This is a genomic window from Clostridium sp. YIM B02500, assembly GCF_022324665.1.
Taxonomy (GTDB): domain Bacteria; phylum Bacillota; class Clostridia; order Clostridiales; family Clostridiaceae; genus Clostridium; species Clostridium beijerinckii.
The window spans coordinates 1-115,343 of record NZ_JAKGTE010000001.1 but is presented as its reverse complement, the minus strand read 5'-3'; the positions used below and the strand labels follow the sequence as shown (position 1 = coordinate 115,343).

Below are 115,343 nucleotides of genomic sequence, written 5' to 3'. Positions count from 1 at the left end.
ATGGTACTTCTTGCAAAATGATGGAGCAATGAAAACTGGGTGGATTAATTATAATAAGAAATGGTATTATGCAGATTCAAGTGGTGTAATTCAAACAGGAATTGTTAATATCTCAGGAAAAGTTTATATTTTTGACGATAACGGAGCGATAAAGACAAATAATACAGTTATAAATGGAGAGTTTTACACTATTGGTTCTGATGGAGAAGTCGTTGGAACTAAAATGCCAACTCCAGAAAAAGAGTATGATGATTCAGGAAATTGCATTCAGGTATTGAAGAATACTGACAATAAGGTAATTACCTCTCCAACTGACTCGAAATTTAATGAAGTTATTGAGGATAAAACTGGATCAGATGACAATCCAAATGAAGGAAGGACCTTTAAAGTTTTACTTAAAGATTCAGATGGATCAGAGCTTAAAACTAAAACTGTTAAATATGGTAAGTCATTTGACTTATATAAGCCAACTAAGGATGGACGTGTTTTTGCAGGATGGAATGCTAAAAGCAATGGATCTGGAAAGAGCTACGATGCGGATGATAGTATAAAAGTAGAAGAAGATATAATACTATATGCACAATGGAAAGAAGATACATCGGTTTATGTAGAAGATATTAATATAAAAGGAAACTCAAATGTTACTGTAAATAAATCCGTTACAATGACAGCAGAAGTATCACCAAGTAATGTTACTAATGCAGATGTGACATGGTCTGTTTCTGATGAAACTGGAAAAGCAACTATTGATAGCAATGGAGTATTGACTGGAGTATCAGCTGGAACAGTTATGGTGAAGGCAACTGCAAAGGACGGCTCTGATGTAAGTGGAACAAAAGAAGTTACAGTTACAAACACAGATGTAGTGGTTCCAGTAAGTAAGGTTACAGTAAGCGGACAATCAGGAGAATCAACAATAACAGCTGAGAATGGAACTCTTCAAATGAAAGCGACTATATTGCCAGAAGATGCAACTAATCAAGCTGTAACTTGGGAAGTTCAAAATAATACAGGAAGCGCATCTATTGATTCTTCAACTGGGCTTTTAAAGGCAATATCTAATGGGACAGTTACAGTAAAAGCAACTGCAAGTAATAATGTTGTTGGAAGTATGACGGTAACGATAAGTGGACAAAGTACAAAAATATTGGTAACTAGGATGGATATTACTACAACTAAAACTGATTTTGCAATTACAGAAGATGGTGGAACATTACAATTGAACTTAAATATAACCCCAACTACTGCAACTAATAAATCAGTAAAATGGTCAATTAAGTCTGGACAAGACAAAGCGACAATTAATAGCTCAACTGGACTTTTAAAGGCGGTAACAAATACAAATGGAACACCAGTAACTGTACAAGCTGAGGCATTAGATGGTAGTGGAGTAGTTGCGACTAAAGATGTTACTATAAGTGGTCAAAAAATTAAGGTTTCTAAAATTACTATAGATGGACCAGATTCAGTAACAGGAACTGGAAAAGTAACTATGGATAAAACTGTATTACCAAAGGATGCAACTAATGGTGCAGTAGTATGGTCTGTTGAGAATAATACAGGAAGTGCTACAATTGATACTAATACTGGTGAATTAACTCCAAAATCAAATGGAAAAGTAACAGTAAAAGCGACTGCTACTGATGGAACGGGTATTAGTGATACGAAAGAAGTCACTATAAGTGGTATCGACAATAATATACCTGCAACTAAGATTAATATAGCAACAAAAGATGGAGCAGCTTTATCAATAACAGAAGATGATGGAACACTTGGATTGATAGCTAGTTTATTACCAAGTTATTCTACAACGACATCAGAAGCTGTAAATTGGGAAGTTATTAGTGGAAGTGATGGCGGAAGTGCTAAGATTGAAGGTGGAACAGTAGGAAGTTCTATAAATATAAAAGGAGTGACTAACGGAACTGTTACAGTAAAAGCAAGTGTAGTAAATGCAGATGGTACAACCGCAATTGGAAGTGCAACTGTAAGAATAGCTGGACAAATTACAAATGTAACAGATATAACAATAAGTCCTGATGAAGCTCCAGAAGTAGTGGTTGGTGGAACATTGCAGATGAGTGCTAGTGTAGATCCGAATAATGCAACATATAAAATAGTGAACTGGTCTGTTTCCAATGGAACAGGAACAGCAACAATTACATCTTCAGGAGTGTTGACAGGAGTATCCTCTGGTGATGTTAAAGTGATAGCTACTGCAGATAATGGAAAGGGAATTAGCAAATATATAACAGTAAAAGTAATTCCACAAGTTAAGGTTACTAAAGTTACAGTTAATGCACCAGATGGAAGTGGAAATGAAATAACGGATGGTGGAGCATTACAAATGACTGCAAGTTTTGAACCAACAGGGGCGACTAGTAAAAGTGTGACTTGGTCGGTAACTCCTGGAACAGGAAAAGCAACAGTTGATAGCAATGGGCTATTAAGCGCAGTATCAAATGGAACGGTTACTGTAAATGCAACTGCAACAGATGGATCAAAAGTTGTGGGAAGTCTGCCTATAACTATAAGTGGTAAAGTAGGGACAATAACTGTGACAGGAACAGGAAATATTTCTACAATAGTTATTCCAAATGGTACATTACAAATGCTAGCAACGGTGGGGCCAACAGATGCAGTTAATAAAGCAATAACTTGGTCAGTAACGCCTGTAACAGGAAAAGCAACAATTGATAGTAATGGAATTTTAACTGCAGTATCAAATGGAACGGTTACTGTAAACGCAGCTGCGACAGACGGGTCTGGAATTGTCGGACAGTCAGTTGTAACAATAAATTCAGCATCTGGAATCACAATAAATCAATCAAGTAATACAGTAGCTGTTGGAAACACAGTGAAATTGACTTCAGTTATAAGCCCAACTAGTGTAACAGGTAAAAAAGTGATATGGTCTATAAGTAATATAGACGGAACAAATACGGATCTTGCGACTATTAATTCAACTGGAGATTTAACAGCAGATTTAACAGCTTTAAAACAAGGCAGCGTTAATATAAAAGCAACTCTTGATGATGGATCAGGAATATCAGTTACAAAAACAATAATAATAAATCCAAATAGTTAAAGAGTGTATAAAATACTAAAGGAAAAATGGTCAAGTTGTAGTTTTATGACTTGACCAAATAATTAGGAAAGATAAGGGGGAGAACTTAATTGTGAAGTATGAATATTTAAGGAAATCTATTGCAGTAAGTCTTGCTATTTCATCATTAATTACTGTAGCTCCAGTAAAGTCTTTAGCTGCATGGATTGAAAACTATGATGGGAGTTGGAGTTATGCAGATATATATGGTTATGCTAATGGAGGATGGAAGCAAATAAACGGAATTTGGTATTACTTTGATTCTTATGGATTAATGAGAACTGGATGGATTCTTGACAACGGAGAGTGGTATTATACTGATCTAAGTGGAGTAATGCAAACAGGTGTAATTCAAATAGAAGGAAAGATTTATATATTTTCAGAAAACGGTGCAATGCAGAAGGGAACTTCTATTATAAATGGAAGGATCTATAACCTTGATGATAGTGGGGCTTGTATAGGAAGTGATTATCCAATACCGACTAAAAGTTTTGATTATTATGGAAATAATACACTTCCATATGTACCAAATCAAATAATTGATGAGGACTCAAAAATGTCAAAGGATATTCCTACAGACCCTTCAAAGGAAGTAAAAAAACAATATAAAGTTAAGTTTAAAGATCCTGAGGCTGAGGACGATGATGATGAGTTACTTAGGACAAAAACTGTTGATGAAGATACAATGCTTACTTTGTATAAACCAGTTAAGAATGGGTATACTTTCATTGAATGGAATACAAAAAGTGATGGTGATGGTTCAAGCTACGAGTATGATGATAGAATAAAAATAACTAAAGATATCACATTATATGCTCAGTGGAGGAAAAATGAAGACACAGGTGGTGAAACTACTATAAAAGTAGAAAATATAGTAGTTTTAGGACCTATTTCTGGAACTACAGAGATAAGTTCAATAACTACTAAGGGTGGAAGTTTACAAATGAGTAAAAAGGTATATCCTACTAATTCGGATAATCAAAAAGTAAAGTGGCTAGTTGTAAACGAGGATGGATCAGCAACAATAAGTGATACTGGTAAGCTAACAGCGATATCAAATGGAAAAGTTATTGTAAAAGCAATTGCAACTGATGGTTCAGGAGTTATAGGAACTAAAGAAATAAAAATAAGTGGTCAATAAAAAGTATGTATAAACCTGCACAAGAATATGCTTGGAACAAACTTATTCTTGGCAGGTATTTTTTACATTTAAAATTCTACTTATCTAAGTATTTAATCAGAATAAAATGCAGAAATTAAACTATAAATATATTTAAAATATAATAAATATAGAGTGTGTTATTATAAATTATTTTTAATTAAGAATCATGAAACTAATATTCATTATGGTAATATAGTTATGTTTAGTGTAAGATATGTATATTAGGGGAATTGTGTAAGATAAATTATATTTTAACAAGGGGGGAATAACTTGAAGATTTTAAATATTGCGCATAGAGGTTATAGTGGAAAGTTTGATGAGAATACAATGTTGGCATTTAAAAAAGCGATTGAGTATAATGCTGATGGAATAGAGGCAGATGTTCAGCTTTCTAAGGATGGAGTTCCAATTATACTTCATGATGAGACTTTAGATAGAACTACAAATGGCCATGGCTTTGTTAAAGATTATACTCTAGATGAACTAAAGATATTTAGAACTAAAAGTGTACCGGAAATTCAACTTTTAAAGAATGATTCTTTGCAGGAAATGGCACATTTAAAGTTAAATATGGCAACAGAAAGAAACTATGAGGAAGGTAAACAAGCTGGTAGCTATAAGGTTGGAAAATATACTATGGAAGAAGTAGAATATTTTCAAAACAGAGGTGGAGAGGAAATACCAACTCTGCGAGAACTATTAGAGCTTGTTGCAGACTCTGATTTGAAAGTATTAAATTTGGAACTTAAGAATAGTGTCATAGAATATAAAGGTCTAGAGAAAAAAGTTTTGTCTATGATTGATGAATATAATTTAAGAGATAAGGTTATAATATCAAGCTTTAATCATACTAGTTTAGTAAAAGTAAGAAAACTTGAGAATAATAAAAAGATCACTTTAGGTGCTCTGACAGAAACTATACTAGTTAATGTACCTAAATATTTGAAAGCCATTTCTGTTGATTGTTATCATCCTCATTTTTCAAGTATATTAAACGAAGAATATATTAAAGAAATTAAAGATGCAGGAATAAAAGTAAATCCATATACAGTTAATAGTTTAGTTGATATGAAAAAGGTGATAATGGTTGGAGTAGATAGTATAATTACGAATGAAGTTGAACTTTTAAATACATTATTATAAAAGTCTTTAATATTAGGAAATTATAATTTAGGATAACCTCCAAAATAACTATGATCAATAATTTAAAGATTATATTTACTTTTATGTAAACGAAATTATATTAGATTTAGAATTTGAATCCCGTTATATTAAAATGTAAGGCTGTCTCAAAAAGTATCTATTTCTTTTGAGACAGCCTTGTTATAGTAAACCTAGGAGAGGTTTAAAAGAGCATATTATTTAGGTTAATATATAGATTTTATATTATTAATTTTATAGTTTATATATGATAATTTATACCCAAGCACCGCTTGCAGATAAGTTGTATCCATTAACTACTGTGTTAGCGGCCATAACACCATTTGAGTATAGGTAGTACCAAGTACCATTATCATTAAACCAACCAGTTTGCATTCCGCCCCATGATTGTAAGTAGTACCAATTGCCGTTATCATTTAGCCAACCAGTCTTCATTCCGCCCCATGATTGTAAGTAATACCAAGTACCGTTATTATTTAGCCAACCAGTTTGCATTCCACCCCATGATTGGAAGTAATACCAAGTTGATCCATCTTGAACCCAACCAGTAGCCATAGATCCATCAGCTTTAAAATAGTACCAAGTTGATCCATCTTGAACCCAACCTGTCGCCTTATTTCCGTCAGCTTTAATATAAGACCAAGTTCCATCTGAAGCTTGTACCCATCCTGTTTTTACTACTGGAGTATCATCAGGGTCAGTATTAGATTGTTTTCCACCTATTAATGAATAAACATCATCATCTTCGCTCCAAGCAACGATATTATCTTTATCATAAACTGAGAATTCATCAAATGATCCGTCTACTCTGTATACTTTGTCCCAGTCATCAGTATTATCAAATTTGTAGATATATCCACCATCTAATCTCCATAGATTTCCGTCAACATCTGTTTGAACAGCAGCACCTTGGTTTTTGCTGTTTTCACAATCTTCTTTGCTTTGATCTTCCTCATCAGCATAATAGAATCCACTACTTGATTTTAATGTATAAGCTCTAACAGTAACTTTGTCGTTATTGTTAATTTCAGAATTGTAAGCTATAAGCTTTCCAGAACCTACAGTATAGTTAGTTGTAGTGACTACGTTGCCTGAAGTATTTATAAATAAATCTTCAGCATCTAACTTTTTACCATCTTTATCAGAAAGTGCATAAGTAGTTACAGTTTTAGCATATTTAGCGTCATCAATATCACCAGAAGCTTGAGTTTTTGATATTTTTTGAATAGCTTTGAAAGATACAACTTGTCCGTTATTTTCAACTTTGAAGATATCGTTGCTATTATTTGGATCAACTTTAACACCATTTATTTCACTAATTGTAGCAGCTGCACCAGTGGTAATAGTTATTTTTACAGTTGCAAGTCTATATATATAATCTTTATCTTGGGTTAATACTCTATCTTGAACAACACTTGCACTTAATTTATCAGAGCCGCTAACGCTAGTTCCATTGATAATTCCATCAGCTGCATCGTAAGCGTCGTTTGTGTTCTCTATTGTATCTGTCTTTGTTAATGTAGTACCAGAAGCACTTGAAGCTGTTGTTGTAACCTTAACTTTACCTAAGTTATAGTCCGCATCAATATAATTGCCTTTATCATCAGTAAATACATTAAATATTTGATGGGCTGAATCCAATCCATTTAATCCATTGACATTTTTATCTATAGATTTTTGAGCGGCTTTATATTGTGTATAATACCAAACCTTATTATACTTTGCTCCTGGAATTAAATCGAATAGGTCACCATGATTTGAATCTTTAATAGTATTTGCTTCAGTTTCATTATACCTATCATCTGTATCATCTTTGATTTTTTTTCTTAAAGCAGCAGCGGCATCATCTTCAGTATCACCTTTAATATCATCATCAGTTACGCTACCTTTATCTAAGTCAACAGTATAGTCTCCATCTGATATATCTAAATATTTTTCTCCAAATAGAGCTGCGCTATCTCCTGAATCAACATCGTCTAATTTATTGAATTTTCCGTTGGATAAATAGTAAGCTTCTTCGTCATCATTAATTTCTCCATCGATATAAGCTTTACCGTCTTTATATGCTATTGCATTATAGATAGTTCCATCATCAGAACTAATTCTTTTCACCTCAGCAGCATTAGCGCCACTAAAAGGTACTAATGAAGCAACTGTTGCTGCTGCTACTAATAGTGATGTTACCTTTCCCATGCCTCTTATCATAATATTGTCCTCCTCTTATGAAAATAAAATTTAATAGTATTTAAGCTAATTAAAATATTTAGCTAATAGTTATGAATGAATAATCAATTAAATGTAATATTATTAATATACAGGTAAGATTTTGTCATTCACTATAATATACAACTCTTTAAACAGTACTTGGTACTTTTTTAAGTGGTAAATTTTCTTAAGATTTTCTTAACGTGTCTTAAGAAAATCTTAAGGAGGTTGATTTTATAAATAAGATCTGAATATCGAATGAAAGAAGAGCTATACCAAATAGATTTTGATATAGCCCAATTATTAATAAATCTAGGAAAATATTTAAAAGAGTCTATAATTTTTTATTTTGATATAGCAAAAAAGTCAAACATATAATTTTAGTATTTCAAAAATTACTTTGAGATTTTTTTCTATCTAATCCAAGCACCTGAAGCATTTAATTTATATCCATCAACAATTGTGTTAGACAACATTGAACCTGATGCGCTTAGATAGTACCAAGTTCCATTATCATTTAACCAACCAGTCTTCATAGCACCTGATGATTGTAAGTAATACCAAGTTCCATTATCATTCAACCAGCCAGTTTTCATGGCACCTGAGCCAGTTAAGAAATACCAAGTTGATCCATCCTTGATCCAGCCAGTAGCCATGATGCCATCTGCTTTAATATAGTACCAAGTTCCGGAATCATTAACCCATTGTCCTTTTAATTGATTTCCATTAGTGTTGTAGAAAGTCCAGCCTGCATCAGTTTTAACCCATCCTTTATTTACTACAGGAGTTGTTGGTTCAGCTGGGGTTGTTGGAATTGTCTCCTTTCCACCTATTACCGAATAAACTTCATTATTTTTATTCCAAGTTACGATATTATTATCATCGTAAACTGAAATTTGATCAAAAGAACCATCGACCTTATATACTTTCGTCCAGTCTTCATTATTATCCCACTTATAGATATATCCGGCGTCTAATCTCCAAAGATTTCCGCTTACATCTGTATCAACAGCACTTTTAGAACCATTTACTTTAACATCTTCACTTGATTCGTCAGCTAAATCAACATAATAATATCCATTTTTTGACGTTAATGTTGCCGTTCTAACTTTTAAATTTGAACTATTAGCTGTGTAACCAACTAACTTACCGTTGGCAACAGTATACTTATCATAGGAAAAAGACTCATTTTTTCCGTCCTTATCAGAAATAACATAAGTTGTTACTGATTTAGCGTACTTAGCTCCATCTATGTTACCTGAAGCTTGCGATTTTGATATTTTTTGAATTACATTGAAACTTACTGTACTAGTGCCAGAACCCAATGTGCTATTGTTTACAGTAAATGTATGTCCGCTATCAACAGTGACATCCATTCCATTAATTTTAGTTATTTTAGCTCCATTAGCGGCACTTACAGTAACCTTCGCTGTTCTATAAATATAGCTACTATCTTGTCCAATTATTTTTCCAGTAGAAGTATCAATGCTTGCTGATATTTTATCTTTTCCTGTAATAGAATTAGTGCTATCAGCATCATAAGTATCGTCTGTGTTAGCTACAATTATTGTTTTTGATGTAGATGAAGATGCAACTGTAGTTACTTTTAGTGATCCTAAATTATAATCAGCATCAATGTAGTTTCCTTGAGCATCAGTATATACATTTAATTTAGTAATTGCTCCATTTGTTGAATTGTCTTTTGAATATTCAAATTTATACCATGGATCTGAAAATTTATTCCCTGGAAGCTCTACATTCGTTAATTTTTGAATTGTTTCAGCTTCAGTTTTGTCGAATCTTCCATCATTGTCTTTTTTAAGATTCTTTCTTAGAGCTGAAGCAGCATCATCTTCTGCATTTTCTTTTATAGATTCATCAGTTACAGAACCGTTATCTAAATTAATGAAATAATCACCATTTTCTACGTTCACATATTTAGAACCGTAGATTTCAGAAGAGGATCCACTATCAATATCTGATAGATTATTGTATTTACCGTTTGCTAAGTAGTAAGCAGCTTCATCCTTGTTATTAATTTCTCCATCAATATAAAATTTACCATCTTTGTATGCTGTTGCGCTGTATATAGTACCTTCTTGTGAGTCGATTTTTTTATAATCAGCCGCATGAGCAGGCACTATTGAAATAATAGCAGCTGCAGCTACTAGTAGTGATGTTGCATTAGTTAATCTTTTTAGCATAATTTATCCTCCATTTTATATAATATTTTATTTAAATATTTTTTTATTTTTTCGAAATTAAAAGTGATATTTAACTTTTTCGCTATATTATACAAAATATATGTGAAAATTTTGGTACTCTTTTTGGAAAAATATCAAAATTATAAGAAAATTAAGGGTAATGATGATTCGTATTTTAATATAATATACATTCCTTTAAGTATTATTAGGTAACTTTTACTTTGGCTTGACGTGATATCTGTATATAAAATCTAGTGTGAGTTTATAAATGATAATTAATTAGAAATATAGAATAGGTTATGAAGTTCTGAGATCAATAAAGAATTTAAGGTGAAAATAGTGTTATATAGGAATAGAAAAATTAGAGAAGTATGAAATATATGCAGTTAGGGATCAATTTAGATATAGAAATGTTATTGTTTATAGCATAAAAAATAACAAGGTAAGCTATACCATCGTTTAGATAAGGATGTATATAAACGACAGTATAGAAAACCTTGTCCTTTTATAAAGGAATAATTAGATTAAAACTATCTAATCCAAGCTCCATTAGAGCCTAATACATAACCATCAACAGTTGTGTTATATAACATAGCCCCTGATGAATTTAAATAATACCAAGTTCCATTATCATTTAACCAACCAGTAGCCATAGCTCCTGATGAATTTAAATAGTACCAAGTTCCATTTAAGTTTAACCAGCTAGTAGCCATAGCTCCTGATGGATTTAAGTAATACCAAACTCCATTTAAGTTTAACCAACCAGTAGCCATAACACCATCAGTGTTTAAATAATACCAAACTCCATTTAAGTTTAACCAGCCAGTAGCCTTAGTTCCATCTTCTTTATTATAAGTCCAAGTTCCATCAGCAGCTTGTACCCATCCTGCAGTTGTAGTTGGAGGATTAGTGTTATTATCATCAGAAGATTTTCCTCCTATTAATGAATAAACATCATCATCTTCACTCCAAGCAGCTATATTGTCTTTATCATAGACTGAAAGCTCATCAAAAGATCCATCGACTTTGTAAACTTTGTCCCAATCATCTGTATTATCAAATTTATAGATATATCCACCATCTAATCTCCATAGGTTTCCATCAACGTCTGTTTGAACAGCTGATGTCTTATCATCTTGAGAACTTACTTCACAATCTTCTTTACTTTCATCTTCTTCGTCGGCATAGTAGTATCCACCTTTTGTTTTTAATGAATATGCTCTGACAACAACTTTTTTATACTCATTCATTTCTGTATTGTAGGCTATAAGTTTTCCGTTAGCTACAGTAAATTTAGTATCTTCATTGATAGTGCCATCAGTATTTAGGAATAAGTCTTTAGCATCTAGGTTTTTACCATCTTCATCAGAAAGTGCATAAGTAGTTACAGTTTTTGCATATTTAGCTCCATCAACATCATCGGAGTCTTGAGCTTTGGATATCTTTTGAATAGCCTTGAATGATACAGTTCCTCCATCATTTTCAACTTTAAATATTTGTGGTTTGTCATTTGCGTTTTTTGGGTTAAGTTCAACACCATTTATTTCACTTATTCTAACTTTAGCACCAGCATCAGTAGTTACATTTACTTTTATAGTCGCAAGTCTATAAATATAATCATCATCTTGTGTCAATATTTTATCTTGGGAAACACTTGCAGTTAGTGCATCATCCTTACCAGCAGCATCGTATTTATCATTAGTATTTTCTATTGTTTCTGTTTTAGTTGATGCACCATCAGCAGTGGTTGTAACCTTAACTTTTCCTAAGTTATAGTCAGCATCAATGTAGCCACCTTTTGTGTCAGTATAAACATTGAAAACTCGTTTATTTTGATCAGTTATTTCCTTTAGTCCATTAACATTATCATTCACAGCTTTATCTGCTGCTTTATATTGTGTATAATACCATGGAGTTTTATATTTAGCACCTGGAATTATATTTAATTTAGTTAAATCTTCAGTATCATCTTTATTTTCATCTATTATATTATCAGCAAAATCTTCATCATATCTGTCATCAGTGTCATCTTTAATTTTCTTTCTTAGATCTGCTGAAGCGTCATCAGCAGTATCGCCCTTAGTATCATCATCAGTTATACTACCTTTATCTAAATCAACAGTGTAATCACCATCATTTATATCAAGATATTTTTCTCCGAATAGATCAGCGTCATCTCCTGAATCAATATCTTCTAGTTTGTTAAATTTTCCATCAGATACATAGTAGGCTTCTTCGTCATCGTTAATTTCTCCATCAACAAAGAATTTACCATCTTTGTAAGCTACTGCATTGTATACAGTACCATCATCTGAATCAATTTTTTTTACATCCGCAGCATACGCAGGTACTAAAGACATAACTGAAGCTGCTGCTACTAATAAAGATGTAATTTTGTTTGCTCTTTTAAACATAATTTTTCCTCCCTAATAATTAAAAATTTAATATAAAAATAAAATTTGTTAACAAAACTTATAATTTCATCTAAAAGTTTTGAAACTAACAGAAACTAATATAATATGATTTAGTTTATGTTCCATTAAATCATTATATAGTAAAAAAGTGACAAAAATGTTATGAAAATATAAATTTAATCTAAACAAATAATTAAATTTTTGTTACTATTTACTTTTTGTTTTTATAATTAATCTTATTTAACAGATTAGTTTATCTGGCATTAATAAAGGACAGGCTCAAGTAAATATACTGCATAAAGTGTACATAATATATTTCATATGATATAATAATTTAGTTAATAATGAAGTCGTATAAGTACATATAAATGAAGTTATAAATTTTAAATAAAACCATATGGGGTTTGTCACTTAAAAATAATGATATATAAAATTTAGGAGGACTTGTCCGATGTAGATAAAGTACTTTTAATAATTTCCGTAGAAATTTTATGAATTAATTGATTATAAATTTAGGAGGATTTAGCGTTGGCTGATTATATAAAAGAAATAGAGAAAAGAAGAACCTTTGCAATTATATCTCACCCTGATGCAGGTAAAACTACACTTACAGAAAAGTTTTTATTATATGGAGGAGCTATTAGACTTGCAGGTTCTGTTAAAGCCAGAAAGGCATCTAAGCATGCAGTTTCTGACTGGATGGAAATCGAAAAGCAAAGAGGTATCTCAGTTACTTCTTCAGTTATGCAATTTAACTATAATAATCACTGTATTAACATATTAGATACCCCAGGTCACCAAGATTTCTCAGAAGATACATATAGAACTCTTATGGCTGCAGACTCAGCAGTTATGGTTGTAGATGCTGCTAAGGGTATAGAAGATCAAACAAGAAAGTTATTCCACGTTGCTTCTTTAAGAGAAATGCCAATCTTTACATTTATAAATAAGATGGATAGAGAAGCTAAAGATCCATTCCAATTATTAGACGATATTGAAAATGAACTTGGAATTAAAACTTATCCAATGAATTGGCCAATTGGTTCTGGTAAGGAATTCAAAGGAGTATACGAAAGAGACAATAACAGGATTATAGCTTTCAATGGTGGAAATCACGGTCAAAATGAAGTTGAAGCAATAGAAGGTTCACCAGATGATCCTAAGTTTAGAGAAATATTGGGAGATGCTCTTCATGATAAATTAATGGAAGATATTGAGCTTTTAGATATTGCTGGAGATGAATTAGATTTAGATGTTGTACGTCGTGGAGAATTAACACCAGTATTTTTTGGATCAGCATTAACTAACTTTGGTGTGGAACCATTCTTGGAACATTTCTTAGAAATGACTACATCACCACTTGCTAGAAATTCAAGTGGTGGAACTATTGATCCATTTGATGATAAGTTCTCTGCTTTTGTATTTAAAATTCAAGCAAATATGAATAAGGCTCATAGAGATAGAATCGCATTTATGAGAATTTGTTCAGGTAAATTTAATAAAGGTGAAGATGTATACCACATGCAAGGTGGAAAGAAGATTAAATTAGCTCAACCACAACAATTTATGGCTCAAGATAGAGAAATTGTTGAAGAAGCTTATGCAGGAGATATAATCGGTGTATTTGATCCAGGTATATTTTCAATTGGAGATACACTATGTGCACCATCAAAGAAATTTAAATTTGAAGGAATTCCAACTTTTGCACCAGAACATTTTGCAAGAGTAAGGCCAGTAGATACTATGAAGAGAAAGCAATTTATAAAAGGTGTTTCTCAAATCGCCCAAGAAGGAGCAATTCAAGTATTTAAGGAAATTCACATTGGTATGGAAGAAATAATAGTTGGAGTTGTTGGTGTGCTTCAATTTGAAGTATTAGAATACAGATTAAATAGCGAATATAATGTTGATGTTAAAATGGATAGATTAGATTACAGATATGTAAGATGGATTGAAAATAAAGATGTTAACATGGATTCATTGAACTTAACTTCTGATACTAAGAAGGTTAAAGATTTTAAGGATAGAAATCTTCTTATATTCCAAAATGACTGGGGTATAAGCTGGGCACTAGAACATAATAAGGGATTAATCTTATCTGGTGTAGGAAAAAGTGAGGACTAAAAACTATGTATTAACAGATTTATATTACAAGTAAATATGTAAAAATAATGAGAGCTTAGGCAGATTAAAGAAAATAACAAGTCCAAAATGTCATGATTATTTTTTTTATGTGCTTTAAAAGCCCTCATTATTATTATATAAATTCTAGGAACTAAAAGCCTTTATAGGAACCATATAAAATCACATCTTCTGCATCACCAGATTGAATAGGAGGGCTTACAGCAATATTATACGTTTTATCTATAGGAAGAGGAGTATTATTTAAGGAATTATCATACTCATCTGATACATAATAATGATTTACTTGTCCACTAGAAGCGCGAGTTACTTGTAAATCTACAACTATATAATAAACTGATGTTGGAGCTACAGTTCCTGTCACTCGTACCGTTCTAGTAATGGAGGTATTTGAGGGGAATGGATTGCAATTACCTCCGCAAGCTTCTTTACAAACTTTAAATAAAATCGATTCAAGTTCTTCTTTGCATATTTTTATATATTTCTCACAACAATCATCTTTGAAGTATTCATCGTTATATTTTTTTTTACAACAATCCTTAGAATATTTATTAGTACATTCCTTTTTCAAACATTTATTGGGGGAATATGGATCATAATTTACTATTATAAATGGCATAAGATAGTTGTCTGAACTTTTTACAGATCCGAAGCTTGTGAGTATATCTTTATTTCTTCCATATAGTATTATACCTTTATTTTTCAAACTATTTTTTACCCATGACGAAACTATTGTTGTAATATCTATTGTTACTGATATATTATCTGTCAATGGATAAAAGTTTATTACAGTATAATGATCATAATTAGGAGAATTATTATAAGTTGTATAAGTACTGAAGTATTCATAGAGCGGACTTATGGAGAATTTTTTACTAGTATCATAATAAAAATTATCAGTTTTGAAAAGCGTAAGCTTTGCATTATGAACTGTAGCATTAGTAGGTATTGATGAGATATCCCAAAACAAATAACTGTAGTAGTTATAGTTACCATCAGCGCCTACTATTATTTTATCTTCATTTAGACTTTTATCAGAATATTTATTTGTAATGCTTAGGCTTTTAATAGCTGGAATTGTAATACTATTCATTATTAACCTCCATTTCTCCGATACTATTGCAATATTATAGTATTACTTCACATTACTTAAAAACAGGTTCCACTTTAATATAGTATATGAGATCTATAAAAAGGAGTGAATAAACATACTATTCAAATTTTATACAAATAGCTGAGTACTTTATGTGGAATTATTTTCAAAGATAATTAGAAGATTAAGATATACTGTATGTTATATTTAACACAATGAAAAAATAATAAGTTCATCAGTCAAGATTATTTAATTCTTTAGAGAAAATTATAATACAGTCAAATACGTGGATGACTTTTAGAAGTATGTTAAACTCACACCTTGCGAAGCAGATTTTTTATAAAAATTATATAGGCATATTAAAAACATGGAGTCGGATATTAGACTCCATGAAATTTATATTATGGTTCTTATTAATGTTTGAAGCTATTTATAACGGTTGTCGAACTAACTGATTGGGTACCAAATAATTTAGGAGTAATAATTATCTGATAGTTACCAGCCCCAGCCCATACTTCAGCAGTAGCTCTTGTAGCGCTAGCAGCAACTTGAAATGTTTTATAAAAAGTTTCATGACCACCATTACGAGAAGCAACGGCTTGTATTTCAATAAAACCTGCATCATTGTGTGCAGGGATAGTTCCTGTAGCATAAATTGTTTGAATAGTGCTGTTTTGAGGCGTATCAAAACTTGCCATTAAATAACATCTCCTTTAATTGATTCCTTAGATTTTTTGTATATTTATAGTATATTATATTATTGTTTTTTAATTGTGATACAGCAATACATAATTTAGTGGGGGAAGTAAATTATCTTAAATTTATGATTAAAAGAATTCTATTGATCAATTTGTATTAAGTTAAGGCACGTAAAAATAAATAACAAGTCCAGTTTGTCATGGATATTTTTCATCAGATAAATTGACTATTATTTTTTTGAATACGCTAACATTAAATTCATTTAGAAGTAAGATTCAAAAAAAGTCAATAATAAGAAATAATAAATCATAATTTAAATCAGCAGAGAGTAGAATATTATAATCAGAATTTTGGAGTGGTTTAATGAAAGACAACTTGGTTAATATTGTAATGCAATCAAAGGATGAATTAATTAATGATACTGAAAATTTAAAAGAAGATATTTCATGTGTCGTAAAAGATAAGATGAAATTGGCGTTTTTTGTAAGGCTAGGATTAGATAGTTTTTTAGGCGATATTATTGAGGGTCTGTCACAAGAATATGAGATAAAAAAAATTATAGTAACAGAATATAAGCAAATTGAAGATGGTATGCAATGGGCAGATATTTGCTGGTTTGAATGGTGTGATGAATTAATAGCATATGGAAGTAAATTAGAGTTAGCTAGAGAAAAGAAAGTTATATGTAGGCTTCATAGTTATGAAGCCTTTACAGATTATATTAATAATGTGACTTGGAACAGTATAGACAAGCTAATAGTAGTAGGAGCACATATAAAAGATTTCATTGTTCAAAATTTTAACATAGATGAAAAAATAATTAGTGTTATCCCAAATGGAATAGATGAAAAAAAATGGACATATAAAGAGCGAGAAAATGGATTTAATATAGCTTATGTAGGATATATTAATTATAAGAAAGGTCCTATGCTTTTATTGCATACATTTAAGGCTATTTATGATGAGGATAACAGATATAAATTATATATTGCAGGAGTTTTTCAAGATAATAGAGATGTACTTTACTATAATCAAATGGTTAGAGAATTAGGATTAGAGAATAATGTTATATATGAAGGTTGGCAGAATGATTTAGATAAATGGCTTGAAGATAAAAATTGTATTTTATGTACAAGTGTTCTTGAATCACAAAATATAAGCGTAATGCAGGCCATGTGCAAAGGAATAAAACCAATAATACATAATTTTGTAGGGGCTAGAGTAATATATCCATCTCAATATGTATGGAATACGATAACTGAAGCTGTCGAAATGATTTCTGATAAAAATTATACTTCAAAAGTATATAGGGCATTTATTAAAGAAAGATATTCATTAAATGATCAATTAATAAAAATTAAAGATCTATTGATTAGTTCGTCCGAAAAAGGATCTAAAGAAAATTTGAATTATATAAATCCAGATCATTTAAGGAAAAGTAGTGACCAAGTTGATTTAATGAAAACAAAATTTATGGTAAATTCAGATGACATGACTAATACAGAAGCATTATTTGATTATTTATTAAGCATCAATGATGAAGAAAGCTATATGAAATATTTAAGTGAGTGGTTTATAAGAAGTAAATATGAATTAACATTCAAATTCAATTATTATTATGGAAATATGTATAGGAGATTTACTAGTTATTCAAGATTTAAATATATGCAACAAAATGTATACGAGGAAATGGATAAAATCGGGGAAAGAATTTTAGATGAGAATTATTTGACTTATTTTAATAATAAAAAAATGAGTTTAAAAGAAAATAAGAGAAAGATTTTATTTATATTAAATGGTTTGGATATACATCAGAGTGTAACACAATTCTTTATAAATTATTTAGAAAGTTCTGAGAATGCTAAAGATAGATATTCAGTATTGAGTCTTTTAAATAAGAATGAATTTAATAACAGTAAAGAAAGTATAGAATATTTTAATAATTTAAATGTAAATTTACTTGTACCAATTAGCAATTCTATTGAGGATAAAATTAAAGAATTCTACACCTATATAAGTGAAGAAAATTTTGATTATGTAGTATATCAAAGTTTATATTTTGCACCGATAGGAATATTGTTATACCCATTATTAAAAAAGGTTTGTAAAATTATTGGAAAAATTCAATTTCAACAGCCGGAAGATTATTTTGATAAGAAATTAGATTTTTGTTACACGTATATTAAAAAAGATAATTGCTGTGAAAATATATTTGAATTAATTTCACCAATAAATACTGAGTTAGTGGATAAAAATCTTAATATAAGAACTTTATTTAATATTGATAGGAAGAAAAAAGTAGTAATTTCAATTGGAAGGTCTATAAAGTATAAAAACAATGAATTTTGGAATTTTGTAATTAAGCTTATTAATGAAATAGATGACATATGCCTTGTTGTATTTGGAGGCGATTATAGCGAGTTTGAAGAATATGTTCCAAGTAAATTAATCCAGGAATGCAATGTGATTTTTGCAGGATTTAATTTAGAAGCATCATCATATCTAAAAAGTTGCGATTTTTATTTGAATTCATATCCTGGTGGAGGATACTCTTTAGAAGAAGCTTATTATGCAGAATTGCCTATTATTACTTTTTATAAAGAAGAAAATGATGAAGCATTTGATGTAATGAATGCTAGCTATATGGCTCCAGCATATTTATATAATAATGCAAAAACTATTTTCCCTAAAACAGGTGATTTTGATAAATTATTAAGTTATTCTAAAAAATTAATTCAAGATAAAAGCTTTAGAAATACTGTGAAAATGAATAGAAAAATAGAAAGCAATAATTTGAAATTTGAGTATTTTGTAAAAGAGTTTGAAAAATATATAGATAATATAGCAAATAATAATGGGAGAAATAATAAATGATAAAAAGTAAAAAAATATTTCTAACAGGTGGTGCAGGCTTTATAGGCACAAAGTTGTGCGAAAAGCTTAGCAGTAATAATGAATTATTAATATATGATAATTTAAAGAGAAACTCGATTAAAAATACAAAATTATTAAATAAAGATAATATAAAATTAGTTAAAGGAGATATTTTAAATTTTAATTTTTTAAAGCATGTCATAGATGAATTTAAACCTAATATAGTAATCCATTTAGCTGCGATTGCAGGAATAGATACTGTTATAAAAAATCCAGTGAGTACTATGAAGGTCAATATGATTGGAACTTATAATATTCTTGAATCATTAAAAAATCAAAAAATAGAAATATTTATAGATTTTTCAACTTCGGAGATATTTGGATCTTATGCATATAAAGTTGATGAAGCTCATACAACAAATTTAGCTCCTGTAGGGGAAGCAAGATGGACTTACTCAGTCTCAAAACTTGCAGGGGAACATTTAGCTTATAGTTTTTATAAGGAGTATGGACTTCCAATCGTAACAATAAGGCCTTTTAATATATATGGAGATGGTCAGGTTGGTGAAGGCGCGATTCATCAATTTGTTGTAAGAGCCATCAAAAATGAACAGATACAAATTCATGGCGAAGGAAATCAAATACGATCTTGGTGCTATATTGACGATTTTATAACAGGAGTAATGTTATGCTTAGATAATGAGAAAGCAATAGGACAAGCGTTTAATATTGGAAATCCAAGAGGAACTATTACTATAGCTATGCTTGCAAAATTAATAAAGAGAATAGCAAAGTCTAAATCTGAAATTGTTTATATACCAAAGAATTATGTGGATATAGAACTTAGAAGTCCAAGCATAGAAAAAGCTAAAGAGATTTTGAAATTTGTACCTAAGTATGATTTAGATGAGGGGTTAGAAAGAACAATTAAGTGGTATAGAGGTGTTCTAAATGATTAAACTCGCTTCTCCAGATATAGGGCAGGAAGAATTGGATGAAATAAAAAAAGTTTTTGATTCAAAATATTTGGTGCAAGGAGATAAAGTAGAAGAATTTGAAAATCAATTAAAAGAATATTTAAATGCTAAATATTGTTTTGCTGTTAGCAGTGGAACTGCTGCATTGCATTTAGCTTTGCTTGCTATTGGAATAAAGGCAGATGATGAAGTTATAGTACCTGATTTTACTTTTCCAGCAACAGCTAATGTAGTAGAAATTGTAGGTGCTATAACTAAGTTTGTAGATATTAAACTAGATAGTCTATGTATAGATACAGATAAAATAGAGAATGCAATTACTGATAAAACAAAAGCAATAATACCTGTTCATGAATTTGGACAGTCAGCAGATATGGATAAAATAGTGACCATAGCTAAAAAATACAATTTAAAAATCATAGAAGATGCTGCGTGTGCACTTGGAGCGGAATATAAAGGGAAAAAGGTCGGAACGATTGGAGATATTGGTTGTTTTAGTCTTCATCCAAGAAAAGCTATAACAACGGGTGAAGGTGGAATCGTAGTTACAAATAATTCTAAATTAGCAGAAAACATTAGAATACTCAGAAATCATGGACTGAACTATAAAAACGGGAAAATAAGCTTTGTAGAGGCAGGTTTAAATTATAGAATGACAAATATCCAAGGAGCTATTGGAACAGTACAAATGAAAAAATTAGAATTAATAAATGAGAGAAGAATTGAATTAGCAAATAAGTATAATAATTTGCTTAAAAATGTGAAGTTTATAACATTACCAGAAGAAAAAAGTTATGAAAAATATGTTTGGCAGACATATCATATACTTTTAGATAAAAGAATTGATAGAGATAAATTAATTATAGAGTTAAAAGATAAAGGAATAGAAACTAATTTTGGTGCTTATGCTGTACATGAAGAGCCTTACTATAAAGAGAAATATGGGTATGAAAATTGTCAATTTTACAATTCTGTATATGCTCATAAGCATGGAATAGCATTACCTTTGCATAACAATATTTTGTCGAAAGAGATAATTTATATTGTATCAGAATTGGAGAAAATATTAAATGAATAATAATATAATAATGTATTTCAAAGAAAATGGAATGATAAATCCAAAGAGAAGTATTAATCTAATATGCAAAGCGATAAAATTTACTAAATTGGATTTAAGTGGACTTATAGTTTTTACTGAGGCTGCATGTGGGGAGTTTATATATACGCCTATAATAGCAGCAATGGCTGGGGCTAAAAAAGTGTATGCAATAACTAAAGACTCAAAGTATGCATCTAAGGATGAGGTGAAAAAGAAAACAATGCTATTTGCTGAACTTTGTGATGTTGTAGATAAAATAGAGATAGTATTTGATAAGAGGAATATCAATCAAGCTGATATAGTAACTAATTTAGGTTTTGTAAGACCTATTGATAAAGAAACAATAGATATGATGAAAGAAAATGCAGTGATTCCATATATGTGTGAAACATGGGAATTAAGAAATGAGGATATAGATATAGAGTATTGCAAACAAAAAGCTATTAATGTAATGGGAACAAATGAAAATTATCCAGGATTAGATACATTCAAATTTAGTGGTCCACTTGCAGTGAAGATGTTATTTGATGTGGGCATAGAGATTTATAAAAGTAAGATTGTAATTGTAAGTAATGATAATTTTGGACAGATTATATACACCACATTATCAAAATTGTCATCAGATGTAGTTGTGATAAAAAATTTATTAGAAGAAAACCATGATTTATTAATAAATACAGATGCTTTAATTGTAGCAGATTATACTTCAGAAAAATGTTTTATAGGCATGAATAATTCAGAAATAACATCAAAGAAATTGAAATCATTGTCAAGTTTTATAACAGTGATACAGTATTCTGGGATAGTGGATATTGACGATTTAAAAGAAAACTGTATAAATTTTTATCCAGATTATAAAGTTGGAAATTATAGAATGGGCAAAACATTAGCATATTTAGGACCTAAACCAATAATTGATTTACATTGCGCTGGACTTAAAGTTGGAGAAATCATGTATAAAAATAGTAAAAAACATATTAGAAATAAATTGTGTCAAGAATTTTTATAAGTAGGAGGAAGGTGAAAAATGAAATTATCTGAATTAGTTAATAAGATAGAGAATATTAGTATTTATAATGATGGAGAATTTGATAATCTTGATTATTCAAACTCTAAGACGAGAAGTAGGATTTTAACATTTATTAATGATGAAAAATATATACACACATTATCAGAATCTGTAACTTGTATAATATGTGATGCTAAAATAGCTAAAATACTTCCTAATAAATATGGGATTTGTTTATCAGAGAATCCACGTTTAAGTTTTTACTTAATCCATAATTGTTTATGCAGAGATCTTAACTTATATAATAAAGAAGAGTTTGAAACTATTATAGGAGATAATTGTATAATACGTGATAGGAAAGGTATAAGCAGAAAAAATGTAATTATTGGTAATGGTGTAACTATAGAGGAAAATGTTATTATTAGAGAGAACGTTAAAATATTGGATAATTCAGTGATTAGATCTGGAGTTATACTCGGAGGTGAAGGATTTCAGTTTAATAAAGAAGGAAGAATTTTTTTTATTGAGCATTGTGGCGGTGTAGAAATAGGTAGGAATGTTGAGGTGCAATACAATACCTGTATTGATAAAGCAATGTTTCCATGGGATAATACTGTAATTGGAGAAGAAACAAAAATTGATAATTTAGTACATGTAGGACATGGAGCAAAGATTGGTAAAAGATGCTTAATCGCAGCTAATGCATTAATTGGTGGGAGTTCAATCATTGGAAATGATTGTTGGATTGGTGTAAGTGTAACTATATCAAATGGACTTATTGTAGGTAATAATGTGAGTATTAAAATAGGAGCTGTTGTTACTACCAATATAGCAGATGGAAGCGCTGTTTCAGGAAATTTTGCAATAGAACATAGCAAATTTATTAAATTTATTAAGAGTATAAGATGAATTGTATATTTATGCTTTATGTGTAGTTATAGAGTTAACGTTCAAGATAAATGATGTAGTAGTAGTCAAAAATCTAGATAGCAATGTTGTGGTTGCTGGAAATCCAGCTAAACTATATAATAACAGTTAAATAATAATAAAGAATAAGAATGGGATAACATATACTTTTCTTTAGTATATGTTATCCCATTCTTATTTTTTAAATATACTGCAAAATCAAAGAACTAATTAATAAGAAAAACATATTATATTATTGAACTTAGGCACATTCAAATAAATAATAGATGCATTTGCCTTAACTGAAAAAAATTGACTAACCAGGGGAGAATTTAATGTTAAATAAGGATAACTTGAGTTATAAGATTAATAATAAAACAGCAACTATAGGTATTGTTGGGTTGGGATATGTAGGTCTGCCTTTAGCGGTTGAATTTGCAAAAAGTGGATATAAAGTATTGGGATTTGATATTCAAGAGAAGAAAGTTAATATGATTAATAATGGTGAAAATTATATTAGCGATGTTATGACTGAAGAATTAAAGTTTGTAATTAAAAATAGAAGATTAAAAGCGAGTAATGAAATTAAGTTTTTGAAAGACACAGATGTAATATTAATTTGTGTTCCTACTCCATTAGATAAATATCAACAACCTGACATAAGCTATGTTAAAGAATCTACAGAATCAGTTGGAAAGTACTTGCATGAAGGGATGCTCGTAATTCTAGAAAGTACAACCTACCCAGGAACTACTGAAGAATTAGTATTACCTACATTAGAGAAAATGTCTGGTTTAAAGTGTGAAAAAGATTTTTACTTAGCGTTTTCACCTGAAAGGGTGGACCCGGGAAATTCAATATATAATACTGCTAATACAGCAAAGGTAGTCGGAGGAGTAGGGAGAGATAGCACGAAAATAGCAGCAGCATTATATAGAAAAGTTTTAAACAGCGAAATTTTTGAAGTATCTACGCCAAAAGTAGCTGAAATGGAAAAAATTCTTGAAAATACTTATAGAAATGTAAATATTGGATTAATTAATGAAATGGCAGTTATATGTAATAAGATGAATATAAATATTTGGGAGGTTATAGAAGCAGCAAAAACTAAGCCTTATGGGTTTCAAGCATTTTATCCAGGTCCCGGGCTTGGCGGGCACTGTATACCATTGGACCCATATTATTTAACATGGAAAGCTCGAGAATACGATTATCACACAAGACTTATAGAAACCTCAGGAGAAATCAATAATTTTATGCCTCAATATATAGTGCAAAGGTCTGCTACTATATTGAATAAATTTAATAAAGCTTTAAATAAGGCAAATATCTTGATATTAGGAATCGCCTATAAAAGTGATATAGGCGATTATAGAGAAAGTCCAGCGCTTAAGATAATAGAAAATTTTCAAAAACAAGGTTCGGAAGTAAGATTTTATGATCCATATATATCATCTTATATGTATAAAGGCGAAGAGCATTATGGAATAAAATTGACACAGGAAGTATTAAGGAATGCAGATTTAGTTATTATAACTACTGCCCATAAAAAATATAACTATAGTTTTATTCAAGAAAATTCTATATTCATATTTGATACAAGAAATGCAACTAAAAATGTTCAAAACAAAGATAATATTGAATTGCTATAAGATACTAAAAATATCTATGGAATTAAGAATATATTCCATAAGATAGGAGGATTGCATGAAGAATCAAGTAAGTTTGTGTATGATTGTAAAAGATGAAGAAGAATATTTACCTAAATGTCTCAAAAGTATTAAAGATATTGTTGATGAAATAATAGTAGTTGATACAGGTTCTACAGATAAAACAGTAGAAATTGCCCAAAATTATGGTGCGAAGATTTATTACTTTAAATGGAATAATAATTTTAGTGAAGCCAGAAATGAATCTTTAAAATACGCCACAAAAGATTGGATATTCATATTAGATGCAGATGATGAGTTGAGTTTAGAGGGAAGAGAAGCCTTTAAAGTATTACTAGATATGGAATTAGATGAAAAAGCAATTTATCATTTTGAAACATTAAGTTACTATGGAAGTGTGATAGAAAATGGTAATATTGCTGTAAATTTAAATCCACGGTTATTTAAAAATTATCGTGGTATCCATTATGAAGGGGAAGTTCATAATCAATTAATTAGGGTAGATGGAGATTATAATGCTGTTTGCAATGATGTAAAAATATATCATTATGGATACCTTGATAAAAGAATCATTTCTAAAGATAAAAGAAATAGAAATATACCTATTTTGAATGAGCAAATTAAAAAAGATCCTAATAATAAATTTGCTTATTTTAATTTAGGAAATGAATATGGGGCAGAAGATGATACGAATAAAGCGTTGGAATGCTACTATAAAGCCTATGAAAATTTTACTCCCAATATAGGTTTTGGTTCCTTATTGATATTACGAATAATTGTCTCTAATTTAATATTAAAAAAATATGATGAAGCTTTAAAATTTATAAGTATAGGGAATTCGAATTATCCCAAATGTACAGATTATTATTTTTATGAATCGATTGTTTGGAAAGAGACCGATAGACCTACTCTTCAAATAAAGGCATTGAAAAAATGTATTGAACTTGGTGAACCGCCTTCTGAATTTAAATTTATATTTGGAACATGGAGTTATAGAGCTTATTATGAGTTAGGTAAGGCCTATATGAAATATAGGGATTATTATACTGCTTATAATTATTATGTTGATGCGTTGAAATCAAAACCTGATTATATTGAACCTTTATATGATATAGCAGATGTATTAAAAGCACAAAATGTATCACTGGAAGAGATGAAAAGAATAATGGAAGAGTTTTTTCCAGAAGACAAAAAGGTTCATTATGGAACTATTGCTGATTTATTTTATTATATTGGATATTACAACATAGCATTAGAATATATAAAAGAATATGAAGAATCAGTAAATGTTACTGAAAATACAATCATGTTAAAATCAAGATGTCTTATAAGAACTGGAGATTTTAAAGAATGTACTAGTATAAATTATAATGATAAAAAAAGCTCAAATTATGTAATTTTGTCTATGTATAAAGTTTTAAGTTTCGTATTACTAAATAGATATGAAGATGCATTATTTATAGTAAATAGTTTTAACGCAAAGAATTTATCTAATTATGATAAAAAGTATTTAGGAGTATATTCTGAGTTAATAAAATTAGTAACCCAAAAATCAACAAGTATGTTGTCAGAGGATGAAAATGATAAAGAATATATGAATATAATTTTAGAAGTTATAGAAATATTGCTTATAAATAATGAATTTGATGGATTAACAGTAGCAGTTAATTTGCTGAATTTAGTAAACACTAAATATGCATTACTTTATCTTGGGAAATTATATTATAAACATGGGTATGTTGATCTTGCGAAGAAAGAAATATTAAGATCAATAAAAGAAGTAGATATATATGATGCAGAAGGATTAGATATATTAAAATACTAAATTAGTTAATAGAGGTATTCAAACCATAGATCATACTTATGGGATAGTTAACCGAAATTGAATAAACTTTTGTTCCATAGGGTTATGAAATTTTTAATAAGAGGTTTCATGTGCAAGGTTGTGCCAATTTTTGCATAATTCTAACATAAAATTAGGACAAGCAAAAAAACGCATAACCTTGTATTAGGAATTCTCACAGTTCAGATTCAATGATTGTTTCACGAAATGCATGTAATTTCTAGTATGGAAACACATTCTAATTAGAAGTCTAATTAATTGTTTATCTATAGAAATTTTTTTAAAATTTATTGTATTTATTAGATAATAATGGTGAATTGTCATTCTTTATGTGATATTTATGTTTTGTTGAATTATTATATTACAAAGGAATGACTTAATTATTTTATACAATAAAGCAAAAGGGAATCTTTACTTTCGGTAAGTTAACACATAACTTGGAAGTTATAAGCTACATTTTAATACAACATCTTTGCCTCCAGAAACTTGTTTGCTAATAATGGGATTTAATGATTTTAATTTATCATGATTTACTATTATAACTGGAGTTATTAGTGATAATCCTTTGGATTCTATGAGTTTTCTATCTATTTTTAAAATAGGTGTGCCAGCAGTTACTTTAGTGTTAACAGACTTTAGGATTTCAAATCCTTCACCGTTTAATGAAACAGTTTCTAAGCCTACATGAACTAATGATTCAATTCCATTGCTAGTTGTTATTGCAAAAGCGTGTCCACTATCCATTATTAATGATTATAGTACCATCACAAGGTGCAACAACTATATCACCAGTGGAGTTAATTGCGATTCCATCACCTGCCATTTTGTCTGCAAATACTGGATCAGGAACTTCGCTTAGATCTATAGTTCTTCCTGAAATAGGAGCAATTATAGTTAATGGTTTCTTAAAAAAATTAAACATAAATATATGACTATATTAAAGATATTTTTAGATATATTCTACTTTATTGGGATATATAAGGAGAAAATGTTTCTAAACGATAATCTTCAAAAAGTCATTCACCTCTCTTTCGTGTATTATAATTACATAACGTTGACATAATTACAATGAATTATACTAGTCAACTTTCTTATTGATATGTGTATTCTTAAGTAGAATGCGTAAAATAAAATCACAAGATTCAACTAAGGTGTATTAAGTATAATATAGGTTAATTTTACTTATATTTTATTTAAAGGCAATAGTATTACATAATAGTGTGAAAATTCACGTAAAAAGTGAAAAGTTTCATAAAGGTGTAGTATGGCTTCCAATAGGAATGCCTCCATGCAAAATGCAAGATGTTGCATGGAGGCATTCGTATTATATTTAACATTTCATTATTTTCTAAGTACTATCATTTCACAGTGGGGCGAATTTTTTGGAGTTGATTTCTCTGCTCAAGTAGTAGGAACTAGAGGTCTCACCATGATAGCCGATATTAAGACATTGGACATGGGAATGATTGGTGCATTACTCATTTCAGGACTTGTAATTTATTTACATAACCGTTTTTTTGATACTGAATTACCAGAATAGTTGGAAACGTTTAGCGGATCTACATTTGTATTTATGATTGGATTCTTTGTTATGATTCCAGTAGCAGTTCTTGCGGCATTTATATGGCCTAAAATTCAACTTGGAATGCATAGTTTTCAAGGTTTTGTAAAAGGTGCAGGGGCATTAGGTGTATGGGTGTTCATTTTCTTAGAACGTGCTTTAATTCCATTTTATGTGGTTGAAACTTCGAATCCAGAATATACTCGTGCAAATGAAGTAATGGATGGAAGAGAAAAACATGTATTTGGAATATGTAAAAAAATTATTGAAAGTGCTACAAGCAAAGACAGAGGTTTTGAAGTGGATGCACATGCAACATATATTGTAGATTTAGCATGTGCAATAGCTGAAAATACAAGGGAAAGATTCTTACTTATAGTTCTAAATGAAGGTGCTGTAGAAAACTTCGATAGGACAGCAAATGTAATGTTTCTCATACAACTATTTTACGCTTTACACATAAATTAGGATTACAAGGGCATAGTGAAATGAAAATTCATTTCAAATGGGAAGATAAGCAACAAAATTCATTCGATAATAAAGAAATTGAAAAACATATAAAGATATTGAGAAGACCATGGAAATTATGAAAGAAAGAGATTTCTACGATGTATTTGAATTAGTTGAGAAGGCAGATAAAAATTATGTTTATGGATCTGGAGCAGTACAAAAAAATGCAGCAAAAGATTTAAAGCGTAGTATGATTTTTGGCAATAAGCTAATCTATGTCATAGAGGGAAGGGAAGAAACTAACATTATTTTAGATGCTTTATCTTCAAAAGATATTTTTTTCTTATTATCTTTATCCGGAAACAATTTATTTATGAATGAGTTTGCGCAAAAGTTAAAGGAAAAAGATGTGAAAATTATTTCTATTACTCAGGTTGGAAATAATGAATTAGCTTCCATCAGCGATATTAGCCTTCAATTCTATACACATCCAATTTCAGTAGGAGAAAATAAAACAAAACTTTATTCAACTACACAATTTTTTCTGATAAATCAAATATTGCTTTTAAAATACTTAGAATATAGATAATGCTTTTAAATCTAACGGCAGATTTATTACTTAAATAAAACTGAGATTCAGGTGAATTTAATCTACACCTGAATCTCAGTTTCATTTTAGCATACTTTATTTCTTCCTGTGCGCTTTGCTAAATATAATGCATTATCAGCTTTGCTTAAGAGAGTATTTATATTTTTTGTTATATCAGGATAAGAACTAATTCCAATGGAAACTGTTATTTTTGCTGTGGCATTATTGTCAAGTTTAAAAGTATTGCATTCTACATTTTTTCTTATTTTTTCGGCAATATCAACTGCATGTTTGTAATTGCAATCTAGTAAAACTGCAGTGAATTCTTCACCACCATTTCTTGAGATAATATCGAAAGTTCTACAAGAATCAATTAAAAGTTTGCTAAGTTGTTTTAATACTAAATCTCCAGAATGGTGTCCATAGGTATCATTAATATGTTTAAAAAAATCAATATCTATCATGAGAATTGATAAGTTTTCTTTCTTTTGTAAGGTGTTTCTAATTGTTTTATCTAATAGTCCATTAAATGCTCTTACATTATTAAGCCCTGTAAGAAAATCTTTTCTCGAGTCGAATTTGAGTTTTTTATACATTTTATTAGTTTTAGAGATGTAGTTTAACTCATAATAAACTACAGTAGAAACCATTATTATAGAAATAACAAAGTTTCCTAGAACAGGGAGTATAAGATTCATATCTTTTAAAACTAATGAAATCCAAATTATTGTTGATATTATGTTAACTATAGTCATCAAAAAATATTTCTTTGAAAAGTTTATCTTATATCTTGATATAATAGTAAAAATTATTAGTAATATAAATAAATTTACAGAAGTAATTAAAGAAGAATAATTTATTCCAAAGAAAGTAAGTCTAAATAGTATTATTATAAATACACTTATAAAAGTTGATATAAATCCTCCATAAATTGAAGTGATTATAACAGGAATAATTCTAAAATCTATTATTGTATTGTGAGTCAAATTAATTCCATAAAATATAAGTACACATCCAGATAAACCAGATAGCATGCCAAAGCATAATTTGAATTTTACTTTAGAATTTGATTTTATAAATTCATCATTTAGTATGTGGCTCCCTAAATATAAAAAAGATATAAGCATTGCAGCGTTCGCAAATAATAATTTAAGCATAAATTCTCCTTTCGATCTAACATATCTAGCAGTTATAATCTATACTTCTGATAAAATATATTGTTCAAATTATTATTATGTATTTATTAAATAATAATACTTTTATTTATAAAGTAACAAAACGACAAGATTACTCATATTATTATTATATAAAATCTTTGTACATGGAGAGGAAGAGAATGAGTAACTGTAACTATTGTGATCCTGGCTTTGAAAGTCCCGGAGCAAACACTCTTGGAGCAAATTGTAATGAACCAATTAGTGACCTAACTTTGTCTACAATGGTTGTAGGAAATCAAGAAGCCGTATTAAGTCGTTTAGTAACGGTACTATTATTTCTATATGCATTTACTAACCAAAATTTTATTTGTCATTTAATCAATACTAACGAAAAGCTGTTATGTAACCAAATGTGTCTTACAGATAAATTAGTAGACAATTTAATAGACAACCTAAATGACTGTAAGAGCGATCTTGCAGGTTGTAGGAGACACCATAGTCACTAAAAGAGAGCACTAAAACAGGCTCTCTTTTAATTATGTGCAATAAAATATTTTTGTTTGAAGATATATATACATTATAATTCAGCTTATATATTCTAAGCATATCTGATAATGTGTTTTATTAGAACTCTAGATATAATTTTACTATAAAACAGATATATGATTGTAATTAATTAACACATTTACATATTAAAAATTGATTAAAGCTATGAAATTTATTGATAAAAAACAATAACTGTGGTTTTATTCTAAAAAAGTCCACATTTTTTCAAATTTGCCTTTAATGCCATGACGTTTTTTGTTAAAATCAAATGTAAGGAGGTGGCACACTGTTTTGAATATTAAAAAGAAATTTACAACATTTGCTTTAGCATTTGCAGTTGTATTAAGTTTAATTCCAGGATTAAGTGCACAAGCGGCAACTACTGATTTTAAAATAATTTCAGAAAGTAAGGTTACTGCAAAGCAAGCAAAAAGTTGGGCTAAATCTAAAGGAGCAACAGATACTTTTGCTGATTTAGCAGATCTCTACTTCAAATACGCATCAGAACATGGTGATGTAAATCCAGCAATCGCATATGTACAAGCAGCAAAAGAGACTGGATATGGTAATTTTGGTGGTGTTCTAGATGAAAGTTATCACAATCCATGTGGACTTAAAAATCCATCTGGTGGAGGCGATACTGATAAAAATGCACATCAAAAATTTGAAAGTTGGGATGAAGGTGTACAAGCACATTTGGATCATTTGGCTCTATATGCAGGAGCAGATGGATATCCAAGAAAAGATACGTATGATCCAAGACATTTTGTGACAATTAAGGGTAAAGCAACTACGGTAAATTCTTTGGGTGGAAAGTGGGCACCTAGTGCTACATATGGAGAAGAAGTTAATGCATTATACAAAAATTTAATGGATTATGCTGGAATAGATTATCCAAAAGATAATGGTAAAACTCCAGATAATCAACCATCAAATGCGTCACCAAATCCAGCAACTCCTGAAAGTAAGCCTAGCGCACCAAATGCATCTGATATTATTACAGAGAATAAACCTCAAAGCTCAAATGATACTGTAGACAATAGTGTTAGTATAACATCAAATATTGGTTGGAAGTATGAGAATGGAGCTTGGTATTACTACAAATCAGATACTACCAAAGCAGTCGGTTGGATTAAACCAGATAAAAATTGGTATTACTTAAATGATGAAGATGGTAAAATGACAACTGGCTGGATAAAAGATAATGGAACATGGTACTATATAGATAAATCAGGTGCTATGGCAAAAGGTTGGAGGCAAGTAGATAATAACTGGTATTTACTAAAGGATTCAGGTGTCATGGAAACTGGATTTCAATTTGATGGATCAGGATTATATTATCTAAATGATTCTGGAGCTATGGCTACTTATAATGGTTGGACAAAGATAAATAATAAGTGGTATTACTTTGAGAAAAGTGGAAAGATAAAAATTGGATGGTTCAAGGAAAATGCTAAGTGGTATTATCTTCAAGGCGATGGAAGCATGGTAACTGGTCTTAAAAATATAGACAATAAGAAGTATATGTTTAATGATAACGGAACCATGACTACTGGTTGGATGAAATTGAACAATTACTGGTATTACTTTAATACAGATGGCAGCATGGCATCAGGATGGATTATTGATAATGGAACTTACTATTATTTGTATGAAACCGGAGCTATGGCGAAAGGATGGATTAATCTTGGTGGAGCGTGGTATTATTTAAAAGACAGTGGTACAATGGCGACAGGATGGGTTACATCTAATGGAGATTCGTATTACCTAGATACTTCAACAGGAAGAATGGTTACTAATACAACAATAGATGGATTTAAGATTGGCTCTGATGGGAAAAAGCAGGCTTCATCTAATCAAAATGATGAAGATAGTTCAGGAAATAATACTCCAACAGATCAAGACGATGAAGATAATTCAGGAAATAGCCCTTCAGCAGGAAGTAATTCTTCAAATGGTAAAAAGACTATAGTAATAGATCCAGGACATGATTATGGCAAAGATTACGGTGCTGAAAGCACTATTGATGGAGTTACTTACAGTGAAACAGTTCTAAATATGCAAGTTGCAGATAAGTTAAAGACAGAACTTCAAAATAGAGGATATAATGTGATAATGACGAGAAATCTTGGTGAGCAGCCTTCATATGGCTCATTAGTTGCGAGTCTTACTCATAGGGTTGATGTTGCAAATAATGCTAATGCAGATTTCTTTATAAGCGTACATCATAATTCAGCTGGGGAGACAGCGAAAGGCGTTCTGACTCTTTATAGTTCAGAATCCCAGGACTCTAAGTTTGGGGGAAAACTAGATAGCAATAGAATAGAAAGAAGTAAGCAAATGGCAACTCTTATAAATAATAATATTGCTAATAAGCTTGGCTTAAATAATAGAGGTGGACAGGAACAAAATTTATTTGTATGTAGAAATACCAATATACCAGCAGTTTTAGTTGAAGTTGGATTTATAACCAATAAAGAAGAAGCAGCAAGATGCGCTGATCCAGCTAGTCAAAAAAAGGTAGCTCAAGCAATAGCAGAAGTTATCGCTGGTAATATTTAAAATGTAATTGTATTAAATTAACTAAGATCCAGGGAGAAAACTAAAGTTGGATATAGTTGAGTTCATACCATCAATATGTATATTATAATTACAAAATTTACAGTAGATAAGTATTAAATAAATGCTTTGAAGTGTTATTCAATAACATTTCAAGGTTTTTATCTATTTATCAGAGTATGTATTAGCAAAGTCGTTGGTTTTAGTAAAAGCATTTATTATTAGTAAGACTAATATTTAGCGAATTGTATAATTAAAGAATATAAAAAATGTAAATTTATGTAGCCTTGTTGCTAAGTTTATGATTATATTCGATAATTTTCCTTAAGATAGTGCCATATAATTGGATATATTAGTACCTAAAATAGAATAAAAGCTTGTACTATATAATAGGCAAACTACTTTTAGGGAAAATTTGTCTATATAATTTTTGTTCTTTAGAACTAAATAGAACGGGGGAAAGCTGTTTTGAAGGCTATTAAGAGATCGACTACATTATTTTTTGCTTTTGTGATAGTTTTAATATTAATTCCTATTACTAGCGTAAAAGCTGCTATCACTGATATTAAGATAGTATCAGAGACGAAAGTAACAGCAAAACAGGCTGAACAATGGGCTAAATCAAAAGGTGCAACAGATGCGTTTATTAATCTGGCAAAGTTATATTGGAAGTATTCGCCAGAGCATGGAAATGTTAATCCAGCTGTGGCATATGTGCAAGCTGCAAAGGAAACAGGCTATGGTAAATTTGGAGGAGTTATAAATGAAAGCTACCATAATCCATGTGGATTGAAAATAAGTGCTGGTGGATTGGATAATGATCCAAATGCTCATCAAAAATTCAACACATGGGATGAAGGTGTTCAAGCTCATTTAGACCATCTAGCACTTTATGCAGGTGTAGATGGATATCCAAGGAGTGATTCATATGACCCAAGGGATTTTATTACCATAAAAGGTACAGTAGTAACGGTAAATGCTTTAGGTGGAAAGTGGGCTCCAAGTCTTACATATGGAGAAGAGGTTAATCAATTATATAATGATTTATTAGTCTCAGCAGGAATTGTATCAAAATCAGATAATGACACTTCTAAAAATTCTGGTAGTGATAACGACTCAGGCAAAACTGTAGGAACTGATAAGCCTCAAACAAATACAACAGTTCCAACTGGAATGGAAGCAACCAAGCCAATCCCAGCATCGCCGGATGGTAGTAAAGGTATTTCTTCATCAATAGGTTGGAGATTTGAAAATGGAAATTGGTACTACTACAACTCAGATGGATCTAAAGTTACTGGGTGGATTAAGCCTGATGGTAACTGGTATTACTTATATAGTGATGGAAGTATGGCAAAAGGCTGGAGCCTTTTAAGAGGAAAATGGTATTACTTTAAATCAAGTGGAGCAATGCAGCTTGGATGGATAAAGGATAGCAATAAGTGGTACTATCTTCAAGGAGATGGAAGTATGATTACTGGATTTAACTTGATTGATGGTAGGAAATATTTTTTAGATTCAAGTGGAGCAATGAAGACTGGATGGGTTTCAATTAGTGGACAATGGTATTATTTCAATAGTGATGGAAGTATGCTGACTGGATGGGTTAAACCAGATGGAAGCTGGTACTATTTGTATTCTAATGGAGTTATGGCGACAAATTGGCTTCAGCTTAATGGAACATGGTACTATTTAAGAAGTAATGGTACTATGGCAACAGGCTGGATTTTATCTGGAAATGCTTATTATTATCTATTACCTGTTTCAGGGGCAATGGCTAAGAATACAGTTGTAAATGGATGGCAGATAGGTGAAGATGGAAAAAGAGGAGATAGAATGCCTGGAAGCACAAATGGTAAAGTCATAGTTATAGATCCTGGACATAACTTTGGTGGTGATGATGGCGCTTATTCAACCAATGATGGTATTACATATTCCGAAAGAGATTTAAATATGCAAGTTGCGGATAAGCTAAAAGAAAAGCTTGAAGCAAATGGATACACAGTAATAATGACTAGGAAATCATCTGATAGAGAAGTATTAGGAGTTAATCAAAGCCTTACTAATAGAGTTAATATAGCAAATAATTCAAAGGCTGATCTATTTATAAGTTTGCATCACAATTCAGCTGATGCAGAATCTGCAAGAGGAGTTGAAGTTTATTACAGCTCAAAATCACAAGATGAAAGTTTTGGCGGGGGATATAGTTACGATAGGCTTTCTAAAAGTATGAATATAGCTTCATCCATAGCATCAGCTCTTACAAATAGTACGGGTGCCATAAATAGAGGTGCTAAAGATGGTAATTTATTTGTATGCAGAAATACTACAATGCCAGCTGTTTTAGTCGAATTAGGATTTATAACAAATACAAATGAAGCTAAAAAATGTGCAGATTCATCATATCAAGATGTAGAAGCAACAGCAATTGCTAATGCAGTTTCAACAATAATTTAAATGATTTTACTGCTGAACAGAATTGGTAATTTAATAGCTATAAAAATATAGTGAGAAAAGTTTTAATACAATATACTGATATAATATTTGGTATATTGTATTATTTTTTATAATAATACTTACAGTAAAGAAGTGAGTTCATATTTAAACTAATAGGTTGTAAAATTTTGCAGGATTTGATTACGAATGTATATCATAAAAAATTAATGGATTATTAATAATATAAATGTTGATAGATCTTATTAATTATACTATATTTTATATTAATAGAATTCAAGAGAGGTGAAGTCCATGGATAGGTTAAGAAGATTTATGTTTGGAAGATATGGTGGAGATGAATTATCTAAAGCATTACTTGTTTTATCTTTTATACTACTGTTGATAATGAATTTCGTACCAAAGGATTTAAGATTTTTAATAATATTAGCATATATTCCTGTTATTATATGTATGTTTAGGATATTTTCAAGAAATATATATAAGAGAAGAAATGAGAATTATAAGTATTTAAAAATTAAAAATAAAATAGTAATGTGGTTCAAGAATAATATAAATAGAATAAAAACATTAAAAAACTATAAATATTATACTTGCTCAAATTGTAAGCAAAAATTAAGAGTGCCAAGAGGAAAAGGAAAAATTTCTATTACATGTCCGAAATGTAATAGTTCGTTTAAAGGAAAATCATAAAGTGTTTCACTTAGGGAATATGAATAAGATTATAGAAGTTTAATAAAAGTACCTTCCATAATATATAACTGCTGTATTATATTATGGAAGGTTATTTTTTATTTAGATATTAATATAAGATTATTCATTATTTTATATTATATGATTTTTAGGTAAATTTAATGAATACGCCTTAATACATTCATATAAAGGATATAAATGTCTAAAGGCACAAGGAAATGATTCGATAATAAATAATGGAATGTATTTAAAATTAGTAAAATAATAGTAATTTATTATAACATATTAACACATAAGGGATTTATATAAATTTAGATATTTTTTATTTAATATAATTCTAAGATATGTCTTAATATGATGAGATAAATAGGCGAGCGGCTATATATAAACTAAATTTTGAATTTAAAGCACAATTTAAGGAGGACGAGAATAATGAGCAAGATTAAAAAAAGGTTTATAGCGCTAATAGTGGTATTTACAAGTATAATATCACTTATACCACTTGGATTTAATTCAGAAGTGGCAAAAGCGGATGATATACCTGCAGAAGCTACAGCCAGCAGAGTGAATTTAGATGGAACTATGACACCTCTTCCAAGTAGAATAGATAGTAATACTCAGGAAGAGATACATACTGCTAATTCTCTTGAGGATAATTTCGATATATCTCTTAAAAATATTCAAAAGACTCAAGCTGAATTGATACAGCAGGCGAAAGATTCAAAATCATCAATTACCGGAGTTACAAAGCAGGAAATAGTTGTTAAGGCTATAAATGAAGCTATACTAATCAATGATGATGGGACTGCAAATGCAGATGGACAAAATGCTGTAGCAGGGATGGGGATAACTCTAAGTTATAGTAACAGCACTGGAAATGGTGGGCCAACTCCTGTAGAAAATGATTCAGAAAGAATAGGGGTAAAGATAACAGGGTTACCAGCAGGTGTTAATAAAATTAAATATTCAGTTAAAATAACAACTTTGTCAATAATATATAAAGAAACTAAAAATTCTGACGGAACTGTAACACAAGATGCAACTCCGGATCCAGCTGGAGAAAAGACAGTTACAAAATATGAAAAAACAATAACAATAGAGAATGGTAAGGATTATGCAACTAACCAAATAAGTGAAATGACATTTAAAGCTTATGTTGGTGATGCAGATGCATTTAATGATAAAGATGAGATTTTAGATGCCACAAAAAATGAAAATAATACAGTGCCATTTTTATATTCGACTACGGTGACACCAGATCCTAATATGAAATTAAGATATAATTTTGATGTGCCAGATTCGCTTTCAGCATTAAAATATATCATGACTTTTGGAGATATGATTAATTTAGATAAAGGTGTTGAATTATATAAAAATGGTATACGTGCTGTTGATGGAAGTTTCAGTCTTAATGGACAGAAATTATCTGGAGATTTATCAAATCGAAGTAAGTCAGATTTAATAGTAATTAAGGTAAACTCAGTTACTAATGACAGTAGCTCTACTGTAAAGATAGCGAAGGCATATGCAGTAGAAATTAGATACAATAAATTAGATGCAGAGAAAGATTATAGCTTAAAAAATGCAGGTATAACAAAGCTTGATTTTAATGACGATGATGATGTTAAAGCGTATATTGGAAAGGCGTTTACTGTCACAAAAACTACGTCTGGTTTTTCAGAATATAAAGGAAAAATATACGTAGATTCAAGGGCAGGAATGATAAGTATAAATCCTACGTTAATAAGATCTCAATCCAGTAATAATGTAGCATATACTGTGACCAATAATTATAAAGATTCATCAGGGAAGACTAAAACTGAACAGTCGCAGCTCAAAAATGGAAAACAATATGTTAATTTTGATACGAGCTCAGATTATAATCAGATACAGATAGATGCCTATGAGGGGAAAGATGGAAATATAACCAATTCATCACAGATATTAGCGAGATATCTATTAGATGTCGTTGTTATAAATAATGATAATAACTTTACAATGAATTTAGAATTTAGTAAAACTACAGATAGTAATAGTGATGTGGTGTTAACACAACCAGGAGTAACTAAAGCGAATAATGGGGAAGTTAGTTTTACTTCATCTAGGCGTAGTTATGATTTGTATTATGGATCACCTAATGCAAATTCAGTTATAGTTTCTTTTACGGGGCATCAAAGTGATAAGCATGAATATATAAAAGTATTTTTTGCCGATGATGTAAATAGTACTAATCTTGAGGAGGCCACTGAATCAGTGAATAATACACCTGATAAGGATCTTGTAAGAAGTACTAGCCTTAATGTGAATATTGCTCATAGTAGAAAGAAAATGGTTGTTCAAGCCTACTACGATAAAGTAGAAACAAAGAAAGATGAGAACGGCCAGGATGTAAAGGAAATAACAGGTACGTATACTGTAGGCGATAGCTATGTGCTTTATCTTCCGGAAAATTTTACAGGTGAAGTGACACCAGATCCAGGAGCAAGTTCAAGCAATGCTTCATTAAATTCATTAAAAATTTCAGGATATACTTTAACTGATAGTGATGGGAATTCAGGATTTTCAAGTGATAAATTAGATTATACAACTACTGTGGCAAAAGAAGATACAACTGAAAAGATAACAGCAATAGCCCAAGATGATAATGTTAAGTCAATTATTGCAAGTATTAATGGAAGTGATGCAACTTATGATTTAACTTCTGGAGAATCAAATGAAATTCCTTTAAATACAAATGGGAATACAACTATAACCATAGTTGTAACAGCACAAGATGGGAAAACTAGTAAAACATATAGCATTGTAATTAAGAACAATTCAAAAGGTAGTAATGCGAATTTGAAAAATGTTATTCTTAGCCAAGGAGACTATACATTTGATCCTAAAGAAGATATAACTAAAGTTCGAGTTGATCAAAATGTATCTAAGATTAATGTAACTCCAATAGCAGAAGATTCCAAATCAACAATTAGTGTTAATGGAGAGGAATATTCAGATTCTGCAATAAGTGTTAGCCTTAAAGGAGCTCAGAAAACGGAGATTGATATAGAGGTTATATCTGAAGATGGCAAGGAGACTAAAACTTATACTTTAGAAGTTTACAGAGTTGACTCTTCTGATTGGAATAACGATGATAATAATAATGATAGTGGCAATGATGATGATCAATTTTACGATGATTACAATGATTGTTGGGTAGATTTAACTAAGTATGATGAATGGGGAACAGTAAATGGGAAACCAGTATACTTTGATAAAAAAAGCAGACAAGTTAAAAATGCATGGGTATCTACTGGCGGAAAGTACTACTACCTAAATAATTTAGGATACAGAGCATCAGAGTGGAAAGTTGATGATAAGACTGGTCAGACATATTACCTAGATCCAACAACCGGAGAGATGAGAAAAGGATGGATGAATCTAAATAATAGCTGGTATTACTTGGGGTTAAATGGAGTAATGAAAAAAGGCTGGTTAAATTTAAATGGAAAATGGTATTACTTTACTCCGAATGGACAAATGGTTGTAAATCAAAGTATGTATATTGATGATGGTGTATATAAATTTGGACAAGATGGAGCTATGTACTAAAAATATTTATAGTTTTTAAGCTATGATTTCTAATTATACATATAGCTTATCGAAATAGAGATTATGCTATTTCTACAGTTTCCAATGATTTATGATTGATGGATGTAAGGTCATATTTACAAATCAAATATGTACTGTATAGTAGGGATTTAGAAATTTATATACAAAAGGCACTAAGAGGGGAGGCTTTTCAACTTTCGCTTGTCTGATTAAAGATTTAGGCAAGCGAAAAGTGAGTTTAGCTTTCCTATTAGTGCTTTTTTTTAATATTAAGAGTTCAAATTAAAACAAATGTATTTGATTTTAAACAAGTATCATATAGAGGCGAACTTTGGGGCAGAAATATACAAGGGAGTTTTTATTGACAACTGAAATTTTAGGGAATATAATAATTATAGTTCAAAATTCGAACAATAAATGCTATGTTTAATTAAAGGGGAGTTAGGTGTAATATGTTAGAAGATAGGATAGAAATTTTAAAGACGCTGAATGATAATTTTAATATTAATCAAAGAGAATTGGCTAAAAGAACTAATATATCACTTGGGAAGGTTAATGCGGTTTTAAAAGAATTTACCATGGATGGATTTATTGACAGAATAACAAATAATAGAGGAACTTTATATAAAGTAACTGAAAAGGGCATGAAGTTTTTAGAAGAAAATATTGCTTCTGCAAAAAGTACTAGATTAAAGATTCATGAAGAAGAGAAAAAAATAGTTAAACAAGCTGTAATACTTGCAGCAGGTAAGGCAGAGGAATTTGGGAAACCTGTAGGAATGTTGGATATTGAAGACTTTAGGCTTATTGATAGAACTCTAAATATTTTAAAAGAAAATGGAATAACTAAGACCGTTATAGTAACTGGATATGAAAGTCAGTACTATGAAGAAGCTTTTAAAAATAGTAAAAATATAATATTAGTAAAGAGCGATACTTATAAGTGGACAGGAACAATGCATTCATTATCTTTAGCTAAAGATTATATAGATGATGATTTTTTACTTATTGAAAATGATTTGATTTTCGAAAAAAGAGCTATTAAGGAATTAGAAGAAAGTCCAAATCGTGATTGTATTCTTTTTACAAATGAAAGTGGATCAGGTGATGAAGCCTTTGTTGAAATAAGGGATAATCATTTATTTAAAATGTCTAAAGATATTCATCAATTTAATAGAATTGATGGAGAAATGATAGGACTTACTAAGATATCACATAAATTATATACAATGATGCTTGAAGAATTTAAAGGGAATGTAAATCCGTATTTAAATTATGAATATGTACTTTTAGATGTTGCTAGAAATTATAATATTGGTTTTGTTAAAATAGATGATCTTGCATGGGGGGATGCAGATAGTTCTAAGGAATATGAAAAAATCAAGAATTATCTTTATCCAACTATAAGAAGAAGAGAGTTAAGTTATGAGATAAGTAACATAAAATCTATTGTTAGAGAATCATTAAAAGTAACAGATGAAGATATTACAGAAGTTGAGCCAGCAGGTGGTATGACAAACAAAAATTATAAAATATGTGTTAAAGGTGATAGATACATATTAAGAGTCGCAGGTGTTGGAACGGAACAAATGATTAATAGAAACACAGAAATGTTTAATTCGGCGATTGCTTCTGAGAAAGGCTATAATGTAGAAGTACCTTATTTCAATCTTGAAACTGGAGTTAAAATATCTAAGTTTATAGAAAATGCTGAAACTTTAACTCATAGAAGTATTAAGAAAGAAGAAAACTTAAAGCAAGTTACAGCTATCTTAAGAGACTTGCATGAATGTACTGATTTTCATATGGATAATGAGTTTAGTATGTTTAGGGAACTTGAAAAATATGAAGGGATTTTAACAAAAGATAATGGAAACTTTTTTGAGGATTATGCTGAAGTAAGAGAAAAGGTTATGGATCTTGAAGAAGAATTAAATAGATGCAACAGAGTCTATGTACCATCTCATAATGATTTGGTTTCGGAAAACTTTGTTAAGGATACTGCAGGCAGAATTTATTTAATCGACTGGGAATACAGTGGGATCAACGATGATATGTGGGATTTGGCAGCTCTTTCTTTAGAAAATGAATTTTCAGAAGATGATATAGAGTTAATGTTTAGATTATATTTTAAAGGAAAAGATGCTGATAAAGATTCAAGAAGAAGATTATTAATTCATCAAATATGCCAAGATTTCTTATGGGCTGTTTGGACACTAATCAAGGAAGCAGAAGGAGACGATTTTGGTACTTATGGATTAGATAGATATAATAGAGCTAAGGAATATTTAAATAAACTTTAATTATAAATCAAATTTATAATTCTGGTTAGATATCACATAAGCCTAGGATATAACTTGTTTATTTATATGTATTGAAATTTAAGATGATTTATATATTTTTAATTAGCTGAGGAGAAGGTAGATATGAGAGCAATTTTAATGGCAGCGGGCATGGGAACAAGATTAAGACCATTAACTGAAAATACTCCAAAATCTTTAATAGAAGTCAATGGGATGTCTTTACTTGAAAGACAAATAATAAATTTAAAGGAGATTGGTATTAACGAGATTATAGTATTAACTGGATATCTCCATGAAAAGTTTGATGATATAGTTAAGAAATATAATTTAATCAAAGTGGTTAATGATAAATACGATATCTATAATAATATATATACTATGTATTTAGTTAGGCAATACCTTAGGGATGCATTTGTAATTGATGCAGATAACTATATTACAAGGAACTTCTTACCTAAAAGTAAACCAAAAACATCATTATATTATTCAGCTTGTAAAGAAAATATAATAGGTGAGTGGATTTTGAAATATGATGAAGATGGCAGAATACATAGTGTTGAAATTGGAAAAGAAGGAGATAAACCTGATTTTATAATGTCAGGAGCATCTTTTTGGACTGCTAAAGATGGCGAATTTATTTCTAATAAAGTTGAAGAAGCAATAAACAAAGGGGACTTTAGAGATTTATATTGGGATAGTATTGCTGTAGATAATCTTAAGGACATGGAAGTGCATATTGAAAAGATACAATCAAATGATATATTTGAAATAGATTCATTGGAGGATCTAGCATATCTGAAAAACGCACTTAAATTATAATTTAATGATATAAAAGCAAAATATAATATGGAAATATGAAAAACTACACTAAAATATACTTATTTTGATAAAGGTATATTTTTGTGTAGTTTTTTATGTAAAAATATATGTTTAAAAGGCTACTGAATATGTCTATTATGCAAATGAGATTGATATTTCCAGGAACTTAATTGTATAATATTTGGGCTGCTATCTATAAGAGCGTTATTATCTTTTGAAAAAATCACTTTCCTTAAAATTAATCTTTTCTTATTGTATGTACGATTATGTAGGCCTAATATTTTGTAGGAAAGTTTGAAAATATCCTTATGTATTCTCATTTTAGTTTTTAAACTCACATCTTCCCAACTTATCTCATAAAGAGTTCTACAAAACTTTAAAGTGTTTTTTATTCCTAATGAATTAAGATTTCTCTTTAGAATTTTAGATGTATAAAAAAGACCAGCACCAGAAGTCGTTGATATGGACAGTCCTATTTTATCATTTATCTGGGATCTTGAGCTACTTAATAGGTAACAACAAGATAGTCTGTGCAAAAACAGTTTCATTTCATTGCTAATATCACATTTTGATACTGGAGAAGCTATTATAAGTAAATCAGAGCTATCTAATGAATTTATGATGTACTCCATACCATTAACAGTTTTTGAATCAATATCGGGATAAGAAAGACGTCCATTGTAAATATAATCTTTTGATAAGAAAAATTCCGTGACTTTTAATTCAATATTAAGTTTAAGAGCATTTAGCAAGAGTTGCACACAATTATATGTATTTGTCTCGCTTGAGTTATCATAAATGACAATTACATTCACAAGTGATCATCCTTTCACTATATATGTGTCTTTGAATTCTGAAATATGATTTTCTAAGAATCTACGTTCTTTATCAGTTAAGTTTTCGTGCTTATAAAATAGTAAGAAAACTGGGGAGTAGAATTGAAGTGCTAATGTATAAGGGTCTTTTTTTATAAATACGTTTGAACTTATTAATTTTGAAAATACGTCAGCTTGAAAATCTAATATATCATCAATAAATATCTTATTATATAAATCTGAAAGTTCAGAGTTGTTGCATTGCTCTATTGTCAGCAATTTTCTGAATTTAATCATATTCTCGTCTTCTAAGTAAAAATTAAAAATGTATGAACTTTTTTTGAAAAAGTATTCGTCAGATAACCAATTTGTTTTATTAGGAAGATTCTCATCAGAATTATCCCTAATTTTTATACTGTTCAAAAATTTATTTACTAGATCTGAATATTTTTGGATTATAGTATCAAAAATATCTTGCTTATTTTTGAAGTGATTATAAAGAGAACTTGCTTTTATGCCAACTGCTTTGGCGATATCTCTAACAGATATTGCATCAAAACCTTTCCTTGAAAAAAGATTTAATGATTCAGATATAATTTTTTCTCTTGTATTCATAAAAACTCCTCACAAAAATATTATTGCATAACCTTAAAGTGCTTAATTTATATTAATATATATCAAACACAAATACATATAAATTATAATTAGAGTTTGAAAAATAAGCATAATATCGCACTACTATTATCTTATAATTTAAAACTAACAATCGTTAGTTTGATTATAACTCAAAATAAGGAAGAAGTCCATAAATTTTCAACACTTTCCATAGAATTTCTATATGAATTGACAACGAATAAACTAGAATGTACAATTGAAAAAGCGAAAAATATACACATATAAAAAAAGCGCGAAGCGCAACTAAGAACTTATATAAAAAAAGCGGGAAGCGCAATCAATAACTTATAAAAAGGCGGCAAGCGCTAAAAACTGATATAAAAAGTGCGAAGCGAAGTCAATAACTTGTTAAGTAGAAATAAATTTAATTGGAACTGTGCATTTTAATAAAATAATTTCTAATTTATCACAGTGCGCTCAAATGTCATTAAATGTGCATTATTGATTAGAATACATATATGGAGGGCAAACAAATGGCTAAATCTATTTCAAAAAATGCGATATTCAAAGCAATGCTTAACTTATTTAACATAATATTACCGATTTTGGTAATTCCATTAGTTACCAGATCAGTTGGTAAAGAATTGTACGGTTATATGGGATATGGAGATTCTCTAACTGCATATTTTTTAATATTCGCAAGCTTTGGAATTTACCAGTATGGACTAAGAGAAATAAGTAAAGTTCGTGATGACAAGGCTAAACTTAGACAAACGTTTACGAGCTTGTTTCTTTTTGCAAGTGTTACTAATATCCTAGCTTCAGCTGCATACATGATATTTGTAGCTATTTTTTATAAAAATGAACCGTATTTTTATACATGTATAGTTATGGGATTTAATTTGGTATTTAATCTTTTTTATGTGGAATGGGTTAATGAAGCATTAGAAAATTATGATTTCATTGCTATTAAAACAATGATAGTTAGAATAGTATATTCTGCATTGATTTTGCTATTTGTTAGAAAACAAGAAGATTATTTGTTTTATTTATATTTAGTTATAGGATTTAATTTTATAAATAATATAATAAGTTTTGTATATGTAAAAAGAAAAGTAAGGTTTGATTTTTCTAATCTTGAATTTTTTAGACATTTAAAACCTATGTTTTACGTTGTAATTCTATCTAATACAGGAGTTTTATATACTCAGCTTGATAAAATTATGCTAAAAGACAGTATTGGAGGAACTACTGATGTTGGCTATTATTATATGGCCCAGAGAGTAACTACTATAGTAAGTACACTACTATTAACAGTTATTCAAGTTACTATGCCAAGGCTCTCTAACTACTTGGGAAATGAATCTAAAGGTGAGTATTTGGTCTTACTAAAAAGGGTTATAAAGATATATTTTCTGATTTTATTTCCAGCATCTATAGGTCTTTTGTGCCTTTCTAAAGAGGCTATATATATCTTTGGAGGACCAGAATTTTTAGCAGCAGTTCCGGTTATGGTTATATTTTCAATCCATATGTTAAGTGTTGGAGTGGAAGGGGTAATAGCGAATCAAATAATATATCTTCACGGAAAAGAAAAGTATGATGCAATGTTAGTATTAATTGGAGGAATACTTAATTTAATTTTTAATACAACATTATTTCTAACAGGAACATTTAATATGGTTACTGCTATAAGTACAACTCTTTTAGCAAATCTTATTGTAATAGGTTTAGAATATAGGCTGGTTAAGAAAGTTATAAAATTAGATATACATTTGTTCGCTTACGAGAATATAAAGTATTTCTATTATTCTTTAATATTCATTCCTATAACGTTTGGAATAAAGCTTGTTATACATAACATACTTTTTGGATGCGTAGTGGAGGTTTTTGCATGTGGCTTAATATATGCTGGAATTCTTATATTCACTAAAGATCAGGTGTTTTTTGAGCTGACAGACAAATTACTTTTGAAATTCAAGCTTAAAAGATAATTAAGAATTGAATAAGGTATAAAGGGGATATTATTTATTATATAACTCTTAAGTTAGAATCATGCGTTTATGAGTGCTGTTGGGGATTGACATGTAAAATGTTAAAGATATAGCGCTTTCAAAGGCATGATTTTTCATTGATCCCTTAAATATGAATGAGAATAAATCAGTTTGAATCTTTTTATGAGAATTTATAATATTTTTTGTGTGAACATATTGATTTGAACGATGAACAATGATAATATAATTTTGTTCACAAAATGAACTTAAAATTAAGGCTTAAATAAGTTTAATATATATTCATTTTGTTTATTATATAGTATAAGAAATAATTTAGTTTAAGAAGATTATTATAAGGTAGAAAACGCTAAAATTATACGAATAAGAAGTTATATTTAAGGGGGAGATTTTTGATGCAAAATATTATAAAAAATACCACAGTTAATGAAGCTGCGGTTATTGCAAAAAGGAAATTATCGGCACAATTTTTTAAAAAGGGTATTACAATAGCTTTATTTTCAGGTCTCATGTATGGATTCTACTCAGCATTTCTAACTTTGGGTATGACTAAAGGAGTTTGGGGAGATTGGACAGGAGTAAATTCAGCTGGTTTATCAGCTTTTGTTATTACGTATTTATTGGGGGCACTTGGAAGTGCAGTAAATGATGTTTGCAGCGCTGTATGGGCGGTGATTTATGCAATTATTAAAGGTAAGTTTGGGGATTTCTTAAGATGTATTAATACTACTCCAGGTCGTGTAATGATGTTAGCAGCTCTTATAGGAGGACCTATTGCTAGTACAGCTTATGTTATTGGGCTTCAGATGGCAGGCTCAATAGTTATTCCTATTACTGCTCTTTGTCCAGCTATTGGCGCTATTTTAGGCAGAATTTTATTCAAGCAGGAATTAAATAAACGTATGATATTGGGTATTGCTATTTGCGTTTGTGCAAGTTTTATGATCGGAAGTACAGGTATTACAGGGGATGCACCAAAAGGTATGCTATTAGGTATTTGCATTGCTTTCATCGCGGCTCTTGGATGGGGTTTTGAAGGTTGTGTAGCTGGCTATGGTACATCTATGATTGATTCAGAGATAGGTATTACCATTCGTCAGGCAACAGCAGGTCTTTCAAATTTAATTATATTCATTCCTATTTTAGGGATGATAGCAGGTGGAGTTAATATTTCAGCAGGACTTGTGGCTCAAGCATTTACAAGTGGTTCTGCTATGATTTGGTTTGCTGCAAGTGGCCTTTGTGCATTTATTTCATTTATGACATGGTATAAAGGAAATAGTATGTGTGGTGCTGCACTTGGTATGGCTTGTAATGGTACATATTCATTCTGGGGACCATTTTGCTGCTGGATATTACTTGGTGTAATCTTTGGAATAGATGGGTGGTCTCTACCTCCAATCGCTTGGGGAGCAGCAGTACTAATGATAGTTGGCATATTAGTAATTGCAATGAATCCGCTTGATTTATTCAGAAAAAAGGAGGTAAGATAGTATGAAACCACTTAATTATGCTATTTTAAAATACTTTACGAAAGTTCCTGAAGCTTGTGCAGAAGACGTTATTGAAGCTTTAAAAGGTGAGTATGGTAAATTTAAAGCCCTTAAAAGAGATGCCGTAATTTCAGCACTAATGACGGCGGAAGCTAATGGACTTTTAGAAGAAACAAGGTTTGATATGGATGAATCAGGCAACTTAAGAGTTTATTATCATGCAAATGAAGAAGGAGCAGCTACAATTAATAAATATATTAGAGACTAATGACTATATATTTGTGCTAAGGAAAAAATGAATAATAGCGATTTAATCATAGAATAAAAGACAATAATATATTTTAAAGTTTAAATATATAAAATGCACAACTCATACTGAGTGGTTAGGAATAAGGCACATAAACTTTTATTGTGCTTAAGGTTTATTAAAACCAAGATCTCTAATCATCCAATATGAGTTGTGTATTCTTTTTTTGTTACAGAACACTAGTTTAAGTTGTAAAATTCAGATATAGAACTTTTCGAAATAATTATTAAATGATAAAGAAGAATGCAATATTGATATTAAATTGGTTATAACTACAAAAAAACATAATAATTAATATAATATATATAAAATAATTATAAAATCTGATAAAATTAATATATAATTTGTCTATTAATGATATATTAATGAGGTGAAAGATGAATATTAGAAGAAAGTTTATAGTGTTCTCTATATTATGGGGAATAATTCCTGCAATTATTTCGACAAGTATATGTATTTCAAATTTTAATTCTAGAAATTTAGAATTAACTAAGCAGAATGTTGAAACATTTTCCAAGGATCAATCTATACATTTAAAAGCTTTTTTTGATGAAAATATTAGCAATCTTAATAACGATACCAATATACCAGCGGTCAAGGAATTATTAACTGCGTTAAATAATAAGGAAGATATAGAAGCTAAAAGTCATGATATACAAGTTCTAAATGAAATCTTAGCTGGCAGAAAACAAGGAGAGTTTTTTTTAAGCAGAGAGATACTTGTTGGCAAAGAGGGTCTAATTATTGCATGTGGTGATAGTGATTTCATAAATAAAAAGGTTATGATTTCTAATAATGAAGTGGAGAAGCTTAAGCAAAACGAAGTTGTTGTAACAAACATTATAGAAAGAGAAGATTTTAATAATGGAGCTAAAAGTGCGGTAATTGCAAGCCCAATATTTTTAGAAGGCAAATACCAAGGTTTTATAGCTAATATAATAAATATGAATTATTTTGAAGAACTTGTAAACGATGTTAGCTTTTTTGATACTGGAAGAATACTAATAATGGACCAAAATGGCGCTGTTGCAGCTGGAACTAGCAATAATATAAAAGAAAATATAAAAAAGATAAATGTTCCTAATAATTTGTACGAGCAGTGGGAAAAGATAGATTTTGATAGTACACCTAATGGAATAATCGAATATAAAATTAATAACACTGAAAAGATAGGATATTATTCAAGGATTAGTAATACTGGCTGGATAGTATTAAGTGCAATTGAATTATCAGAATTTAAGACGCCAACTGAGAGAACTATAAAGAATACCGTGGCATTTTTTATAATTATTTCACTATTAATAACAGTATCATATTTATTTATAGTTAATTATTTCTCTAAGCCTATATATAAATTATTGGAGGTAATTAGAAAAATAAAACAAGGTAATATGGATGATCGATTTATATATAACAAGGAGGATGAATTTGGAGAAATAGCAACAGCATTTAATGGGCTGATGGATACTATAGAAAAGAATAAAAAGCATATAGAAGAAAAAAATAGAAGGCTACAATCTCTAACATCCAATATACCAGGCGGAGTATATACGTGCAAAATAGAAAATGGAGAATATATTTTAGATTTTGTAAGTAGTGGGTGTCTAAGCATTTTAGGTTACAAAGAAGATGAATTTACTGAAAATCAAAGGCGTAAAAAATTAATTGAATTAATTTGCGAGGCTGATAGAGAAAGAGTAATGAGGGAGATAAGAGAACAAATAAGTAAATATGGTAAGTACACTGTAGAATACAGGGTTAAAAGGAGTGATGGAGTCAATGTATGGTTATTAGATAACGGTCAAATAGTAGAAAATAGCTATGGTAAATTATTTAGCTACAGCGTAGTAATAAATATAACTGAATCCAAAATAACTCAAGAAGAGCTTAGAATGAGTGAGGAGCGCTATCGTATAATTATGTCTCAAACAGAAGACGCAATTTTTGAATGGAATATCCCAAAAGATACTGTTTATTTTTCTGGAAATTGGGAAAATAAGTTTAGCTATAAATCAGTTGTAAACAATGTTAGTGAGATCATATATAAAACAGATTATATTTATAATGATGATATAAAGAATTTTGGAAAATTGCTTAATGGTATTATATATGGGGATACATATAAAGAAGCTGAAATTAGAATAAAGAAAAATACTAATGAATATATTTGGTGCAAAATAAGAATAACTGCCATGTTTGATGAAAATGGAGATATATTTAAGGCCATAGGGATAATTATTGATATTGATGAAGAAAAGAGAGAGAATGAAAAACTTTTATTTAAAGCACAAAGAGATAGTTTAACTAGCTTATATAATAAAGGAACAGTACAAAATATGATTGAAGAATATATGAAAAGTGCTAAGAAAGGCGATAGTGGAGCGCTATTTGTTGTAGATCTTGATAATTTTAAAGCTGTAAATGATAATTTAGGTCATCTAGCAGGAGATTTTGTTTTAACTGACATTTCACTAATGTTTTCAGAGATATTCAAAGAAGATTCTATTGTAGGACGAATAGGTGGAGATGAATTTGTGATATTCCTTAAAAATATTACATCGGAAGAGTTATTAATTGAAAAAGCAAAAGATCTAATGAATGGTTTTAGGAGTAATAATACCGATGAAGTTTTAAGTCAAAAAGTTTCTGGAAGCATAGGAATAGCAAAATATCCAGAGCATGGTAAGAGTTTTAAGGAACTTTTTACAAATGCGGATAAAGCAGTCTACTTAGCAAAAAGTAAAGGTAAAAATAATTATTGCATTTTTGAAGAAAATTAATTATACGAATAATAAGATAATACTGATGGGATAGTTCTCATCAGTATTATTTTTGATTAGAATCTATTGCTGAGTTGTCGTAGTAAAATCATAAAAGTGCTTTTGAATTATTTAATACTTTAATGGAGAACATAAACTTAGCATTGTTATACTTGTATTGTTTAATTGTGCCTTAACATTAAGTTCAAGAAGGAAGGTATGCAAAAGTTATGAGTACAATATTTAAAATTTACAAAAGGGATATAAGAAAAATAACAACTAATATTCCTCTCATGATTATAATAGTAGGGTTACTTTTCGTACCTGCTTTATATGCATGGATTAATATAATAGCTTCTTGGGATCCATATGGAAACACCAAAGGACTTTTAGTAGCAGTAGTAAATAATGATGAAGGCTCTCAATTTCAAAACCTAGACATTAATATAGGTAGAGAGGTAATAGATAAGCTAAAAGGTAATGAAAGCATTGGATGGACTTTTGTTAATGAGGATGAAGCAGAAAGTGGAGTAAAATATGGCAAGTATTATGCTAGTATAACTATACCTGAAGATTTTTCAAGTAATCTTCTCTCAGTTGCAGCAAATGGGGAACCTAAAAAAGTTAAACTTATTTATTCTGTTAACGAAAAAATTAATGCTATAGCACCTAAAATTACAAAAAGCGGATTAACCAGTTTACAAAATGAAATAACTAGTTCTGTTACTGAAGAAGTAAGCAGTACTGTGCTTAATTATATGAATGCTTATGGTATTGAACTTGAGAAAATTAAGCCTCAGCTAGAAGAACTTATGAATATTATAAATGACATAGATAATAACCTACCTCAAATTGGTGAAGGCATAAATAATGCTTATAATGGGGCAGTAGATCTAAATAACTTTATACAAAATATTCAAGGGAATATACCTAATATAACAAATTCGCTTAACAACGCTCAAAATGCTGTTCAATCCAGTAATGACTTTTTTATTAAGGTTAATGACACAATAAAAAATATATCTCCGTATGTTAGAACAGATTTAGCTACAGTAAAGGCTAATTCTACTGCAACAAGAGATGCACTTAACGGTATTAATAATTCCGTTGATACAGATGCTAAGGGGCAGCAGGATATTCTAAGATTAGCTTCAACTAAAATGAATAATGCACTATCTGCTGTTAATAATGATATAAATATACTTCAGTCTGTAAATAATATTTTACATAGTAGTGCAATATCTAATTCTATAAATAAAATGCAAAATATTAGGGATCAATTAGTTCAAAATAAATTAAATTTAGATGCTTTGATAACTACATTAAGTAATGGTAATAAAATTTCTTCCGATGCAGTAGAATCTCTAGTACAAGGGATAGATAAAACATCACAACTTATTGATGATTCAATAAATAATTTTGACAGCGCTATTTCGCCAGCAATAAATAGTCTTGTGAACAATACAACAAATATGGCAAACAACTCATTAACACTTTTAGAAAGTGCAAAAAATAATATACCTTTAATAAATAGTCTGTTAAAAGATGCTAATATTGGTACTGATTTAGGGGCAGAACAGATTAAAAATATTAAAGATAAATTTCCAAAAACTGAGGAGACTATCCACAGTAATGTTGAAAAATTTAAAAGTTTGAGTAATGATGAAAAATTCAACGAACTCACAGGTCTTCTACAGAAAAATACAAAGGATGTAAGTGATTTTCTGGCAAATCCAATTGAGCCAGTTCAAAATAGGGTATTTCCTATACCTAATTATGGATCAGCTATGGCTCCATTTTACAGTACTCTTGCTATATGGGTAGGTGGATTTACATTACTTTCTATACTGTCTGTCCATGTGGAAGCGCTGGATGATGTCAAGAATTTAGGAACTACAAAAATGTTTTTTGGCAGGTTCTTAACTCTTGCAACCCTTTCATTACTCCAAGCCATTATTATTGTCTTAGGAAATTTATTTTTTATTAAAACTTATTCTGTAAGTCCAGTAATACTTTTAATATTTTCTATGTATGTAAGTATAATTTTCATAATGATTATATACACTTTGGTATCAGTATTTGGGAATGTGGGTAAAGCTTTAGCTTTAATTATAATGGTGCTTCAAGTTTCAGCATCAGGAGGAACTTTCCCAATACAGCTTACGCCTAAGTTTTTTCAAAATATAAGTCCAATGCTTCCTTTTACATATGCCATAGGAGGAATGAGAGAGGCAGTGGGTGGAATTATCTGGAGTTCCTTATATTACAATATTGGAATTTTATCTATATATTTTTTCCTCTCAATAATTATTGCTGTATTTTTAAAAGAAAAGATGAATAAGAAGTCAGAAAAATTTGTTAATAGGATGAGGGAAAGCGGATTAGTAGGAGAGTGAAGATAAACGCTAATCAAATTATGTTCATTTTATGTAAATGTATGAGCTTAATTTAATTGCTTGAGGTAGGTATTTACAAGAAAGTAAAAAAGCAATAAGATAATTTGTAATTGGACTATTAAAAACAAATATTATTATTGTCATTAATAAAGTAGGCGAGACTAATAAATAGTATGTTATTATATTACTATGTATAGAGTCTCGCTTTATATATTTTAAGTTAAGTAGTATATGCAAAAATATTTTAAGTTAATGGGGGGGATTAATGAGATGAGAAGAATTGAATTAATTCTTGCAAAGTTAAGAGAAATAAAAGATTTGTTTCCAAATGGAATTTCTGCATTAGAAATTGCGGATGAGTTAAACCTTAGCAGAGCAAATGTAAGTAATGATTTAAATAAATTAGTAAGTGATGGGAAGGCAGTAAAGATAAAGGGAAAGCCGACACTATTTATTGCAATAGACGAGGAAAACGTTACCTCAAATTTATCAGTCATAAATAAGTTTTCGGAAGTTAACCCTAGTCTATATTCAGCAGTAGAGCAAGCAAAAGCCGCAATATTGTATCCACCAAATGGAATGAATATATTATTACTTGGGGAAACAGGAGTTGGTAAATCGACTTTTGCAGGACTAATCTATAAATATGCCATTGAAATGAATGTGAAATCTAAAGATAGTCCTTTTATAACATTTAATTGTGCAGATTATGCAAATAATCCTCAGTTATTACTTGGGCAATTATTCGGAGTAAAAAAAGGTGCTTATACAGGGGCGGATTTTGACAAGGTCGGTTTGCTAGAGAAAGCTAATGGAGGAATTTTATTTCTTGATGAGGTTCATAGATTGCCTGCAGAAGGGCAGGAGATGTTCTTTACATTTATGGATAGAGGGGTATATAGAAGGCTTGGAGAAACAGAAAGTGAAAGAAATGCAAGTGTTCTTATAATAACGGCTACTACAGAGGATCCAAATACTACATTGCTGAAAACATTTACTCGAAGAATTCCTATGGTTATAACAATACCATCATTAAAGAATAGAGGAATGGAAGAACGATTCAATCTAATAAAACAATTTATGATTGAAGAGTCAGGAAGACTTGGGAAAAGTATTAAGGTGTCAGTAAACTCGATAAAAGCTTTTTTATCATATAATTGTGAGAACAATGTAGGGCAGTTAAGATCTGATATACAATTAGCTTGTGCTAAAGCATATGCTGATTTTCTGTCGAATAGAAAAGATGTAATAAAGATAAATAGTATAGATTTACCGCTATATATAAGGGAAGGTTTATATAAAGAGATAGAACATAGACAGTTATGGAACAAATTGATTGATATAAATAAGAGATATCTAATATTTGATAAGGATGAAGATAGGGAGATATTTGAAGAAGGTACTAATGATAGCAATATCTATGAGATGTTAGATTTAAGGACAAATGAACTTAAAGCAAAGGGAATAAAAGGAGAACATCTAGAGGAAGAAATAGAAAAAGATATTGAAGATTATTTTAAAAAAATATATTAACGATTTTAGTACTAAAGTTGATATGACCAATATAAAAAACATCGTAGAGAAAGATGTTATGGATATAATAGAGGAGATTATTTTATTCTGCGAAGAAGAACTGGGAATAAAGCTAGACAAAAAAATAAGTTATGGGTTAGCAGTTCATATTAGTAATTCAATAGATAGAATAAGGAGAAATAAAAAAATTGTTAATCCTAAATTAAGTAGTATTAGAGAAGAAAATAAAAAAGAATTTAGTGTGGCTTTAGATGCTTTGAAGATGATAGAGAGATCAATTGATATAAGTATGCCAATTGATGAAGCCGGATTTATAGCTATGTTCTTAAGTTATAATTATAGAAACTTAAGATATATACAAAATGATGTGAAGATAATAATAATTGCCCACGGTATTAGTACTGCGACATCAATGGCTGAGGCAGTTAATAGTCTGCTTGGAACAGAAAATACTGAGGGTATTAATGCACCCATAGAAGAAAAGCCTGAGAAGATATTAGAGAAAACTATAGAATATATTAGAGAACAAAAAATTAAATCGGATATATTATTTTTAGTAGATATGGGATCACTTACGACTTTTGGAAAAGAAGTAGAAAACATATTTAATATAAAAACTAGAACCATACCATTAGTTAGCACTTTGCATGCATTAGAAGCAACAAGAAAATCTATGATGGGATATTCTTTGGACGAAATATATAGAGAAACACTAGATGTTAATAGTTTATATGATGATAATGTTGCAGACATAGATTATAAGGAAAACGAGAAAGATAAAAGATTAGCAATAGTAACAGTGTGTACAACTGGTGAAGGTGGAGCTAAGACTATTAAGGGAATATTGGAACGAAATCTAACTTTTGATAAAAATGTAATAGAAATTGTGCCTATAAATTTTATAGGCAAAGAAAATGTATATGAAAGAATAGAAAAATTAAGGAATAAATACGAAATTATTTGTTTTGTCGGACCTTTTGAATTAGATGTAAATAGTCCGCAGTTTTCGCTAGATGATATTATAGATGGAGATTGTGCTAAGGATATACAAAACCTTATTGATGCAGAAGAAACATATATAAAAATGGAGGAAACTTTAGAGCGTGATTTAAAAAATGTTGATGGAATAATGGTACTAAAGAGTATAAAGAAATTCAATAGAACTGTTACTGAAGAATTAAAGGTTAATATAAAGATTAATATTCTAATTGGAATAACACTTCATATGGCGTGTGTAATAGATAGATATAAGGAAGGTAAAATTACCTTAGAATTTGAAGGGAAAAAGGATTATATAAAAAATAATTTAAATTTATATAAAATTGTGAAAAATGCATGTGCACCTATAAATACAAAGTATTCAATTAGTGTTTCAGATGATGAAATATGTTATTTGATGACATTCTTTGATAGTAATAACATTTAATAAATGAATCATGGAAAAATAAGAAATATATAAATATCTATTCTGTGGGATAACTAGTAATCTTACTTTATAGATATTTATATTTTTTTTTGTTTAAATTTATAGACCAAGTTTTATAATTTAGTGCAAAATATTTTCTTGAATCTATAATAGCTAAAAAATTGGGTATAAAACATATAATAAATACACAAAATAAAACACATTGACCATTTGTTTTAAAAAAATTGTGAAAAAGTAAAACACATAATAATTGTTTTTAAAGTGTTTTATTATCCTCAAAAGTGCATAAATGCTACGATTGAACTCATAATCACATTTTTATTTCTGCATCAGAAACTTGGCACGGTTATTGCTTTATATATAAGCATAAGAAAAACAAAACAAAATTAATATAAAGTGTAAAAACAAAAAGTATTAAAAGGAGAGAGCAAAATGGAAGAATTAGAATTAGCAATCATGAATATTATAATAAACGCTGGAGACTGCAAAAATCATGCTTATATGGCTCTTAATAATGTAAACGAAGGAAATTATAAGGAAGCTGAAAAAGAAATGCAATTAGCAAATGATGCATTAGCTAAAGCTCATGAAGGTCAGACAATGTTTCTTCATAAAGAAGCTAATGGAGAAAAAGTTGATATATCGGTTTTATTTGTACATGCACAAGATCATTTAATGACAGCAATAACTGAAAAGAATTTAATTGAACAAATAATGGAATTAAGGAAAATTATAAATACATTAGTAAAACAATAAAAGAGATATAAATTTAATTAATCAACAACTATAATTCTTATTTTAATAAACTATATATATTTAAGGAGGAATCAACTATGATGAAAATTAGATTATTTTGCGCAGCAGGAATGTCAACAAGTCTTTTAGTTAGTAAAATGAAGGATGCAGCTAAGGTCAAAGGTGTAGAAGTAGATATAGAAGCTTTTCCAGAAGGACAAATGGATAAACATCTAGAAAATGTAAACGTTGCGCTATTAGGGCCACAAGTTGGATATACATTAGGAAAAGCAAAAAAGATATGTGAACCACTTGGAATTCCAGTGGATGTAATACCAATGGTTGATTATGGAATGATGAATGGAGCAAAAGTGCTAGAATTTGCACTAAATTTAGCTAATAAATAAGAACTGAATTTATATAGAAAAATGTAATGTAAAACTGAATTATTGTACAAAGTTCTATATAGTTATTTAAGATATTAGCAGGCTATATGGAAAGTTGTAACTTTAATATAAAAGATAATATTAAGCCTAACATATTTATTATTATATATTCTGACTATCATATTATATTTAATTAAGGAGGAATCATTATGTCAATTGGAAATACCCTAAATGAAAAGGTTATACCAGTAGTTATGAAGTTTGTTAACCTAAAAGGTGTTATAGCATTAAAAGACGGTATTTTATTTACATTACCTTTTATTATGGTAGGATCAGTATTTTTATTACTTGCACAAATACCATATCAGCCATTTAACGATTGGATGGCTAGTCAGCTTGGACCGGGATGGACAGAGCCATTATTTCAAGCTTATGGAGCTACATTCTCAATAATTGCATTTATTGCGGCAATAGGTATAGCATATACCTATGCGAAAAACGAGGGACATGAACCTCTATCTGCAGGAATAATATCATTTGTAGTATTTTTATTAACAACTAATTCTTATGTGATGACTAAGGGCGGAGAAAAAGTAAGCGATGTTATTAGTAAAGAATTTGCTGGTGGAAAAGGAATGGTTACAGCAATTATTATTGGTTTAGTTGTAGGCGCAATTTACTCATGGTTCATGAAAAGGAAGATTACAATTAAAATGCCAGCTGGTGTACCACAAGGGGTTGCAAACTCATTTGCATCATTAATACCAGCAGCAGTTATAGTACTTGGAGCAACAATACTTTATAGTATTCTTAAGTATGGAATGAATACAACATTTATAGAACTAATATATAAGTTAATACAAACACCATTACAAGGAATGACAGATTCTCTAGGCGGAGTTATTGTTATGACATTTATAATCCCATTCTTATGGTGGTTCGGAGTACATGGATCATCAATTATAAGTGGTATAATGACAGGAATACTAACATCAAATGCAATGGAAAACCAAGCTATAGTTAATAGTGGAAGAGCACTTACAGTAGCTAATGGCGGTCATATAGTAACACAACAATTTTTAGATAATATGATTGGTATGACAGGTTCAGGTGTAACAATAGGACTTGTAATATGTATGTTATTGTTTGCGAAATCAGCACAAAGCAAAGAATTAGGTAAATTAGCTATAGTACCAGGATTCTTCAATATAAATGAACCAGTTTCATTTGGAACGCCAATAGTAATGAATCCATTTATGGCAATACCATTTATACTTACTCCAATGGTTACAGGGTTAATAACTTATTTTGCAATGTATACAGGGTTAGTTCCATTATTTACTGGAGTATTAGTTCCATGGACAACACCACCAATAATAGCAGGACTTATATTAGGTGGATGGAAAATGGCGTTATTGCAATTAGTAATTATGGCAATATCATTTGTTATTTACTACCCATTCTTTAAGAAACAAGATGCTTTAAACTTTAAAAATGAACAGGCAGCACAAAATGCATAAAATTGAAATTTAATATAGATTAAATCAAGAACATTTTTAAAAATTAATAGTCGTAATTTAATTAAAGCTAAATTATTATTACTTTTGCTATAATAAATAGCCTCCATATAAAATAGTTATTTTCAAAGACTATTTATATGGAGGCTTATTTATATCAATGTTGTAATTTGAATTCAGAAATTTGCTCATGCATAATTTGCGAGTGAGATGCTAATTCTTCAATAGATGCTGATGTTTCCTCTGCTGTTGCTAGGTTAGTTTGGACAATATCTGATATAATATCCACTTTTAAAGTCATTTTTGATATTGCACTTGTTTGCTCTTCAGAAGCAGTAGCTATTTCCTTTACTAACTCTGAAGTAAATTCAACATTTTCGACAATGCTATTTAAGGCTATACCAGTTTCATTTGCTATCAATTCGCCTTTAGATACAGTGTTTAATGAGTTCTTTATTATTTGAGTAATATTTTTAACAGAATTAGAGGATTGTTCAGCTAATTTTCGTACCTCATCAGCAACAACGGCGAAACCCTTTCCAGCATCGCCTGCTCTGGCAGCTTCTATAGCTGCATTTAAAGCTAATAAGTTAGTTTGTTCAGATATTGACTGAATTGTATTTATAATTGCTGAGATTTCATTGGAGGCAGTAGCAATCTCGTTTATAGATTCCATTAATTGTTTCATTTTATTATTTCCATCAGCAACAATCTTTGTTGTTTCATTGTAATAATTATAAGCTTTTTCAGAGTTATTTGTATTCTTTTTTACTTGATCAAGTATTATATTAAAGTTTCCCTGAAGTTCTTGCACTGCACTAGCTTGATTAGAGGCTCCCTCGGAAAGTACCTTTGTAATTGAAGAAATTTCTTTCGCACTATTTGCAGTAAAATCAATTGATTTATCTATATCTAAAAAGCTAGAATTTAAGTTAGCTATAATTTCATCTAAAGATTTTTGTATTGGCGCAAAATCCCCAATGTAATGAACTGATTCCATTTTGTTAATATCTAAATTTCTATTTGATAATTCCTCTAATGTATATGTTATATCTTTAATATATAATTTCAGCATATCTATAGATTTCTTTAAATCATTGAACATATCACCCATTTCATCTTTTGAAGAATATTCATTATCTATGTTTAATATTCCATTTGATAAATTTGTAGAAACTTTTTTTACATTATTTATTCCTTCAAATATAGAGGATTTTAAAGTTTTACCTAGAGATCTTGGAATGAGTATTAAAAATATAATTATTAAAACAAGAATTACGGTAGCCAGATTTCTATAAAGAATGGATTCATTTACAAATGTTTGTGCATTTTCTTTAGAAGATTCGTATAATTGAGAAATATAATTTTCAACAATATCTATTTGAAAGCTATATGTATCCAACTTAGAAGTTATTGTACTTTTAGGATCATTATTTTTGATTGAATTGCATAGTTCTTTTCTATAGGTATCAGCAATACTTAAATTTTTAGTAAGTTGATCAATAGCAGATTTATCACTTGTATTTTGCTTCAATAAGTCTATCTTACTGGTGAGTTCTTCAAGAGCTTCATCGGAATTTCTTATAAAGTCTTCCTTATTTTTAGGACTATTTTCTATTACAGCTCTAGAAATATTTGTATCGGAAACCTGAAATGCAAGCCTAATATCGGATAATGCTTGAGAAATATGATAAGGACCATTATATAGAGAAAAAGTTCTAGCAGATAATGATAGTAGTACACCTATAGATATAACCATACTCAATAGTGTAAATATAAGTATAAAATTAAAGGTTGTATCTATTTTTTTACTTATAGAATAGTTTCTGAATTTTTCGTTTAATTTGAATGATTTACTTATGAAGGATTGTTTATCTTTATTAAAAGCTTTTTTAATTTTATTCATACCGAATCACTCCTACTAAATTCAAAGTGAAAACATTAACATATATTATTATATCAAAGTTTACATATTACAGCAATTGAATAAATAGATAAAAATTTATGCATTTTACAGTATATAACTATTAGAAAAATTAATTATGAAAATGTATACAAAAAGGTATTGACTAATTAATATAAAAGCTTTATTATAGACTTATCAAACAACATTTAAAAAGTTATTTTAAAATATATTTAAAGTGAAACATTAACAAGTACTAAAGCTAAATTTAAAACTCGGACAGGCTATGTAAAATAATAGCTAGATTCAATTATTTAGGAATAGGATATTAATTAATACCTAACTTAATAAATCTAATTTGTAGCATTAAAATATCGAATAATATACTTCGTAAAATTTGTCAAGATCTGATTATAAGAATTTAAAATTCATAAAAAATGGAGGAGTTAAAAATGAATAATATACCACAAGTAAAATTAGGAATTGTTGCAGTAAGTAGAGATTGTTTCCCAATGGAATTATCAGAAAATAGAAGAAAAGCAGTAGTAGAAGCTTTTAATGGAGAAATTTTTGAATGTCAAACAACTGTTGAAAATGAAAAAGATATGAGAAAAGCTTTAGCTGAAGTTAAAGAAGCTGGAGTAAACGCATTAGTTGTATATTTAGGAAACTTTGGTCCTGAAACTTCAGAAACTTTACTTGCTAAAGAATTTGATGGGCCAGTTATGTTTGCAGCTGCTTCAGAAGAAAGCGGAGATAATTTAATAGGCGGACGTGGAGATGCATATTGCGGAATGTTAAATGCAAGCTACAATTTAGCTCTAAGAAACATTAAAGCATACATTCCAGAATATCCAGTAGGAACAGCACCAGAAGTTGCAGGAATGATTTCTGAATTTGTACCAGTTGCTACTGCATTATTAGGATTAAAGAACTTAAAGATAATTTCTTTTGGTCCAAGACCTCAAGATTTCTTAGCTTGTAATGCACCTATTAAACAATTATACAATTTAGGTGTTGAAATAGAAGAAAACTCAGAACTAGATTTATTTGCTGCATTTAATGATCATAAAGATGATCCAAGAATTCCAGACATTATAGCTAGCATGGAAAAAGAATTAGGTGAAGGAAATAAAATGCCTGGTATCTTACCAAAGCTTGCTCAATATGAAATTACATTATTAGACTGGATGGAAGAACATAAAGGTTCAAGAGAATACATTGTATTTGCAAATAAATGCTGGCCTTCATTCCAAACACAATTTGGATTTGTACCATGTTATGTAAACAGCCGTCTAACAGCTATGGGAATTCCAGTATCATGTGAAGTTGATATTTATGGTGCATTAAGTGAATACATCGGAACTTGCATAAGCCAAGATGTTGTAACATTACTTGATATAAACAATACAGTTCCAGCTGATATGTATGAATCAGAAATTAAAGGTAAATTTAACTATTCATTAAATGATACATTTATGGCATTCCACTGTGGTAATACAGCAGCTTGTAAATTAACATGTGGAACAATGAAAAACCAAATGATTATGGCAAGAGCTCTTGAACCAAATCAAGAACCAAATATAACTAGAGGAACACTTGAAGGAGACATAGTACCAGGAGATATTACATTCTTCAGATTACAAAGTAATGCAGATGCAGAACTTACAGCTTATGTAGCAGAAGGTGAAGTATTACCAGTTGCAACTCGTTCATTTGGAGCTATAGGAGTATTTGCAATTCCTGAAATGGGAAGATTTTATCGTCACGTATTAGTAGAAGGCAGATATCCTCATCATGGAGCAGTTGCATTTGGACACTTTGGAAAAGCTGTTTACAACTTATTTAGATATTTAGGTGTTAAAGAAGTTGGATTCAACCAACCAAAAGGTATGCTTTATAAAACTGAAAATCCTTTCAAATAGTATTGGATATTTACCAGAATCAAAGGGTTATAGATAAATATTCTTGGCAGTTTTTTTATCTATCTTTGTTTTTGAGATAATATATTTCAAAGGCTGAAGGCAGGTTCCCCTCCAGCTTTCAGCCTCAATTTATAAAAATTTAATATATGAATAAAAATATAAATGCCTTCATTATTTAGATAGTATTTTAGAGAACTATTTAAAATGGAGGTTATTTATGCGTTTAATAAAGAAAAATTATAATAGGATATAAAATTATATCTAAAAGACAAATTATTCAATTTTTATTAAACGTTATCAATGCTAATATATAAGTATATCAAATATATGAAAATTCTAGGGGGTAGAAAGGTATATGAATAAGAATTTGAAAAGGATAGCATCAATCATAATGACAGTAACTATGGTTTCTGCATCAATGATTGGCTGCGGAAACAGCACTTCACAGACAAGCAGTGGATCTGCTTCAGGAAAGACAAAATTGACATTATGGCATATCCAAACATCAACAGCAGCAGATGCAATTAAAGCATCAGTTAAAAGATTTATGGAAGCTAACCCACAATATGACGTAGAAGTTGTTGATCAGGTTAATGATTCCTACAAACAGAAATTATCTATGGCAATGAGTTCAAATCAGACTCCAGATGTATTTATTCAATGGGGAGGATCAGGATTAATTGATTATGTAAATTCAAATAAAATTGCTGATCTTACAGAATTCATGAACAAAGATAACTACAAAGATAAATTTATAGATGCTGGAATTAATCAATGTTCATACAATGGAAAAATTTATGCCGTTCCAGTTGAAAACGTATCCGTAGCAGGTTTCTTCTATAACAAAGATGTTTTTGCTAAATATGGAATACAAGAGCCAAAAACTATTTCTGAATTAGAAGCTGCATGTGATAAGTTAAAAGCAAACGGAGTAGCGCCATTTGCTTTAGCTAATGCTACAAAATGGACAGGATCTATGTATTATATGTACTTAGCAACTCGTTTTGGTGGGTTAAATGCATTCGCAGATGCAGCATCAGGAAAAGGAAAATTTGAAAACCCTGCATTTGAATTTGCTGGAAGCAAAATTCAAGATTGGGTTAAAAAAGGTTACTTTATAGATGGATTCAATGGTATGGATGATGATAGTGGTCAAGCTAGACAAGCATTATACAAAGGTGATGCAGCTATGGATTTAATGGGTTCATGGTTCACAGGTACAGTACTTGGTGAAAATCCAGACTTTATGAGTAAATTAGGATTCTTCCCATTCCCAGCATTAGACGGTTCAAAAGAAGATCAATCGCTTTGTGCAGGAACAGTTGGAGATAACTTATATTCAATTTCAGAAACATGTAAAGATAAAGAAGGTGCTTTTAAATTAATTCAATCTTTATTAGATGATCAAGCATTACAAGATCGTAAGAAATTAGGTAAGATTATTCCACTTAAAGATTTCAAACCAGACGATGCATTAACACAAAAAATCTTAGACACAGTTAACCAAGCAAAAGGAGTTCAATTATGGTATGACCAATACTTACCAGCAGAAGTTGCAGAAGTACACAAATCAACTTGCCAAGAAATATTTGGGCTAACTAAGACTCCACAAGATGCAGATAAGGAACTACAATCTGCTATGGATTCATATAAGGCAAAAAATAAATAATTATAGCAGCATTAAAAAATAATGTAAAAGCTGTTGCAAAATAAAAATTCTATTATATATAAACAATTGCAAATTTAGATTTGAGTTATAGCTTATCTTTGAATGAGAATGTGCAAAGCATTTATGATTTCTGAAAAAGGAGTACAAATATGATATATCAGAGATGTAAATATGTTTATATTATAAGTCAAATGCAGAAGTTGAACTTATGCGGTGGAATTAATTTTGTAACAGCTCAATAATTATATAAAGGAGAGAGAGAAAAAGTGCAATCACAAACTAATAGTTTAGCTAAAAGACGTGCCGCGTCAACGAGAAATGCAGCAATTATATTTCTTGTGCCAGCATTTTTATTCTTAATAATATATATAGCATATCCAATTGTCTACTCTTTTAATTTAAGTTGCTATAATTGGAATGGATTTGCATCAAATAAGGTATTTGTAGGATTAAATAACTGGAAAGAACTTATTGCTGACCAAATTTTTAGAAAAGCGTTTCTAAATAATATTGTTATTATGGTTCTATCTATAGCTGTCCAATTACCAATAGGTCTTGCTCTTGCAACATTTTTAGATTTTGGTGGGAAAAAATTTAATATATTTAAAGTAATTTGGTTTATACCAATGTTAATGTCATCTGTTGCAATTGGTTATTTATTTAAGTACGCATTAGATGCAAATTCTGGTATAGTATCAGGAATATCAAAGTTATTAGGTGGGCATTCAGTAGACTTATTAGGTAACCCTAAGACAGCACTATTAACCATCACAATAGCTATTTGCTGGCAATTTATTCCCTTCTATATGGTGTATTTTTTGGCTGCATATAGTGGAATACCATCAGATTTATATGAAGCAGCAATAATTGATGGAGCAAAAAAAAGTCAGTATTTTTGGAAAATAGCACTTCCACTTATGAAACCAGCTATTAAAAGTGCAATTGTATTATCAATGGTTGGATCATTAAAATATTTTGATCTTATATATGTTATGACAGGTGGAGGACCAGGTAACGCGTCAGAACTTATGGCAACTTATATGTATAAGAATGCGTTTTTATCTCAAAGAATGGGATATGGTTCAGCAATTGCTTCAGGAATGTTTATTCTTATAACAATAATATCATTAATCACAATTAAAACATTAAATAGAAAGGAAGATTGACTATTATGAAGCAGAATTCATTAATAAAAAAATTATCTATAAAAGCTATCGTTGGAATACTAGCAATAGCATGGCTTTTAATTACAATAGTTCCTTTTATATTTATGTTATTAGCAGGATTCAAACAGCAATTTGAGATGCTTATGGGAAGTGTATTCGATTTACCAAAAAGTTTATATTTAAAGAATTTCATTGACGTATTCAAAGGAAACATATTTATTTACTTTAAAAACAGTATATTAGTACTTATAGTGTCGCTAGTAATTTTACTATTCTTAAGTGCATGTGCATCTTATCCATTATCTAGATTCAAATTTAAGTTAAATAAACCAATATATGCTATAATAGTAGCATGCATGTCAGTACCAGTTCACGTAACACTACTTCCAATATTTTTGATGACTACTAAGATGGGATTGTATGATAGTCCTTGGGCATTAATAGGCCCATATGTGGCTTTTAATTTGCCAATCTCAGTATTTATATTAGTTACATTTATGCAGGCAATTCCTAGGGAATTAGAAGAAGCAGCTGAGATAGATGGGTGCAATAAATATAAAATCTTTTCAAATGTTATGCTTCCATTAGTGAAGCCAGGGCTAGCAACTTTAGCAATTTATAATGGTGTTGCTATATGGAATGAATTCAGTTTTGCATTAGTTTTAACTCAAACATTACCTAATAGAACATTACCACTTGCTATTTGGGAATATCAAGGTCAATATACAATGAATGTTCCAATGATTATGTCGGTATTAACTATTTCTATGTTACCAATGATCATAGCATTTATTTTTGGACAAGATAAATTAATAAAGGGTATGATGGCAGGAGCCGTCAAAGGTTAATAATATATTTATGGTGGGTATTAATTCTTATATATAAGAATTACAAAAAGGGATACAGGTATGTATAAGGAATTGAGAAAAGTTATAAATAAGCTATCTAAAATGAAATTTAATCAGAAGATTACTACATTTTTTATATTGGCAGTCTTAATTACTAATAGTTTTGTAATTTTTGCTGTTTATCAATTAGCAGGAAAGCAAATTACTGAAAAATCCAGTGGATTAGTGCAAGGACAGTTTGAAACAATAACGGATATTTTAAATATAACATTAAAAAATATTATTGAGACATCGAATATGATTACAGGAGACAGTAGGGTTAAAGAATTCTTAATGAATAATAGGTTGACTTCAAAGAATTATAACAAAGATACAAGTGATGCATATTCGTCAGTAAGATATCTCTTGAATACAAACAGTTATATAGATTATATTGGATTGGTGAAATTTGATGGCCCAGAGTTAATATATGTTGGAGAGTCTTGGACAAGCAGCGATTTCAGGACTCAAACTTTAAAAGATTATCAAGATGCTATAGGCACAAAGTTTGGTAACTGTAAGATAAGCATGAAGAAAAAAGTATTTTATCCAGATCAATATGTACTAAATATATATCAACCGATCAATGATAAATACAATTTTAATAAATATACTGGATTTTTAGTAATAGGAATTGGAGAAAAAAGTATAAAAGAATTTTACTCTAATTTGGATAAAGGGTTAAAAGTACAAACATATTTAACAGATAAAGATGGAGTTATTATATCTAATGAAGATAAATCTCTGATTGGAACAGAAAGTCCTTATAAAAGCGTATTACAAGGAAAAAGTGGCCAACAAAAAGTTGAAGATAAGATGGTTATTTATGAGAAGCTTGATAATTGGGATTGGTATATGGTTGGTGAGATACCCACAAGGTCAATGTTAAGGGATACCAATGCAGTAATAATTTTAATAATAGCTTTAGTAATAGGTGCCGGAGTATTAATTAGTATAGCTTGCTATAAATTAAGCAATAACTTATATAAGCCAATGGATGACATTGTAAGAAAGATGAGAGAGGTTTCGATGGGAAATCTCGAAGTTAGAATGGAACATGATTATGATGGCAAAGATTTTAGGCAACTAGCAAGTGGCTTTAATATCATGATTGAAGAAATTAATATACTTATGTATAGGATAAAAAAGGAGCAATCTGAGATTAAGCAAATCGAATTAAACAGACTGCAATCTCAAATTAAACCACATTTTTTATATAACACACTAGAGTGTATACATTGGCAGGCTTTATCTGATGGAAATAAAGATGTATCAAAAATGGTGAAAGCGTTAGCTAATTATTATAGATTATGTCTAAGTAGAGGGAAAGATGTTATTCCTATTTCGCAAGAACTAGAAAATGTAGAAAATTATTTGATCATACAAAATATGAGATATAGTGGCATTGCTGAGTGTGAAATAAATGTAGATGAGAATTTCAAAAATGTACTAATACCCAAGCTTACACTTCAACCTTTAATAGAAAATTCCATTTATCATGGAATAAGGGTGAAAGATGGGTATAAAGGTAAGATATTAGTTACCGCAAGAGAAATAAATAACAAGATAGTTATATCAGTTGCTGATAATGGAGTTGGAATGAGACAAGAACAAATTGATGAAATAAATAGCTCTATATCAGTATTTGATGAAAAAACTGGATATGGCTTAAGGAATGTTCATAAGCGAATTGAAATATTATTTGGTAGTGGGTATGGATTATACTACAAGAAAAATGAACATGGTGGAACTACGGTAGATATTATATTACCTAAAGGAGAGAATAATTAATGTATAAAGCTATAGTTGTAGATGATGAGGAAATGATTAGAAAAGGAATATGTAGTGTGATTCCTTGGGAGAAACTCAAGATAGATACTGTTAAAATGGCATCCTCAGGAATTGAAGCTTTAAAAATCATGGAAGAAGAAGCATTTGATATCATGATTACAGATATATGTATGACTGAGATGAATGGATTATCTTTAGTAGAAAAGATGAATTATCTAAATCCTAGGTTAAAAATTATTGTTTTAACAGGATATGATAATTTTGAATATGCTCAAAAATGCTGCAAGATGCAGGTGGAGGATTATCTCTTAAAGCCAGTAGATGAGATAGAACTTGAGAATGCTATCGAAAGATTAATAGAAGATTTAGAGCATGAGAAAACTTTAAGCCATGAGCAAAAGATAAATAGCAGGATACAAGGTGTAACAGAACAATTAAAGCTTGAACAGATTATGCAAAATTTACTTTATGAACGAGTGAAGACAAGTGAATTTAAAAAAGTATTGAGGGAGTATTCTTATGATAAGGAAGAGATGCTTCAAATTGCTTTGGTATGTCCAATTATAGATGATAATTTAGCTTGGAAACAACATTTTGAATTATTAAATTTATCTATTAAAAATATTTGCATTGAATTATTTGATTCTAAGAAACAAGGGATTACATTTGAGGACAAAAATAAAAATATAGTAATCGCCATATTTATAAGAGAAGAGTTAGAAGAAGTAACATTAAGAGTACAACATTTAATTGAGTATTTGAAAAATGAGTATGATATTAATCCTAAAGTAATTCTTGGAAGCGTTGTAGGAGGATTTAATAAGATCAATATTTCATATAACGACGCATGTGTTTTATTAAATAATAAGAGCACATATGGGAAAATCATAACGAAAGAACCTAGAGAAATACGTTTGACTTTATTTAACGAGAGAGTCCAGGAATTTAAGAAGAATATGATAGATAATATAGATGACCTTGAGAAAGTAATGAGTATTTATGAGGCTTATTCAGAGGCTATAGAGTTTTATAATTTATCGACATCATTAGTTAAGAAAACATGTTTTGATATTGGAGGAGGAATATATTTTTCCTATGCAATGGAAAAAGGAGATATATCAGATAATAAGTTAAATTCTTTATTAATTTCATTAAAAAATTGTAGTAGAAGTGATGCGTTGAGAATTACACGAGATTTCATAATACAAATACTTCAGACTGATATTGGAGAAAGCCATGAAATTATAAGAAAAGCAAAACAATATATTAATGACCATTTAAATGAAGACATTTCAGTATATAGTATAGCGGAAATGCTTTATTTAACTCCAACCTATTTTTCAAAGCTATTTAAACATAGTACAGGAGAAGGCTGTAATAACTACATTATACGTAAACGAATACAGAAGGCTAAATCCTTATTAGAAACAACTAGTATGAAAACAGGTAAAATAGCAACTTTAGTGGGATATAAGGATACAAATTATTTCTCTTTAGCTTTTAAAAAACAGACAGGAATGTCACCAACTGAATTTAGAGAAAAAGGAGGAAGTTATAATGAGGAAAGCAACTTTGATTTCAACAACAAAGACTGATCGCTTAGTAAGCAGTACTATAAATATTAGTAAAGATAAATCGTACCATACATTAGAGCTAAATGGAGAATCTTATCAAACTATTGATGGATTTGGTGGATGTTTTAATGAGTTAGGATATATAGCATTAAAAAAGATTCCAAATGATAAGAAAGAAGAGGTGCTTAGAAATCTATTTGATCCAGAGGAATGTAATTTTACTTATTGCAGATTGCCAATTGGAGCAAATGATTATGCAGAAAGCTGGTACAGTCTAAATGAAACTAAGGGCGATTATGGAATGAAGAATTTTAGCATTGAAAGAGACAAAGAATGCTTGATTCCGTACATTAAAGAAGCAGAAAAATATAGTGGGGAGCTTAATTTATTTGCTTCTCCATGGAGCCCCCCAACTTGGATGAAGTTCCCGGAAGTATACAATTTCGGAACATTAATATGGGAGGAGAAAAATCTAAAAGCATATGCTCTTTACTTTAAGAAATTCATTGAAGAATACCAAAAAGAGGGTATTAAAATTAATCAGGTACACATACAAAATGAACCTATAGCAGATCAGAAGTTTCCATCATGTGTTTGGTCAGGAAAACAATTACGTGATTTTATAAAAGAATACATCGGGCCATTATTTGAAGAGAATAAACTTGATGCTGAGATATGGCTTGGAACATTAAATTCTCCTTATGATGATTATGGAGATGAAAATTGGCAATTTGGTCAATATAATAATTTTGCTAACACTGTACTAAGTGATAAAGATGCAAAAAGATATATAAAGGGTGTTGGATATCAATGGGGAGGAAAGCATGCTTTGCTGCAGACAAAAATTGCTTATCCAGAAATGAAATTGATACAGACAGAAAATGAATGTGGAGAAGGAAAAAATAGCTGGGAATATGCTGAATATGTATTCAATTTAATGTGGACATACTTTATAAATGGAGTAAGCGCCTATACCTATTGGAATATGGTACTTGAAGAAGAGGGAATAAGCACTTGGGGATGGAAACAAAATTCACTTATTACGGTGACAAAAGATAATGATGTTAAATATAATCCAGAGTATTATCTAATGAGACATTTTTCGAAATATATAAAACAAGGAGCAACAATGAAAGGCTTAAAAGGGGACTTTGCAGGAAATGCTCTGGCTTTTGAGAATCCAGATGGAAGTGTTGTATTAGAATTATTAAATCCATTTGATGAATTACAAGAAGTTACATTTAGTGCTAATGGCGAAGATTATAGCTTTAATATTCAGCCACATTCTTTCAATACATTAGTTGTTTAGTCTTATAATTAAAAAAAGTTAGAATAAATATTATGATTATTTTAGGAGATGTGTAATATGGTCGAGGAAAAAAGAATTACTCATGAATATGCGTTAGAAAAAGCAAAAGAATTAGTAGGGAAAATGACGCTAGAAGAAAAAGCAGAACAATTAACTTATAAATCATCAGCTGTAAAAAGATTAAATATACCTAGATATAATTGGTGGAATGAGGGATTGCATGGAGTAGCGAGAGCAGGCACAGCAACAGTATTTCCACAAGCCATAGGATTAGCTGCTATGTTTGACGATGAGTTATTGAATGACATTGCAAAAGTTATCTCAACAGAAGGCAGAGCAAAGTATAATGAAAACAGCAAAAAAGATGATAGAGACATCTATAAGGGAATAACTTTTTGGTCACCAAATGTTAATATTTTTAGAGATCCTAGATGGGGTCGTGGTCATGAAACCTACGGTGAAGATCCATATTTAACATCTAGATTGGGCGTGGCCTTTGTAAAAGGACTTCAAGGAGAAGGCAAATATTTAAAAGCGGCAGCATGTGCAAAACATTTCGCTGTTCATAGTGGACCAGAAGGATTAAGGCATGAATTTGATGCAGTTGTAAGTAAAAAGGATTTATATGAGACTTACCTCCCTGCTTTTGAAGCTTGTGTCAAAGAAGGTGATGTAGAGGCCGTAATGGGGGCGTATAATCGTACAAATGGTGAACCTTGTTGTGGAAGTAAAACTTTATTAAGAGATATATTAAGGGGAAAATGGAACTTTAAAGGTCATGTAGTATCCGATTGTTGGGCAATTGCTGATTTTCATTTGCATCATAGGGTGACAAGCACTGCTACAGAATCAGCAGCATTAGCTATGAAAAATGGATGTGATTTAAATTGTGGTAATGTGTATCTTCAATTATTGCTTGCCTATAAAGAGGGATTAGTAACAGAAGAAGATATAACAACAGCAGCAGAAAGATTAATGGCAACAAGAATAAGATTGGGAATGTTTGATGAAGAGTGTGAATATAACAAAATACCATATGAGTTAAATGATTGTAAAGAACATAATGAATTATCATTAAAAGCAGCTAGAAATTCAATGGTTTTATTAAAGAATAATGGAATATTACCATTAAATAAAAATAACTTAAAATCAATTGCTGTTATTGGCCCTAATGCTGATAGTCAGATCATGCTTAAAGGTAATTATTCAGGAACTGCATCTAGATATATAACTGTGTTGGAGGGAATACATGAAGCCGTAGGAGAAGATGTAAGAGTATATTATTCTGAAGGTTGTCATTTATTTAGAGACAGAGTTGAAGAATTAGCAGAACCTAATGATAGATTAAAAGAAGCAATATCAATAGCAGAAAGATCAGATGTTGCAATTCTATGCCTCGGATTAGATTCTACAATTGAAGGTGAGCAAGGAGATGCAGGTAATAGTGAAGGAGCTGGTGATAAAGCAAGCTTAAATTTACCAGGAAGGCAGCAAGAATTATTAGAGAAAATAATAGAAACAGGTACACCTGTTATATTAGTTATTGGCGCAGGAAGTGCATTGACATTTAATAATGCAGAGGATAAGTGTTCAGCTATATTAGATGCTTGGTATCCTGGAAGTAGAGGTGGCAGAGCTGTAGCTGACTTAATATTTGGAAAGTGTTCACCAAGTGGAAAGTTACCTATTACATTTTATAGAAATACTAAGGATTTACCAGAATTTATAGATTATTCAATGAAAGATAGGACATATCGCTATATGTCTTGTGAAAGCTTATATCCATTTGGATATGGATTAACTTATTCTACTGTAAAATTATCAGAATTGCATGTACCAGATGTAGAAAGTGATTTTGAGGATGTAGAGGTAAGCGTAAAGATAACTAATACAGGAAATTTTGACATAGAAGAAGTTGTGCAATGTTATATAAAAGATATTGAATCTAAACATGCTGTTAGGAATCATAGTCTAGCAGGATTTAAACGTGTTGGGTTGAAAATAGGAGAAAGCAAGATTGTAAAAATGAAAATCAAGAAATCATCATTTGAAGTGGTAAATGATGATGGAGAAAGGATATTAGATAGCAAAAGGTTCAAATTATTTGCTGGTATATCACAACCAGATAGTAGAAGCGTTCGGCTTGTTGGAATATCTCCTTTAGAAGTTGATATCAAGCTAGTATAAATTTTTATAGTATATTATGAAGCTGCTCCAGTCAGAAAATACTTATCAGACTAGGCAGCTTTATTTAATATATTACTTATAATTTTTTAAAGCTTCAATTATTCTGTCAGAAATAGCTTGATAACCGGTGCTATTGGGATGAAAATTATCAGCAGCTAGATAATCTTGTAAGTTGTATTTGAAAAGATCATATGTTGGAATAAAAAGCGCATTTGAATCTAATGATAAAAGCTGTTGACTTTGATAATTCCATTCATTTAATATGCTTACCTTATCAGATGTAAGATCTTTTCCGAATGGGTTATACAAGCCAATGAAAACTACCATAGATGACGGATTATTGGTCCTTATTATATTAAAAATAGATTTTAGATTGGCTAAATAAGTATCTTGAATATCTTTTATCTTTGTTGTGGATGAGCTTATATCTGTATTTTTAAGCTTACTTATTTCATTGCCACCTATAGATATAAATATCATGTTTGATCCTTTAATGTCAGCTAATGTTTGTGACTCTTGAACTGCATTTAAAAGCCCATTAGATACATCCCCGTTTATGGCAAGATTATTTATTTTAATCTCCTTTGAAACTTTAGTTTTCCAGTATTCTGAAAAATAGCCTGAAAAGCCAAGTCCTTTTTCATCTCCAGTTCCTTTAGCAAGGGAGTCACCAAGAACTAATATGTTGTAATAATTTTGATCTAATTCTTCACTCTTAGGTTGTTCAGATTCCTTATCTGATATCTCTTTAGGAGGGCGAGAACTTATTGATAATGCTGATATAAATCCGGTAACTAAGGTTATGGTGGAAACTATGGATAGCAATAAAATAAATTTCCATTTTATATTTTTAAACATTTTAAATCCCTCCTTTTTAAACTAATACATCTTGTTTTAAAAACACAACAAAACTAACAATAAAGGCACCTATGGCCCAAGCTAGAAGTACTAAAGTGCTAAAACTTAATGACATTCCACTTATTGGAGTATATGATCCTGTAAGATACTGAGGTAAGTTTAGATTGATGGCAAAAAAGTACTTTATTGAAGGCCAATCATTTAGAAACAATCTAAGAAAGCCTCCCCCAACTAATGTAGCCATCATTATACCTATAGAGGTAGCCGTATTTCTTACTAAAACTGAAATCATAAATGAAATTGTACCGATAACAATTGATACAAACCATCCAAGAGAGTATACGAGAATTAAATATTGCAATTCGGTTACTTTGATTACATTGGAAACATCTAAGGTTCCGGAAGCAGAGCTAAAACCTGTAGCTACAGGCTCGTTAAATCCCCAGTTATTAAAAAATAAACCAGAAATTAAAATTGAAAATAGAGCCATCTCTAGAATTACTATAGAAAACATGATTAGAAGTGCTATATATTTACTAAGTAATATCTTCCATCGAGGAACAGCTCTTGTTAGCAGTACTTTTATAGTTTTAGCAGAAAATTCTCCACATACGCTATCCCCAGCCAATAGAATTATTAGTAAAGGTAGTAATACTGATATGGACTGTTCCATTAGCTTAACTGAAAATTTTGCAGCACTTGGAGTAATTGGATTTATGTTGTTATCTAAATAATACTGGTTTTGCTGAATTTGAATATTAATTGAGGGCTTACTTTCGTCAGGGGTATCAGGTCTATTAAGCCTATTTTTTAGGTCCTGAATTTGTTGTTTTTGCAATGACTGCCAAGGAATATCGCCACTTTGAGTAGTTGTCTTTAAATACTTATTCAAAGTGTTTTGATATTGATAATTTTGGCCATATGCAAAAAGCGAAACTAAAATTAGGATTATAGCACTAATAAGTAGAAGTTTCCGCCTATATAATATTTTATTAACTTCATTTTTAACTAATACTAGCAATATATACACCTCCTTAACTAACAATAGAGTTACTTTCTGTAAGTGATAAAAAAAGATCTTCCAAAGTTCTCTGATTTATACTTACGAACTTTATTGCTATTCCTTCTTCGATAAACGAAGAATTAATTTTTTCAATTTTTGATACATCAACTTTTGCTATTATCTTATTATTTATTAGTGAACTATCAATATTCCACTTGTCTTTTAATATTTTAATTCCCTTTGAATTATCACTTAGAACAAAGGAAACTTCCTTATCACTTATAAGTTCAGAGACTGAAGCATATTTTAGTAAAGTACCACTTTTTATTATTGCAACAGTATCACACATTAATTCAACCTCAGATATCAAATGGCTCGAAACGAGAACGGCAATATTTTCTTTTTTAGCAAGATCTTTAATAATATGTCTAAACTCATTTATTCCTGAAGGATCAAGTCCATTTGTAGGCTCATCTAATATAAGAAGCTTTGGCTTATGAATAAGAGCTTGCGCAAGTCCTAACCTTTGTTTCATTCCCAAAGAATAAGTAGACACTTTCTCATTTATTCTATTCTGCATTCCTACAAGTTCAATTACTCTCGTTATATCTTCATTAGTAATATTTTTATTCATAGAAGCAAGCATCTTCAAATTTTCTAAACCACTTAAATAATTATACATATCTGGACCTTCTATAATACATCCAACTTTAGACATAGCCTTAACATAATCCTTAGTAATTGAATAGCCATCGATTAAAATTTTTCCACTAGTAGGGGAAGAAAGGCCGACAATCATTCTTAAAGTGGTAGACTTTCCAGCACCATTTGGTCCAAGAAAACCTAAAACCTCACCTTCATTAATTGAAAAGGTAATGCCTTTAACAATTTCTTTATTTTTTATAGATTTATGAACATTATCTAATAACAATATTTGTTTTGCCATAGTACACCTTCTTTTTATAATTATTTTAAGATTGATTAAAGTATGTAAGATATAATAATCTATTAAAAATTCGATTCAAATCAGTTTCTTGTGGAAAAGAATTCATGGTGAGAATAAATTCATTATAACTCTTATTATCTATTAATTTTATGTTATATATATATTGCAAAAATAATTCTTCATCATAATTATAAAAGTATTGCAAGAATTTTAGGTGTAATTGTGAAATGTGCATTGTGAATTGCAACATATATATTAAATATTACTGAAATTTGTTTAGGTATAATATTCCCATTACTTTGCTTATTGATTCCTAGTAAGTAGTTAGATTAGCTATATTATGAAACAAACTGTTTTATAAAAAAACAAATAACTAAATAGTAGCATGTGTCACTAAATCCGAAAAAATAAGGTATTTTACTTTTTGGTGTGATATCTTTTAGGTAAAGGATTACTTATATATTTTATAAGAAAGTAGCTCTTGTATTTTATATCCAAGTAATTTTCAGATTAGGAAAATATCTTAAATTAAAAATTTGCCTGAGGCGAGATCAAGGGAGGAAATAAGTAATGAAAAAAGAAAAAATCAAAATAGTTACTATTGGTGGAGGATCAAGTTACACTCCTGAATTAATTGAAGGTTTTATAAAAAGGAAAGATGAATTGCCTATTAAAGAAATATGGCTTGTAGATATTGAAGATGGAAAAGAGAAGTTAGAAATAGTTGGAGCAATGGCTCAAAGAATGGTTAAGGCAGCAGGGTTGGATTGGAAAGTTAATTTAACTTTAGATAGGAGAGAGGCCCTTAAGGATGCGGATTTTGTGTCGACTCAATTTAGAGTAGGACTTTTAGATGCAAGAATAAAGGATGAAAGAATTCCTTTAAGCCATGGAATAATTGGACAAGAGACTAACGGTGCTGGTGGAATGTTTAAAGCATTTAGAACAATTCCAGTAATATTAGACATAATAGACGATATGAGAGAGTTATGCCCTAGTGCATGGATTGTTAACTTCACAAATCCATCAGGAATGGTGACTGAAGCAGCTATAAAATATGGCGGATGGGACAGAACTGTTGGATTATGCAATGTTCCAATCAACTGTATAGAAGATGATGCAAAGATGCTTGGAGTTCCTTCAAGTGAATTATTCTTTAAGTTTGCTGGATTAAATCATTTCCATTGGCATAGAGTATGGGATAAGGAAGGTAATGAAAAAACTGCAGAAGTAATTGAAAAATTGTACAATCCATTATTAGCAGAAGAAAAGAAAGATGCAGGAGTTGCCAATATTAAAGATATCAAGTTTAACTATGAGCAGATTAAAGACTTGGGAATATTACCTTGTCCGTATCATAGGTATTACTATATTACAGATGATATGTTGAAGGAAGAACTTGAAAGTTACTCAAAAGGTGAAACTAGAGCGGAGGTTGTAAAAAGAACAGAGGCAGAATTGTTCGAACTATATAAAGATCCAAAGCTTGACTATAAACCAGAACAATTGACTAAGAGAGGTGGAACTCACTACAGCGATGCTGCCTGTGAATTAATTGCTTCAATCTACAATGACAAGAGAACAACTATGGTAGTTAGCACAAAGAATAATGGCGCATTAGAGGATCTTCCATATGACTCTATAGTAGAAGTTTCAAGTACAATCACGTCTCATGGACCAGAACCGATTAATTTTGGAAAGTTTGACCCAGCACCAAGAGGTATGGTTCAAATAATGAAGGGAATGGAAGAAACAACAATTTCAGCAGCAGTTACAGGGAACTACAACAAAGCTCTTCATGCATTTACAATAAATCCATTAGTTCCAAGTGGACAAATTGCTAAAGATTTATTAGATGAAATGTTACTTGCACATAAAAAACACTTACCACAATTTGCTGAAAGAATAGAAAAACTAGAGAAAAATAAGTAATAAACTTTGCAAAATCAGAAGAACAAAGAATGTTTAATAATAAATTTCAAGGATTGCTAAATGATTTCTTTGAAGAAAGTGGGGATAAAAATGTTAAATAATAAATTTCAAGGATTACCAAAGGATTTTTTATGGGGGGGAGCAACCGCTGCAAACCAATTTGAAGGTGGGTATAGAGAAGGTGGAAAAGGCCTTAGTACATCAGACGTTATGACAGGTGGTACGCATACTACACCAAGAAGAATAACTCCAGAATTAGAAGAAGGAACGTATTATCCAAGTCATGAAGCTATAGATTTTTATCATCACTATAAAGAAGATATTAAATTGTTTGCTGAGATGGGGTTTAAGACCTTTAGAATGTCAATAAATTGGACTAGAATTTTTACGAATGGTGATGAGCTAGAACCAAATGAAGAAGGATTAAAATTCTATGATGATGTTTTTGCAGAATTAAAAAAATACAATATTGAGCCATTAGTTACAATATCTCATTATGAAACACCTTTTGGTTTAACTAAAAAGTATAACGGGTGGGCAAGTAGAGAAGTTATTGATTGTTATGTTAGATATTGTAACACAATATTTAACAGATATAAGGACGTTGTAAAATATTGGCTCACATTCAACGAAATAAATTGTTTAACAATGCCATTTGGTACATTTATGGGTGGCGGAATTTTATTGGATAAAGGTGGTGAACTTGAATTTAATAAAGAGATTGACGATAGTAGACAAATAAGATTTCAAGCTCTTCATCACCAATTCATTGCAAGCGCAAAAGCTGTTAAACTGGCACACCAAATTAATAAAGATTTTAAGGTAGGATGTATGATTGCATATATGACAACATATCCTTATACATGTAATCCAGAAGATGTACTTTTAGCTCAGGAAAGAGATAATTTGAATAATTTTTTATGTTCTGATGTTCAAGTAAGAGGAGCTTATCCTGGTTTTGCAAAGAGATTTTTTAGAGAGAATAATATAGAAATAAAGATGGAAGAAAATGATGAGCAAATTCTAAAGGAAGGTTGTGTAGATTTCTATACATTTAGTTATTATATGTCAAACTGTTCAAGCACAGATCCAGAATTAGAAAGAACATCTGGAAATATACTTGGAGGTGTAAAGAATCCATATCTTAAAGCAAGTGATTGGGGATGGCAAATTGACCCTAAAGGATTAAGATGGACATTAAATAATATTTATAATAGATATCAAATTCCTTTAATGGTTGTGGAAAATGGTTTAGGTGCTGTGGATAAAGTTGAAGAAGATGGATCAGTTAATGATGAATATAGAATTGATTATTTAAGAGCACATATTGAAGAGATGAAAGAAGCAGTTAATGATGGAGTAGAATTAATAGGATATACTCCTTGGGGATGTATTGATTTAGTTAGTGCATCAACTGGAGAAATGAAAAAAAGATATGGATTTATTTATGTTAATAAAGATAATGATGGAAATGGAGACTTAAGTAGATCAAGAAAAAGGAGTTTTTATTGGTATAAGAAAGTAATAGAAAGTAATGGAGAAGAACTTTAATATAAACTATATTTAAATATAGAATTACTGAAATGAGCATAATACTTTTATTGTGGTTTCTAACGAAACATTTAATAAAAGTATTATGCTCAATTTTTTTATAAAACATATTACGGTAATTAGAAAGAAAAGCCTAATGTTGATTTTAGAGGGATACATTTTTTTATAATGAAAAATGTAATAACTAGTACCATATGCAATATAGCAAGATTTATGAATAATAATAATTAATATTAGATTTTAGATATTATTGACATATTTAAATGTTAAGCGTAATATTATTAAATGCAAATGCAAATCGTATGCATATGGAGGTGCAGATATGAAAAAGAAAATTATTTCAGGAATTTTAGCTTTACTAACTGGTGTTATGCTAATAGGTTGCGGAGCTAATACAAAAACTACGACTGAAAATACGAAAGACACAAAAGATGATAAATTAAAAATTACAGTTTCAATTTATCCATTAAAAGAATTTACAGAAGAAATAGCTGGAGATAAGGCAGATGTTACTTGCTTAGTTCCAAATAACGTGGAACCCCATGAATATGATCCGAAGGCTCAAGACCTTGAAGGATTAACTAAAAGTGATGCATTTATCTATAATGGACTTGGAATGGAAAGTTGGATAGATAAGGTTAATGATGTAATTAAAGATAAAAATATACCTGTTGTAGATTCGAGTACAGGTGTAGAAGCTAGAAAAGAAGAAGATGCTATTGATCCTCATAGCTGGTTAAGTTTAAAAAATGCAGAAATACAATCTGAAAATATAAAAAATACTCTTGTGAAATTGGATGAGAAGAATAAGGATTATTACGAGGGAAACTACAGCAAATTCAAAGGTGAATTAGAAAATCTATATGGTGAATACAAACCTAAATTTGAAGCATTAAATAAAAAGAACTTTATAACAGGACATGCTGCTTTTGGATACTTATGTAGAGATTTTAGGTTAACACAGAAATCAGTAGAAAATTTATTTGCTGAAGGTGAACCGACACCCAAACAATTAGAAGACTTGGTTAGCTTTTGTAAAGAAAGTAATATAAAAACTGTTTTTTCAGAATCACTTGCAAGTCCTAAGGTTTCAGAAACTTTAGCAAAAGAAGTAGGTGCAAAAGTAGTACCAATATTAACATTAGAATCTAAAGAAGATGATAAGAGCTATTTGGAATCAATGAGATACAATTTAGATGAAATCTATGGATGCCTAAAAGATGAATAGAAGTATGTAAAGAAGTTGCTGATAAAAATGAGCAAGAACAAATGAAGAAAAGTTTGGGTGACTTTGTTTATGGTAAAGAAAATAATTATATGGAGATGAGTTTTATATGACAAAAGTGGATATAATTTCAGGTTTCCTTGGAGCAGGAAAAACAACACTTATCAAGAAGCTTATACAAGAAGAATTAATAAAGGAAAAAGTTCTATTAATTGAAAATGAGTTTGGAGAAATAGGAATAGACGGTGTTTTTCTTAAAGATGCAGGGATTGAGATTAAGGAAATGAATTCAGGATGCATATGCTGCTCTTTAGTTGGAGATTTTAAATGTGCGTTGAAAGATGCTTTAGAAAAATATAAGCCAGATCGTATCATTATTGAACCATCCGGGGTAGGTAAGCTATCTGATGTAATAGAAGCGGTTTCCAATATAAATGAAGATGATAATATCTCATTAAATAGTTTTGCAACAGTAGTGAACTCGATTAAGTATAAAACCTATATAGATAATTTTGGAGAATTTTTTAATAATCAAATTGAAAATGCAAGTGCCATTATTTTGAGCCGTTCACAAAAATTATCAGACGAAAAATTAGATATATGTGTTAAAGAGATAAAAAAGCATAATAATAAAGCTAGAATTATTACTACTCCATGGGATGAATTAAGTGGAAAACAAATCTTAAGTGTAATTGAAGGGAGCAATTCTTTTGAAAAAGAGTTGATGACTAATGAAAGTTTAGAGAAACATAGCCGCAATTGCAATCATAATGAGAAGCATAAACACACTGATAAAGTTCATAAATGCCACTGCTACAATCATGAAGAAGATAATAATGAAACTCATGAATGTCATTGCCATCATCATGAGCATCACCATGCAGATGAGGTATTTGTAACCTGGGGAATAGAGACTCCTAAAAAATATAAGTACAATGAATTAGATAATAAATTAAGAAAATTGATACAATCAAAAGAGTATGGAGAGATTTTACGTGCTAAAGGTATTGTTCAAGATATTGAGGGAAAATGGATTAACTTTGACTTAGTTCCGGAAGAATATGAAATTCGTTATGGAAATGTTGATTACACAGGCAGGATATGTGTTATAGGAGTTAACTTAAAGAATAATAAATTAGAGAAACTATTTTGTTAAAGAGATTTTAATTATGAAGTATTGATAATGTAATATAAGAATAGATGTATTAGATATAATAATGTAGTTTATTTAAATTATAAGTTTTATTTTGGATAAAAGCATGTAATTCTGATGTAAATTGGGAATTTTACAATTAGCTTTTATCCTTTTTATATTAATGCGTAAATATTTCCAGTTTAATATTATATAAGTTTAGTGTAATTTATTAATTATAAAACTGTTTAATTGTAGTATTTAATATTATAAGATAAACTTTGATTAATTAAGCTGTTAAGCGTCGATAAATTAAGGAAATTATAAAATATTTAATAATAATAAGTAATTTTAAACTTATGATAATTAGTAATAATGATTTATACTTTAAGTAAGATTAATATTAACATTAAAATATTGTAATTATCTTTTAATAAAATTATATTGGTAAAAGATAAAGTTTGAGTTATAATGTAGGAAGAAAAATGGATATTAATGGAGAATGAAAATGGAAACAAAAGAAAGAATGAAAAATTTAGTTCGAAAAAATTGGTTATTTATATTTATGGTAGCAATGTTACAAGCTAAATCAACATTGCTATTATCTATGCTAAGGACACAAGATTCATCAAGTATAAGTTTAGGAAGTGCTTATTTTGATAGTCCAGTACTTTGGGTGCATATAGCAATAATAGTATTAGTATGCAGTCCAATATTTCTTTTTAAAGAAAGGGGGAGGCTTGGTGCTGCCTTAATAATAGATATTTTAGTGACAATTCTTTTTGTTGCAGATATCTGGTATTATCGTTCAAATGAAACCTTTTTATCTATAAGACATTTAATGCATACCGAGATATTTAATCCGGAAGGCAAAAATTTATTTAATTTTAGAATAGTGGATTTAGTATTTATCATTGACTTTGTAATGCTCTTCTTAATACATAAGTTTATTAAAGTTAAAGAAGCGAATGAAAGTCAAGCATATTTTAGGATAGCAAAGACCTTGTATGTATTTATCGCAAGTGCACTTGTTATATGGCTTGGTTATTACACAGTAGATGTCAAGCAAATGGATCAAGGGAAAAATGTATTTAGATTGTCTTGGGCGCCATTTCAGACTTTTGGAGATATGAGCCCACTTGGATATCATGGTTTTGATATTGAGTTCTATAAAAATAAAAATAAAACTTTAACAGATGAAGATAAAAAAGAAATAGAGAATTGGTTTAACGATAATAAAGAAGATTTACCTGACAATAGTTACAAGGGAATGTTTAAAGGAAAAAATGTAATTGCACTACAAGTAGAGTCTTTGGAGAACTTTGTCATTAATCAAAAAGTGTATGGACAAGAAATAACACCAAATTTAAATAAGTTATTGTCAAATAGCTTGTATTTTAATAATATACGTGAACAAAATAATTCTGGAACAAGTTCAGACTGTGATTTGATGGTTAATGCATCAGTACTCCCTATAAGAGAAGGTACTACAGTATATTCTTATCCTTGGAGTCAATATAATACACTTCAAAATATTTTAGAAGGTAAAGGATATTCTACAGTTTCTACTCATGCAGAACCACCTGGAAATTGGAATTGGACAGAAATGCATAAAAGCTATGGGGCTGATAAAATATTAGATGTAGGAAAGTTTAATCAGGATGAAATTATAGGTTTGGGACTTTCAGATGAATCATATTTAAAGCAAGTAGCTCAAAAGTTAAAAGATGAAAAACAACCCTATTATGCATTTATGACTACGTTGACAAGTCACGGCCCTTTTGAGATGCCAGAAAATAAAAAATATTTAAACCTACCTAAAGAACTTGATGATAATATGCTAGGAAAGTATTTTCAATCTGTAAGATATACCGATGAAGCTATTGGAAAGTTTATAGCAGAATTAGATAAGGAAGGTTTATTGGATAATACGGTAGTTATGATTTACGGTGATCATTGTGGTGTTCATAAATTTTATGAACAAGATATAGAAAATGCGCCTTTAGAAGGAGATTGGTGGAAGGATAATCAAAGAAAGATTCCCTATATGATTTATTCAAGGAACTTAAAATCAGAAGTTATATCAACAGCTGGTGGTCAAACAGATTTTAAACCGACAATATTATACTTGCTTGGCGAGGATAGAAGTGAATTTGAGAATAATTCAATAGGAAGAGTATTAGTGAATACGAATAGAGATGCTACAATATTAAATGAAGGTCAAATTGTAGGAAACCCAAAAGATGAAAAAGAAGTAAAGCATCTAAAAGATGAATTCAAAGTTTCGGAAGCCATTATTGAAAAGAATTACTTTAAAAATAATAAAGAACATTAAAAAACTATAAAATACATAATTAATACTGATTTTTAATGATAAATTTTAATATTAGATTTAACTTTTTAAAATCAGTATTAGTTATTTAGTCTAATAACATTTTTTATTAAGAATCAGTTAAAAGGAAGTGATGGATTACTTTGAATATTAAAAAAGTACTTACAGTTTTATCAGCATTAATTGCGCTAAGTTTTATTCCAACATTAAATGTACAAGCTGATGTTACTGATACAAATATAACATCAAGTATCGGTTGGAAAAATGAAAATGGATCTTGGTATTATTATAAGTCTGACAACACAAAAGCAATTGGATGGATTAAACCGGATAATAATTGGTATCATTTAGATGAAGATAGTGGTAAAATGACAACTGGATGGTTAGAGGATAAAGGAAACTGGTACTATATGGATGATAATGGGGCTATGGTAAAAGGATGGAAACAGTTAGATGGTGACTGGTATTTTTTAACTGATTCGGGTGCTAGAGCAACTGGAATTCAGCAGGATAATTCTAATTTATATTATTTCAAAGATTCAGGGGTTATGGCTACAAATACTGGATGGACTAAGATAAATGATAAATGGTACTATTTTGATAAAGATGGAAAGATACATACTGGATGGGTTGAGAATAATGATAAGTGGTATTACTCAAACGATGATGGAAGTATGGTAACTGGTACTGATAAAATAGGAAATACAACATATGTGTTTAGTGATACTGGTGAGATGGAAACTGGATGGGTTAATGTGAACAATAACTGGTATTATTTCAATACTGATAGAAGTGTTGCTACAGGGTGGATAAATCTTGATGGAGTATGGTATTACCTAAATGATAATGGATCAATGGCAACAGGATGGGTTACATCAAATGGAAGCGATTATTACTATTTAGATCCTGCTTCAGGAAAAATGCTAACGGATACTACCATAGATGGATATAAGATTGGATCGGATGGAAAAAGATATAAGCCGCTTAATCAAATTCCTTTAAGCACTAGCTCGAAGGGATCAAGTGATACTATGAAAAAAATATATAACTCAGTAAATGATTCGGCAAATAAATATGGACTAGATTCAAAATTGATACTAGCTATAATTAAGGCAGAGTCAGATTTTGATCCAAAAGCAACATCAAGTTCAGGTGCTACTGGATTGATGCAGATTATGCCTCAGAATTATACATATCTTGGAATGACTGACGGATATGATATAGAGCAAAATATCGATGGAGGGTCAAAATTACTAAAAGAATATCTAAACCAATTTAATGGTGATGTAAAAATAGCAATAGCAGCTTATAATGCTGGACCACAAAATGTAAAAAAAGATGGAGTCTTATCAGATGATGATTTATGTAAGATGTCACAAGGGGTTCAGGATTATGTTAAGAGAGTAATGCAATATTACAAGGATGGAAGCATTGCTATAGATGGAAAGAATCTTATTGAAGCATAAAATTAACTTCGTATTCAATTTAATTATATTTTAGCTAAAAAATAAAAAAGGGAGTGACAGGTTGTTTTGAATATTAAAAAGAGACTCACAATATTATCTGTATTAATGGTACTAATTTTAATTCCAGGATTAAATGTACAAGCTGCAACTAGTGATACTAGTATAACATCCAATATTGGTTGGAAGAATGAGAGTGGAGTTTGGTATTATTATAAGTCAGATAATACAAAAGCGATTGGATGGATTAAACCAGATAATAATTGGTACTATTTAAATGAAGATGACGGTAAAATGAAAACTGGATGGGTAAAAGACAAAGGTAACTGGTATTACATGGATGAAAGTGGAGCTATGGCAAAAGGATGGAAACAGTTAGATGGTGATTGGTATTTCTTAACTGATTCAGGTGCTATGGCAACTGGAATACGAGATGATGGTTCAAATTTGTACTATTTCAAAGATTCAGGAGTTATGGCAACCAATAGTGGATGGAGTAAAATAAATGATAAATGGTATTACTTCGATAAAGGTGGAAAAATTCATATTGGATGGATTAAGAATAATAATAAATGGTACTATTTAAAGAACGATGGAAGTATGGTAACTGGTATTAATAAGATAGATGGTACAACATACGAATTTACTGATAGCGGAGATATGGAAACTGGATGGATTACTATAAACAATAACTGGTATTACTTTAATAATGATGGAAGCATGGCAACAGGATGGGCTTATCTTAATGGAGCGTGGTATTACTTAGATAAAGACACAGGAAAAATGCTTACTAATACTACTAAAGATGGATACAAGATTGGATCAGATGGCAAGAGGTATGAAGATTCAAGCCAAAATACTTCTGGACCAAGTGGCAGCGGAAGTGCGTCAAATCAAAATACTTCTGGATCAAGTAGTAGCGGAAGCACTTCAAGTCAAAATACTTCTGGTTCAAACAGTAGCGGAAGCACTTCAGGTCAGAGTCCTTCTGGATCAAGTAGTACCGGAAGCACTCCAGGTCAAAGTTCTTCTGGTTCAAGCAGTAGTGGGAACACTTTAAGCAAATATTATGGTATAGATATTAGTAATTATGATGGGTACATAGATTTTAATTCAGTAAAAGCAAGTGGAGTTCAATTAGTGTATATAAAAGCAACTGAAGGAACAACTTTTATAGATCCGTATTTACAGGCTAATTATAATGGGGCTTCATCAGCTGGATTAAAGGTTGGTTTCTATCACTTCTTAGTTGGGACAAGTGCTCCAGAAACTCAAGCCGATAATTTTTATAATAGTATAAAGGATAAAAGAAACGATTTGAAACCAATGTTAGATATAGAAGCTACAGGATTTGACATTATGGATTATGCTTTAAGATTTATAGCCGAATTCAAGAAAGTAAGTAATATGGATATAGGTATATACACATATAGTAGCTTCATTAGCAATCTAGACGGCAGATTATCTAACTATCCTTTATGGGAAGCAAATTATAATAATACTCCATTTCAAAACCTGCCAACAAATAAAATATGGTTTTCAAGAGTTGGACATCAATACAGTGAGACAGGATTTGTTAATGGAATAAACCATGATGTTGATTTAGATGAATTTACACAAGGAATTTTTAAATAATTAGCTACAAATACTCAGTATATATGTTGCAATAGTATACTTAGCCTTGAAAGTTCTAATAAGACGAATATTTAGTTAAGGTAAATTATAGAATTCAATTGCAACATATGCTTAATATGCTGCTATCTAATAAAGAACTATTAAGACACACATAGATAAGACATAAGAGGGATGAAAAATGAAGTATAACAATAGGAATAACCCAAATAAAAACATTAAAGTAGCAAAGATCACAATTCTATTTATTATTATTTCCATATTGGTTATAACAGTAGGTAACATAGTAATGCAAAGATTTTCAAATAATACAAAAACTGTACAAGCACTTGATGGTAACCAGAATGCAAAATCTGAATCAAGTGATAATCAGAGTAAAAGTGAAACGGATAGTGACGAACTTAAATCAGAAAGTAATTCAGAAGTAGAAAACTCAGCATTTGTAGAAAAATATTTAAATCAGCAAATGAAAGGACAAAGGCCTGATGGAGCTGATGGTAAGAAAGTTGTTTATTTGACTTTTGATGATGGGCCATCAGAAACAGTTACCCCTCAGATATTAGATATTCTTAAGAAAGAAGATGTACATGCAACTTTCTTCCTTATAGGAAAATATATAGATAAAGATCAGGCAAGCAAAGATTTAGTAAAAAGGGAGTTTGATGAAGGTAATGCAATAGGTAATCATACTTATTCGCATGATTATAACTACTTATATCCAAATGGAAAAATAAATTTGGAGAATTGTATGTCCGATTTTGAGAAAACAAATCAATCTTTGAAAAATATTTTAGGACAAGATTTTGTGGCAAGAGCTGTTAGATTTCCAGGAGGACAAATGACTTGGGACAAGAAAGATCCGTCAGGAGCAGAAGCTATGGACAAAGCATTGCATGACAAGGATTATCATCAAATTGATTGGAATTCGTTATCTGGAGATGCAGAAGGTGCTCCTAAAAAAGCAGAACAGTTAAAACAAGAAGTTATAAAAACTGTGGCAAACAGGGAAAAAGCAATAATATTAATGCATGATACGTACGGAAAAGAAGAAACAGCAAAAGCTTTGCCAGAAGTTATAGAATATTTAAAGGGACAAGGATATGAATTTAAAATTCTAAAATAATTATTAGGCAACTGGACTTGTTGTTTTGGGGATTATGCCTTATATGACTATGCTAATTTTCATTTAATGTTTATATAGCTCTTTATGCTATAAAACACTAAATGAAAGTGGCATAGTTTATTTTTTTATATAAAGATAATTTTTTAATAGTTATATTTGGCACAGTTTATGACATATTAAATCTAGATAGTTAAGGATTTTTAAAATGGATATAAGTATTCAGTTTTGGGATTAGGATCTTTTTCTATATGTTCGACTACTATAAACGGGTTCACTGCATACTTAACTGTTTCAGTTTTAAGTTTGCCCCTTATTTTTACCCATGTATCCTTACTGTAGATTTCTTGATTATTACTATCGCATTTAATTCCTACAACTTGTAAATCAGCTGCACAACACGCCATTACAAATCTACCCACTAAGAATTCATTATCGTTAAGGGTTGTGTCTTTATAAACAAATCCTGTTATTTCTATTTCTTGTCCATCATAGTTATTTGCGTTCTCTGTAAGTTCATCGAAGGAGTGCAGAAAATTGTTCACATCTACTTCTATAACATTATCTTTAATATATAAATCATCATCATATTTACCCTGTTCAACATTGTTAATCTTTTGGTTTGAGGGATTAGGCTTAGAATTGTCATAAGTTAAATTGGTGCTTAATGATCCGCTAAAATTTGCACTGGTACTTTGCATGAAAAATACCATAACTAAGGGAATGATGAAGACTACATAATTCCTTAACTTGGTATTCTTCTTTTTGGTTCGACGACTGTCTGTAATTAGAAATAACGCAATTGCAAACATTGCTAGCATTCCTAAAATAGCAAATGGAATAATTCTTGGATGTACATACATTATTATTTCATTATTCTTAATTATCTTAAAGTAAAATATCCCAAAACATAGCAATATCAGTATTTTAATAATTATATCTGAACTAATTCTTTTCATATGCTACCTCCTTCAATTAATTTATCTATAATAGCTATGGAATATATGATAATATATTGAGCTATTTTTCAATATTATCAAGCTAATTTGCAGTTAATCAAAATGCTAAATGACACTAAAATAATAGTAAATATTAATTTTATTACAAATTTCTTTTTAAAGCTTCCAAAAAGCATCATTGTATTTTTTACATCTAACATGGGTCCAACTACTAAAAATCCAAGTATAGAGCTTATTGGAAAGGCTCTTAAAAAACCTTTGGCAACAAATGCATCTGAAGTTGAACAAACTGAAAGTAAGAAAGATAATAAAATCATTACAAGAAGAGAAACTCTACTATCATTAGAAATGTAAGTATTGCTACTTATAAATGTCATACTTTGAAAAATACTAGATAAAAAAGTTCCAATAATCATATATTTACCTATATTAAAGAATTCATCTCCTGCATGAACGAATATTGCCTTGACTTTTTGTAGATTACTTTCTGAATAATCCTGTTTACCATCACAAAAACCGCAATCACATGTATCTATATCAGAATTATTTTTTAAAATTTCTTCATCCTTCTTAGTAGTAAACTGCATAATTAAACCTACTAAAACAGAGATTAATATTCCAGCAGCTAACCTGTAAATTACGACAGATACCATACCTGGAAAAGCATAGAGAGTTGCAATAATTGCTATTGGATTTACAATTGGCGCTGCAAGCATAAAAGTAATTCCTGCTGCTATAGGAACATTCTTTTTCATAAGGCCTTTAACCACAGGGATTGTCCCACAATCACATATTGGAAATAATAAACCTGCAAAAGCTGCAATTACACAAGATAAAAAACTATTTTTTGGAAATAGTTTAATAAATGTATCTCTTGATATACAAATTTGAATTATTGAAGATACAAAACTCCCAATAAGAATGAAGGGAAAACCTTGAATTAATATGCTTATAAATACATCATAAAATTTTTTGAATCTATCTAAATACGCACTGGATATTTTAATATTTAATGTTGACATCGTAATCAAAAAAATGAATAAAAATAGTACAAAACCTGAATATAAAAAAGTATTAAAGAATGAAAAACCATGCCTTGTAGTTTTTACATATTCTTTTTTATTTGATATTTTATCATCTGTTATGTATAAATGCCTTAGTATATCAGCAGTCTCATTAATATTTTCAATTTCTTTTTGTATGTTTAAAAGTTCTTTTTTATCTAACTCGACTACATTGTTCAAAATTATAGTTTCACTATTTAAAATATGAGTGCTAATAATACTTTTCATATTTCTGAAATACATATTAAAGCTTGTTGTATCAATAGTACTTATTATGTTATCAATTCTACATATACTCTTTATCTTTTTTGTATTAAATATATTAATTACTTTAGTAGAATCTTTCATACCATTTATTTCGATAAAAATCCTATTCGGAGCATGTTTACTTACGATTTCGGTTATATAACTTTCATCAATTTCTTTATTCTTATCAACATTAATTACTACTATTGGATTTTTATTATTCAAGTCATCCTGTATTTGACAGTCTCCAAATTCATCTTGTATAACAACGATAGCTTCATCTTGTAATTCTTTTCTTTTTAGCATAGAATTTATAAACCTCGTTTTTCCAGAGCCAAGAAATCCAAGAACTATTTCTACATTTGCTTTCATATTTTCACCTCAAAAAAGCCTATTCAAATTATTTACGAATTTTTTATTTTAACAAGTTTTGGTGTACATTTAAATAAATTATATATATCTACACAAAAAATTACAAGAATAGTACTTACATATGCTATTCTTGTAATAAATTATTAATAATGAGTTTGTATCTTGTTCATTTAAAATTTATTAATTAGAAAATTAAGTAAAATCCTTAAAGTATTTCGTTGATGTACATATGTTGCAATTAGTTCTCTACATTATATGCCTTGTCCAGTTATTCTCTAATCATATAGATTTTAGCACGGTTTTGTTATTAAAAAAGATATATATAAGATAAATTTAAATATGTTATTTCCTTTTTTTAATAGAAAAAGCTATTGAAATATTTATTATAAAACTATATATCATAAAATTTCTAATGTTTATTATTTCTTCAAATTAGATTCAACCATAAGTTCATAGAATTGTTTAGGGGAAATGCTGTATTCATTCTTAAAGGCTCTAAAAAAATTTGAGTAATCACCAAATCCAGATTGTTTGTAAACGCTATTTATCGGATGATTTTTAAGAATTAATTCTTTAGCTTGTATTAATTTTTTTTGTACGATATACCTATGGATTGTAGTACCAGTATACTTTTTGAATTCTCTAGATAAATGGAATTTACTAAGATAAAATTCTTTAGAAAGCTCATCAATTGTAAGTTCTTCATTAATATGATTATTAATATATTCAACTATTCCATCAATTAAGCTGCTCTTCGTCACATCAATGTCAAAATCAGATTTATGACTTAAAACAAGATTATTTAACTGTATTATAAGTTCTATAATATAGGCTTTATATAGCAAATCTTTACCTAAGCCTTTGTAGTTTTCAAGTTCAAGTAGCTTGCTAAGTTGTGCCCTTACATTCTGCTGAATTTGAAAATCAGCTCTTATAACATTTGATTTCTCTATGTTTTCAAAGCACTGTGTAAGGTCCGTTTCTGGCGTTGACAATTCATGTAGAAAAGATTTGTTGATCCAGAGTACAATACGCTCATAAGGCACTTTCATGCTATTAATAACAGCTCGGTGTAGTTCTCTTGTATTAATTAATACTATGTCACCTGATTTTAGATTGTATGACTTACCTTCTATCAAATATGTAACATCTCCAGAAAGGTATAGATAAAACTCATAAAAGTCATGATTGTGTAGGTATTGAAATGGCACATCAGTATTTAAGAAGTGAAAGATTTCGTAGTCACTGGAAAGCATATGTTTGCGTGTAAAAAACTCATGTATTTTTCTTTTCATTGATATCACCTCTTCGACGAATTGTATAAATTGCGATAAAATTACTGAATTATTAAACAATTAAACGTTTTAAATTGCGAAAGAGATTATTTGAATAAGTGATTTTTAATAAAACTGAGATACATTATATTTTACTATAGCAATTTTTGCAAGTTTTGAAGCAATTAAAACATATTGTTTATGTATTTATATAGCTATAATTTAATCATAGCAATTAGGGAAAAGCAAGTGAAAAAATTTACTATACAAGTCTTTGTAAACGATTCTTAGATAGTGAGACTATACTCATAATTACCATACAAGTATGGTAAAACACGTCAATGGGAGAGAATATAAGTATGACTTTTAAAATAAGCAAGAATTCTACGAGTAAGGTTATATATCATAATCTCAGAGAAGAAATTATTAATCTATATCTTGAGCCTGGTACAAGCATTTCTGAAAAAGAACTTTCTGAAAAATATAGAGTGAGCAGAACTCCAGTCAGAGAAGCTCTTGTCCGTTTAGCTCAAGAAGGCTTAGTGCAAATTTATCCTCAAAAAGGTACAGTTGTTTCATTAATTGATTTATCTGCTGTTGAAGAAGAAAGATTTTTACGTGAGCATTTAGAAAGAGCTGTAGTAAAAGAAGCCTGTATGGAATTTCCAAAAGAAAATATATTGGCTTTGGAAATGAATTTAAAGTTTCAAAAAATGTATATAGAAAATAACGACTATAAAAAATTATTTAATACGGACGAGGAATTTCACAAGATAATTTTTGAAGGATGTAGCAAAAAGAGGATATGGAATAGTATTAATGATGGAAGTACCGAATTTCAAAGAATTCGTGTATTAAGATTAACAGTTAATTCTAGTTGGGATAATATCTATCTTCAGCACAAAGAAATATTTAATGCTATAAAAAATAAAAATCCAGAGATGGCAGAAGAATTCATGAAGAAGCATTTAAATATGGTCATCTTTGATAAAACACAAGTAAGAGAAAGTTATCCTAATTATTTCAAAGATTAGGGTTATACAACACACTTAAATATTAGATGCCATGATATTAAAATCATCTGATATTAAAATAAATTTTCAATTTAGGGAGGTGAGGCCTATATAGAGCATTCAATTTAAACTCTTTATATGCTGGCAAAAAAACTATACGGTAAAACCAAATTAGATAGAATGACAGGAGGTATATTATTATGAAAATGGGTTTCAGATGGTATGGTGAAGGTAACGATACCGTAACACTTGAGCAAATTAAACAGATTCCCGGTGTAGAAACGATTGTTTGGGCTCTTCATGATATGGCAGCTGGTGATGAATGGCCGATGGAAAAAATTCTTGAAGTGAAGAAATCAGCTGATAAATATGGATTTAATTTAGATGTTGTTGAAAGTGTTAATGTTCATGAGGACATTAAATTAGGACTTCCAACTAGAGATAAATATATTGAAAATTACAAAAAGACAATAGAGAAACTAGCCAAGGTTGGCGTAAAAGTAATTTGCTATAACTTTATGCCGGTATTCGATTGGTTGAGAACTGACTTGTACAAAAAAACAGAAGATGGTTCAACAGCTCTTTTCTATGAAAAAGCAAGGATTACAGATATAGATCCAATGGAGTTGGTTAACAAGATAGCATCAAATCCAGATCTTACAATGCCAGGTTGGGAGCCAGAAAGATTAAAGAATCTGACACAACTTTTTGAAGCATATAAAAATGTTACAGAAGAAGATTTATGGAATAACTTGAAATATTTCTTAGAGCAAATTATTCCTGTAGCTGAAATCAATGATATTAAGATGGCAGTTCATCCGGATGATCCACCTTGGTCAATATTTGGTTTACCAAGGATAGTTAAAAGTAGAAACGACTTAGCAAGATTATTAAAGCTTGTTGATAGTCCATATAACTGCCTTACTCTTTGTAGCGGTGCTATAGGCTCAAATACTAATAACGATGTGCCAGCAATGATAAGAGAATTTGGAAACAGAATTGCCTTTGCTCATATTAGAAATGTAAAGATTTATGAAAATGGTGATTTTATTGAAACATCTCATAGAACTTGTGATGGCTCATTAGATATATGTGACATAGTAAAAGCTTACCATGAATTTGGATTTACTGGATATGCGAGACCAGATCATGGAAGACATATATGGAATGAGCAGTGTAGACCAGGTTATGGACTTTATGATAGAGCTCTTGGAATTATGTATATCTGGGGAATATGGGATACACTACAAAGAACTAAATAAGGCTTAAGAATAAATAAAATTAGAGATTGCAATAAAATCTTGGATTTATTAATCCTAAGATATAAAAGATAATTAAAATTGGTAATGCTATTAATAGTAGTTTTAAAGAGGTGAAAATAGGAATGAATAATGCCAAATTAATACTAAGCAAAGAAAGTATTAAAAACAGCGAGTTATGGGAAAATGCTGGAATAGAACTTCCAAAGTTTGATCATGATAATATGTCAACTTTAACTAAGGAAAATCCTACTTGGGTGCACTTTGGAGCAGGAAACATATTTAGAGGATTTATAGCAATGCTGCAACAAGAACTTTTAAACAATAAAAAAGTAACTGGAGGTATTGTTGCTGTAGAAGGATATGACTATGAAATAATAGATAAAATTTATGCGCCTCATGATGATTTAAGTTTGTTAGTAATTATGAAACCAGATGGAAGCTTGGAGAAAAAAGTTGTAGGAAGCATAGGAGAAAGCCTAGTTTGTGACTATTCAAGGGGACAAGATTGGAATAGACTGGAAGATATATTTTCAAATCCAGCATTACAAATAGCAAGTTTTACGATAACTGAAAAAGGTTATAGCGTAAAAAATCTATCTAAAGAGGATATAACAGATGGATTAGAACATCCTGTAAGTATTATTGCTAAAGCTACTTCTTTAGCATATGTGAGATATAAGAATGGACAACTTCCAATAGCTTTTGTAAGTATGGACAATTGTTCAAAAAATGGTGAAAAGCTTCATGATGCAATGGAAACAATAGCAAAGAAGTGGACTGAAAATGGATTAGTTGATAAAGGCTTTCTACAATATATCAATGATGATAAAAAGGTATCGTTCCCTTGGAGTATGATAGATAAAATTACGCCTAGACCTTCTCAAAGTGTTAAAGATACTTTAGGAGAAAACGGTTTTGACAGTACTGAGATTATATGCACTAATAAGAATACTTATATTGCACCTTTTGTAAATGCAGAAGGACCACAGTATCTTGTTATAGAAGATGATTTCCCAAATGGACGAATAGCATTAGAAGAGGCTGGAGTATTTTTAACAAACAGAGAAACAGTCGAGAGAGTTGAAAAAATGAAGGTTTGTACTTGTTTAAATCCGCTACACACTTCTTTAGCAGTCTTTGGATGTTTACTTGGATATAATTTAATTGCAGACGAAATGAAAGACCAAACTCTAAAGAAACTAGTTGAAAAGATTGGGTACGACGAAGGAATGCCAGTTGTTGTTGATCCAGGAATATTAAAACCTGAAGATTTTATTAAAGAAGTACTTGAAGTTAGACTTCCGAACCCATATATACCAGATACTCCTCAAAGGATTGCATCAGATACATCTCAAAAGGTTGGTATAAGATTTGGGGAGACAATCAAGGCTTACAGAGATAGAGTAGATTTAGATACTAAAAACCTTAAATACATTCCGCTTGTTATTGCAGGTTGGTGCAGATATTTAATGGGAATAGCTGATGATGGTAATGCAATGGAATTAAGTCCAGATCCATTATTAGATGAACTAAAGAAATATGTAGCTAATATAAAATTAGGAACTATAGAACAATTAGGAGATACTCTAAAACCGATACTAATGAATGAAGAAATTTTTGGCGTAGATCTTTATGTCATAGGATTAGGAGAAAAAATTGAAGGTTATTTCACCGAAATGATTTCTGGAACTGGTGCTGTTAGGTCTACTTTAGAAAAGTACTTAGAATGCAGATAGTTTATGGTGAAATTGAGATATGTAAAAAATAACATTTTTATCATTCCAGTTTATTATATTCTGGCAAATAATATAAACAAAGAATGATAAAAATGCTAAGAAAATTATTAAGAAATACATTATAACACAAATTGCACTAACTAACAATCTTGCTTAGATTATGAAGATTTAAAGAAATATTAGAGTTGGGAACATAATCTAAGTAATGAAAATTTACAAAGATTAGTGTAAAAGAAAACGTTATAGTAGGGTGTTGGATATATAAAGATTACGATAATGTACTCTAATTAGCAGAGTGTGTACCGTTAAAGAAAATCCATTCAATACTTCACAAATATTAAACTTTTATTTGAAAGTAGGATGATGAATTTGAAGAAATTTATGGATGAAAATTTCTTATTATCTAATAAAACAGCTATGGAGTTATATCATAATTATGCAAAGAATATGCCTATTATCGATTATCATTGTCATATTGATCCTAAGGAGATATATGAAAATAAAAAATTTAATAACATAACTGAAGTATGGTTATACGGGGATCACTACAAATGGAGAGCAATGAGATGCAATGGTATAGATGAAAAATATATTACAGGTGATGGCAGTGATTATGATAAATTTTTAGCTTGGGCAAAAACCATACCTATGTCTATAGGAAATCCTCTTTATCATTGGACTCACTTAGAGCTTCAAAGGTTCTTTGGAATATATGAACTGCTTGATGAAGAAACTGCTCCAGCAATTTGGAAAAAAGCAAACGAATTGTTAAGTGGAGAAGGATTTAGAGCAAGAGATTTAATTACAAAATCAAAGGTTGAAACTATATGTACAACTGATGATCCTACTGATACTTTAGAATATCACATTAAGCTTAAAGAAGACGAGAGTTTTAATGTAAATGTTTTACCAACTTTCAGGCCAGATAAAGGAATAGAAATAAACTTAGATGGTTTTGTTTCATGGGTAAAAAAATTAGAAGGAGTATCGGAGATCACTATAAGTAATTATGATGAATTTCTAAATGCATTTGACTCAAGAGTAAGGTACTTCCATTCGGTTGGATGTAGGATAGCAGACCATGGTATAGATGGGACAGTAGTTTATGCAGATACATCAAAAGAAGATGCAGCAGCTATATTTGCTAAAGCCTTAAATGGAGAAGTAGTAAGCCTTGATGAAGAAAAGAAGTACAAAACTTATACATTAACACATGTATTTAAACTTTATCATGAGCTTGGATGGGCTATGCAGCTTCATATAGCTGCGCTAAGGAATAATAATAATAGAATGTTCGAAAAAATAGGCCCTAATACAGGATTTGATTCAATTAATGATGAGAGTATAGCGTACCCATTATCTAGACTTTTAGATTCTGTAGATAAGGAAAATTCCCTTCCTAAAACAATTTTATATACGTTGAATCCAAAGGATAATTATGTTCTTGGAGCTATGATAGGAAATTTTCAGGGAGAGGGGATTCCAGGAAAAATGCAATTCGGTGCAGCTTGGTGGTTTAACGATAATAAAGATGGAATGATTGAACAAATAAAAGTGTTAGCAAATCTTGGATTATTAGGCCGTTTTGTTGGAATGTTAACGGATTCTAGAAGCTTCTTATCATATACAAGACATGAGTATTTTAGAAGAATTGCCTGCAATTTAATCGGAGAATGGGTAGAAAATGGTGAAGTACCAGGAAATATTAAATTGCTAAAAACAGTTGTTGAAGGTATATGCTACAACAATGCAAAGGAATATTTCAATATTTAGATAGAAGATTGCTAATTAAAAATATTAATTAAAGAAAGAGGTAGATTATATGTCTATAAAAGATAAAAAGATTACTTTACCTAGATGTATTGGATATGGATTAGTTGATATAATGGGCGGCGGAGCCTTTACAATAATTGGAGCTTTCTTATTGTTTTTCTATACAACTTATTGTGGACTTACACCTATACAAGGGGCATCTATTGTTGCGGTTGCTCGTTTTGTAGATGCAATTGCCAGTCTTTTTATAGGGAGTATATCTGATAATTTTTATAAAACTAAGCTTGGAAAGATATTTGGAAGACGTCGTTTCTTTTTATTAATTGGAGCGCCATTAATGGCAATTTATGTATTAATATGGACAATAGGAATGAATTACTGGTTTTATTTAAGTTGCTATTTATTATTTGAAATAGTTGCAGCCATGGTATTAATTCCATGGGAAACACTACCGACTGAAATGACAACTAACTACTCTGATAGAACTAAAATTTCTACTTGCAGATTAGTTATTTCTTCTTTAGGTCAGTTCTTAGGGACCTTTGTTCCTGCACAATTGATTGGACATTTTGGCCAAAAGAATCCTTATGCATATTTCTATAATGGATTATTTTTTGCAATATTGTATGCGATTTGTATATTTATAACATATAAAGCGACTTGGGAAAGAGAAATTACACCAGCGATGGAGCAAGAATTATTGGCTGCATCTCAATCTAAAGGGAATAGGAATTTTAGTGATTACTTAAAAGTGCTTGGGGAATATGCATCTACATTTAAGCTAAAAAGTTTCAGGAAACATTTAGGACTTTATTTATTATCGTTTACTGCTGGGGATATATTTAATGCTGTATTTTTATTTTTCTGTGTTTATAATTTAAAGGTTTCATCATCTTTTGGTGCATATTTGCTTTCATTTAGCATTATTGGTATACCAGGAACAATTATAGGTGGAATTTTATTTTTAAAACTTGGACCTACTAAATTATATAAGATTACGTATACATTTATGATATTAAGTGTACTAGCATATTATGGAGTTTATTTAGCTGATCCTGAAGCTAAGACTGCTATTTTACTTGGAATATCTATAGTTTACTTTGCATTTAGATCCTTGGCGGTTCTAACTCCTTGGACAGTGTTCCCATTTATTCCTGATGTTGATGAAATTGTTTCGATGAAAAGAAGAGAGGGACTTTTTGCAGCAGTTATGACTTTTACTAGAAAGAGCACTGTAGCCATTGCTACATTTTTAATCGGTGTTGTGTTGCAAGAAGGAGGATTTGTTAAAGGTCAAGAGGTTCAATCTCCTCAAACAGTACAGATTATTGGATATGTTTTACTTATTGGATGTGTTGGTTTGTTTGCATTATCATTAATACTTGCATTTACTTTTAAGCTTAATAAAGAAACTCATCAGATATTAATAGATGAAGTTGAACGTTTGAAAAATGGTGGTTTAAAAGATGATGTTGACTCAAACACAAAAGAAGTTGTTGAAAGTCTTACTGGATATAAATATGAGGATGTTTGGAAACAGAATTTTACACAAGATAATTTAATGAATAGTATCAGTTAAGTTATTTTGCTACTCTTATAATGTTATATAGATATAGGTTGTTAAATAATTGAGTTTTGACAGTTGTTGAAAAAAATCATAATTGAACAACCTATATAACAAGTTTATAAACGGGCAATCTACGCCTTAATATGTTGTTGATAGATTAATAAGTATAAATTAGTAGTTTAGGAGGAAGTTACATGTTATTAAAGGAATTTATGTCTATAAATAGAATACAGAATGGTTATTTAGTGAAGGGGGATACCGCAGATATAAAAATAATTTTTATGTCAGATGATATTATACGTGTTAGAGCTTCTTTTGATAGAAAGTTTGAGGAAGCATCTTATACATTGGTTACGACTGCATGGGAGGATCGTTTTGATTCTTTACTTGCAGAAGAACGTGAAAGAATAGAAGCATTAGATATTCCTTTTGAAGAAAATGAAAAAGAAATTATATTTTATACAAAAACATTAAAATTAGTACTAGCTAAATCACCATTACATTTTTCTATATATAAATTAAATGGAGAAAAGTTATATAGTGATCTTGCAGATAGAGCTTTTGAATGTGATCAACTAGGAAGAATTTATCATTATAATGAAGTTGATTTACAAAATGATCATTTTTACGGATTTGGTGAAAAGACTGGAAAGTTAGATAAAATGGGTAGAAGAATGCGTATGTCGCCTAAAGATGCAATTGGGCATGATCCTGAATTTGGAGATCCTTTATATAAACATATCCCATTTTATATTAAGTTAAATAACAATAATCATCATGCCATTGGACTTTTCTATCATAATTCCTATGATTCAGTATTTGATATGGGTAATGAAATTAGTGGATACTGGCCTCGTTATAGTTATTATCAAGCTGATGGAGGAGACATTGATCTATTCTTTATCAATGGACCAAAAGTTGAACAAGTCTTAGATAATTACACAAAACTTACAGGAAAGCAGGCAATGCCTCCTAAACAAAGCTTAGGTTATACAGCTTCTACAATGTATTATGCTGAACTTGAAAAAGATTGCGATAAGGAAATATATGAAGTAATTAAAAAGCATTTTGATGAAAAAATGTATATAGACAACTTTAAATTAGCATCTGGGTATTCTTCTGGAGAAGAAGATAATTTAAGATATATTTTCAATTGGAACAAAAAGAGATTTCCGAATTCAGATGAATTTATGGAAAAAATGAATGAAATGGGTCTTAATGTTATACCAAATTTAAAACCAGGGATTTTAGCTAAGCATCCTTATAAAAAAGAATTTGAAGAAAATGATGTATTTATTAAAAATCCAGATGGAAAAGGAGATTATAATGGCCGTTGGTGGGGTGGTGTTGGAAGATTTGTAGATTTTACTAAGCCATCAGGTAGAGAAACGTGGAAGAAGCTACTTAAAGAAAATATTTTAAGCAAAGGAACTATAACCGTTTGGAATGACAACTGTGAATATGATGGAATAGAGGATCGTAATGCTGTATGTGATTTTGATGGAAAACCAGGCACTATGGCGGAACTTAAAATAATGCATTCTAATTTAATGGCTTATGTTGGAAAGCAAGCTGTAGCTGAACTTTATCCAAACCGCCGTCCATATATTATAAACCGTGCTGGATTTGCAGGTATTCAAAGGTATGCACAAACATGGGCAGGAGATAATTTGACAGACTGGCGTACATTAAAATTTAATATAGCAACTATTGTTGGAATGGGGTTATCAGGAGTAGCAAATACAGGTTGTGATATCGGGGGCTTTGCAGGAGGTGCTCCAGAAGGAGAACTATTACTAAGATGGATTCAAAATGGTATATTCCAGCCAAGATTCTGCATTAATTCAGCCAATAATGATAATACTGTTACTCAGCCATGGATGTATGAAGAAAATAATGAATTTGTACGTAATGCATATAGTCAGCGTTATAGAATGTTACCATATCTATATTCTTTAATGTATGAAGCTCATACTACTGGTAAATCGATAATGCGTCCATTACTCATGGAATTCCAAGATGATGTTAATTGTTATGATGATCAATATATGACATTTATGTTTGGGCCATCTGTTTTAGTTGCAAATGTATTGGAAAAGGGAGCGAAGTATAGAAAACTTTACTTGCCAGAAGGCTGTACTTGGTATGATATGAATAACAATATGGCTGCATATAAAGGCGGACAAGAAATAGAAATTCCAGTTACCCTTAACAGCATTCCTATGTTCTTAAGAGGAGATGGAATTTTCATAACAAATGAAGAAGTAAAGCATATTACTACTGATAAGATGAAGACATTAGACATTTTAATAGGAGGAGAAGCAGAAAGAAGCTTCAATTTCTATAATGATGATGGTGTAACTAATGATTTTGAAAAAGGTATATATGAAAATACAGAAATTAATGTAAGCGGTGGAGCACGTAAGAAAATTTCTTTCAAAACAACAGGAAGTTATGAAAGTGGAATATCTGATCTTACAATTAAATTAGTAAGTAAAGATAAAGGTGCATATTGGGCTTCTGTAGATAATGAACAAATACCTCGTTTCTTAAATAAATCATCTTGGGAAAAAGCAGAACAAGGATGGTACTACGAATTATCAGACAGAACAGTATTAGTAAAATGCAAGAAACCAGCAAAGAAAGAATTTGAAATTATAATTTCTTGTGAAAGATTTGACTTAATTGGCATGGGAGACGAATAAGACTTGATACTTAAATCTGGACTTATGCTATGACTCACCGAAATAATAAATATTTTTATTTCGAAGGACTATGAAAATGTCGCTTAAGGTACTAAGTTGCAAGTTGTACCCAATTCATCATGATCCCGCTTTCAGCGTGACAAGCTAAATTGGAACAACTTACAACTAAGAACCTTTAGCAGCTCATTTTAAAATGCCTTCTGCACAAAAATATTTATTATTTCTAGTGAAGATGTCAATTCTAAGAATTATAAGCCATGTAAATATGTTTATCTAATATGTTAAAGTTTAAAATTAGCTATATACCAATAATGAAATAAACATTATTTGTATATGAAAATAATTATTTGGAAATTGAATTGAAAAAATATATAGAATTTAAGGAGGCTTTCTTATGGCATTTCAAGAAAAAAGTTTTGAATCATTTAATAAGAGGGACATGGTACAAGCTTGGATTTATACTCCTTTTTGTAAACCAAGGGGAATTATCCAGCTTGTGCATGGTTATCATGAACATTCACGTAGATATATGCACATGATATTAAAATTGAATGACGCAGGGTTTATAGTTGCTGCGGATGATCATGTAGGACATGGAAAAACCGCTTATGTTTCGGACAATTGGAGTGATTGGGGAGATAAAGGTTATATGACAATGGTAGAAGATGAACATTCACTTCGTAAAATTGTTCAAGAAGAATATCCAGATTTACCTTATTTTATGTTTGGGCATAGCATGGGATCGATGGTTGCAAGATGTTATGCTACCATTTATGGAAAAGGAATTGATGGTTTGATTTTATGTGGAACTTCAGGAGTAATTCCAACAGCAAGTTCAGTAATACCTGTTTTTAAAAATTTAATAGATGAAGGTAGAGGAGAAGAAGTTGATCCTTCTTGCTTAGAGATGCTCATGGGATGGATGTGGAAAACAGAACGTTATGAAGAAAATCCTGTTACTTCAAATACATGGGCATGTGGTGATCCTGATGTAAATGCAGACCATGCAAGAGATATATATAGTGATCTTCTAATGCAGCCTAATATACGTTCACTATATTATTTTGCAAATTTAATGAATGATATTGTTGGTGTTAAGTGGGCAGAGAAAGTGCCGACATCAATTAAAGTTTACAATATTGCAGGAGATAAAGATCCAGTTGGTCTGTACGGAGAAGGTGTTTATGCTGTGTCGAATTGGCTTGCAGAAACAGGGCACATGGTAAAGACAAAAGTTTATTCGGGATATCGTCATGAAATACAATATTATTTAGATATTAGAGATGAAGTTGAAGATGGAGTCATAGATTTTGTGAACTGTATTATTGAGAAGTAGATAAGCATTTCTCAATTCGCTAAAATAGTTGATAAGACGAGGCTTATATTGTAAATAGGGTAAAAATTATAAAATAAATATACTAGGAGATAGCATTATGAAGATAAGTAATAAAATTATAAGTCTAAAAAATATTGATAATTATTTAGAAATCACTACTAATGCAGCTAAATATAGAATTATACTTTTAAATGATAATATAGTAAGAGTTCGCTGTACTTTTGATGAGGAGTTTCAAGAAGAAGCATCATATGCTTTAGTTATGACAGCTTGGAAAGATAAAATGGACAAGTTATTAAAAGATGAAAGAAAACAAGTAGAAGCAATTAGCAGTAGTTATGAAGATTTAGGTAATTATATTGTATTAGCTACAAAAAGTTTAAATATAAATATTTATAAAGAACCTTTTGGAGTAGAGATTACAGATAAGCAAGGGAATATACTACATTCAGATTTAAAAGAAAAATCATATGTAAAAGATAGATTAGGAAGACTTTATCATTATTCATGTATGGATGATGAAGATTATTTTTATGGATTTGGGGAAAAGGCTGGGTATTTAAATAAGAAAAAGAGAAGAATGAGAATGCATAATGTAGATACTATAGGTTATGATTCAGAACATACAGATCCATTATATAAGCATATACCTTTTTATATAAAATTTAATAATAAAAATAGCATAGCTAGCGGAATATTCTATAACAATTCTTATGATTCTACTTTTGATATGGGATGTGAAAGAAGTGGATATTGGAATAAATACAGTTATTTCTGTGCTGATGGTGGAGAATTAGATGCATTTTTCATTTATGGACCTAAAATCAAAGATGTGGTAAGAAATTATACTGATTTAACAGGAAAAACTGCAATGTCTACAAAGTATTCTTTAGGATATATGGGATCAACTATGTATTACACAGAATTAGATAAAGATTCAGATAAAGCTATCTTACGATTTTTAGATAGATGTAAAGAAGAAGGAATCCCTTGTGATGGTTTCTTTATGTCATCAGGATATACTACAGGGAAAGATGGAAAAAGATATGTATTCAATTGGAATTATGATAGATTCAAAAACCCTGAAGATTTTGTAAGACAAGTGAAGGAAAAAGGGGCTTGTGTGGCACCTAACATAAAACCAGGTATGTTAATTTCTAATCCGCTATACAAAGAATTTGATGAAGCCGGGGCTTATATAAAGGATGACGAAGGAGAAAAATCTCAAACAGATAGATATTGGGGAGGTCAAGCTTCTTTTGTAGATTTTACAAATCCTAAGGGAAGAGAATTATGGAAAAAGCATTTAAAAGAATCTTTAGTTTCACTAGGAATCACATCTATATGGAATGATAACAATGAGTATGAAATAAATAATACGGAAGCAATTTGTCATTTCGAGGGCATGAAGAAAGAAATAAGTGGTTTAAGACCAATAATGCCAAATTTAATGGCACTTATGGCAAAGGAAACAGTCGCAGAAGTTTATCCAAATATAAGACCATATATAGTGAATAGGGCTGGATTTGCAGGGATTCAACGTTATGCTCAAACATGGGCTGGAGATAATAATACAAGCTGGAAGAGTTTAAAATTCAATATTCCAGTAATGCTTGGAATGGGACTTTCAGGAGTTGCAAATCAAGGCTGTGACATAGGAGGATTTTTTGGACCAGCACCTGAGCCAGAGCTATTTGTAAGATGGGTTCAAAACGGAATATTCCAACCAAGGTTTTCAGTTCATTCTTGTAATACTGATAATACTGTTACAGAACCATGGATGTATCCATCTTATACAAAATATATAAAAGAAGCTATAAAACTTAGATATAAATTAGTACCATACTTATATTCATTGTTATTTGAAGCATCTAAAGAAGGATCACCAATTATGAGGCCTTTAATATATGAATTCCAAGATGATAAAAAATTACTTGAGGAAAGCTTTGATTTTATGCTTGGAAGTTCTATTTTGATTGCAAACGTCCTAGAAAAAGGTGCAAAAACAAGAAAAGTATATTTACCTGAAGGAGCTGCTTGGTTTGATTGGGATACAAAACAGACATATGAAGGTGGACAGACGATTGAAGTTGAAGTTTCATTAAACTCAATTCCTATGTTCTTTAGAAGTGGAGCAATAATTCCAATTGCTGAAGGCTTAACTAATATTAATAATGATTCAATAGAAACACTTAAGCTTCTAATAGAGCCATCAGAGGAATCAAGCTTTGTATTATATGAAGACGATGGTGTAACTAATAACTACAAAAATGGTGAATACTTAAAGACGTTAATATCAGTGAAGAGAGAAAATAGTGTTAAAATTGCATTTGAAAAAGAAGGCGGATATGACAAGCAGCCTAAAGAAATTAATATAGATTTAATATGTAAGGATATAGCTCCAGTTCAAGTTAACTTAAGAGATAAAAAGCTTGCCATGTTCCTAGATATAAAAGAATGGGAATTAAGCGAAGAAGGTTGGTATTTTGATATAGAACAAAAAACAACTAAAATAAAATATAAGAACATAAATGAAAATTATGATCTTAATGTTAATTTTAGCGTTAAAGATTTAATTTCTATATAAATTGCAATATGCACAGTTATATGTAAATATACATGAGAAAAAAGTATGATATAGATGCGTTCATCTTACTTAAGATAGTTTATGTTTGTAAGAAATTATGGCACTAGTTATAATAAAATAAATGAAAAAATAATATAAATAAATAGAAGAGAATAAAATTAATAATTAATTCTATTTAGAATTTGAGGCTAGAGAAGAAGTATCTTTAGCCTTATTTTTTTTGTATTATAGTATATAATAGAAATTATAGGTAAATATTTTACAAGAAAATTTTGAGTAAATACATGTTGTAGAATATATAAACGAGTATGGAGGGATTAAGGGATGATAAAACTTATTGCAGCTGATATGGATGGAACACTGCTTAATAGCAATCATAAGATATCAAAGGAAAATATAGAAGCTATAAAAGTGGCTGAGAAAATGGGAGTGAAATTTGCAATTTCTACTGGAAGAATGTATGAAGATGTTAAACCCCTACTTGATGAATCTAATTTAAAATGTCAATGTGTCGTTCTAAATGGCGGAGAATACATAGATGAGAATGGAAAGGTATTAGAAGGAATTTACATTGATATTAAGCAAGCAAGAGAAATTATAGATATGATATTAAAGGAAAAAATTATAGCTGAAATTTATACTAATGATGGATTATATAGTGTGAATACAAGAGAGGAAGCATTAACTGAAGTTGCATACAGAATTATGGTATTCGACCCAGAAACAACTTTTGAAGATGCTATGGAAATGGCTAAAAATCATCCTCATTTTATTAATTTAAAATATGTTAAAGATATAAACGATTTTTTGAATAGTAATGTTAAGATAGGAAAATTTGTTGCATTTTATAACGATGAAGAGACAACTAAAAAGGTAAAGAACAAATTGGAATCAATAGGGGAACTTGCTATAGCATCAACTTTTACTAAAAATATAGAAATAAATAATAAAAATGCACAAAAGGGATTAATATTAGCAAGAGTTGCGGAAAAAATGGGGATAAAAAGAGATGAAGTAATGGTTATTGGGGATAGTTTTAATGATTACTCAATGTTTACTGAATTTACTGAATCCGTTGCTATGGAAAATGCAGTACCGGAAATAAAAGAAATAGCCAAGTATATAACTGATACCAATGACAATGCTGGAGTTGCTAAAGCTATTTATAAGGCTTTGAATTTAGAGAACAAAAAATATTAAAAGTAAATTTATATAATTTGTATGGAGAATATTAAACCGCTATGTTCTGGAATAAAGCCTTCTAGAACTATAGTGGCTTTTTTATTATACAGATAATTGATTTTAACTTTTTATAAATACTACTTGACATCTTTTGGTGAAAGCGTTAACATTATATTAAGTTTAGAAACCGGTTAACTAAAACGATAAACTAAAGCTAAAGCATAAAAAATATTGAAATTTAAACTTAAGTTTAAAAAGTCAAAAATATTTGAAGTAGCGTAATAAGCATAGGGGGAATGTAAGAAGATAATCGATATTATTATAAACTCGCTGAAGGAATAATAAATTTTATAAATTGAACAAATGATTGGCACAATAAAGCTAAAATTGTTTTTAATTATTAAATTATATGGAAATTAAAATGATTATTATGGGAGGATATGAAATGGATAAATCAAGTATTCAATTAACTTCTAAAAGGTGGAAAAGATTAATACCAGTAGCATTTATTACTTATAGCCTAGCTTACTTGGATCGTGCAAATTATAGTTTTGGTGTTGCAGGAGGTATGGGTGAATCTTTGCATATTACAGCATCGATAGCATCACTTCTATCCGCCTTATTTTTCTTAGGATATTTCTTTTTTCAAGTACCAGCAGCATGGTTTGCAGAAAAGAAAAGTGCTAAAAAATTAGTTTTTTGGAGTTTAATATTCTGGGGGATATTAGCTGCTTCAAATGGCTTGATAACGAATGTAAAAGTTTTAATGGTTACTAGATTCATACTTGGAATAATTGAAAGTGCTGTTATGCCAGCTATGTTGATTTTTTTAAGTAATTGGTTTACAAAAAAAGAACGTTCAAGAGCAAATACATTTCTAATTTTAGGTAATCCAGCTACTGTTTTATGGATGTCTATTGTATCAGGATATTTAGTAAATTCTGTAGGATGGAGATGGATGTTTATACTTGAAGGAATACCACCAATTTTATGGGCGTTCTTCTGGTTGAAACTTTCAGATAATAAACCAAAGGAAGCAAAATGGTTAACTGAACAGGAAAAGAAAGATATTGATATGGTGATGGAAGAAGAACAAAAAGGCATAAAACCAGTAAAAAATTATAGAGAAGCATTTAAATCACCTAAGGTAATAATTTTATCATTTCAATATTTTTTCTGGAGTATAGGTGTTTACGGTTTTGTAATGTGGTTACCATCTATTCTAAAGGCAAGTCCTCAAATTAGCATTGTTTCAGCCGGTTGGCTATCATCATTGCCATATGCTTTAGCAGTAGTATTGATGTTAGTATCGTCTTATTATTCAGATCGTACCGGAAATAGAAAGACATTTGTTTGGGCATACTTATTAATAGGTACATTTGCATTTTTTGGTTCATATTTAATTGGGACTTCAAACTTTTGGCTATCATATATTTTACTTGTAATTGCAGGAGGGGTTATGTATGCACCTTATGGTCCGTTTTTTGCAATAATTACAGAAATATTACCTAAGAATGTATCTGGAGGAGCAAGTGCCTTAATCAATAGTATGGGTGCACTAGGATCATTTGCAGGCTCATATGTCGTAGGATATTTGAATGGTATAACAGGCTCAGTAGATGCATCATATATATTTATGTCAGGGTCACTTTTATTATCAGTATTTCTAATGATTGCGGTTAAAACTTCTAAGGCATCGAATAAAATAGAAAATGCAGTAGAGGTTTCATAAATTAGTAATTCATTAGGTTATTGAATTTATAGTATAAAAAGAATCTTATATAAACTAGACCTAATATTTAAGAGATAGAGGTAAGTCTTTTATTTAAAGTTTTTGTAAAGGATATCTAGAATAATAAACTTAATCAGATTAATATATAAATGATCGTGTAATGGCTTGACATTTTTTGGTGAAAGTCTTAACATTATATTGTCACTTTAGAAACCGGTAAACTAAAACGATAAACTAATAGTGAATATGATTGTTAAAGCGATTTAATCTGATTGAGTTGATTAATAAATATGTTAAAGAAAAATAGAGAATAGTAGCATAAATTATTGAATCTTTGACAGTTAAGATTGATAATAAAAGTATTGAATGGAGGAATAAGTTATGCTGAAAAATTCTACAGATAAACAAAAGAACGTAACAATTGCAGATGTTGCTGCTTATGTAGGAGTCTCTAAGACAACAATATCTAGATATCTAAACAAAAATTTTGAATTTATGTCACAGGAAACTCAAGAAAAAATAGATGAAGCAATTAAAGTATTAAAATATAGGCCAAATCGTATAGCTCAAACACTAAAAGCTAAAAATTCCAATATAATTGGGGTAACAATTGCAGATATAGGAAACCCATTTTCTTCATTACTAATTAAAGGAATAAATGACGTATGTAGAGCAAATAATTATCAGCTACTTGTAACAAATGCTGACAATCTAGCAGAGAGAGAAAGAGAGAACATAGAATCCCTGTTAGATAGCCAAGTTGATGGTTTACTAGTTAATACTACGGGTAATAACTATAAATATTTACAAGAGTTTAAGGATAGTGATAATTTTAAACCAATAGTATTATTGGATAGATTTATAAATCCATTAATTTATGATTCGGTGACAATGAATAATGCAGAGGTAACAAGAAACATATTAGATGAGTTACTAAAGAATGATTATGATCATTATGTATATTTTTCAGAAGACATAAATGGGATAAGTTCAAGAATAGAGAGAAAGAAAGCAATGGAAGAATTTCTATCTAGAAATGCAAATACGTCAGGAGAAACTAATATTATCAAAAAAAATGATATAAATGATATAAAAGAAATAATAGAAAATATTCTAAATAAAAATAAAGATAAAAATATCTGTTTCTTTGCAAATAATGATGAAATTTTAAAGGTTCTTATAGAATGCTTATATGATTTAAATATAAGAATTGGAGCAGATATTGGTATATTTGGTTTTGCTGAGGAGAAATGGGCCCGATTAATTGGTCCAGGAATTACATCAATAGATGAGAACCCATATGAAATGGGAGAAAGAGCAGCTAAGCTACTATTTGAAAGAATAGATGGAAGTAGAAAAGATGATTTTATCTTAGAAGAAATACCGGTTAAAATACATCTAAATTACTCAACAAGAAATATAAAAAAATAAGTGGGGATAGTTATGAATCAACTAGGTATAAATTTATTAGTATTTAAAAATGAATTAGATAAAGGGATAAAACAAGAACAAATATTAGAGCAAATAGAGGCATTAGGTGTTCATATAGCTGAAATAAGAAGAGAATGTCTAAAGAACTTAGCGGAAGAAATTCCGATTATAAATAAATTAGCTAAAGAATTTGGAATAGAATTATATTATTCAGTTCCGGAGAAAGTAGCTTGCGAAAAAAAATTAAATCCAGAGATTAATGTTTATTTTGAGGAAGCAAAACTGATGGGGGCAAGTCACATAAAATTCAATATAGGTGACTTAGTAGAGTTAAGCTTAGATGAAATAAAAAAATTAAGAGATATTATTTATAAATTTGATATTAAAGTAACAATAGAAAATGATCAAACTCCTGAAAATGGAAATTTAAAATGTGTAATAGATGCTATTGATATTATAAACAAAAATTCATTACCAATCGGATATACTTTCGACTTAGGAAATTGGTATTGGCAGAATGAAGATCCTGAAAATGCATTTGATATTTTACGTTCAGCTATTACAGTATTTCATTTAAAAAATATAGAGTTTCTAAATAATAAGCCTACTACAACTTTACTGTCAAAAGGACAAATTAATTGGAAGGCAATTTTAAAGAAGTTATCTAATAATGTACCAGTAATCATCGAATATCCAATTAGAAATGAAGATATACGAGGAGAATTAGAGGAAGTAAGAAAAATTTTGCTATAGATTGGCAACGGAAAGGGTGAAAAAAATGAGTGAGATTATTACAATTGGTGAACCAATGGTAATGTTTTTAGCAGATACTAAAGAACATCTTAGCAACGTAGAACATTTTACAAGGTTAATTGCTGGAGCAGAACTTAATGTGGCTATGGGACTAAGAAGACTTGGACATACAGTTACATATATAAGCCAAGTTGGAGAAGATCCATTTGGGCAATATGTAAAGAAATATCTAGAAAATGAAAATATAGATACAACTTTTGTAAAGGCATATAAAGAAGCACCAACAGGATTTCAATTTAAAAATAGAACTGATGAGGGGGATCCAGAGGTACTATATTTTAGAAAAGGAGCGGCAGCATCAAGAATAACTAAAGATATTTTAAATGAAATAAGTTTTTCAGATGGAAAGGTGCTTCATATCACAGGAATTTTTCCAGCATTAAGCGAAACAACTTTAGAAACAACATTTAAAGCTATAGAAAAAGCTCACGAAAATGGTATGCTTGTTACTTTTGACCCTAATCCAAGGCCCGTATTATGGGAGAGCAAAGAAAAGATGATTCAAGTGACTAATGAGTTAGCATTTAAATCAGATATTGTATTACCTGGTTTCAGCGAAGGAAAATTATTTACAGGAAAAGATTACAAGGAAGAGATTGCTGATTTTTATTTAGACAAAGGTGTAAAAAAGGTAGTTATAAAAATGGGAACTACCGGTTCGTATTCTAGGGAAAAATTAGAAAATGGACAAATAAAAGAAGCTGAATGTCCAAGCTTTGAAGTTCCAGTTTTAGATACAGTAGGAGCAGGAGATGGATTTGCAGCAGGAGTTATTAGCGGAATTTTAGAAAATCTTGAAGATAATAAAATTTTAGAAAGAGGAAACGCTATTGGTGGGATTCAAGTAATGCACCTAAGTGATAATGAGGGATTACCAACAGTAGATGAATTAAATAACTTTTTAAAAAATTATAAAAGAAAAGTTTCATGAGAATTTAAGGAGGATAAAATGAAGTTACAGGTTGCAATAGATAGGGTGTCTTTAGAGAAAGCAGAAAACTTAGTTAAAACTTTTGATGGATTAGCAGATATTATTGAGATTGGAACATCTTTAATAAAAGACTATGGACTTCTTAAATTAAAAGACATAACAAGCCCAAAAAGTAAATCTCAAATACTAGGAGATATAAAAACAAGTGATGAAGGTGCGTATGAATTTGAACAAGGTTTTAAACAAGGATTTGATATCCTGACTGTTATGGGGAGTGCATCACTCGGAACTATAGAAAAATGTTATGAAGTTTCTGAGCAATATAATGGAACAACGATGATAGATTTATTGGAATGTTCAGATGAAAAAATTAATGAAATATCACATTTCAGCAGTGCTATTTATTGCATACATGCATCTATTGACAAAGAAAAGTTAGCTAATCCAGGTGAAACAGTAAAGAGATTTAAAGAACAGTTTCCTTCAATAAAAAGAATTGCGGTTGCAGGAGGAATCACATTAGATTCCATACCAGAATTAAATAAATATAATATAGAACTGGTTATAGTTGGGTCAGCAATAACCAGTGCCGATGATAAGATAGAAAGAATAAAAGAGTTTAGAGGAGTAATGGGGAAATGAGAGTAATAGATCAAATATTAGAAGAAATTAAAGATGTAATAAGCAAAGTTGATGAAGAAGAGATAAAAAAAATAATGGGTGTATTCCAAAAAGAAAGAAAGATTTTTGTAGATGGCGAAGGTCGTAGTGGATTTCAAGCAAAGGGATTTGCAATGCGTTTGATGCATATTGGTTATAATTCTTATGTTATGGGAGAGACAATTACACCAGCTCTAAAAAAGGGAGATATATATGTTGCAATATCAGGTTCTGGGAAAACAAAAAATACATTAAGTAATGCAAAAGCAGCAAAAGATTTAGGCTTAACTATAGTTGGAGTTACAAGTAAAAAGGATTCTCCACTTGCAGAAGTATCAGAGTTTGTACTTGAGGTTCCAGGAAAAACAAAGAATGATACCGGTGTTTCATCAATTCAACTACTAAGTTCATTATTTGATCAATCTGTCCATATAGTATTAGATGATTTGTGTTTATTAATGAGTAGAAGAGATAACTTATCAGATAGTGAAGCAGCAAAAAATCATATAAATGTAGAATAATAGTTTTAAGAATTATAATTAATAAAGGGGTAGATTAAAATGAGATTTTTCTTAGATACAGCAAATGTAGAACACATTAAAGAAGCGAATGAAATGGGAGTAATATGTGGTGTAACAACAAATCCATCATTAATAGCAAAGGAAGGAAGAGACTTCAATGAAGTAATAAAAGAAATTACAGAAATAGTTGATGGACCAATAAGTGGAGAAGTTGTAAGTGAAGATGCTGAAGGAATGATAAAAGAAGGAAGAGAAATTGCAGCAATTCATAAGAATATGATAGTAAAGATTCCAATGACAGCTGAAGGTTTAAAGGCAACTAAAGTATTAGCTAGTGAAGGAATTAAAACAAATGTAACATTAATATTCTCAGCAACTCAGAGCTTACTTGCAGCAAATGCAGGAGCAACATATGTAAGCCCATTCCTTGGAAGAGTAGATGACATCTCAATGATAGGTATGGATTTAGTTAGAGATATAGCAGAAATATTTGCAGTACATGGAATAGAAACAGAAATAATAGCAGCAAGCGTAAGAAATCCAATTCATGTAATAGAAGCAGCAAAAGCAGGCGCAGATATATCAACAGTGCCTTATAGTTTAGTAATGCAAATGCTAAAACACCCATTAACAGATCAAGGATTAGAAAGATTCAAAGCAGACTGGGCAGCAGCATTTGGAAAATAGTCCTTCGAAATAACAAACATATTTTGATTCCGGTTCCTAAGAAATTTTGTTGAGTGCTTCTAAGATTATAAGTTGTACCCAAAATGCTTGTTTCAAAGACAAGCTCTGAACAAGCACATTTGGAACAACTTATAATCAAGAAGCACTACCAACACAATTTCTAATGAACACTCCACAAAATATGTTACTTATTTCTAGTGCAGATATATTTTGAAAATGGAAGAGTAATTTAGAGATATAATTGCTGGATTCTGAAATTAGGAAAGCATAAATGTTTATGGATAAATATTTTGATATAATGCTTTCGCAAAAGCATGACTATCATTTATTCATGTTCAAAATGCTAGAGATAAAAATATATATTCTTAAGAATATAAGAAGTTAAGAATGAAAGAATATAAGAATTTAAGAATATATAAATGAAAACATAAAAGAACTTAAAAAGTAACCAAGAAAAAAAGGTAACAATATAAAAAGGTGTGGTAAAATAGGCACCTTTTGAAAAGTGAATTAAGGATAGCTAAGGTTATTTCAGGCTTGAAATGAATTCGAAGCGCAGCATGGGACTTAATTAGCACAACTAATAACTTATAAAAAAATATGTCTATGA

General features: G+C 30.0%; 78 protein-coding genes and 2 pseudogenes (1 of these 80 running past the window's edge). 64 read left to right on the top strand and 16 right to left on the bottom strand.

Translation table 11 applies throughout. From position 1 onward, the window contains the following. The 3 genes from L1S46_RS00395 to L1S46_RS00385 form a co-directional block, all read left to right on the top strand. Window positions 1-3,088, top strand: partial view of an Ig-like domain-containing protein gene (locus L1S46_RS00395; RefSeq protein WP_238898775.1) — the 3' portion only. The gene continues 230 nt to the left of window position 1, outside the view; the window shows 3,088 of its 3,318 coding nt (coding positions 231-3,318); its start codon lies beyond the left edge, outside the window; its stop codon occupies window positions 3,086-3,088. Window positions 3,089-3,179: 91 nt separating this feature from the next. Beyond that, window positions 3,180-4,247, top strand: coding sequence for an InlB B-repeat-containing protein (locus tag L1S46_RS26485; RefSeq protein ID WP_012060875.1), 1,068 nt, complete (start codon window positions 3,180-3,182; stop codon window positions 4,245-4,247). Between the two features lie 291 nt (window positions 4,248-4,538). Further along, a complete protein-coding gene (locus L1S46_RS00385) occupies window positions 4,539-5,411 on the top strand; it encodes a glycerophosphodiester phosphodiesterase (RefSeq protein ID WP_012060874.1) in 873 nt (290 codons plus the stop codon). A gap of 273 nt (window positions 5,412-5,684) precedes the next feature. Here L1S46_RS00385 and L1S46_RS00380 read toward each other — a convergent pair whose 3' ends face one another. The 3 genes from L1S46_RS00380 to L1S46_RS00370 all read right to left on the bottom strand — a co-directional run bounded on the left by L1S46_RS00380 (window position 5,685) and on the right by L1S46_RS00370 (window position 12,252). After that, window positions 5,685-7,634, bottom strand: a complete 1,950-nt coding sequence (locus tag L1S46_RS00380; RefSeq protein ID WP_012060873.1) for an N-acetylmuramoyl-L-alanine amidase family protein — start codon at window positions 7,632-7,634, stop codon at window positions 5,685-5,687. A gap of 413 nt (window positions 7,635-8,047) precedes the next feature. Further along, on the bottom strand, window positions 8,048-9,838 hold the full coding sequence (locus tag L1S46_RS00375; RefSeq protein WP_012060872.1) for an N-acetylmuramoyl-L-alanine amidase family protein: 1,791 nt from the start codon (window positions 9,836-9,838) through the stop codon (window positions 8,048-8,050). Between the two features lie 530 nt (window positions 9,839-10,368). Next, entirely contained in the window at window positions 10,369-12,252 is a 1,884-nt protein-coding gene (locus L1S46_RS00370) for an N-acetylmuramoyl-L-alanine amidase family protein (RefSeq protein ID WP_012060871.1), read from the bottom strand. A 528-nt stretch (window positions 12,253-12,780) separates the two neighbouring features. On the opposite strand from L1S46_RS00370, the gene L1S46_RS00365 reads away from it, so the two are divergent. Further along, window positions 12,781-14,376: a peptide chain release factor 3 gene (locus tag L1S46_RS00365; protein ID WP_012060870.1), complete on the top strand. Its 1,596-nt coding sequence runs from the start codon at window positions 12,781-12,783 to the stop codon at window positions 14,374-14,376. Window positions 14,377-14,527: 151 nt separating this feature from the next. Here the strand turns inward: L1S46_RS00365 and L1S46_RS00360 are convergent, their stop codons facing one another. Then, window positions 14,528-15,487, bottom strand: a complete 960-nt coding sequence (locus L1S46_RS00360) for a DNRLRE domain-containing protein (protein WP_077829659.1) — start codon at window positions 15,485-15,487, stop codon at window positions 14,528-14,530. Window positions 15,488-15,900: 413 nt separating this feature from the next. Continuing rightward, on the bottom strand, window positions 15,901-16,185 hold the full coding sequence (locus tag L1S46_RS00355; RefSeq protein ID WP_012060868.1) for a hypothetical protein: 285 nt from the start codon (window positions 16,183-16,185) through the stop codon (window positions 15,901-15,903). Window positions 16,186-16,549: 364 nt separating this feature from the next. On the opposite strand from L1S46_RS00355, the gene L1S46_RS00350 reads away from it, so the two are divergent. The 8 genes from L1S46_RS00350 (at window position 16,550) to L1S46_RS00320 (ending at window position 26,546) form a co-directional block, all read left to right on the top strand. Continuing rightward, on the top strand, window positions 16,550-19,060 hold the full coding sequence (locus L1S46_RS00350) for a glycosyltransferase (protein ID WP_238898774.1): 2,511 nt from the start codon (window positions 16,550-16,552) through the stop codon (window positions 19,058-19,060). After that, window positions 19,057-20,019, top strand: coding sequence for an NAD-dependent epimerase/dehydratase family protein (locus L1S46_RS00345; RefSeq protein ID WP_238898772.1), 963 nt, complete (start codon window positions 19,057-19,059; stop codon window positions 20,017-20,019). Before L1S46_RS00350 ends, L1S46_RS00345 begins: the two co-directional genes overlap by 4 nt. Then, a complete protein-coding gene (locus L1S46_RS00340) occupies window positions 20,012-21,115 on the top strand; it encodes a DegT/DnrJ/EryC1/StrS family aminotransferase (RefSeq protein WP_238898770.1) in 1,104 nt (367 codons plus the stop codon). Before L1S46_RS00345 ends, L1S46_RS00340 begins: the two co-directional genes overlap by 8 nt. Beyond that, window positions 21,108-22,145, top strand: coding sequence for a hypothetical protein (locus tag L1S46_RS00335; RefSeq protein ID WP_077829663.1), 1,038 nt, complete (start codon window positions 21,108-21,110; stop codon window positions 22,143-22,145). Before L1S46_RS00340 ends, L1S46_RS00335 begins: the two co-directional genes overlap by 8 nt. 18 nt (window positions 22,146-22,163) lie before the next feature. Beyond that, window positions 22,164-23,054, top strand: a complete 891-nt coding sequence (locus L1S46_RS00330; RefSeq protein ID WP_238898768.1) for a UDP-3-O-(3-hydroxymyristoyl)glucosamine N-acyltransferase — start codon at window positions 22,164-22,166, stop codon at window positions 23,052-23,054. Window position 23,055: 1 nt separating this feature from the next. After that, window positions 23,056-23,184, top strand: a complete 129-nt coding sequence (locus tag L1S46_RS26230) for a hypothetical protein (RefSeq protein ID WP_275298941.1) — start codon at window positions 23,056-23,058, stop codon at window positions 23,182-23,184. 202 nt (window positions 23,185-23,386) lie between these two features. Next, window positions 23,387-24,703: a nucleotide sugar dehydrogenase gene (locus L1S46_RS00325; protein ID WP_238898767.1), complete on the top strand. Its 1,317-nt coding sequence runs from the start codon at window positions 23,387-23,389 to the stop codon at window positions 24,701-24,703. 55 nt (window positions 24,704-24,758) lie between these two features. Continuing rightward, window positions 24,759-26,546, top strand: coding sequence for a glycosyltransferase (locus L1S46_RS00320; protein ID WP_238898766.1), 1,788 nt, complete (start codon window positions 24,759-24,761; stop codon window positions 26,544-26,546). Window positions 26,547-27,008: 462 nt separating this feature from the next. Here the strand turns inward: L1S46_RS00320 and L1S46_RS00315 are convergent. After that, a pseudogene (locus L1S46_RS00315) lies at window positions 27,009-27,486 on the bottom strand (PTS glucose transporter subunit IIA). A 375-nt stretch (window positions 27,487-27,861) separates the two neighbouring features. Between L1S46_RS00315 and L1S46_RS00310 the strand changes: the two are divergent. From L1S46_RS00310 to L1S46_RS00300, 3 genes and pseudogenes are all read left to right on the top strand, one after another. Further along, window positions 27,862-28,542, top strand: a pseudogene (locus L1S46_RS00310) (PTS transporter subunit EIIC); the annotation flags it as partial. 26 nt (window positions 28,543-28,568) lie between these two features. After that, window positions 28,569-28,715, top strand: coding sequence for a hypothetical protein (locus tag L1S46_RS00305; protein ID WP_238898930.1), 147 nt, complete (start codon window positions 28,569-28,571; stop codon window positions 28,713-28,715). Further along, window positions 28,712-29,164, top strand: a complete 453-nt coding sequence (locus L1S46_RS00300) for an SIS domain-containing protein (RefSeq protein ID WP_238898765.1) — start codon at window positions 28,712-28,714, stop codon at window positions 29,162-29,164. Before L1S46_RS00305 ends, L1S46_RS00300 begins: the two co-directional genes overlap by 4 nt. Window positions 29,165-29,250: 86 nt before the next feature. Here the strand turns inward: L1S46_RS00300 and L1S46_RS00295 are convergent, their stop codons facing one another. Further along, entirely contained in the window at window positions 29,251-30,321 is a 1,071-nt protein-coding gene (locus L1S46_RS00295) for a diguanylate cyclase (RefSeq protein ID WP_077829668.1), read from the bottom strand. A gap of 179 nt (window positions 30,322-30,500) precedes the next feature. Here L1S46_RS00295 and L1S46_RS00290 point away from each other — a divergent pair, with 179 nt between their 5' ends. The 7 genes from L1S46_RS00290 (at window position 30,501) to L1S46_RS00260 (ending at window position 43,283) form a co-directional block, all read left to right on the top strand. Continuing rightward, window positions 30,501-30,827, top strand: coding sequence for a hypothetical protein (locus tag L1S46_RS00290; RefSeq protein ID WP_012060854.1), 327 nt, complete (start codon window positions 30,501-30,503; stop codon window positions 30,825-30,827). A 331-nt stretch (window positions 30,828-31,158) separates the two neighbouring features. Next, window positions 31,159-33,429 carry an N-acetylmuramoyl-L-alanine amidase gene (locus L1S46_RS00285; RefSeq protein WP_077829669.1) on the top strand — a complete coding sequence of 757 codons (2,271 nt, stop codon included), beginning with the start codon at window positions 31,159-31,161 and terminating at the stop codon, window positions 33,427-33,429. A 465-nt stretch (window positions 33,430-33,894) separates the two neighbouring features. Beyond that, a complete protein-coding gene (locus L1S46_RS00280; protein WP_077829670.1) occupies window positions 33,895-35,880 on the top strand; it encodes an N-acetylmuramoyl-L-alanine amidase in 1,986 nt (661 codons plus the stop codon). 291 nt (window positions 35,881-36,171) lie between these two features. Continuing rightward, the gene (locus L1S46_RS00275; RefSeq protein ID WP_238858768.1) at window positions 36,172-36,570 is read left to right on the top strand and encodes a hypothetical protein; all 399 of its coding nucleotides are present in this window, start codon (window positions 36,172-36,174) and stop codon (window positions 36,568-36,570) included. Between the two features lie 432 nt (window positions 36,571-37,002). Continuing rightward, a complete protein-coding gene (locus L1S46_RS00270) occupies window positions 37,003-40,161 on the top strand; it encodes a cadherin-like beta sandwich domain-containing protein (protein ID WP_238898764.1) in 3,159 nt (1,052 codons plus the stop codon). A gap of 452 nt (window positions 40,162-40,613) precedes the next feature. Continuing rightward, complete coding sequence (locus L1S46_RS00265; protein WP_238898763.1) at window positions 40,614-42,464, top strand: winged helix-turn-helix transcriptional regulator; 1,851 nt, start codon at window positions 40,614-40,616, stop codon at window positions 42,462-42,464. A 123-nt stretch (window positions 42,465-42,587) separates the two neighbouring features. Then, window positions 42,588-43,283 (top strand): sugar phosphate nucleotidyltransferase, encoded by a 696-nt coding sequence (locus L1S46_RS00260; protein WP_012060848.1) that lies wholly within the window; start codon window positions 42,588-42,590, stop codon window positions 43,281-43,283. 119 nt (window positions 43,284-43,402) lie between these two features. On the opposite strand, the gene L1S46_RS00255 is transcribed toward L1S46_RS00260, so the two are convergent. Together L1S46_RS00255 and L1S46_RS00250 are read right to left on the bottom strand one after the other, a co-directional pair. After that, entirely contained in the window at window positions 43,403-44,098 is a 696-nt protein-coding gene (locus L1S46_RS00255) for an NAD(P)H-dependent oxidoreductase (protein WP_065418418.1), read from the bottom strand. Between the two features lie 6 nt (window positions 44,099-44,104). Then, a complete protein-coding gene (locus L1S46_RS00250; RefSeq protein WP_238858771.1) occupies window positions 44,105-44,713 on the bottom strand; it encodes a TetR/AcrR family transcriptional regulator in 609 nt (202 codons plus the stop codon). A 533-nt stretch (window positions 44,714-45,246) separates the two neighbouring features. Between L1S46_RS00250 and L1S46_RS00245 the strand changes: the two genes are divergently transcribed. The 10 genes from L1S46_RS00245 to L1S46_RS00200 all read left to right on the top strand — a co-directional run bounded on the left by L1S46_RS00245 (window position 45,247) and on the right by L1S46_RS00200 (window position 59,280). Then, complete coding sequence (locus tag L1S46_RS00245; RefSeq protein ID WP_238858772.1) at window positions 45,247-46,707, top strand: oligosaccharide flippase family protein; 1,461 nt, start codon at window positions 45,247-45,249, stop codon at window positions 46,705-46,707. A 413-nt stretch (window positions 46,708-47,120) separates the two neighbouring features. Then, on the top strand, window positions 47,121-48,218 hold the full coding sequence (locus L1S46_RS00240) for a membrane protein (RefSeq protein WP_012060844.1): 1,098 nt from the start codon (window positions 47,121-47,123) through the stop codon (window positions 48,216-48,218). Window position 48,219: 1 nt separating this feature from the next. Then, window positions 48,220-48,486: a hypothetical protein gene (locus L1S46_RS00235; protein WP_238858773.1), complete on the top strand. Its 267-nt coding sequence runs from the start codon at window positions 48,220-48,222 to the stop codon at window positions 48,484-48,486. A 416-nt stretch (window positions 48,487-48,902) separates the two neighbouring features. Further along, on the top strand, window positions 48,903-51,305 hold the full coding sequence (locus tag L1S46_RS00230) for a diguanylate cyclase (protein WP_238858774.1): 2,403 nt from the start codon (window positions 48,903-48,905) through the stop codon (window positions 51,303-51,305). 209 nt (window positions 51,306-51,514) lie between these two features. Further along, window positions 51,515-53,680: a YhgE/Pip domain-containing protein gene (locus L1S46_RS00225; RefSeq protein ID WP_238898761.1), complete on the top strand. Its 2,166-nt coding sequence runs from the start codon at window positions 51,515-51,517 to the stop codon at window positions 53,678-53,680. A 270-nt stretch (window positions 53,681-53,950) separates the two neighbouring features. Then, on the top strand, window positions 53,951-55,213 hold the full coding sequence (locus L1S46_RS00220; RefSeq protein WP_238898759.1) for a sigma-54-dependent transcriptional regulator: 1,263 nt from the start codon (window positions 53,951-53,953) through the stop codon (window positions 55,211-55,213). Further along, a complete protein-coding gene (locus tag L1S46_RS00215) occupies window positions 55,185-56,639 on the top strand; it encodes a PRD domain-containing protein (RefSeq protein WP_238898757.1) in 1,455 nt (484 codons plus the stop codon). The genes L1S46_RS00220 and L1S46_RS00215 overlap by 29 nt, the downstream gene beginning before the upstream one ends. Window positions 56,640-57,071: 432 nt before the next feature. Beyond that, window positions 57,072-57,395 carry a PTS lactose/cellobiose transporter subunit IIA gene (locus tag L1S46_RS00210; RefSeq protein WP_238858777.1) on the top strand — a complete coding sequence of 108 codons (324 nt, stop codon included), beginning with the start codon at window positions 57,072-57,074 and terminating at the stop codon, window positions 57,393-57,395. Window positions 57,396-57,472: 77 nt separating this feature from the next. Next, complete coding sequence (locus L1S46_RS00205) at window positions 57,473-57,781, top strand: PTS sugar transporter subunit IIB (RefSeq protein ID WP_238858778.1); 309 nt, start codon at window positions 57,473-57,475, stop codon at window positions 57,779-57,781. Between the two features lie 188 nt (window positions 57,782-57,969). Beyond that, window positions 57,970-59,280 carry a PTS sugar transporter subunit IIC gene (locus L1S46_RS00200; protein ID WP_238858779.1) on the top strand — a complete coding sequence of 437 codons (1,311 nt, stop codon included), beginning with the start codon at window positions 57,970-57,972 and terminating at the stop codon, window positions 59,278-59,280. Window positions 59,281-59,434: 154 nt separating this feature from the next. Here the strand turns inward: L1S46_RS00200 and L1S46_RS00195 are convergent, their stop codons facing one another. Beyond that, window positions 59,435-61,183 carry a methyl-accepting chemotaxis protein gene (locus tag L1S46_RS00195; RefSeq protein WP_238858780.1) on the bottom strand — a complete coding sequence of 583 codons (1,749 nt, stop codon included), beginning with the start codon at window positions 61,181-61,183 and terminating at the stop codon, window positions 59,435-59,437. A gap of 449 nt (window positions 61,184-61,632) precedes the next feature. On the opposite strand from L1S46_RS00195, the gene L1S46_RS00190 reads away from it, so the two are divergent. The 8 genes from L1S46_RS00190 (at window position 61,633) to L1S46_RS00155 (ending at window position 73,688) form a co-directional block, all read left to right on the top strand. Continuing rightward, on the top strand, window positions 61,633-63,105 hold the full coding sequence (locus L1S46_RS00190; RefSeq protein WP_238858781.1) for an L-fucose/L-arabinose isomerase family protein: 1,473 nt from the start codon (window positions 61,633-61,635) through the stop codon (window positions 63,103-63,105). Window positions 63,106-63,460: 355 nt separating this feature from the next. Beyond that, the gene (locus tag L1S46_RS00185; RefSeq protein ID WP_017209824.1) at window positions 63,461-64,774 is read left to right on the top strand and encodes an extracellular solute-binding protein; all 1,314 of its coding nucleotides are present in this window, start codon (window positions 63,461-63,463) and stop codon (window positions 64,772-64,774) included. A gap of 266 nt (window positions 64,775-65,040) precedes the next feature. Continuing rightward, entirely contained in the window at window positions 65,041-65,940 is a 900-nt protein-coding gene (locus tag L1S46_RS00180) for a sugar ABC transporter permease (protein ID WP_012060833.1), read from the top strand. 5 nt (window positions 65,941-65,945) lie between these two features. Continuing rightward, window positions 65,946-66,788: a carbohydrate ABC transporter permease gene (locus L1S46_RS00175; RefSeq protein WP_023975926.1), complete on the top strand. Its 843-nt coding sequence runs from the start codon at window positions 65,946-65,948 to the stop codon at window positions 66,786-66,788. 60 nt (window positions 66,789-66,848) lie between these two features. After that, a complete protein-coding gene (locus L1S46_RS00170; RefSeq protein ID WP_012060831.1) occupies window positions 66,849-68,618 on the top strand; it encodes a sensor histidine kinase in 1,770 nt (589 codons plus the stop codon). Next, entirely contained in the window at window positions 68,618-70,213 is a 1,596-nt protein-coding gene (locus L1S46_RS00165) for a response regulator (RefSeq protein WP_238858782.1), read from the top strand. The genes L1S46_RS00170 and L1S46_RS00165 overlap by 1 nt, the downstream gene beginning before the upstream one ends. Then, window positions 70,176-71,501, top strand: a complete 1,326-nt coding sequence (locus L1S46_RS00160; protein WP_238898754.1) for a glycoside hydrolase family 30 protein — start codon at window positions 70,176-70,178, stop codon at window positions 71,499-71,501. The genes L1S46_RS00165 and L1S46_RS00160 overlap by 38 nt, the downstream gene beginning before the upstream one ends. A gap of 57 nt (window positions 71,502-71,558) precedes the next feature. After that, entirely contained in the window at window positions 71,559-73,688 is a 2,130-nt protein-coding gene (locus tag L1S46_RS00155; RefSeq protein WP_238898752.1) for a glycoside hydrolase family 3 C-terminal domain-containing protein, read from the top strand. A gap of 72 nt (window positions 73,689-73,760) precedes the next feature. On the opposite strand, the gene L1S46_RS00150 is transcribed toward L1S46_RS00155, so the two are convergent. The 3 genes from L1S46_RS00150 to L1S46_RS00140 are packed head-to-tail and all read right to left on the bottom strand — an operon-like array spanning window position 73,761 to window position 76,495. Next, window positions 73,761-74,546 (bottom strand): SGNH/GDSL hydrolase family protein, encoded by a 786-nt coding sequence (locus tag L1S46_RS00150; RefSeq protein ID WP_238858785.1) that lies wholly within the window; start codon window positions 74,544-74,546, stop codon window positions 73,761-73,763. Window positions 74,547-74,562: 16 nt separating this feature from the next. After that, window positions 74,563-75,567, bottom strand: coding sequence for an ABC transporter permease (locus tag L1S46_RS00145; RefSeq protein ID WP_238858786.1), 1,005 nt, complete (start codon window positions 75,565-75,567; stop codon window positions 74,563-74,565). 13 nt (window positions 75,568-75,580) lie between these two features. After that, window positions 75,581-76,495 (bottom strand): ABC transporter ATP-binding protein, encoded by a 915-nt coding sequence (locus tag L1S46_RS00140; RefSeq protein ID WP_238858787.1) that lies wholly within the window; start codon window positions 76,493-76,495, stop codon window positions 75,581-75,583. A gap of 570 nt (window positions 76,496-77,065) precedes the next feature. Here L1S46_RS00140 and L1S46_RS00135 point away from each other — a divergent pair. From L1S46_RS00135 to L1S46_RS00100, 8 genes are all read left to right on the top strand, one after another. Beyond that, window positions 77,066-78,427: a 6-phospho-beta-glucosidase gene (locus L1S46_RS00135; protein WP_238858788.1), complete on the top strand. Its 1,362-nt coding sequence runs from the start codon at window positions 77,066-77,068 to the stop codon at window positions 78,425-78,427. Between the two features lie 90 nt (window positions 78,428-78,517). Further along, entirely contained in the window at window positions 78,518-79,978 is a 1,461-nt protein-coding gene (locus tag L1S46_RS00130) for a 6-phospho-beta-glucosidase (RefSeq protein ID WP_238858789.1), read from the top strand. A 322-nt stretch (window positions 79,979-80,300) separates the two neighbouring features. Continuing rightward, window positions 80,301-81,206, top strand: coding sequence for a zinc ABC transporter substrate-binding protein (locus L1S46_RS00125; RefSeq protein WP_238858790.1), 906 nt, complete (start codon window positions 80,301-80,303; stop codon window positions 81,204-81,206). Between the two features lie 106 nt (window positions 81,207-81,312). Next, window positions 81,313-82,359 (top strand): CobW family GTP-binding protein, encoded by a 1,047-nt coding sequence (locus L1S46_RS00120; protein WP_238858791.1) that lies wholly within the window; start codon window positions 81,313-81,315, stop codon window positions 82,357-82,359. A 484-nt stretch (window positions 82,360-82,843) separates the two neighbouring features. Then, the gene (locus tag L1S46_RS00115; RefSeq protein ID WP_238898750.1) at window positions 82,844-84,670 is read left to right on the top strand and encodes an LTA synthase family protein; all 1,827 of its coding nucleotides are present in this window, start codon (window positions 82,844-82,846) and stop codon (window positions 84,668-84,670) included. A 140-nt stretch (window positions 84,671-84,810) separates the two neighbouring features. After that, window positions 84,811-86,133 carry a transglycosylase SLT domain-containing protein gene (locus L1S46_RS00110; protein ID WP_236896003.1) on the top strand — a complete coding sequence of 441 codons (1,323 nt, stop codon included), beginning with the start codon at window positions 84,811-84,813 and terminating at the stop codon, window positions 86,131-86,133. 66 nt (window positions 86,134-86,199) lie between these two features. Beyond that, window positions 86,200-87,765, top strand: a complete 1,566-nt coding sequence (locus L1S46_RS00105) for a GH25 family lysozyme (protein ID WP_171787472.1) — start codon at window positions 86,200-86,202, stop codon at window positions 87,763-87,765. A gap of 178 nt (window positions 87,766-87,943) precedes the next feature. Next, window positions 87,944-88,885: a polysaccharide deacetylase family protein gene (locus L1S46_RS00100; protein WP_238898748.1), complete on the top strand. Its 942-nt coding sequence runs from the start codon at window positions 87,944-87,946 to the stop codon at window positions 88,883-88,885. Window positions 88,886-89,085: 200 nt separating this feature from the next. Here L1S46_RS00100 and L1S46_RS00095 read toward each other — a convergent pair whose 3' ends face one another. The 3 genes from L1S46_RS00095 to L1S46_RS00085 form a co-directional block, all read right to left on the bottom strand. After that, window positions 89,086-89,841, bottom strand: coding sequence for a TIGR03943 family protein (locus L1S46_RS00095; RefSeq protein ID WP_238898746.1), 756 nt, complete (start codon window positions 89,839-89,841; stop codon window positions 89,086-89,088). Window positions 89,842-89,918: 77 nt separating this feature from the next. Continuing rightward, a complete protein-coding gene (locus L1S46_RS00090) occupies window positions 89,919-91,523 on the bottom strand; it encodes a permease (RefSeq protein ID WP_238898744.1) in 1,605 nt (534 codons plus the stop codon). Between the two features lie 419 nt (window positions 91,524-91,942). Then, the gene (locus tag L1S46_RS00085; RefSeq protein ID WP_012060815.1) at window positions 91,943-92,818 is read right to left on the bottom strand and encodes an AraC family transcriptional regulator; all 876 of its coding nucleotides are present in this window, start codon (window positions 92,816-92,818) and stop codon (window positions 91,943-91,945) included. 338 nt (window positions 92,819-93,156) lie between these two features. Here L1S46_RS00085 and L1S46_RS00080 point away from each other — a divergent pair, with 338 nt between their 5' ends. The 16 genes from L1S46_RS00080 (at window position 93,157) to fsa (ending at window position 114,733) form a co-directional block, all read left to right on the top strand. Next, on the top strand, window positions 93,157-93,831 hold the full coding sequence (locus tag L1S46_RS00080; RefSeq protein ID WP_017209803.1) for a GntR family transcriptional regulator: 675 nt from the start codon (window positions 93,157-93,159) through the stop codon (window positions 93,829-93,831). A gap of 179 nt (window positions 93,832-94,010) precedes the next feature. After that, complete coding sequence (uxuA, locus tag L1S46_RS00075; protein WP_238898743.1) at window positions 94,011-95,072, top strand: mannonate dehydratase; 1,062 nt, start codon at window positions 94,011-94,013, stop codon at window positions 95,070-95,072. A gap of 122 nt (window positions 95,073-95,194) precedes the next feature. Beyond that, entirely contained in the window at window positions 95,195-96,808 is a 1,614-nt protein-coding gene (locus tag L1S46_RS00070; protein WP_238898741.1) for a mannitol dehydrogenase family protein, read from the top strand. A gap of 369 nt (window positions 96,809-97,177) precedes the next feature. Beyond that, a complete protein-coding gene (gene uxaC / locus L1S46_RS00065; protein WP_238898739.1) occupies window positions 97,178-98,581 on the top strand; it encodes a glucuronate isomerase in 1,404 nt (467 codons plus the stop codon). A 49-nt stretch (window positions 98,582-98,630) separates the two neighbouring features. After that, window positions 98,631-100,160: an MFS transporter gene (locus L1S46_RS00060; RefSeq protein WP_012060810.1), complete on the top strand. Its 1,530-nt coding sequence runs from the start codon at window positions 98,631-98,633 to the stop codon at window positions 100,158-100,160. 182 nt (window positions 100,161-100,342) lie between these two features. Further along, window positions 100,343-102,853: a TIM-barrel domain-containing protein gene (locus tag L1S46_RS00055; RefSeq protein ID WP_238898736.1), complete on the top strand. Its 2,511-nt coding sequence runs from the start codon at window positions 100,343-100,345 to the stop codon at window positions 102,851-102,853. Between the two features lie 394 nt (window positions 102,854-103,247). After that, complete coding sequence (locus L1S46_RS00050; protein ID WP_238898734.1) at window positions 103,248-104,189, top strand: alpha/beta fold hydrolase; 942 nt, start codon at window positions 103,248-103,250, stop codon at window positions 104,187-104,189. A gap of 97 nt (window positions 104,190-104,286) precedes the next feature. After that, window positions 104,287-106,776, top strand: a complete 2,490-nt coding sequence (locus L1S46_RS00045; protein WP_238898732.1) for a TIM-barrel domain-containing protein — start codon at window positions 104,287-104,289, stop codon at window positions 106,774-106,776. A 324-nt stretch (window positions 106,777-107,100) separates the two neighbouring features. Then, the gene (locus L1S46_RS00040; RefSeq protein ID WP_238898730.1) at window positions 107,101-107,976 is read left to right on the top strand and encodes a Cof-type HAD-IIB family hydrolase; all 876 of its coding nucleotides are present in this window, start codon (window positions 107,101-107,103) and stop codon (window positions 107,974-107,976) included. 427 nt (window positions 107,977-108,403) lie between these two features. Next, window positions 108,404-109,690: an MFS transporter gene (locus tag L1S46_RS00035; protein ID WP_017209794.1), complete on the top strand. Its 1,287-nt coding sequence runs from the start codon at window positions 108,404-108,406 to the stop codon at window positions 109,688-109,690. 381 nt (window positions 109,691-110,071) lie between these two features. Then, window positions 110,072-111,121 carry a LacI family DNA-binding transcriptional regulator gene (locus L1S46_RS00030; RefSeq protein WP_023975897.1) on the top strand — a complete coding sequence of 350 codons (1,050 nt, stop codon included), beginning with the start codon at window positions 110,072-110,074 and terminating at the stop codon, window positions 111,119-111,121. 12 nt (window positions 111,122-111,133) lie between these two features. After that, the gene (locus L1S46_RS00025; protein WP_238898727.1) at window positions 111,134-111,874 is read left to right on the top strand and encodes a sugar phosphate isomerase/epimerase; all 741 of its coding nucleotides are present in this window, start codon (window positions 111,134-111,136) and stop codon (window positions 111,872-111,874) included. 25 nt (window positions 111,875-111,899) lie between these two features. Then, window positions 111,900-112,865 carry a sugar kinase gene (locus tag L1S46_RS00020; RefSeq protein WP_238898725.1) on the top strand — a complete coding sequence of 322 codons (966 nt, stop codon included), beginning with the start codon at window positions 111,900-111,902 and terminating at the stop codon, window positions 112,863-112,865. Between the two features lie 18 nt (window positions 112,866-112,883). Continuing rightward, on the top strand, window positions 112,884-113,507 hold the full coding sequence (locus L1S46_RS00015) for an orotidine 5'-phosphate decarboxylase / HUMPS family protein (protein WP_238898723.1): 624 nt from the start codon (window positions 112,884-112,886) through the stop codon (window positions 113,505-113,507). Next, complete coding sequence (gene hxlB, locus L1S46_RS00010) at window positions 113,504-114,046, top strand: 6-phospho-3-hexuloisomerase (RefSeq protein ID WP_238898721.1); 543 nt, start codon at window positions 113,504-113,506, stop codon at window positions 114,044-114,046. Before L1S46_RS00015 ends, hxlB begins: the two co-directional genes overlap by 4 nt. A 39-nt stretch (window positions 114,047-114,085) precedes the next feature. Further along, the gene (gene fsa, locus L1S46_RS00005; protein ID WP_023975892.1) at window positions 114,086-114,733 is read left to right on the top strand and encodes a fructose-6-phosphate aldolase; all 648 of its coding nucleotides are present in this window, start codon (window positions 114,086-114,088) and stop codon (window positions 114,731-114,733) included. Window positions 114,734-115,343: the final 610 nt, after the last annotated feature.

Bases quoted from the DNA above. Each gene is read 5' to 3' on its own strand.
- fsa (WP_023975892.1), top strand. From the start codon at position 114,086: ATGAGATTTTTCTTAGATACAGCAAATGTAGAACACATTAAAGAAGCG.
- L1S46_RS00325 (WP_238898767.1), top strand. From the start codon at position 23,387: ATGTTAAATAAGGATAACTTGAGTTATAAGATTAATAATAAAACAGCA.
- uxuA (WP_238898743.1), top strand. From the start codon at position 94,011: ATGAAAATGGGTTTCAGATGGTATGGTGAAGGTAACGATACCGTAACA.
- L1S46_RS00030 (WP_023975897.1), top strand. From the start codon at position 110,072: ATGCTGAAAAATTCTACAGATAAACAAAAGAACGTAACAATTGCAGAT.
- L1S46_RS00275 (WP_238858768.1), top strand. From the start codon at position 36,172: ATGGATAGGTTAAGAAGATTTATGTTTGGAAGATATGGTGGAGATGAA.
- L1S46_RS00290 (WP_012060854.1), top strand. From the start codon at position 30,501: ATGAGTAACTGTAACTATTGTGATCCTGGCTTTGAAAGTCCCGGAGCA.
- L1S46_RS00380 (WP_012060873.1), bottom strand. From the start codon at position 7,634: ATGATAAGAGGCATGGGAAAGGTAACATCACTATTAGTAGCAGCAGCA.
- L1S46_RS00360 (WP_077829659.1), bottom strand. From the start codon at position 15,487: ATGAATAGTATTACAATTCCAGCTATTAAAAGCCTAAGCATTACAAAT.
- L1S46_RS00135 (WP_238858788.1), top strand. From the start codon at position 77,066: ATGAAAAAAGAAAAAATCAAAATAGTTACTATTGGTGGAGGATCAAGT.
- L1S46_RS00210 (WP_238858777.1), top strand. From the start codon at position 57,072: ATGGAAGAATTAGAATTAGCAATCATGAATATTATAATAAACGCTGGA.
- L1S46_RS00370 (WP_012060871.1), bottom strand. From the start codon at position 12,252: ATGTTTAAAAGAGCAAACAAAATTACATCTTTATTAGTAGCAGCAGCT.
- L1S46_RS00015 (WP_238898723.1), top strand. From the start codon at position 112,884: ATGAAGTTACAGGTTGCAATAGATAGGGTGTCTTTAGAGAAAGCAGAA.
- L1S46_RS00330 (WP_238898768.1), top strand. From the start codon at position 22,164: ATGAAATTATCTGAATTAGTTAATAAGATAGAGAATATTAGTATTTAT.
- L1S46_RS00250 (WP_238858771.1), bottom strand. From the start codon at position 44,713: ATGAATACAAGAGAAAAAATTATATCTGAATCATTAAATCTTTTTTCA.
- L1S46_RS00170 (WP_012060831.1), top strand. From the start codon at position 66,849: ATGTATAAGGAATTGAGAAAAGTTATAAATAAGCTATCTAAAATGAAA.
- L1S46_RS00020 (WP_238898725.1), top strand. From the start codon at position 111,900: ATGAGTGAGATTATTACAATTGGTGAACCAATGGTAATGTTTTTAGCA.
- L1S46_RS00045 (WP_238898732.1), top strand. From the start codon at position 104,287: ATGAAGATAAGTAATAAAATTATAAGTCTAAAAAATATTGATAATTAT.
- L1S46_RS00090 (WP_238898744.1), bottom strand. From the start codon at position 91,523: ATGAAAGCAAATGTAGAAATAGTTCTTGGATTTCTTGGCTCTGGAAAA.
- L1S46_RS00095 (WP_238898746.1), bottom strand. From the start codon at position 89,841: ATGAAAAGAATTAGTTCAGATATAATTATTAAAATACTGATATTGCTA.
- L1S46_RS00295 (WP_077829668.1), bottom strand. From the start codon at position 30,321: ATGCTTAAATTATTATTTGCGAACGCTGCAATGCTTATATCTTTTTTA.
- L1S46_RS00115 (WP_238898750.1), top strand. From the start codon at position 82,844: ATGGAAACAAAAGAAAGAATGAAAAATTTAGTTCGAAAAAATTGGTTA.
- hxlB (WP_238898721.1), top strand. From the start codon at position 113,504: ATGAGAGTAATAGATCAAATATTAGAAGAAATTAAAGATGTAATAAGC.
- L1S46_RS00150 (WP_238858785.1), bottom strand. From the start codon at position 74,546: ATGTTTAAAAATATAAAATGGAAATTTATTTTATTGCTATCCATAGTT.
- L1S46_RS00245 (WP_238858772.1), top strand. From the start codon at position 45,247: ATGGCTAAATCTATTTCAAAAAATGCGATATTCAAAGCAATGCTTAAC.
- L1S46_RS00375 (WP_012060872.1), bottom strand. From the start codon at position 9,838: ATGCTAAAAAGATTAACTAATGCAACATCACTACTAGTAGCTGCAGCT.
- L1S46_RS00085 (WP_012060815.1), bottom strand. From the start codon at position 92,818: ATGAAAAGAAAAATACATGAGTTTTTTACACGCAAACATATGCTTTCC.
- L1S46_RS00260 (WP_012060848.1), top strand. From the start codon at position 42,588: ATGAGAGCAATTTTAATGGCAGCGGGCATGGGAACAAGATTAAGACCA.
- L1S46_RS00340 (WP_238898770.1), top strand. From the start codon at position 20,012: ATGATTAAACTCGCTTCTCCAGATATAGGGCAGGAAGAATTGGATGAA.
- L1S46_RS00035 (WP_017209794.1), top strand. From the start codon at position 108,404: ATGGATAAATCAAGTATTCAATTAACTTCTAAAAGGTGGAAAAGATTA.
- L1S46_RS00055 (WP_238898736.1), top strand. From the start codon at position 100,343: ATGTTATTAAAGGAATTTATGTCTATAAATAGAATACAGAATGGTTAT.
- L1S46_RS00050 (WP_238898734.1), top strand. From the start codon at position 103,248: ATGGCATTTCAAGAAAAAAGTTTTGAATCATTTAATAAGAGGGACATG.
- L1S46_RS00060 (WP_012060810.1), top strand. From the start codon at position 98,631: ATGTCTATAAAAGATAAAAAGATTACTTTACCTAGATGTATTGGATAT.
- L1S46_RS00120 (WP_238858791.1), top strand. From the start codon at position 81,313: ATGACAAAAGTGGATATAATTTCAGGTTTCCTTGGAGCAGGAAAAACA.
- L1S46_RS00230 (WP_238858774.1), top strand. From the start codon at position 48,903: ATGAATATTAGAAGAAAGTTTATAGTGTTCTCTATATTATGGGGAATA.
- L1S46_RS00100 (WP_238898748.1), top strand. From the start codon at position 87,944: ATGAAGTATAACAATAGGAATAACCCAAATAAAAACATTAAAGTAGCA.
- L1S46_RS00190 (WP_238858781.1), top strand. From the start codon at position 61,633: ATGAATAATATACCACAAGTAAAATTAGGAATTGTTGCAGTAAGTAGA.
- L1S46_RS00220 (WP_238898759.1), top strand. From the start codon at position 53,951: ATGAGAAGAATTGAATTAATTCTTGCAAAGTTAAGAGAAATAAAAGAT.
- L1S46_RS00130 (WP_238858789.1), top strand. From the start codon at position 78,518: ATGTTAAATAATAAATTTCAAGGATTACCAAAGGATTTTTTATGGGGG.
- L1S46_RS00140 (WP_238858787.1), bottom strand. From the start codon at position 76,495: ATGGCAAAACAAATATTGTTATTAGATAATGTTCATAAATCTATAAAA.
- L1S46_RS00155 (WP_238898752.1), top strand. From the start codon at position 71,559: ATGGTCGAGGAAAAAAGAATTACTCATGAATATGCGTTAGAAAAAGCA.
- L1S46_RS00270 (WP_238898764.1), top strand. From the start codon at position 37,003: ATGAGCAAGATTAAAAAAAGGTTTATAGCGCTAATAGTGGTATTTACA.
- L1S46_RS00355 (WP_012060868.1), bottom strand. From the start codon at position 16,185: ATGGCAAGTTTTGATACGCCTCAAAACAGCACTATTCAAACAATTTAT.
- L1S46_RS00345 (WP_238898772.1), top strand. From the start codon at position 19,057: ATGATAAAAAGTAAAAAAATATTTCTAACAGGTGGTGCAGGCTTTATA.
- L1S46_RS00225 (WP_238898761.1), top strand. From the start codon at position 51,515: ATGAGTACAATATTTAAAATTTACAAAAGGGATATAAGAAAAATAACA.
- L1S46_RS00200 (WP_238858779.1), top strand. From the start codon at position 57,970: ATGTCAATTGGAAATACCCTAAATGAAAAGGTTATACCAGTAGTTATG.
- L1S46_RS00300 (WP_238898765.1), top strand. From the start codon at position 28,712: ATGAAAGAAAGAGATTTCTACGATGTATTTGAATTAGTTGAGAAGGCA.
- L1S46_RS00185 (WP_017209824.1), top strand. From the start codon at position 63,461: ATGAATAAGAATTTGAAAAGGATAGCATCAATCATAATGACAGTAACT.
- L1S46_RS00205 (WP_238858778.1), top strand. From the start codon at position 57,473: ATGATGAAAATTAGATTATTTTGCGCAGCAGGAATGTCAACAAGTCTT.
- L1S46_RS00125 (WP_238858790.1), top strand. From the start codon at position 80,301: ATGAAAAAGAAAATTATTTCAGGAATTTTAGCTTTACTAACTGGTGTT.
- L1S46_RS00240 (WP_012060844.1), top strand. From the start codon at position 47,121: ATGCAAAATATTATAAAAAATACCACAGTTAATGAAGCTGCGGTTATT.
- L1S46_RS00265 (WP_238898763.1), top strand. From the start codon at position 40,614: ATGTTAGAAGATAGGATAGAAATTTTAAAGACGCTGAATGATAATTTT.
- L1S46_RS00350 (WP_238898774.1), top strand. From the start codon at position 16,550: ATGAAAGACAACTTGGTTAATATTGTAATGCAATCAAAGGATGAATTA.
- L1S46_RS00320 (WP_238898766.1), top strand. From the start codon at position 24,759: ATGAAGAATCAAGTAAGTTTGTGTATGATTGTAAAAGATGAAGAAGAA.
- L1S46_RS00175 (WP_023975926.1), top strand. From the start codon at position 65,946: ATGAAGCAGAATTCATTAATAAAAAAATTATCTATAAAAGCTATCGTT.
- L1S46_RS00235 (WP_238858773.1), top strand. From the start codon at position 48,220: ATGAAACCACTTAATTATGCTATTTTAAAATACTTTACGAAAGTTCCT.
- L1S46_RS00080 (WP_017209803.1), top strand. From the start codon at position 93,157: ATGACTTTTAAAATAAGCAAGAATTCTACGAGTAAGGTTATATATCAT.
- L1S46_RS00070 (WP_238898741.1), top strand. From the start codon at position 95,195: ATGAATAATGCCAAATTAATACTAAGCAAAGAAAGTATTAAAAACAGC.
- L1S46_RS00040 (WP_238898730.1), top strand. From the start codon at position 107,101: ATGATAAAACTTATTGCAGCTGATATGGATGGAACACTGCTTAATAGC.
- L1S46_RS00165 (WP_238858782.1), top strand. From the start codon at position 68,618: ATGTATAAAGCTATAGTTGTAGATGATGAGGAAATGATTAGAAAAGGA.
- L1S46_RS00025 (WP_238898727.1), top strand. From the start codon at position 111,134: ATGAATCAACTAGGTATAAATTTATTAGTATTTAAAAATGAATTAGAT.
- L1S46_RS00160 (WP_238898754.1), top strand. From the start codon at position 70,176: ATGAGGAAAGCAACTTTGATTTCAACAACAAAGACTGATCGCTTAGTA.
- L1S46_RS00335 (WP_077829663.1), top strand. From the start codon at position 21,108: ATGAATAATAATATAATAATGTATTTCAAAGAAAATGGAATGATAAAT.
- L1S46_RS00195 (WP_238858780.1), bottom strand. From the start codon at position 61,183: ATGAATAAAATTAAAAAAGCTTTTAATAAAGATAAACAATCCTTCATA.